General features: G+C 37.8%; 115 protein-coding genes (1 of these 115 running past the window's edge). 113 read left to right on the top strand and 2 right to left on the bottom strand.

Annotated features, from left to right (window positions below):
* From priA to spoVM, 11 genes are all read left to right on the top strand, one after another.
* On the top strand, nt 1-722 hold the 3' end of the coding sequence (gene priA, locus BFM98_RS15575) for a primosomal protein N' (protein WP_083225384.1). 1690 nt of this gene lie to the left of the window's left edge; 722 of the gene's 2412 nt are visible here — the last part of the coding sequence; the start codon falls outside the window, past its left edge; its stop codon occupies nt 720-722.
* Nucleotides 723-806: 84 nt separating this feature from the next.
* Complete coding sequence (gene def / locus BFM98_RS15570; protein WP_004227388.1) at nt 807-1301, top strand: peptide deformylase; 495 nt, start codon at nt 807-809, stop codon at nt 1299-1301.
* 1 nt (nt 1302) lies between these two features.
* Nucleotides 1303-2244, top strand: a complete 942-nt coding sequence (gene fmt, locus BFM98_RS15565; protein WP_066037831.1) for a methionyl-tRNA formyltransferase — start codon at nt 1303-1305, stop codon at nt 2242-2244.
* Nucleotides 2241-3602 carry a 16S rRNA (cytosine(967)-C(5))-methyltransferase RsmB gene (rsmB, locus tag BFM98_RS15560; protein WP_066037830.1) on the top strand — a complete coding sequence of 454 codons (1362 nt, stop codon included), beginning with the start codon at nt 2241-2243 and terminating at the stop codon, nt 3600-3602. Before fmt ends, rsmB begins: the two co-directional genes overlap by 4 nt.
* The gene (rlmN, locus tag BFM98_RS15555) at nt 3602-4744 is read left to right on the top strand and encodes a dual-specificity RNA methyltransferase RlmN (RefSeq protein ID WP_048395368.1); all 1143 of its coding nucleotides are present in this window, start codon (nt 3602-3604) and stop codon (nt 4742-4744) included. Before rsmB ends, rlmN begins: the two co-directional genes overlap by 1 nt.
* A gap of 6 nt (nt 4745-4750) precedes the next feature.
* The gene (locus BFM98_RS15550) at nt 4751-5500 is read left to right on the top strand and encodes a Stp1/IreP family PP2C-type Ser/Thr phosphatase (RefSeq protein WP_054549883.1); all 750 of its coding nucleotides are present in this window, start codon (nt 4751-4753) and stop codon (nt 5498-5500) included.
* 2 nt (nt 5501-5502) lie between these two features.
* Nucleotides 5503-7491 carry a Stk1 family PASTA domain-containing Ser/Thr kinase gene (pknB, locus tag BFM98_RS15545; protein ID WP_048395364.1) on the top strand — a complete coding sequence of 663 codons (1989 nt, stop codon included), beginning with the start codon at nt 5503-5505 and terminating at the stop codon, nt 7489-7491.
* Nucleotides 7492-7502: 11 nt separating this feature from the next.
* Nucleotides 7503-8387 (top strand): ribosome small subunit-dependent GTPase A, encoded by an 885-nt coding sequence (gene rsgA, locus BFM98_RS15540; RefSeq protein WP_048395362.1) that lies wholly within the window; start codon nt 7503-7505, stop codon nt 8385-8387.
* 2 nt (nt 8388-8389) lie between these two features.
* Entirely contained in the window at nt 8390-9058 is a 669-nt protein-coding gene (gene rpe / locus BFM98_RS15535) for a ribulose-phosphate 3-epimerase (protein ID WP_048395360.1), read from the top strand.
* Nucleotides 9055-9708 carry a thiamine diphosphokinase gene (locus tag BFM98_RS15530; protein WP_048395359.1) on the top strand — a complete coding sequence of 218 codons (654 nt, stop codon included), beginning with the start codon at nt 9055-9057 and terminating at the stop codon, nt 9706-9708. The genes rpe and BFM98_RS15530 overlap by 4 nt, the downstream gene beginning before the upstream one ends.
* 18 nt (nt 9709-9726) lie before the next feature.
* Nucleotides 9727-9828, top strand: a complete 102-nt coding sequence (gene spoVM / locus BFM98_RS24565) for a stage V sporulation protein SpoVM (RefSeq protein ID WP_099805045.1) — start codon at nt 9727-9729, stop codon at nt 9826-9828.
* A gap of 91 nt (nt 9829-9919) precedes the next feature.
* Here the strand turns inward: spoVM and rpmB are convergent, their stop codons facing one another.
* Together rpmB and BFM98_RS15520 are read right to left on the bottom strand one after the other, a co-directional pair.
* Nucleotides 9920-10108 (bottom strand): 50S ribosomal protein L28, encoded by a 189-nt coding sequence (rpmB, locus tag BFM98_RS15525; RefSeq protein ID WP_004227417.1) that lies wholly within the window; start codon nt 10106-10108, stop codon nt 9920-9922.
* 186 nt (nt 10109-10294) lie between these two features.
* Complete coding sequence (locus BFM98_RS15520; protein ID WP_048395357.1) at nt 10295-11038, bottom strand: IclR family transcriptional regulator; 744 nt, start codon at nt 11036-11038, stop codon at nt 10295-10297.
* 303 nt (nt 11039-11341) lie between these two features.
* Between BFM98_RS15520 and BFM98_RS15515 the strand changes: the two genes are divergently transcribed.
* The 102 genes from BFM98_RS15515 to BFM98_RS15005 all read left to right on the top strand — a co-directional run bounded on the left by BFM98_RS15515 (nt 11342) and on the right by BFM98_RS15005 (nt 115264).
* Entirely contained in the window at nt 11342-12214 is an 873-nt protein-coding gene (locus tag BFM98_RS15515; protein ID WP_066037829.1) for a dimethylarginine dimethylaminohydrolase family protein, read from the top strand.
* A 14-nt stretch (nt 12215-12228) separates the two neighbouring features.
* Entirely contained in the window at nt 12229-12990 is a 762-nt protein-coding gene (locus BFM98_RS15510) for a dimethylarginine dimethylaminohydrolase family protein (protein WP_081010999.1), read from the top strand.
* Between the two features lie 110 nt (nt 12991-13100).
* Nucleotides 13101-14528, top strand: a complete 1428-nt coding sequence (locus BFM98_RS15505) for an amino acid permease (protein ID WP_066037828.1) — start codon at nt 13101-13103, stop codon at nt 14526-14528.
* 39 nt (nt 14529-14567) lie between these two features.
* Nucleotides 14568-16172, top strand: a complete 1605-nt coding sequence (locus tag BFM98_RS15500; RefSeq protein ID WP_066037827.1) for a M20/M25/M40 family metallo-hydrolase — start codon at nt 14568-14570, stop codon at nt 16170-16172.
* 171 nt (nt 16173-16343) lie between these two features.
* On the top strand, nt 16344-17549 hold the full coding sequence (locus BFM98_RS15495) for a GGDEF domain-containing protein (protein ID WP_066037826.1): 1206 nt from the start codon (nt 16344-16346) through the stop codon (nt 17547-17549).
* 108 nt (nt 17550-17657) lie between these two features.
* On the top strand, nt 17658-18017 hold the full coding sequence (locus BFM98_RS15490; protein ID WP_004269431.1) for an Asp23/Gls24 family envelope stress response protein: 360 nt from the start codon (nt 17658-17660) through the stop codon (nt 18015-18017).
* A gap of 18 nt (nt 18018-18035) precedes the next feature.
* Complete coding sequence (locus BFM98_RS15485; RefSeq protein WP_048391660.1) at nt 18036-19685, top strand: DAK2 domain-containing protein; 1650 nt, start codon at nt 18036-18038, stop codon at nt 19683-19685.
* A gap of 351 nt (nt 19686-20036) precedes the next feature.
* Nucleotides 20037-20699, top strand: coding sequence for an L-serine ammonia-lyase, iron-sulfur-dependent subunit beta (gene sdaAB / locus BFM98_RS15480; protein ID WP_004269429.1), 663 nt, complete (start codon nt 20037-20039; stop codon nt 20697-20699).
* 14 nt (nt 20700-20713) lie between these two features.
* Nucleotides 20714-21622 (top strand): L-serine ammonia-lyase, iron-sulfur-dependent, subunit alpha, encoded by a 909-nt coding sequence (gene sdaAA / locus BFM98_RS15475; protein WP_004269428.1) that lies wholly within the window; start codon nt 20714-20716, stop codon nt 21620-21622.
* Nucleotides 21623-21797: 175 nt separating this feature from the next.
* Nucleotides 21798-22643, top strand: a complete 846-nt coding sequence (locus BFM98_RS15470; RefSeq protein WP_254660046.1) for a LysR family transcriptional regulator — start codon at nt 21798-21800, stop codon at nt 22641-22643.
* Nucleotides 22644-22939: 296 nt separating this feature from the next.
* On the top strand, nt 22940-24343 hold the full coding sequence (locus BFM98_RS15460) for a YfcC family protein (protein ID WP_066037824.1): 1404 nt from the start codon (nt 22940-22942) through the stop codon (nt 24341-24343).
* Between the two features lie 12 nt (nt 24344-24355).
* On the top strand, nt 24356-25507 hold the full coding sequence (locus BFM98_RS15455) for a M20 metallopeptidase family protein (RefSeq protein ID WP_054550501.1): 1152 nt from the start codon (nt 24356-24358) through the stop codon (nt 25505-25507).
* A 33-nt stretch (nt 25508-25540) separates the two neighbouring features.
* Nucleotides 25541-26644: a mandelate racemase/muconate lactonizing enzyme family protein gene (locus BFM98_RS15450; RefSeq protein ID WP_083225383.1), complete on the top strand. Its 1104-nt coding sequence runs from the start codon at nt 25541-25543 to the stop codon at nt 26642-26644.
* A gap of 133 nt (nt 26645-26777) precedes the next feature.
* Nucleotides 26778-28823 (top strand): ATP-dependent DNA helicase RecG, encoded by a 2046-nt coding sequence (recG, locus tag BFM98_RS15445; RefSeq protein ID WP_054550503.1) that lies wholly within the window; start codon nt 26778-26780, stop codon nt 28821-28823.
* A 132-nt stretch (nt 28824-28955) separates the two neighbouring features.
* Complete coding sequence (gene fapR, locus BFM98_RS15440; protein ID WP_004269421.1) at nt 28956-29528, top strand: transcription factor FapR; 573 nt, start codon at nt 28956-28958, stop codon at nt 29526-29528.
* Nucleotides 29529-29530: 2 nt separating this feature from the next.
* On the top strand, nt 29531-30523 hold the full coding sequence (plsX, locus tag BFM98_RS15435; RefSeq protein WP_048391651.1) for a phosphate acyltransferase PlsX: 993 nt from the start codon (nt 29531-29533) through the stop codon (nt 30521-30523).
* Nucleotides 30524-30541: 18 nt separating this feature from the next.
* The gene (gene fabD / locus BFM98_RS15430) at nt 30542-31495 is read left to right on the top strand and encodes an ACP S-malonyltransferase (protein WP_004269419.1); all 954 of its coding nucleotides are present in this window, start codon (nt 30542-30544) and stop codon (nt 31493-31495) included.
* Nucleotides 31488-32234 (top strand): 3-oxoacyl-[acyl-carrier-protein] reductase, encoded by a 747-nt coding sequence (fabG, locus tag BFM98_RS15425; RefSeq protein ID WP_004269418.1) that lies wholly within the window; start codon nt 31488-31490, stop codon nt 32232-32234. The genes fabD and fabG overlap by 8 nt, the downstream gene beginning before the upstream one ends.
* A 58-nt stretch (nt 32235-32292) precedes the next feature.
* On the top strand, nt 32293-32529 hold the full coding sequence (acpP, locus tag BFM98_RS15420) for an acyl carrier protein (RefSeq protein WP_009371143.1): 237 nt from the start codon (nt 32293-32295) through the stop codon (nt 32527-32529).
* Between the two features lie 388 nt (nt 32530-32917).
* Entirely contained in the window at nt 32918-33682 is a 765-nt protein-coding gene (rnc, locus tag BFM98_RS15415; protein WP_012293239.1) for a ribonuclease III, read from the top strand.
* A gap of 3 nt (nt 33683-33685) precedes the next feature.
* Nucleotides 33686-37267 (top strand): chromosome segregation protein SMC, encoded by a 3582-nt coding sequence (gene smc / locus BFM98_RS15410; protein WP_066037822.1) that lies wholly within the window; start codon nt 33686-33688, stop codon nt 37265-37267.
* Entirely contained in the window at nt 37264-38541 is a 1278-nt protein-coding gene (gene ftsY, locus BFM98_RS15405; protein ID WP_066037821.1) for a signal recognition particle-docking protein FtsY, read from the top strand. The genes smc and ftsY overlap by 4 nt, the downstream gene beginning before the upstream one ends.
* Nucleotides 38542-38838: 297 nt before the next feature.
* Nucleotides 38839-39174, top strand: a complete 336-nt coding sequence (locus tag BFM98_RS15400) for a putative DNA-binding protein (RefSeq protein ID WP_048391643.1) — start codon at nt 38839-38841, stop codon at nt 39172-39174.
* A 12-nt stretch (nt 39175-39186) separates the two neighbouring features.
* Nucleotides 39187-40545, top strand: coding sequence for a signal recognition particle protein (gene ffh, locus BFM98_RS15395; protein WP_048391641.1), 1359 nt, complete (start codon nt 39187-39189; stop codon nt 40543-40545).
* Nucleotides 40546-40639: 94 nt separating this feature from the next.
* Complete coding sequence (gene rpsP, locus BFM98_RS15390) at nt 40640-40912, top strand: 30S ribosomal protein S16 (protein WP_004269411.1); 273 nt, start codon at nt 40640-40642, stop codon at nt 40910-40912.
* Nucleotides 40913-40927: 15 nt separating this feature from the next.
* Nucleotides 40928-41161 (top strand): KH domain-containing protein, encoded by a 234-nt coding sequence (locus tag BFM98_RS15385; RefSeq protein WP_004269410.1) that lies wholly within the window; start codon nt 40928-40930, stop codon nt 41159-41161.
* Nucleotides 41162-41533: 372 nt separating this feature from the next.
* Nucleotides 41534-42049, top strand: a complete 516-nt coding sequence (gene rimM / locus BFM98_RS15380) for a ribosome maturation factor RimM (protein WP_066037820.1) — start codon at nt 41534-41536, stop codon at nt 42047-42049.
* Entirely contained in the window at nt 42049-42786 is a 738-nt protein-coding gene (gene trmD, locus BFM98_RS15375) for a tRNA (guanosine(37)-N1)-methyltransferase TrmD (protein ID WP_066037837.1), read from the top strand. The genes rimM and trmD overlap by 1 nt, the downstream gene beginning before the upstream one ends.
* 115 nt (nt 42787-42901) lie before the next feature.
* Nucleotides 42902-43246, top strand: a complete 345-nt coding sequence (gene rplS / locus BFM98_RS15370) for a 50S ribosomal protein L19 (RefSeq protein WP_004269407.1) — start codon at nt 42902-42904, stop codon at nt 43244-43246.
* A 105-nt stretch (nt 43247-43351) separates the two neighbouring features.
* Nucleotides 43352-43921, top strand: a complete 570-nt coding sequence (lepB, locus tag BFM98_RS15365) for a signal peptidase I (RefSeq protein WP_048391637.1) — start codon at nt 43352-43354, stop codon at nt 43919-43921.
* 57 nt (nt 43922-43978) lie between these two features.
* Nucleotides 43979-44854 carry a ribosome biogenesis GTPase YlqF gene (gene ylqF / locus BFM98_RS15360; RefSeq protein ID WP_066037819.1) on the top strand — a complete coding sequence of 292 codons (876 nt, stop codon included), beginning with the start codon at nt 43979-43981 and terminating at the stop codon, nt 44852-44854.
* 164 nt (nt 44855-45018) lie between these two features.
* Nucleotides 45019-45780 (top strand): ribonuclease HII, encoded by a 762-nt coding sequence (locus tag BFM98_RS15355; protein ID WP_066037818.1) that lies wholly within the window; start codon nt 45019-45021, stop codon nt 45778-45780.
* Nucleotides 45781-45836: 56 nt separating this feature from the next.
* Nucleotides 45837-47726: a hypothetical protein gene (locus BFM98_RS15350; protein ID WP_066037817.1), complete on the top strand. Its 1890-nt coding sequence runs from the start codon at nt 45837-45839 to the stop codon at nt 47724-47726.
* On the top strand, nt 47723-48025 hold the full coding sequence (locus BFM98_RS15345) for an EscU/YscU/HrcU family type III secretion system export apparatus switch protein (protein ID WP_048391628.1): 303 nt from the start codon (nt 47723-47725) through the stop codon (nt 48023-48025). The genes BFM98_RS15350 and BFM98_RS15345 overlap by 4 nt, the downstream gene beginning before the upstream one ends.
* A 162-nt stretch (nt 48026-48187) precedes the next feature.
* On the top strand, nt 48188-49348 hold the full coding sequence (gene sucC / locus BFM98_RS15340; protein ID WP_036080495.1) for an ADP-forming succinate--CoA ligase subunit beta: 1161 nt from the start codon (nt 48188-48190) through the stop codon (nt 49346-49348).
* Between the two features lie 17 nt (nt 49349-49365).
* Complete coding sequence (gene sucD / locus BFM98_RS15335; protein ID WP_004229280.1) at nt 49366-50268, top strand: succinate--CoA ligase subunit alpha; 903 nt, start codon at nt 49366-49368, stop codon at nt 50266-50268.
* Between the two features lie 198 nt (nt 50269-50466).
* Nucleotides 50467-51363, top strand: a complete 897-nt coding sequence (dprA, locus tag BFM98_RS15330) for a DNA-processing protein DprA (protein ID WP_054550511.1) — start codon at nt 50467-50469, stop codon at nt 51361-51363.
* Nucleotides 51364-51454: 91 nt separating this feature from the next.
* Entirely contained in the window at nt 51455-53533 is a 2079-nt protein-coding gene (topA, locus tag BFM98_RS15325; RefSeq protein WP_016994084.1) for a type I DNA topoisomerase, read from the top strand.
* Between the two features lie 19 nt (nt 53534-53552).
* Nucleotides 53553-54866: an FADH(2)-oxidizing methylenetetrahydrofolate--tRNA-(uracil(54)-C(5))-methyltransferase TrmFO gene (gene trmFO / locus BFM98_RS15320; protein WP_016994086.1), complete on the top strand. Its 1314-nt coding sequence runs from the start codon at nt 53553-53555 to the stop codon at nt 54864-54866.
* A gap of 287 nt (nt 54867-55153) precedes the next feature.
* Complete coding sequence (gene xerC, locus BFM98_RS15315; RefSeq protein WP_004229272.1) at nt 55154-56053, top strand: tyrosine recombinase XerC; 900 nt, start codon at nt 55154-55156, stop codon at nt 56051-56053.
* Between the two features lie 21 nt (nt 56054-56074).
* Nucleotides 56075-56620, top strand: coding sequence for an ATP-dependent protease subunit HslV (gene hslV, locus BFM98_RS15310; RefSeq protein ID WP_004229270.1), 546 nt, complete (start codon nt 56075-56077; stop codon nt 56618-56620).
* Nucleotides 56620-58020, top strand: coding sequence for an ATP-dependent protease ATPase subunit HslU (hslU, locus tag BFM98_RS15305; RefSeq protein WP_004229268.1), 1401 nt, complete (start codon nt 56620-56622; stop codon nt 58018-58020). Before hslV ends, hslU begins: the two co-directional genes overlap by 1 nt.
* A gap of 87 nt (nt 58021-58107) precedes the next feature.
* Nucleotides 58108-58887: a GTP-sensing pleiotropic transcriptional regulator CodY gene (gene codY, locus BFM98_RS15300; protein ID WP_004229266.1), complete on the top strand. Its 780-nt coding sequence runs from the start codon at nt 58108-58110 to the stop codon at nt 58885-58887.
* A gap of 928 nt (nt 58888-59815) precedes the next feature.
* The gene (flgB, locus tag BFM98_RS15295; protein ID WP_048391621.1) at nt 59816-60208 is read left to right on the top strand and encodes a flagellar basal body rod protein FlgB; all 393 of its coding nucleotides are present in this window, start codon (nt 59816-59818) and stop codon (nt 60206-60208) included.
* Between the two features lie 3 nt (nt 60209-60211).
* Nucleotides 60212-60673 carry a flagellar basal body rod protein FlgC gene (gene flgC, locus BFM98_RS15290; protein WP_054550512.1) on the top strand — a complete coding sequence of 154 codons (462 nt, stop codon included), beginning with the start codon at nt 60212-60214 and terminating at the stop codon, nt 60671-60673.
* A gap of 26 nt (nt 60674-60699) precedes the next feature.
* Entirely contained in the window at nt 60700-61005 is a 306-nt protein-coding gene (gene fliE / locus BFM98_RS15285) for a flagellar hook-basal body complex protein FliE (protein ID WP_004269303.1), read from the top strand.
* A gap of 120 nt (nt 61006-61125) precedes the next feature.
* Nucleotides 61126-62721, top strand: coding sequence for a flagellar basal-body MS-ring/collar protein FliF (gene fliF, locus BFM98_RS15280; protein ID WP_066037816.1), 1596 nt, complete (start codon nt 61126-61128; stop codon nt 62719-62721).
* A 15-nt stretch (nt 62722-62736) separates the two neighbouring features.
* A complete protein-coding gene (gene fliG / locus BFM98_RS15275) occupies nt 62737-63750 on the top strand; it encodes a flagellar motor switch protein FliG (protein ID WP_008180783.1) in 1014 nt (337 codons plus the stop codon).
* Nucleotides 63743-64531, top strand: coding sequence for a flagellar assembly protein FliH (fliH, locus tag BFM98_RS15270; RefSeq protein WP_066037815.1), 789 nt, complete (start codon nt 63743-63745; stop codon nt 64529-64531). Before fliG ends, fliH begins: the two co-directional genes overlap by 8 nt.
* Nucleotides 64532-64536: 5 nt before the next feature.
* Complete coding sequence (fliI, locus tag BFM98_RS15265; protein WP_066037836.1) at nt 64537-65862, top strand: flagellar protein export ATPase FliI; 1326 nt, start codon at nt 64537-64539, stop codon at nt 65860-65862.
* Nucleotides 65863-66312, top strand: coding sequence for a flagellar export protein FliJ (gene fliJ, locus BFM98_RS15260; RefSeq protein ID WP_048391613.1), 450 nt, complete (start codon nt 65863-65865; stop codon nt 66310-66312).
* 4 nt (nt 66313-66316) lie between these two features.
* The gene (locus tag BFM98_RS15255; RefSeq protein ID WP_009371153.1) at nt 66317-66925 is read left to right on the top strand and encodes a MotE family protein; all 609 of its coding nucleotides are present in this window, start codon (nt 66317-66319) and stop codon (nt 66923-66925) included.
* Nucleotides 66926-66950: 25 nt separating this feature from the next.
* Nucleotides 66951-68219 (top strand): flagellar hook-length control protein FliK, encoded by a 1269-nt coding sequence (locus BFM98_RS15250; RefSeq protein WP_066037814.1) that lies wholly within the window; start codon nt 66951-66953, stop codon nt 68217-68219.
* A gap of 2 nt (nt 68220-68221) precedes the next feature.
* Entirely contained in the window at nt 68222-68914 is a 693-nt protein-coding gene (gene flgD, locus BFM98_RS15245; RefSeq protein WP_066037813.1) for a flagellar hook assembly protein FlgD, read from the top strand.
* Between the two features lie 15 nt (nt 68915-68929).
* A complete protein-coding gene (locus BFM98_RS15240) occupies nt 68930-69298 on the top strand; it encodes a TIGR02530 family flagellar biosynthesis protein (protein ID WP_066037812.1) in 369 nt (122 codons plus the stop codon).
* Between the two features lie 86 nt (nt 69299-69384).
* Nucleotides 69385-70347: a flagellar hook-basal body complex protein gene (locus tag BFM98_RS15235; RefSeq protein WP_066037811.1), complete on the top strand. Its 963-nt coding sequence runs from the start codon at nt 69385-69387 to the stop codon at nt 70345-70347.
* A 93-nt stretch (nt 70348-70440) separates the two neighbouring features.
* Nucleotides 70441-70662 (top strand): flagellar FlbD family protein, encoded by a 222-nt coding sequence (locus tag BFM98_RS15230; protein WP_048391601.1) that lies wholly within the window; start codon nt 70441-70443, stop codon nt 70660-70662.
* Nucleotides 70652-71080 carry a flagellar basal body-associated protein FliL gene (gene fliL, locus BFM98_RS15225; RefSeq protein ID WP_004269291.1) on the top strand — a complete coding sequence of 143 codons (429 nt, stop codon included), beginning with the start codon at nt 70652-70654 and terminating at the stop codon, nt 71078-71080. The genes BFM98_RS15230 and fliL overlap by 11 nt, the downstream gene beginning before the upstream one ends.
* Nucleotides 71081-71111: 31 nt before the next feature.
* Nucleotides 71112-72107 (top strand): flagellar motor switch protein FliM, encoded by a 996-nt coding sequence (fliM, locus tag BFM98_RS15220; RefSeq protein WP_004269290.1) that lies wholly within the window; start codon nt 71112-71114, stop codon nt 72105-72107.
* Nucleotides 72100-73332 carry a flagellar motor switch phosphatase FliY gene (fliY, locus tag BFM98_RS15215; protein ID WP_066037810.1) on the top strand — a complete coding sequence of 411 codons (1233 nt, stop codon included), beginning with the start codon at nt 72100-72102 and terminating at the stop codon, nt 73330-73332. Before fliM ends, fliY begins: the two co-directional genes overlap by 8 nt.
* Nucleotides 73333-73353: 21 nt before the next feature.
* On the top strand, nt 73354-73716 hold the full coding sequence (locus BFM98_RS15210) for a response regulator (protein ID WP_004269288.1): 363 nt from the start codon (nt 73354-73356) through the stop codon (nt 73714-73716).
* 10 nt (nt 73717-73726) lie between these two features.
* Nucleotides 73727-74404: a flagellar biosynthetic protein FliO gene (locus BFM98_RS15205; RefSeq protein ID WP_254660045.1), complete on the top strand. Its 678-nt coding sequence runs from the start codon at nt 73727-73729 to the stop codon at nt 74402-74404.
* Nucleotides 74401-75066, top strand: coding sequence for a flagellar type III secretion system pore protein FliP (fliP, locus tag BFM98_RS15200; protein WP_048391597.1), 666 nt, complete (start codon nt 74401-74403; stop codon nt 75064-75066). The genes BFM98_RS15205 and fliP overlap by 4 nt, the downstream gene beginning before the upstream one ends.
* A gap of 13 nt (nt 75067-75079) precedes the next feature.
* Entirely contained in the window at nt 75080-75349 is a 270-nt protein-coding gene (gene fliQ / locus BFM98_RS15195; RefSeq protein ID WP_004269285.1) for a flagellar biosynthesis protein FliQ, read from the top strand.
* A 4-nt stretch (nt 75350-75353) separates the two neighbouring features.
* Nucleotides 75354-76127, top strand: coding sequence for a flagellar biosynthetic protein FliR (gene fliR, locus BFM98_RS15190; RefSeq protein ID WP_048391595.1), 774 nt, complete (start codon nt 75354-75356; stop codon nt 76125-76127).
* A gap of 1 nt (nt 76128) precedes the next feature.
* On the top strand, nt 76129-77217 hold the full coding sequence (gene flhB, locus BFM98_RS15185; protein ID WP_048391594.1) for a flagellar biosynthesis protein FlhB: 1089 nt from the start codon (nt 76129-76131) through the stop codon (nt 77215-77217).
* Nucleotides 77218-77240: 23 nt separating this feature from the next.
* Nucleotides 77241-79271, top strand: a complete 2031-nt coding sequence (gene flhA, locus BFM98_RS15180; protein WP_066037808.1) for a flagellar biosynthesis protein FlhA — start codon at nt 77241-77243, stop codon at nt 79269-79271.
* Nucleotides 79271-80467 (top strand): flagellar biosynthesis GTPase FlhF, encoded by a 1197-nt coding sequence (gene flhF, locus BFM98_RS15175; protein WP_048391590.1) that lies wholly within the window; start codon nt 79271-79273, stop codon nt 80465-80467. The genes flhA and flhF overlap by 1 nt, the downstream gene beginning before the upstream one ends.
* A complete protein-coding gene (locus tag BFM98_RS15170) occupies nt 80464-81339 on the top strand; it encodes a MinD/ParA family protein (protein ID WP_066037807.1) in 876 nt (291 codons plus the stop codon). Before flhF ends, BFM98_RS15170 begins: the two co-directional genes overlap by 4 nt.
* A complete protein-coding gene (locus BFM98_RS15165; RefSeq protein ID WP_081011047.1) occupies nt 81340-82494 on the top strand; it encodes a protein-glutamate methylesterase/protein-glutamine glutaminase in 1155 nt (384 codons plus the stop codon).
* A 15-nt stretch (nt 82495-82509) separates the two neighbouring features.
* Nucleotides 82510-84582, top strand: a complete 2073-nt coding sequence (locus tag BFM98_RS15160) for a chemotaxis protein CheA (RefSeq protein WP_066037806.1) — start codon at nt 82510-82512, stop codon at nt 84580-84582.
* Nucleotides 84583-84609: 27 nt separating this feature from the next.
* Nucleotides 84610-85056, top strand: a complete 447-nt coding sequence (locus tag BFM98_RS15155; RefSeq protein WP_004269272.1) for a chemotaxis protein CheW — start codon at nt 84610-84612, stop codon at nt 85054-85056.
* Between the two features lie 9 nt (nt 85057-85065).
* Nucleotides 85066-85698 (top strand): chemotaxis protein CheC, encoded by a 633-nt coding sequence (locus tag BFM98_RS15150; RefSeq protein WP_004269270.1) that lies wholly within the window; start codon nt 85066-85068, stop codon nt 85696-85698.
* 1 nt (nt 85699) lies between these two features.
* On the top strand, nt 85700-86203 hold the full coding sequence (locus tag BFM98_RS15145) for a chemotaxis protein CheD (protein WP_004269269.1): 504 nt from the start codon (nt 85700-85702) through the stop codon (nt 86201-86203).
* On the top strand, nt 86203-86574 hold the full coding sequence (locus BFM98_RS15140; protein ID WP_048391584.1) for a hypothetical protein: 372 nt from the start codon (nt 86203-86205) through the stop codon (nt 86572-86574). The genes BFM98_RS15145 and BFM98_RS15140 overlap by 1 nt, the downstream gene beginning before the upstream one ends.
* Nucleotides 86575-86945: 371 nt before the next feature.
* Nucleotides 86946-87347 carry a nucleoside deaminase gene (locus BFM98_RS15135; protein ID WP_048391582.1) on the top strand — a complete coding sequence of 134 codons (402 nt, stop codon included), beginning with the start codon at nt 86946-86948 and terminating at the stop codon, nt 87345-87347.
* Between the two features lie 22 nt (nt 87348-87369).
* Complete coding sequence (locus BFM98_RS15130) at nt 87370-88593, top strand: amidohydrolase (RefSeq protein ID WP_066037805.1); 1224 nt, start codon at nt 87370-87372, stop codon at nt 88591-88593.
* Nucleotides 88594-88621: 28 nt separating this feature from the next.
* Nucleotides 88622-89842, top strand: coding sequence for an amidohydrolase (locus tag BFM98_RS15125; protein WP_048391578.1), 1221 nt, complete (start codon nt 88622-88624; stop codon nt 89840-89842).
* Between the two features lie 435 nt (nt 89843-90277).
* A complete protein-coding gene (locus BFM98_RS15120; protein WP_036080567.1) occupies nt 90278-91048 on the top strand; it encodes a FliA/WhiG family RNA polymerase sigma factor in 771 nt (256 codons plus the stop codon).
* Nucleotides 91049-91071: 23 nt separating this feature from the next.
* Complete coding sequence (locus BFM98_RS15115; RefSeq protein ID WP_048391575.1) at nt 91072-91374, top strand: hypothetical protein; 303 nt, start codon at nt 91072-91074, stop codon at nt 91372-91374.
* Between the two features lie 9 nt (nt 91375-91383).
* Nucleotides 91384-91962 carry a hypothetical protein gene (locus BFM98_RS15110; protein ID WP_048391573.1) on the top strand — a complete coding sequence of 193 codons (579 nt, stop codon included), beginning with the start codon at nt 91384-91386 and terminating at the stop codon, nt 91960-91962.
* A 156-nt stretch (nt 91963-92118) separates the two neighbouring features.
* Entirely contained in the window at nt 92119-92838 is a 720-nt protein-coding gene (gene rpsB, locus BFM98_RS15105) for a 30S ribosomal protein S2 (protein ID WP_004269262.1), read from the top strand.
* Between the two features lie 101 nt (nt 92839-92939).
* A complete protein-coding gene (gene tsf, locus BFM98_RS15100; RefSeq protein WP_066037804.1) occupies nt 92940-93827 on the top strand; it encodes a translation elongation factor Ts in 888 nt (295 codons plus the stop codon).
* A 216-nt stretch (nt 93828-94043) separates the two neighbouring features.
* The gene (gene pyrH, locus BFM98_RS15095) at nt 94044-94769 is read left to right on the top strand and encodes a UMP kinase (protein WP_004269260.1); all 726 of its coding nucleotides are present in this window, start codon (nt 94044-94046) and stop codon (nt 94767-94769) included.
* Nucleotides 94769-95326 (top strand): ribosome recycling factor, encoded by a 558-nt coding sequence (frr, locus tag BFM98_RS15090; RefSeq protein ID WP_004269259.1) that lies wholly within the window; start codon nt 94769-94771, stop codon nt 95324-95326. The genes pyrH and frr overlap by 1 nt, the downstream gene beginning before the upstream one ends.
* 309 nt (nt 95327-95635) lie before the next feature.
* Complete coding sequence (locus BFM98_RS15085; RefSeq protein WP_004269258.1) at nt 95636-96430, top strand: undecaprenyl pyrophosphate synthase; 795 nt, start codon at nt 95636-95638, stop codon at nt 96428-96430.
* The gene (locus BFM98_RS15080) at nt 96427-97227 is read left to right on the top strand and encodes a phosphatidate cytidylyltransferase (protein ID WP_066037803.1); all 801 of its coding nucleotides are present in this window, start codon (nt 96427-96429) and stop codon (nt 97225-97227) included. Before BFM98_RS15085 ends, BFM98_RS15080 begins: the two co-directional genes overlap by 4 nt.
* A 62-nt stretch (nt 97228-97289) precedes the next feature.
* Nucleotides 97290-98435, top strand: coding sequence for a 1-deoxy-D-xylulose-5-phosphate reductoisomerase (gene dxr, locus BFM98_RS15075; protein ID WP_004269256.1), 1146 nt, complete (start codon nt 97290-97292; stop codon nt 98433-98435).
* 46 nt (nt 98436-98481) lie between these two features.
* Nucleotides 98482-99744: an RIP metalloprotease RseP gene (gene rseP / locus BFM98_RS15070; RefSeq protein WP_066037802.1), complete on the top strand. Its 1263-nt coding sequence runs from the start codon at nt 98482-98484 to the stop codon at nt 99742-99744.
* A 131-nt stretch (nt 99745-99875) separates the two neighbouring features.
* Nucleotides 99876-101582 (top strand): proline--tRNA ligase, encoded by a 1707-nt coding sequence (locus tag BFM98_RS15065; RefSeq protein ID WP_048391566.1) that lies wholly within the window; start codon nt 99876-99878, stop codon nt 101580-101582.
* Nucleotides 101583-101850: 268 nt separating this feature from the next.
* The gene (locus BFM98_RS15060) at nt 101851-106182 is read left to right on the top strand and encodes a PolC-type DNA polymerase III (protein WP_139111240.1); all 4332 of its coding nucleotides are present in this window, start codon (nt 101851-101853) and stop codon (nt 106180-106182) included.
* Nucleotides 106183-106517: 335 nt separating this feature from the next.
* Nucleotides 106518-106994 (top strand): ribosome maturation factor RimP, encoded by a 477-nt coding sequence (gene rimP, locus BFM98_RS15055; protein WP_004269252.1) that lies wholly within the window; start codon nt 106518-106520, stop codon nt 106992-106994.
* A 24-nt stretch (nt 106995-107018) separates the two neighbouring features.
* On the top strand, nt 107019-108158 hold the full coding sequence (nusA, locus tag BFM98_RS15050) for a transcription termination factor NusA (RefSeq protein WP_048391564.1): 1140 nt from the start codon (nt 107019-107021) through the stop codon (nt 108156-108158).
* 136 nt (nt 108159-108294) lie between these two features.
* Entirely contained in the window at nt 108295-108573 is a 279-nt protein-coding gene (gene rnpM / locus BFM98_RS15045; protein ID WP_004269250.1) for an RNase P modulator RnpM, read from the top strand.
* A complete protein-coding gene (locus tag BFM98_RS15040; RefSeq protein WP_004225011.1) occupies nt 108570-108878 on the top strand; it encodes a YlxQ family RNA-binding protein in 309 nt (102 codons plus the stop codon). Before rnpM ends, BFM98_RS15040 begins: the two co-directional genes overlap by 4 nt.
* Before the next feature lie 14 nt (nt 108879-108892).
* The gene (gene infB / locus BFM98_RS15035) at nt 108893-111175 is read left to right on the top strand and encodes a translation initiation factor IF-2 (protein WP_048391561.1); all 2283 of its coding nucleotides are present in this window, start codon (nt 108893-108895) and stop codon (nt 111173-111175) included.
* Nucleotides 111175-111453, top strand: a complete 279-nt coding sequence (locus BFM98_RS15030) for a DUF503 domain-containing protein (protein WP_008178987.1) — start codon at nt 111175-111177, stop codon at nt 111451-111453. Before infB ends, BFM98_RS15030 begins: the two co-directional genes overlap by 1 nt.
* Before the next feature lie 78 nt (nt 111454-111531).
* Nucleotides 111532-111873 carry a 30S ribosome-binding factor RbfA gene (gene rbfA, locus BFM98_RS15025; protein WP_004225003.1) on the top strand — a complete coding sequence of 114 codons (342 nt, stop codon included), beginning with the start codon at nt 111532-111534 and terminating at the stop codon, nt 111871-111873.
* Between the two features lie 115 nt (nt 111874-111988).
* Nucleotides 111989-112900, top strand: coding sequence for a tRNA pseudouridine(55) synthase TruB (gene truB / locus BFM98_RS15020; RefSeq protein ID WP_004225000.1), 912 nt, complete (start codon nt 111989-111991; stop codon nt 112898-112900).
* 12 nt (nt 112901-112912) lie between these two features.
* Entirely contained in the window at nt 112913-113860 is a 948-nt protein-coding gene (gene ribF, locus BFM98_RS15015; RefSeq protein ID WP_004224996.1) for a riboflavin biosynthesis protein RibF, read from the top strand.
* A 174-nt stretch (nt 113861-114034) separates the two neighbouring features.
* Nucleotides 114035-114304: a 30S ribosomal protein S15 gene (gene rpsO, locus BFM98_RS15010; protein ID WP_004224992.1), complete on the top strand. Its 270-nt coding sequence runs from the start codon at nt 114035-114037 to the stop codon at nt 114302-114304.
* Between the two features lie 441 nt (nt 114305-114745).
* Complete coding sequence (locus BFM98_RS15005) at nt 114746-115264, top strand: DoxX family protein (RefSeq protein WP_048391558.1); 519 nt, start codon at nt 114746-114748, stop codon at nt 115262-115264.
* The last annotated feature ends 79 nt before the right edge of the window (nt 115265-115343 follow it).

Here is a 115343-nt window from a genome sequence, read left to right as displayed (position 1 = left end):
CACAAAAGGTGGAAGAGGAGCTGTATAAGTTGTTTCCTGAGGCAAGAGTATTACGTATGGATGTAGATACTACGAAGCATAAAGGGGCACATGAAGAAATATTAGAGACATTTGGGGCAGGGCATGCAGATATTTTGCTGGGTACTCAAATGATCGCAAAGGGTCTGGATTTTCCAAATATTACGCTAGTCGGTGTACTTAGTGCTGATACATCCTTACATTTACCTGATTACCGCGCAGCAGAGCGAACATTTCAGCTATTAACACAGGTAAGTGGCCGAGCTGGGAGACATGACAAGCTAGGGGAAGTCATCATTCAAACGTATACACCTGAGCATTACGCAATTGATTTAGCTAAAACACAAGAGTATGAACCATTTTATGAACGTGAGATGTTTTTACGTCGCAGATCAAACTATCCACCTTATTATTTTGTAGCTCTTATTCAATTATCCCATGAAGATGTCATGATGGCTGCTGAATATGCTGGTCGAGTGGCTGATTGGTTACGAGGGAACTTATCGAATCAAGTAGCAATAATAGGACCAACAACTGCGAGTATTGCTCGTCTCCAAAATAGATATCGTTATCAATGTTTGATAAAATATAAAATTGAACCAAATCTAATTCCCGTGTTACAACGTTTACTTGCTATGTATAGAGCAGAGTGGATTAAACAAGGAATATTAATGACGGTAGATTTAGATCCGTCTAGTATATAGTTAGCGTGTAATAATAGCACGATTTTTAATAAAAGTATCAATTAGCTAGTGCACTAGCTTTAAAGCAGAAATGAGGAAATAATAATGGCTATAAAAAAAGTAATTGAAAATCCTGCAAAAGTACTATCCACACCGTGTGCTGAAGTGACAGAAATTAATGATGAAATTATTACATTACTTGATGATTTATATGACACTATGGTGGAATATGATGGCGTTGGAATTGCGGCACCACAAATAGACGTAGGGTTACGGGTAGCAATTGTTGAACTAGGTGAAGAACGTGATATTTTAGAAATGATTAATCCAACTGTCGTTGAAACGGACGGAGCAGAAGTAGATATTGAAGGATGCTTGAGCTTTCCAGGGTTATATGGAGAAGTGGAACGTCCTAGTTATGTCAAAATTGAAGCATGTGATCGTGAAGGACGTGTTTATGAATTAGAGGCAGGTGGCTTTGATGCCCGTGCGATTTTACATGAAATTGATCATTTAGATGGTGTGCTTTTCGATTCAAAAATCAAGCGTATTGTCACAGCAGAAGAACTAGAAGAAATGTACGCTGAAGAGGAGGAATAAAATGACATCTATCGTTTTTATGGGAACACCTGACTTCTCCGCACCTATTTTGCGTATGCTACATGATGAAGGATATGCTATTAAAGCAGTTGTAACACAACCAGATCGTCCAGTTGGGCGTAAGCGAGTATTAACACCGCCGCCAGTAAAGGCAACGGCTTTGGAACTTGGCTTGCCAATTATTCAACCTGAAAAATTGCGTGGCTCCGAGGAGTTACAGCAGATTCTTGCTTTACAGCCTGATCTAGTAATAACAGCAGCATTTGGACAGATACTACCAAAAGAATTATTAGATGCACCAGCTCTAGGCTGCATTAATGTCCATGCCTCCCTATTACCAAAATATCGTGGAGGGGCTCCGATTCACCAAGCCGTCATGGATGGTGAAAAAGAAACAGGAGTAACAATCATGTATATGGCAGAAAAGCTTGATGCGGGAGATATTATCTCTCAAAAAGCGATCCCTATTGAAGAAGATGATCATACTGGTGGACTTTTTGATAAGCTAAGTATGGTTGGCTGTGAATTACTTAAGGAAACACTTCCTTCTATTATAAATGGTACAAATAACCGTACAGTTCAAGATGAAGCACAAGTTACCTTTGCAAGTAATATTTCAAGGGAACAAGAACGGATTGATTGGACCAACGATGCTATTACTTTATACAATCAAGTGCGCGGTCTTCATCCATGGCCTGTTGCTTATACTACTTTTGAGGATGGTAATTTTAAAATTTGGTGGGCAACGATTGGCAAAAGTAAGCATGAGGCTAATCCAGGTACAGTGGTTGCCATTGATAAAGATCACTTTGAGGTAGCAGCTGGCAACGGGACAACTTTAGCATTATATGATGTGCAACCAGCTGGTAAAAAGCGCATGACCGCAGAGGAATATTTACGTGGGACAGGTTCTAAATTACAGATTGGGGACCAATTTAAATGAGTAAAAAAAGTGTAGTGATTTGGGATGGCAATGTACGAGATGCCGCATTGTCAATTCTATTAGCAGTTGATAAAAATCAGGCTTATAGCAACTTATTGCTAAATGAAACAATTAAACGGCATAAAATTGAAGCAAAAGATCGTGCTTTATTGACTGAAATAACGTATGGAACTTTACAGCATAAAATGACACTTGATTATTACTTAGAGCCATTTATTCGTGGTTCAATTGATCATTGGGTTCGCTGGTTATTAAGAATTTCGTTGTATCAAATCCATTATTTAACACGTATCCCTCCACACGCTGCAGTAAACGAAGCAGTAGAAATTGCCAAGCGTCGAGGGCATCGTGGAATCGCTTCTATGGTCAATGGCATATTAAGATCCGTGTTACGCAGTGGAGTCCCTTCAACAGATGACATAGCAGATCCAATTGAGCGCCTTTCAATAGAAACAAGTCATCCAATGTGGTTAGTTCAAAGATTTGTTGATAACTACGGTTTTGAAGTAGCGACTGAAATGTTGCATGAAAATAATAGACCGCCTGTGCAGACTGTGCGTGTTAATACGACAAAAGCAACTGTTCAGCAAGCAATTGCCAAGTTAGAGGCAGAAGGATTAACGGCTAATCAAAGCGACGTTATACCAGAGTGCTTATACATTACAAACGGTCAACCTGCTCGTACAAAAGCCTTCAAAGAAGGTATGATTACTATTCAGGATGAAAGTTCAATGATACCTGCTAATGTGCTAAATCCATCTCCAGGTATGCGTGTCTTGGATATGTGTGCGGCACCTGGTGGAAAAACAACACATATTGCCGAAATAATGAAAAATGAAGGGTCTATTTTAGCAACAGACCTTCATCCACATAAATTAGATTTAATCGACCATAATACAGAGCGTCTAGGGCTTGATATTGTTGAAACAGCCCCAATAGATGGACGGAAAGCACCAGAATTTTTACAAGCAGCGTCTTTTGATGCTATCTTAGTCGATGCACCATGTAGTGGACTAGGAGTTATGCGACGTAAACCAGATATTAAATATACAAAGCGAGAAGAAGATTTAGAAAGTCTTCAAAAAATCCAATTAGCTTTACTTGATGCAGCAACGAAAGTTTTGAAAACAGATGGTAAGCTTGTATACAGTACGTGTACAGTAGACATACAAGAAAACGAAGGCACTGTGAAAGCCTTTTTAACAGCACATCCAGAAATGGAAGCTATACAACTAGAATCTTTACCAACAAAATTAGCGGAAAAGCAAGCTAATGGCATGCTTCAAGTCTTTCCACAAGACTTTGGCAGTGACGGTTTCTTTGTCGCCGCCTTTCGTAAAAAAGGAGAATCCAACTAATGGTGGATCAAGAGAAATTTAATGAACGTATTAACGATTTAGTCGAAGAAGCAGAAGAAAAGCCCGTTCGACGTGTAAAAAAAGAAAAGCCAAATTTAAAAGAATCCATTTATTCGTTACAACCTCATCAATTAGAAGAATGGCTAAAGGAAAATGGCGAAAAGCCTTTCCGTGCTGCTCAAATTTTTGACTGGCTGTATAATAAACGTGTAAAGACATTTGAAGAAATGTCAAACCTTTCAAAGGGATTACGCGAAAAACTAACTGCAAATTTTGCATTATCCACACTATCAACCATTATTAAACAAGAATCTAAAGATGGTACCATTAAATTTTTATTCCAATTACAAGATGGCTATTCAATAGAAACTGTTTTAATGCGCCATGAATATGGAAATTCTGTCTGTGTAACAACACAAGTAGGCTGCCGAATTGGCTGTACGTTTTGTGCTTCCACTTTAGGTGGTTTGAAGCGACATTTATTAGCAGGGGAAATTGTGGAGCAAGTTGTCAAAGTGCAGCAAACATTAGATGAATTGGGCGAGCGAGTATCTCATATTGTCATTATGGGTATTGGTGAACCTTTCGATAACTATGATGCAATGATGAACTTCTTAAAAGTGATCAATCATGAAAAAGGTTTAAATATCGGAGCACGTCATATCACAGTTTCAACATCGGGTATTGTCCCTAAAATTTACCAGTTTGCAGATGAACAATTACAAATTAACTTTGCCGTTTCTCTGCATGCGCCAAACCAAGAAGCACGTCAAAAGCTAATGCCAATTGCCCGTGCTTATAAATTGGAAGAATTAATGGAAGCTGTGCGATACTATACAAAAAAAACAGGTCGACGAGTGAGTTTCGAGTATGGGCTGATGTCTGGTGAAAATGATTCAGTAGAAATCGCAGAGGAACTATCTGCTTTAATTAAAGGAATTAAATGTCATGTCAACTTAATTCCTGTAAACTATGTACCAGAACGTGATTATGTTCGTACATCTCGTAGTCAAATTTTTGCTTTTGAAAAAACATTAAAGAAAAATGGTATTAACGTAACGATCCGCCGAGAGCAAGGTTCAGATATCGCTGCTGCGTGTGGTCAATTACGTGCACAAGAGAGATCTGAAGAAACGAGGTGACCAGTATTGGAATACACAGTCGAAAGTGATATTGGTTTAAAACGATCCATTAATGAGGACCGTGCTGCATTCTTTAAACGTCCAGATGGACTTGCACTAGCACTTGTAGCGGATGGCATGGGTGGTCATAATGCTGGTGATGTAGCAAGTGATATGGCAATCAAACAAATGGAATCCTTTTTTTTACAGGCAGACACACATCATTTTGTATCCACAACATCAAAAAAAGAATGGTTATTACAAACAGTTAAGCAATTGAATAAAACAATATATGACTATTCTTTATCACATGAAGACTGTAAAGGAATGGGCACGACATTTATTGCAGTGTTAATCGAAGAACAACATTGCTTCATTGCACATGTGGGAGACAGTCGTGTGTATTATTTCTTTGAAGATGGTGCACAACAAATAACAAGAGATCATTCATATGTGAACGTCTTGGTCGAAAATGGTGAGATAAGCGAAGAAGAGGCTTTGACACATCCAAAGAAAAATTTCATCTTAAAAGCGGTTGGGACAGAGGACACAATCGAACCAGACTTTTATGAAGTAGATTTAGCATCAGAATCGTATTTACTCATTTGTTCAGATGGATTAAGCAATAAACTAACTGTTTATGAAATGGCATCGATAATTACGTATCCAGACTCCATTAAGGAAAAGGGACGTAAACTTGTAGAATTAGCAAATGCCAGCGGGGGAGAAGACAATATCTCCCTCGTGCTATTAACAAAAAAGGATGAGGAGGTGTAAGAATGCTTGTAGGTAAAAGAATTAGTGACCGTTATAAAATTTTAGAACTCATTGGTGGCGGAGGTATGTCCAATGTTTATTTAGCACACGATATGATTTTAAATCGTGATGTAGCCATTAAAATATTACGCTATGATTTTTCCAATGAGGATGAATTACATCGACGTTTTCAACGTGAGGCACTGTCTGCTACAAGTCTTACACATCCAAATATTGTTAGTGTTTATGATGTAGGTGACGATGGAGATCTACACTATATTGTGATGGAATATGTTCAAGGAAAAACATTAAAGCAGTACATACAAGAATTTGCACCAATTTCTCCTGCTAGAAGTGTGCATATTATGAAGCAATTAACGTCTGCCATTGCTAATGCCCATGAAAACCATATTATCCACCGTGATATTAAACCGCAAAATATATTAATGGATGCGGAAGGTAATGTGAAAATTACGGATTTTGGTATTGCCATGACGTTAAGTGCTACATCATTTACTCAAACAAATTCTGTGCTTGGTACAGTCCATTATTTATCACCAGAGCAAGCTCGCGGCGGTACAGCTACAAACAAATCAGATATTTACGCACTCGGTATTGTGTTATATGAATTATTAACAGGTGAACTTCCATTTTCTGGTGAATCTGCTGTTTCAATAGCACTTAAGCATTTACAAGCCGAAACGCCTTCTGTCCGTGCTTTTGATGCAACGATTCCCCAAAGCTTGGAAAATGTAGTATTAAAGGCTACTGCCAAAGATTCATCCCATCGTTATACTACAGTGGAAGAAATGTATGAAGATTTGGAAACCGTACTAACACCATCTAGAATCAACGATCCCAAATTTGTCATACCTGTGGATAATGATGTAACGAAAGCTATTCCCATCATTAAAGAGCAGATGCATAAAAAAGACGAAGATCTAACTAAAACAAGAGTTATTGAACCGATTATGGAAGCTAAAGCACCTTCTCAACCACAACCTAAAAAGCCTGTAGAAAAGCCAGTTCCTGTAAAGGGAAAGAAGAAAAATTGGCCCAAATATGTTGCAGGACTATTCATTGCAGCGGTTGTCATTTTCTTATTCTTTATTTTTGCAAAAGATTTATTTAGCCCGAAAAAAGTGGCTATACCAGATGTAGCAAATTTAACAATAGAGGAAGCGACAAAAAAATTAGAAGCAGATGGATTTGTTGTTGGTGAAGAGCATCAGGAGCGAAATCATGAGGAAATAGAGAAGGGGAAAGTTATAGAAACGGACCCATCAAAAAATTCATTACGTGAAAAAGGCTCAGAGGTAGACTTAATCGTTAGTTTAGGTGTAGAGATGACGACTGTTGATAATTATGTTGGACAAAATTATAGTCAAGTTGAAGCTTTAATAAAAGGAAAGTATAAAGATGTAATAAAAGAGGATGTCCCTTCTAATGAGCCAGAAGGAAGAATTATTGAACAAAGCATACCACCAAATTCTGAGGTAGTAGCGAAAGAAGAAACAATCACGTTTAAAGTTAGCCAAGGAGTTAGAATGGTAAGGGTTGAAAATGTTGTAAATTATACGAAAGCTGATATGGATGACTATGTGAAAAGAGCAGGTCTCAATTGGCGTATATCTCGTGAAGAACATCATGAAACCATCCCAGCTGGCAGTGTAATTTCGCAATTGACAAAAGCGGGTACTATGGTAGAAGAAGGTTCTATGATATCGGTTGTAATAAGTAAAGGGCCAGCAAAACAGCCCGATAAACTACGTGTCATTCCTGTAGTCATTGAGTATAAACCTACAGAAGAGGGAATAGCTCAAAATATTCGAATTGAAATTCAAGATAAAAATCATACATTGTCTGAACCTGTTGAAGTATTTGAAATTTTAAGTGATACGCCATACAACATTCAGCTTACAATTGAAGATGGCAAAGATGCGAGTTATAGAATAATTCGTGACTCAGAAATAATTTTAGAAGGCAAAGTTAATTATAATGATGTCGATTAAGGAGGAATTGGATGGCGCAAGGCCAAATAAGAAAAGCATTAAGTGGTTATTATTATGTATTTGATGGACATCAACTGATTCAATGTCGAGGACGTGGGGTATTTCGTAATCGTGGCGAATCCCCACTCGTAGGTGATATTGTAGAGTATACAATGGAAACTGAAGGCTCTGATGGGACAATACAAAAGATTTTTGAGCGTCAAAATGAATTAGTACGACCGCCAATTGCTAATATTGATCAAGGTATTTTGGTGTTTTCTGTAAAGGAACCGAATTTCAATACCATTTTACTGGATCGATTTTTAGTTGTGTTAGAATCCTTCCATGTACATCCTATTATTTGTTTAACAAAAATGGATTTGCTAGAAAATGATGAACGTGATGAATTACAAAATTATATAGCAGATTATGAAAGCATGGGCTATACAGTTTTGCAAACATATAAAGATGAAGAAGAATTAGTAGAACGGTTACGTCCTATTTTAAAGGGAAAAACCACCGTTTTAGCTGGCCAATCGGGCGTTGGGAAATCAACTTTGCTTAATACGCTCATTCCAGAGTTGAACTTAAAAACGGGTATTATATCCCAAAGCTTAGGACGGGGTAAACATACTACTCGTCATGTTGAACTGATAGAGGTCTGTGATGGTTTATTAGCAGATACGCCTGGATTTAGTTCCTTTGATTTTGACGAAATTGAGAAAGAAGAATTAGGTGTATGTTTTCCTGAAATGGCTAGAGTAGCGGATGATTGTAAATTTAGAGGTTGCTTACACTTGAAAGAGCCAAAATGTGCAGTAAAGGCAGCAGTAGAAGCAGGGGAAATTCGAGACTACCGCTACAAGCATTATGAACAATTTATGCAAGAAATTATGGATCGAAAGCCGAGGTATTAATGATGATACAAATAGCACCATCAATTTTAGCAGCAAATTTTGCAAAGTTAGGTGAAGAAGTAAAGGAAGTAGAGCAAGCAGGTGCACAACTTATTCATATTGATGTAATGGATGGTCACTTTGTACCGAATATCTCATTTGGTTCCATTGTATTGGATGCTATCCGTCCATTAACGAAGTTACCATTAGATGTGCATTTAATGATAGAAAATCCAGATCAGTATATTGAACAGTTCGCAAAAGCTGGAGCAGATTATATTACAGTACATGTAGAAGCATGTCGTCATTTACATCGAACAATTCAATTAATCCGTTCTTTTGGTGTAAAAGCGGGTGTCGTATTAAATCCACATACACCGATAGAATCAATTCAACACATTTTAGAAGATATTGATATGGTATTATTAATGACTGTTAATCCTGGATTCGGTGGACAAAAATTTATTCATTCTGTTGTACCTAAAATTGAAGCATTATCAACAATAATTAAGGAGCGAGGCTTAGATATTGCCATTGAAATTGATGGTGGTATTACTGCTGAAACAATTGTGCCATGTGCACAGGCTGGAGCGACAATTTTTGTAGCTGGGTCAGCTATCTATAGTAAAGAAGATCGAACAGCTGCTCTTCAAGAGATTTTACTAGCTGGTGAGGCAGCGATTAAAGGATGACGACAGTCGTTGTTTGTGCAGGTGGTCCAAAAAATGAGCTTTGTTCATTTTCATCGTTTCAGCAACAACAGGATGTTGTGTTTATCGGGGCTGATCGTGGCGCTTTATATTTAATTGAGCAAGGAATTACGCCCCATGCTATTGTTGGTGATTTTGATTCTTTAACGGATGAAGAATATCGACAAGTAATGGCACAAACCAATGATCAACAACGTTTTCAAGAAGAGAAAAATGAAACAGACACGGATTTAGCTTTGCTTAAAGCCTATACGTTTGCACCACAAGAAATTATTTTGACAGGTGTGACGGGTGGGCGTTTAGATCATTACGAGGCAGCTGTTCGTTCTATTTATCGGTTACAAAAAGAGCATCCTCAAATTGAGTTAAAGATAATCAATCATACTAATATGTTGCAATTTTTACTACCAGGTACACATACAATTTATGCAGATGATCGATACCGATACTTGTCTTTTTTTGCTCACGAGGAGCCTATTCAAGGTGTAACATTACGACAAGTAAAATATGAAACAACGAATGAGGAAATTTCCTTAGGAACATCTCGATTTACAAGTAATGAAATAATAGGAACTTCAGGGTCTATATCTTTCTCGCAAGGCATATGTTTAATGATAAGAAGCATAGATTAGCGTAAGGGGGAGAGAGTCCTGAAAGTATATACGTTCCAATTGCCGAAATTCGTGAGTAGTATCACGCGTACGTGTATTAACCTATTTAAAAAAGATAAGAAAGTAAAAAAATCCGACTAGTGTTAGTCGGATTTTTTACTTTCTTCTAGAATACTAATCAAGAAAAAAATCGATTGCGCTCAATGCGAAATCGATTTTTTAGAAGCAGCGATTAAACGCGCTCGATTTTACCTGATTTTAATGCACGAGCAGAAACCCATACACGTTTTGGTTTACCGTCAACTAAGATACGAACTTTTTGAAGGTTAGCACCCCAAGTACGTTTGTTAGCGTTCATAGCGTGGGAACGGTTGTTACCAGTACGAGCTTTACGTCCAGTGATTACACATTGTTTTGGCATGTTGTATTCCCTCCTTACTGTTGATGCTGAAAGATTATTATTTCAGTTCGGTATTTCACATACCATAATAATTTAACATACGATGGCGTTCAGTGCAACAGTTTTCACATAACCTTTCAAGAAAAAAACCTTTACAGACATAAAACATTTATGAAAAGTAGAGAAGTTTAATGGGGAATAGTTCTCCTATCCTTTTCCTCGATAACCAAGTTTCAGCGATACACGTCTACCAGTATCAACTAATCGCTCAATCAATGTATTAATATGATCTTGAGAGACATTAAAGTTTACAAAACCAATACTGACTGCTCCTATCACTTCACCAAAACCATCTAAAACAGAGACAGCAATGGAGGAAGTACCTGCAGTTCGTTCTCCATGACTTATTGCATAGCCTTGTTGTCGAATTTGGTGAAGCTGCTCCTCTAATTCGGCCATTTCATCTTTAGTTACTAGTTGCTCTAGAATTTCTTTGGATTGTAGCGCTGACATTGAGGCGAGTATGGCCTTATTGGCCGCTCCGATATGCATAGGTATGCGAATACCCAACTGATCATAAATACGAATCGGATTAGCTGCACTGTCTATCCGTTCTATAATAATCGTATCTAATCCAGCTGGTTTACTTAAATAAACGCTTTCTTCAACCTCCCTGGCTAATCGTTCTAACTCAGGTCTGATTTTGCTAATATAATCCATCGTATCATATACCTGTAAGCCAAGTTCCATCCATATGGTTCCAAGCCGATAATATTTAGTCTGTTCATCTTGCTCAATCATCCCTTGTTTAATCATGGCTTTTAAAATTCTATGTAAAGTACTTAGCGGTAAATCGCATTTTGTAGAAAGCTCTGAAATGGACAAGCTACTGTCGTTTGCATCAGCAGCTAAAACCTTGGCAATTGTCATCGCCCGCTCTAATAATTGCATTTGTCCCACCTCCCTTCATCCTATTTTATTTTTATTCTCCATCTACGTCTAGTTCCAATATTCCCGTACAAATCAGAAGTCTAAACAAATGCTTATTTTAATACACGAAAGCTACAAAAGGATCCTTTAAGGCTTCTTTAATAAACGACAGCATTTTTTCCAAGCGTGAACGCAATCTAGATTAAAAGAAAAATAAAAGTTTTCTAAATATATTGACAGTATAGCATAAAACGAATATATTCTTCATATAAACTTTCCTCTTAACGGAAACGTTTTCCACTACACGGAAATGAGGTGAAAGGAATGCATTATTGTTCATCAATGTATGCGCCTTTGAAACATGTTATTGTAAAAGATCCAAAAGATGCTTTCCGAAGCCAGACACATCTTAGTGAGGAATGGAAAACATTTAACTACTTATCTGAGCCTAATTATGAAGAAGCTCTAAGCGAATACGCTGAATTTATTGGGATTCTTGGAAAGTATGTTGAGACTATTGAATATCTGCCTATAGCAGATGAAGTAGGATTAGATTCTCTTTATGCACATGATCCAGTTAAATTCACTCCAAATGGTGCCATAATACTGAAATCAGGCAAAAAATTAAGACAACCAGAAGCCGCAGTATACAAGGACTTTTTACGGCAAAAAGGTATACCAATAATTGGTGAACTTACTGGAGAGGCAGTTTCAGACGGTGGAGATATTGTTTGGCTAGATGATCGAACGCTCGTTGTGGGTAGAGGTTATCGAACAAACGATGAAGCCATTCGTCAGTTAAAGGAAATGACAGCCGATATGGTAGATGAATTTATAGTTGTACAACTAACACATGATCTTGGTGAAGCTGAATGTTTACATTTAATGTCTTTCATAAGTATGGTAGACCGAGATTTAGCTGTTGTGCATTCGCGTTTAATGCCAGTATTTTTCAGACAACTGCTAATTGAGCGTGGCATCCAGCTAGTAGAAGTACCTAAAGATGAATACGATTCGTTAGGCTGTAATGTTTTAGCGCTTGCACCAAGGGTATGTGTGATTCCTCAAGGCAACAAAGAAACAAAGCAACAGCTACTTGATGCTGGAGCAACTGTGTACGAATATAAAGGCGATGAAATTACTGTTAAAGGAACAGGTGGGCCGACTTGCCTAACTTGCCCAGTAGTAAGAGGATAAAGGAGAAGATGAATATGTTTAAAAATGTTATTGTTAAAAATCCAGGAAATAGTTTTGTAAACGGTTTAACAACTAGTGATTTAGGAAAGCCGATTTTAGAAAAATTATTTGAACAACATGAACATTATGTAGAGGCTTTAAAAAAATGCGGTGTAGAAGTTACACAATTACCAGCAAATGAAGCATTTCCAGATTCAACATTTGTAGAGGATACAGCTGTATTAACGCCTGAATTTGCTATTATATCGAATCCTGGAGCAGCAGCTCGTAACCGCGAAATTGAAGAAATCGAACCAGCTGTAAAGCAATTCTATGAAAAAATTTACTATATTAAAGGTTCTGGAACACTTGATGGTGGAGATGTACTACAAGCAGAGAAAAAGTTTTACGTAGGGATCTCAGAGCGCACAAATGAAGAAGGCGCTCAGCAATTTAAAGAGATTGTTGAGCTAGAAGGTTATGAAGCAACTATTATTCCATTAAAAGAATTCTTCCACTTAAAAACTGGAATTGCCTATGTTGGGGAAAATCGTATGGTGCTAGCTGGTGAATTTGTCGATCATCCTGCATTTGAATCTTACGAAAAAATCGTGATTCCTAAAGAGGATGAATATTCAGCTAACTGTATTCAAGTAAATGATTATATTATTATTCCAGCTGGCTATCCAGAAACAAATCGTAAATTACTGGACCTTGGCTATCAAACAATTGAACTTGATATGTCTGAATTTAGAAAACACGATGGTGGTTTAAGCTGTTTATCATTACGTTTTTAAGTAAATCTAACAATACCCAATCAATTTAAAAGAGAAAATTGATTGGGTACTTTCATTCTTAAAATATCAGAATATTTAATATTTTTACATTATATGGGAAGTAGGGATGGATGTTGAATAAAGGGGATCAGCTTCACAATAATCAATTAAAGCGTTCGATGAAAAGTCGTCACTTGTTAATGCTTTCACTTGGGGGTGTTATTGGAACAGGCTTATTTTTAAATGTAGGCTATACCATTAACCAGGCAGGACCCGGCGGTGCACTGATTGGTTACTTATTTGGTGGCTTAATTTTGTTTATGGTCATGAATTGTCTTGGGGAATTGGCTGTTTACATGCCTGTTACAGGTTCTTTCCAAACATATGCAACACGTTTCATTAGTCCTTCAGCCGGTTTTTCATTAGGTTGGATGTATTTTGTTGGATCTGCTGCCACAGCAGGCGTTGAATTTACGGCTGCAGGTATTTTAATGCAGCATTGGTTTCCAAGTGTACCAATTTGGATATGGTGTGCTGTGTTTATGGTTCTTTTATTTGTCTTAAATGCTTTAACAACGAAGGGCTTTGCTGAAGCAGAGTTCTGGTTTGCTAGTATAAAAGTTGTTGCAGTGATTGCATTTATCATTATTGGTGGAGCAGCAATCTTTGGTTTAATTCCATTAGCAGATCGTCCTACTCCACATCTCACAAATTTAGCACCTTCTGGTTTATTCCCAGCAGGTATTACGATTATTTTTGTCACAATGATGAATGTAATTTTTTCTTATCAGGGATCAGAGCTGGTGGGTATTGCAGCAGGGGAGACCGAGAACCCTGAAAAAAATATTCCTAGAGCGATTCGTACAATTCTATTTAGAATCATCGTTTTCTATATTGCTTCCATTATTGTATTATCGGCAATATTCCCAGCATCAGAGCTTGGGCTTATGGAAAGTCCATTTGTCACGTTAATGAATTTAGCTGGTGTACCATATGCAGCTGGTATCATGAACTTTGTTATTTTGACAGCTATTTTATCAGTCGGTAATTCATGTTTATATGCATCAACACGTTTATTATTTTCCATGTCACAAGAGGGGATGGCGCCCAAGTTATTTGGTCGATTAACGAAAAATAAAGTACCTTTAAATGCGCTTATTTTTACGATGGTATTCTCACTCTTATCTTTATTAACTAGTGTAATGGAAGCTGATGCTGTATTTGTATTACTAATGTCGGTAGCAGGTATATCTGTCACAATTTCATGGATGGGAATATGTGCTTCTCAGTTAATGTTCCGTTATCGCTATGTGAAGTCGGGAGGAAATGTGGCTGATCTAAAATTTAAAACACCACTATTCCCGTTGATTCCAGTATTTTGTATAATCTTTTGTGTTTTAATTTTAGTATTTTTAGCGTTTGATCCAACGCAAAGGATTGGTTTACTATACGGGATTGGCTTCTTTATTGCCTGTATGATTTTTTATCAATTGAAATTAAAGAAAGCGGCGACTGCTGCTACAGATAGCAAAAGTGAAGAAACACTAGAAATTCGTTAATCGTACCTCTAACGAATGGGAGTTAAAGGAGAAAAAATCATGAATACTTTTATGTGGGATACACCCGAAAAACTACGTGCCCTATTATGTGAACTTGTGAGCTGGGAAAGCCGAACATTAACGGAGGGTGAAAATAAATTTGCCTTTCGACTAAAAGATAAATTGTTAACGCTTCCATATTTTGAAAAGCACCCAGACTTGATTGAATTACATGATGCAGGACTTGGCAGAAATGCAGTGACAGCCTTCTATAAGCATCCAACCGCAACTGAAACCGTTGTGTTAATCAGTCACTTCGATACCGTGCATACAGAGGAATATGGTGAACTAGAGCCGTTAGCCTTTTCTCCAGAAGAACTAACGAAAAAGCTAATGGAACCTAAATACCTAAAAGATTTACCAGAGGCAGCTCGCATTGATTTGGCGTCTGGGAATTATTTATTTGGACGCGGCACAATGGATATGAAAATGGGTCTTGCCTTACACATGCAGTTGATCGAAAAGGCAAGCTTTGAGCAATGGCCGATTAATTTGATTTTAACAACGGTCCCTGATGAGGAAGTCAACTCTGCTGGTATGAGAGCGGCTGTTGTGGAACTGGTGAGACTGCGGGAACAGCATGGCTTAACCTATAAATTATTTTTAAATAGTGAGCCATCGTTTTCACAAGGGCCTTCGGATACGAATGAATATATTTATTCAGGTACAATTGGTAAAATTATGCCTGCTGCTTTGTTCTACGGAAAAGAGACACATGTCGGTGAGCCATTAAAAGGGATGACGGCTCCCTTTATCGCTTCCTATATGACACAGCATATGGAGTGGAATCCCCTTTTCCGTGAAATAGATTTAGGCGAAAGCACACCACTACCCGTCTCTCTACAATTAAAAGATTTAAAAATGGAGTATTCTACACAAACACCATACCGTGCGGCGGCACTTTACAATGTCTTTTTGTTAAAACGTACAGCGGCTGAGGTGATGGCTATTTTTGAGGAAGTTGCGTTACAGGCAATGGCTGCTTGCAATGCGCACTATCAGGACATTTGTACACGCGAAAATGTGCAGGGTGTGGGCAAGGTAAAGGTCTTACGCTATGAGGCATTATTGGAGCATGCGATCCATAAGTTAGGAGCTGAGGAAGTACAAGCGATTAAGCACCAGGTTCAACAGCATCCTGCATGGGATGATCGTGAAAAATCCATTCGTATTGTGGATCAGCTCATGATTCGCTGTCAGGAATTAGCACCTGCCACAGTTCTGTTATATGCACCACCTTACTATCCAGCCATTAATTCATCCAACCATCCATTAGTGAAACAGTCGATTGAATTAATGAAGCAAACAGCTCAAACATTTGATATTGAGGTGGAGCAGATCCACTACTTTAACGGAATCTGTGATTTAAGCTATGTCAACTATTCAGATGCATCCAATGAGTGGCTAGCATTTGAACGGAACACACCTGTATGGGGCGATACGTATCATATTCCATTCAAAGAGATGGCAGCATTACAAGGTCCTGTCTTAAATGTCGGTCCATTTGGTAAGGATGCCCATCAAAAAACAGAACGATTGCATGTGGATAGTGCGTTTAAAGAGATGCCTGTTATGATTGACACGCTTATTAAAAGTCTATTTTAGCCAAATAAATTTTTCGATATTTAATTGAATACAATGTAAAAAGTTGATGCTATAAAGGTATCAACTTTTTTATTTATCAGAAAAATTTAGATTGACTTGTATTTTTCGTTATCATGACGATACATATAGGACATTATAATTATTTGAAAGTGGGCATGAGGAGAGAGCATGATGGAAAATCAAGAAAAATTAGCTTTTTCTATTCGCGAAGAAATGGTTCAGTCGAATTTAAAAGGGATGAGAATAGTTGCTTGGACACTTATGTATGTATCAGTCATTATTTCGTTAATACATTATGGAGAGGTATTTTTTGTGAAGGCGGAAAGAGCCATGGTTCCCGTCTATATTGCCATTCATATCGCTATGTTTTATATAGATGTTGCAGTATTATTGTTTATCCGAGAAAAGCGAATTCATATTACTCCTGTTAATATACAGAAGTATGAACGGTTGGTTGTTGTTTATATTTACACAATAATGCTTTTGATTACTGCGATATCGGTATTGGATGTTTACTTTTTCCGTCATGCAGCACTCTATGAGGTTATTTTAATCATTATTTGTACAGTATTCGCGTTACCTTTACGAAAAATTGTCTGGATTATTTTGCTTTCTGCATCAGCCATTATTGTGAGTGCATATATGAGTGCTGGAATATCGAGTGAAAATATAAAAATTATATTACCCATGTCATTATTAATACCTATTGGTGTAATGATTCAATATCAGACCTATAAGGTTCGTAAACAAATCCATACCCAGCATATTTTATTGAATGAGGAAATGACTAAAACGAAGCGACTATCAGAATTGTTGGCTATTAAAAATAATGAATTAGCAGAGCAAGCATTAAAAGATTCTTTAACGAATCTACCTAATCGACGTGCATTTAACCAAAAATTGAATAAGATAGGACAGCAACTTTATCAAACACAGCCTTTAACAGTCATAATGATTGATATTGATTGCTTTAAAAAATTTAATGATTATTATGGTCATTTGCAGGGAGATGCAGCAATTGTCAAAGTCGCATCTCTATTGGAGGAAATTGCAGGGAAGTATAATGCATTTGTTGCCCGTTGGGGTGGCGAGGAATTTGTTATGATAAGCCAGCATACTCATAAGGTTGCTGAACCTGTATGTGAAGAAATCTTAGAAGAAATTCGACAACTTAATATACCGCATTTACAATCTACTATTGCCCAACAAGTTACTGTTAGTATTGGAATGTGTCAAGCTAAAATCGCAAAATATGAGCATTTACAAACATGTTGTGAATTAGCTGACCAAGCGCTATATTTGGCAAAGCAAAACGGACGAAATAACTATTTCTGCAAAATGGCAATTTTTGATGAAGAAGCAAATGCGTCTATTTGAAGTCAGAAAACGTTGCTACAAAGCCCTTCAATACCCCCTTAGGTTGCTTAAATTATAACGAAAGTGTTACAATATAGTTTAGTCAAAAAGAGCCAAGGGGGCATTTCTATGTCAATTGAATTAAACAATGAATTCGGCCAAATTGATATTTCAACAGATGTACTTGCACAAATTGCTGGTGGAGCTGCTGTAGAATGCTACGGTATTGTTGGCATGGCATCTAAACATCAAATTCGTGATGGTCTAACTGATATTTTACGTAAAGAAAACTTCGCAAAAGGTGTTGTAATTCGACAACAGGACGACGATTTACATATAGATATGTACATTATTGTTAGTTACGGGACAAAAATTTCGGAAGTGGCTTATCAAGTACAATCGAAAGTGAAATATACAGTAGATAAAACATTAGGTATGAGCGTAAAATCTGTCAATATCTTTGTACAGGGCGTTCGTGTAGCGAATTAAGAGGAGGAACTAAATCGAATGCAGTCTTTAGACGGTATAAAGTTTGCTGAAATGGTACAAATGGGGGCGCATCACCTATACCAAAATGCAAATTATGTAGATTCATTAAATGTTTTCCCCGTTCCAGATGGTGATACAGGTACAAATATGAACTTATCGATGACATCTGGTGCAAAGGAAACAGAGCATGCTGCTTCAGAGCATATTGGTAAAACAGCACAGGCATTATCAAAAGGCTTGTTAATGGGAGCGCGTGGGAATTCAGGCGTTATTCTATCTCAGTTATTCCGTGGTTTTGGGAAGTTTATTGAGAAGGAGTCAACAATTGATGCAAAGGGCTTTGCTGGAGCATTCCAAGCGGGTGTTGATACGGCATATAAAGCTGTTATGAAGCCAGTAGAAGGAACAATTTTAACGGTAGCACGTGAAGCTGCGAAAAAAGGTGTAGAAGTAGCAGAAACTGAAAACGATATCATTGCCGTAATGGAAGCTTTTACAGCAGAGGCAAAGGCATCGTTGGATCGTACACCTGACCTACTGCCTGTTTTAAAAGAAGTTGGTGTGGTAGATAGTGGTGGTCAAGGCTTACTATTTGTGTATGAAGGATTTTTAGCTTCCTTAAAGGGGGAGGCTCTTCCGGAGAAAAATGATGCGACGCTAGATGATTTAATCAATGCAGAACATCATAGAGCCCAAGATTTCATGAACACTGCTGATATTGAATTTGGTTACTGTACAGAAATAATGGTACGCTTAGAAGAAGGAAAAGAACCTTTTAATGAAGAACAATTCCGTAATGAATTAAACCCTTTAGGTGATTCTTTACTTGTTATTTCAGATGAGGAAATTGCGAAGGTTCATATCCATTCCGAGCAACCAGGTTCTGTTCTATCAATTGGCCAAAAATACGGTAGTCTTATAAAAATTAAAGTTGATAATATGCGTGAGCAGCATTCAGCAATCGTTGGCGAGGAACATAAAGCCCCTACGCCTGCTAAAAAAGTAGAAAAACATCCATATGCTATTGTAACGATTGCTATGGGTGAAGGTGTGGCAGAATTATTGCGCTCTATCGGTGCTTCCTATGTCATTGAAGGCGGTCAAACAATGAATCCTTCAACTGAAGATATCGTGAAGGCTGTACAAGAAATCGGTGCAGAGAAAGTATTAATCTTACCGAATAATAAAAATATAGTGATGGCAGCGGAGCAAGCGGTTGAACTATTAGAAATTGATGCAGCAGTAGTTCCTACGAAGACGATTCCTCAAGGAATGGCAGCGATTTTAGCGTTTAACCCAGAGGCAGCTGTTGATGTAAATAAAAAAACAATGTCAGAAGCATTTACAAATGTGAAGACAGGTCAAGTTACCTATGCAGTGCGTGATACATCTATTGATGGTGTTGAAATTCACAAAGATGATTTTATGGCATTGGCAGAAGGAAAAATTGTCCTTTCTACACCAGCACTAAAGGATGCAGCTGAAAAAGTAATTAAGGATTTAGTCAATGAAGATGCTGAGATTGTTACAGTCATTTATGGTGAAGATACAACTGAACAAGCTGCCTCTGAGTTGGTAGCTTTCATAGAAGAGAACTATCCGGATGTAGAAGTTGAATTATTTGATGGTAAACAAGGGTTATATCCATATATTATTTCAGTAGAATAATTACATGCTACTTTGCTATTCCGTAAAGAAAGCAGTGCACAAAACGTGTACTGCTTTTGTTTATGCTACAAAGAGAATGTTGGATTAAATTTATTAAAAACGTACTAAATATGAATCATTCAATGTACGTACCCACAGGATATAAAATTTGGAAATATTGGAATGTCGCCGCTTTCGTAGTTGTGTATATATGGTACGGACAATAAATAAGCATAAATATTTACTATAAATTATAGTAGTGGTAATTTTCTGAAAGTTGATAAATTAAATGCTTTACTTTTATAGTAACTATCAAGCATGATATAAATAAAAATAAATATTATTATACGGATAGAATAGAGGGGTGTTTGTATGAAGTTTACTTCAGTATTTGATATTATTGGACCAGTCATGATTGGGCCTTCCTCCTCTCATACGGCAGGAGCAGCTCGCATCGGGCGTGTTGCAAGGGATTTATTTGGTAGACAACCTAAATGGGCAAAAATTCATTTATATGGATCATTTGCAGAAACGTATAGAGGGCATGGTACAGATGTTGCGATTGTAGGAGGCTTATTAAATTACGATACATTTGATGATCGTATTAAAACGGCATTTGAAGATGCCAAAAAAGCAGGATTAGAATACGAATTCATTCCTGAAACAGCTAATACCGAGCATCCAAATACGGCTCGACTTGTCATTGGAGACGATGAAGGGGAAATGTCAGTAGTCGGTATTTCAATTGGTGGCGGAAAAATTGAAGTCAGTGAAGTCAATGGCTTTAAGTTACGTTTAACTGGTGGTATGCCAGCAATTCTTGTTGTTCATGACGATCGTGCTGGCTGTATTGCCAATGTAGCCAATTGCTTGGCGATGCATGAAGTCAACATTGGGCATATGGAGGTATCACGTATCGAACGTGGTTTAACTGCTTTGATGGTGATTGAAGTTGATCAAAACATTGAGGATAAGGTGCTACAGCAAATATCTTTAATTCCATATATTACAAAGGTCTCAAAAATTAATAACTAAGGAGGTGTCCCGTGATGGACGTTTTATTTCATAATGTTCGTGAACTTGTTGAACGAGCAGAGAAAGAAGATAAATTAATATCAGAAATTATGATTGAACAAGAAATATTGATAACTGGTAGAACGCGTGAAGAAATCATCCAGCAAATGGATCGAAATTTAACAGTGATGGAAGAAGCAATTGAACGTGGATTACAAGGTGTGCAATCAGTAACAGGTTTAACTGGTGGGGATGCCGTATTACTTCAAAATTATATTGCACAAGGAAAGTCACTTTCAGGTGATTTATTATTAGATGCAGTAAGTAAAGCGGTTGCAACTAATGAAGTAAATGCTGCAATGGGAACAATCTGTGCAACACCAACAGCAGGTTCAGCAGGTGTAGTGCCAGGAACACTGTTTGCAGTAAAAAACAAACTAAATCCAACTCGTGAGCAAATGATTCGTTATTTATTTACGTCAGGAGCATTTGGATTTGTGGTAGCCAATAACGCTTCCATTTCTGGGGCTGCTGGTGGTTGTCAGGCAGAGGTTGGTTCAGCTGCAGGTATGGCTGCAGCTGCTATTGTCGAAATGGCTGGAGGTACACCACAGCAATGTTCAGAAGCGTTTGCCATTACATTAAAAAACATGCTAGGTCTTGTTTGTGATCCAGTGGCAGGCTTGGTTGAAGTGCCTTGTGTCAAACGTAATGCAATGGGTGCATCTAACTCCCTAGTAGCGGCGGATATGGCACTTGCTGGTGTAACAAGTCGTATTCCGTGTGATGAAGTAATTGGTGCTATGTATCGCATTGGACAATCTATGAGTCCTAATCTTAAAGAGACGGCACGAGGCGGTCTAGCAGCAACACCAACAGGGAAGGCGATCAGTAAAGCCATCCTTGAAAATGGTGGCTTACAAAGCATTAAAGCACTTCAATAAATATAAGAAACATGCTATCTAAATAGGTAGCATGTTTTTATGTTGGTTGATAACTTACTGGAAAGAAAAAACCTCTTACGTACATTGTCGATTTAAGTATAATTAAATTTTAATAAGGAAATATATTTATCTTAATTATATAGCAGGGACGTGAATAGAGATGGATTTGCGTAATTTGAAAACATTTCATGTTGTTTCAACTTACCTCAACTTTACAAAAGCGGCTGAAATTCTTAATTATAGCCAGCCTACAATTAGCCAACAGATTAAAGCGTTAGAGGAAGAGTTAGGGCATATCTTAATTAATCGAATGGGTAAGAAAATGTTTCTTTCTCAAGTAGGAAAAATAGTAAAGGAACATACAGATCAATTATTTGGGATTATTGAGGAAATGGAACAGGATTTGAAGAATTTCGAAAAGCCATTTGGTCATTTGACAATCGCTGCACCAGAGTTTTATTGCGGCTATTATTTATCACATATTATCGGTTCGTTTTTAAAACAGTACCCTCAGGTAAACCTAAAACTTCTTTGTGCCAATAGTAAAGAAACAGCCAAACTTGTGAGTTCAAACCAAGCAGATATAGGTTTTGTAGCTGGATCCCCTAGTTACGCTGGTGTAGAGGGGATTTTATTGGAGGAAGAGGATTTAGTATTGGTTGGAAATCCGCTTATTATAAAGGATCGCACTGTGCAGGAAATATTTGATGATTATCCCTTTATAACCTATGGAATGGATGACTGTATTGTCAGTTGCCTGCAAGAAATTAAGTGTAAGCCACAAACAATAGTGGAATTTGGAAGCGAGGAAGCAATTAAGAGAGCAGTAATGGAACAAGTGGGTCTAGCCTTGTTGAGTGATATTATTATTCAAAAAGAGGTAACAAAAGGGAGTCTTCAAGTTCTGTACCGATTCCCTAAAAAGTTACCTACTTATTTAATTTTTCCTCAAAATGCTAAAACATTTAGTAATGTAAGTACATTTATTGATTTAGTTAAAGACACATGGAAAACAATTTAATTGGTTTGTATATCGAAAAGAATGAAAAGAATGTTGCTGCCTGGTGAAATCGCAGGGATGTAACGTTCTTTTTATTTGTAATTTTTTTGATGTATCCCGATGAATTTATATGTAAATTTATCAATAGTAACTATTCAAAATAGTAATTTTTTATTTATTTTTTTATCAATTACAATGAATAAGACGGAAATTTCAAAAAAAGGGGATGGCTTTTTATGTTGGAGAGATATGTTACGTATTGATAGTGGACATAAAAATTTGTTTTTATTCAATGATTCAATTAAGGAGGATGGCGGATGAGTAAATTTATAGCTAATAAAGAAATAGAGCAACAAAAAGGAATTAATGTTTATGTGTTAATCTTTTGCCTTATTGTTATATCATCTATTTTAACGTATTTTATTCCAGCTGGTTCATTTCAACGGGAAGAAGTTAATGGACGTCAAGTGATTCAACCTGGGACATTTAGTTTTACAGATATGAACCCCATTGGATTTTTGGATATTTTTAGCAGTGTACATTCAGGCATGATGCAAGGAGCAAGTATTATTTTCTTCGTATTGATTGTAGGAGGTACCTTTGGAATACTATCAGCCACAGGGGCATTAGAATCCTTTATCGCCATGCTATCTGTAAAAATGGCAAAACGCGAAATGTTAATAATACCAGTATTAATGTTGTTTTTCGCCTGTGCTGGGTCATTAATGGGGATGTCTGATGAAACGATTGTATATGTAGGGATTCTTGCACCGCTTGCTGTTGCCCTAGGGTTTGATGCAATTACAGGTTTTGCAATTGTTATTCTTGGTGCATCTGTCGGATTTTCGGCAGCTGTTATGAATCCGTTTACAGTAGGAATAGCGCAAGAGATTGCGGGCTTGCCATTATTTTCAGGAATTGCTTTTCGAATTGTCATTTTTATTGTCTTATACACAGTAGCAACAATATATGTTTATCGCTATGCAAGAAAAGTGAAAAATAATCCTAAACTCGGCTTTTATGGAAATTTTCGCAATGATGAGGGTGATTTCGTACAGGGGAATTCGAAAATGGAAATAAGACATAAGCTTGTTATGGCTACATTTCTTTTGAATTTTATCGTATTGATGTACGGGGTTGTAAAACTAGGTTGGTACATTACTGAAATAGCTGGTTTATTTTTATTGTTTGGTATTTTAATGGGGCTTATTGGCAAATTATCACCTTCGCATATTGCTAATTCATTTATGAAGGGCGCAGGTGATTTAGTTGGTGGCGCTCTTATCATTGGGTTAGCTCAGTCTATTTTAGTGATTTTCAATAACTCAGGATTAATTGATACAATTCTCTTTTACACATCTGCATTGCTTGATTCAGTTCCACCTGCACTAAATGCTGTAGGGATGTTTATCTTCCAGTTATTTTTAAATTTTTTAGTACCATCAGGAAGTGGACAGGCTGCCTTAACGATGCCAATTATGGCACCTTTATCAGATATGATCGGTGTTACAAGACAAACAGCCGTACTTGCCTATCAATTTGGCGATGGTATGTCGAATATTATATTCCCAACAGTAGGTTTTTTAATGGCGGGATTATCAATTGCGGGTATTCCTTGGGGTAAATGGATAAAGTGGATTTTTCCGTTTATGCTTATTCAAGTAACAGTTGCGGTAATATCGCTCATTATTGCACAAGTCATACAATACGGACCTTTCTAAAGGAGTTTAACAATGGAAATAATGAATATAAAAAAATTAGCAGAAAAGGCAATAGAGGATCGCCGTCATCTGCACCAATACCCAGAGCTTTCTGGTGAAGAATACGAAACAAGTGAGTTTATTCGCAAAAGACTAGAGGAGTTAGATATAGAAATTCTAGATTATGAACCTCCAGGTGTAGTGGCGTTTATAAAAGGGACAAAGGGAACAAAAACTATTGCATTACGTGCCGATATAGATGCCTTACCTATAAAAGAAGAGGGAGACAAACCGTACATTTCAGACAGGCAAGGTGTTGCTCATATGTGTGGCCATGATGGTCATACAGCGATTTTATTAGCAGTTGCAACATGGATAAGCTTAAATAGAGAGAAAATCGAGCCGAATATCAAGCTTATATTTCAATCAGCAGAGGAAATCACGCCAAGTGGCGCTGATTTATTAATTCAAAAAGGTGTGTTGGAAGATATAGATGCTATTTTTGGCATTCACTTATGGCAAGGTTTAGAGAAAGGGAAGATAGGTTTAACACATGGACCGATGATGGCTTCTATTGATGATTTTGAAATTATAATTCAAGGGTATGGTGGTCATGGTTCGATGCCACATGAAACAATTGATCCTATTTATATAGCTAGCCATTTAATGCAAGCTTTTCAAAGTATCATAAGTAGAAATGTCAATCCTATCGATGCGGGTGTCATTACAGTTGGTAATATACAAGCGGGAACCACTTATAATATTATTCCTGATACGGCAAAATTAACTGGAACGATCAGAGCATTGACACCGAACACTGTAAAAATCATTAAAACGAAAATGGTAAGTTTAACAGAAGGGATTTGCCGAGCATTTGGAGCAGAAGGAAAAATCGATTTTATTTTAGGAACACCTCCGCTCGTCAATGATCCAACACAATCACGATTTATTGAATCGATTGTACGGGAACAATTCGGAGATACCGCATTTAAGGTAGTCGAACCAGTCATGGGTGGAGAAGATTTTTCTTATTATTTACAACATAAGCCTGGAGCATTTGTTTTTGTAGGTATGGGTGGTGAAAAAAGCCAATATCCACATCATCATCCACGATTTGATCTAGATGAAGATGTTTTCCCTGATGCGATTCAACTATTTATAAATATTATCTTGCAACATAAATAATCAGACTATTTATACGAAAAGGAGTTTTACATCGTGATAAAAAAGATTGAAGTGTTTGCAGCACGTTTACAATTAAAGGAACCCTTCGTTATTTCTTATGTTCATTTAGATGATATGCCAACTATTCTTACCAGAATCGAGACGGATGAGGGTGTAGTTGGCTGGGGCGAAGCTGTGCCTGATCAAAATGTGACGGGTGAAACTTGGGAGAGCACGTATCACGTTATTAAACATGAACTAGCGCCATTACTGATTGATGAAGATCCATTTGCAGTAGACCGTATCCATAAAAAGTTTAATGAAAAAATTGATGGAGTCCCTTCAGCAAAAGCCGCATTGGACATTGCACTCTACGATTTGATGGGGAAAATGACTGGTCAACCAGTTTATCAATTAATTGGTGGAAAAGCACATGAGGAATTACAGGTGCCAAGAGTGATTAGCATTAAGAGTCCTGAGGAAATGGCTAAAGATGCAAGTGAATTTGTAAAATCGGGTTTCCGTAATATTAAAATTAAGGTTGGTACAAATGCTGATTTAGATATTGCTCGTATTCGTGCTGTAAGAGAAGCAATAGGTGAGGAGGTGCAACTGCGAGTAGATGCCAATCAAGGTTGGAATAGAATGGAGACACTAAAAGTAATAAGAGAAACTACAGCTTGTCATGTAGACTGGTACGAGCAACCTGTAAAAGCACATGATTTAAGAGCGTTAAAAGAAATCAGAGCCCTTTCACCTTGTAGTATTATGGTAGACGAAGGTGTTCATAATATTTATGATTTAGTCGATGTCATAGAAATGCGTGCTGCCGATATGCTAAATATAAAATTAATGAAATCAGGTGGAATCTATCCAGCTTTAGCGCTTGCAAGTCTTGCGGAGGCTGCAGAGATGCCTTGCCAAGTTGGCTCTATGGTTGAATCAGCAATCGGAACAATGGCTGGGGCACACCTAGCCATCAGTAAGTCGATTATCCATACAAACGAGATGGTCGGACCATTAATGTTTGTAAAAGATGTGGCAAATGTTACATACTATAAAGACATCCTGCAGTTAAGTGATAAAGCTGGATTAGGAATAGAAGTTGATGAGCAATATGTGAAAGAAATTACATGTTTCTCCTGTGAAATTAAATAATCAAAAGTTTAACCCTATCAATCATTGGTAGGGTTTTTGCTTATGTGTAGGGTTAGGGAAATAATTTATGGTACATTAGATAGAGAGAGTATAACACTACATAAACAATCAATGAAGGGAGTTGTGGGATAAGATGACTGAATTATATGGACCCGTCAATGAATTAAAAGGCGTCGGGAAAGAAACAGCAGCCCATCTTGAATCACTAGGAATCAATACAATAGCTGATTTATTATGGACGTTCCCACATCGACATGAAGATTTTCGTTTAAAAGATTTAGCGCAAACACCACATAACGAACGGGTTACAGTTGAGTGTAAGGTGGAGCGGGAGCCTACGATTTTATTTTTAGGTCGTAATAAGTCAAGACTCCAAGTAACTGTTTTAGCAGGAAGACATTTAGTGAAAGTCGTATTTTTCAATCAGGGCTATTTAAAGCAAAAGCTTGTACCTGGTTCCATTATTACGGTGACTGGTAAATGGGATCGAGGTAGACAAGTAATCAATGGCACTTCAGTTACATTTGGTCCTAAAACAGATCAAGTTGACTTTGAGCCTGTCTATAGTCTGAAAGGCTTGATCCCCCAAAAAAGATTTCGAAAATATATGCGACAAGTGTTAGACGATTGTGGAGAAGTACTGCCAGAGACCATTCCATATTATTTACAAGAGTCGTATAAGCTTGTTTCAATAAGAGAGGGCTTGGAGGGTATTCATTTTCCACTGGATGCTGGGCATGCTAAACAAGCAAGGAGACGCTTTGCCTATGAGGAGCTATTAAACTTCCAATTGCGTATTCAAGCTTTACGGAAAATAAGGAAGGATAGTGAACACGGTACAGTTATTCAATTTAATGTGCATAAGTTACGAGATTTTATCGCTTCCTTACCCTATGAATTAACGAATGCTCAAAAACGCGTGGTGAATGAAATTTGTAAGGATTTGAAGGAGCCGCATCGAATGAATCGCTTGCTACAAGGGGATGTAGGTTCGGGTAAAACCGTTGTAGCAGCAATAGGGCTATATGCAGCCGTAACAGCAGGTTTTCAAGGAGCCTTAATGGCACCAACTGAAATATTAGCAGAACAGCACTTAGAGAATTTGAAAGAATGGTTCCAACCATTTGGTGTTCGTGTTGCACTCTTATCCGGGTCCACTAAAACAAAAGAGCGACGTGTGATATTAGCTGATTTGGCAAATGGAGATCTTGATATTGTTATTGGTACACATGCTCTAATCCAGCCAGATGTTATTTTTCATAAACTTGGCTTTGTCATCACGGATGAACAGCACCGCTTTGGTGTGGAGCAACGACGTATTTTGCGTGATAAAGGGGAGAATCCCGATGTGCTTTTTATGACAGCTACCCCGATACCACGAACACTAGCTATTACAGCATTTGGGGAAATGGACGTATCGATGATTGATGAAATGCCAGCAGGGCGTAAGCAGATTGAAACGCATTGGATGAAGAAAGAACAATTCGGCTCTGTTTTATCTAAGCTAGAATTAGAGTTAGCTGCTGGAAGACAAGCCTATGCGATTTGTCCGCTTATCGAGGAATCCGATAAGCTTGATGTTCAGAATGCTGTGGAAATTTATGAGCAGCTAGCGACTTATTTTAAAGATCGTTATCATGTCGGTTTAATGCATGGGCGTTTATCAGCTGATGAAAAAGATGCGGTTATGCGTGCTTTTAGTGAAGGGACTATTCAAGTTTTAGTTTCTACAACCGTTGTAGAGGTAGGTGTAAATGTACCAAATGCTACCTTTATGCTTGTCTATGATGCTGAACGCTTTGGCCTAGCGCAGTTGCATCAGCTTCGAGGTCGTGTTGGTCGTGGTGAGCACCAATCATACTGTATTTTACTTGCAGATCCTAAGTCTGATGAGGGGAAAGAACGTATGCAATCGATGACAGAAACAAATGATGGTTTCCGTTTAGCTGAAAAAGATCTTGAATTAAGGGGACCAGGAGACTTTTTTGGTAGAAAGCAAAGTGGTTTACCTGATTTTAAAGTAGCTGATTTAGTACATGATTATCGTATATTGGAGACCGCTAGAAAAGATGCCTCAGAGATGCTTGAAACAAAAGAGTTTTGGCAGGATGACGACTATCAATACTTGCGTAAAATGCTAGAAGATACTGGTGTTTTACAAGGAGAGCGCTTCGATTAATCTGAGAAGCTTGTTAGCACAGAAAGAATGTAAGTACTTGATTTCAAAACAAGTCTTGCATTCTTTTTTTATACTCTATATACTGATATTAGTACCAAGTGCTAATAACAACTCAAAAGGTGGCGAATGAAGTTGAGACGAACGAAAAAAGAGCGACAGCGACTACTATCTGAAACGATAGCTGAAAATCCATTCGTCACAGATGAACAGCTAGCAACACAGTTTCAGGTAAGTGTCCAAACAATTCGTTTAGACCGTATGGAATTATCAATACCAGAATTACGCGAGCGAATTAAAGATGTTGCTTCAAAAAACTATGAAAATGAAGTAAAATCTCTCCCGATTGATGAGGTCATTGGGGAGATAGTAGATATTGAATTAGATCATCGAGCACTCTCGATTTTTGATGTACAAGAAGAGCATGTTTTTCAGCGTAATGGCATCGCACGTGGGCATCATTTGTTTGCGCAAGCAAATTCATTAGCGGTTGCAGTAATTGATGACGAACTAGCATTAACCGTACATTCCAATATTACGTTTGTGAAACCTGTACGAGCTGGAAATCGTGTTATTACAAAAGCGATTGTTATCGGACGAGATGAACAAACACACCGAACAAAAGTTGAGGTAACATCTACCGTTAATGGTGAAACCGTTTTTGTTGGTGAGTTTGATATGTACCGCACGAAAGGTAAAGGTGAGTAACAATGAAATTAGCGCTTGATGGAATGGGTGGAGACAATGCACCAAAGTCAGTTGTTGAAGGTGCACTTTTAGCATTAGAGCAAATTCCAAACTTAGAAATTCAACTATATGGTCATCAAGATAAGCTGGAACCATTTTTAAAACAACATGATCGATTAAAGGTTATACATTGTGAGGAAGCAGTAGAAGGAACTGATGATCCTGCCCGTGCTGTTCGTAGAAAAAAGGATTCTTCCATGGCACGTATGATGGATGCAGTAGAGGAGGGTAAAGCAGATGCTTGCCTTTCTGCAGGGAACACAGGGGCCCTGATGGCGGGTGGCCTATTTAAAGTAGGTCGCATTGAGGGAATAGCTAGACCAGCATTAGCTACAACGCTACCAACATTAGACGGTAAAGGGTTTTTAATGCTTGATTTAGGGGCAAATGCAGATGCTCGCCCAGAGCATTTAGTGCAATATGCCATTATGGGTGATATTTATGCTAAAAAGGTTGGAGGTTTGCAAAAACCACGAATTGGCTTATTAAATATCGGTACCGAGGATAAAAAAGGGAATGAATTAACAAAAGCTGCCTTCGAATTATTGAAGGAAGCAGATTTGAATTTTATTGGAAATGTAGAAGCACGTGATTTACTTGAAGGAGTAGCTGATGTTGTTGTAACAGATGGCTTTACAGGAAATATGGTGTTGAAGTCTATTGAAGGGACAGCAGGTGCTTTATTTTCTATGTTAAAAGAGGCCTTTATGTCTTCAACGAAAACGAAAATTTCAGCAGCGCTCATGAAAAATAATTTACGTGACTTGAAAAATAAAATGGACTATACAGAGTATGGTGGCGCAGGATTGTTTGGCTTACAAGCACCTGTTATTAAGGCACATGGATCATCAAATGCGAAAGCGATTTTCAGTGCCATTCGACAAGCCAATACGATGGTGGAGCATACGGTTATTTCGACGATTACGGAGACAGTACGCCACATAGAAATTGATTAAGCAAAGGGGATTATTCAAATGACAAAAATAGCATTTATTTTTCCAGGACAGGGTTCACAAGTAGTTGGAATGGGTCAAGAGTTTGTTGAAAATGCTGCAGAAAGTAAAGCATTTTATGATCGCGCAGATCAAGCTCTTCAATTTGAATTATCTAAATTAATGTTAGAAGGTCCAGCAGAAGAGTTAACACTGACATATCATGCACAGCCAGCGCTACTTACTACTGGTGTAATGGTGGCTGAAAAGTTACGCGCAGCAGGTATTCAACCACACTACGCAGCGGGTCATTCACTTGGAGAATATGGTGCATTGGTGTTAGCAGGTGTTATGTCATTTGATGATGCTGTGTCAATCGTGCATAAACGAGGTCTTTATATGAATGAAGCTGTGCCAGCAGGTCAAGGCGCAATGGCAGCAATTTTAGGAATGGAACTAGAGGCATTGAACGAGGTAACAGAGCAGGTATCAGCATCAGGTGACTCTGTTCAGGTGGCTAATGTGAATTGTCCAGGACAAATTGTTATTTCGGGCACTAAAGAAGGTGTGGATAAAGCAAGTGTTGCTGCCAAAGAAGCTGGTGCAAAACGAGCAATACCTTTAGTTGTAAGTGGTCCCTTCCACTCTGATTTAATGCGTCCATCTTCAGAGAAACTGCAAGCAGCATTGGCAGAGATTTCTTTATCTGCACCTGAAATTCCTGTAATTGGCAATGTGATGGCGAAGGAATTAAAAGATGTAGCAGCAATACAACAAGAGCTAGTTGAACAGGTATACAGTGCTGTTCAATGGGAAGCTTCTATGCGTGAAATGCTTGCGCAAGGTGTTGACGTCTTTATCGAATGTGGACCTGGTAAAGTATTAAGCGGTCTCTTGAAAAAAATTGATCGCTCTGTTGCAACTTATTGTGTTTATGATGAAGCTTCGTTAGAAGCAGTTTTAGAAGCGTCGAAGGAGTGGTCAATTAATGCGTAAATTAGAAGGAAAAGTAGCTGTTGTAACAGGAGCTTCAAGAGGGATTGGACGTGCTATTGCTTTAAAGCTTGCAGAAGAAGGTGCTAAGGTTGTTGTGAACTATAGTGGCTCTCAGGCAAAAGCAGAAGAAGTAGTAGCGATGATTCAAGAAAACGGTGGCGAAGCAATTGCTGTACAAGCTAGCGTCTCTCAGACAGAAGAAGTGACAGCATTAATGGATGCTGCTGTGAAAACATACGGCTCCCTTGATATTTTAGTGAATAATGCTGGTATTACAAGAGATAACTTGATTATGCGTATGAAAGAAGACGAATGGGACGATGTATTAAATACGAACCTTAAAGGTGTTTTCCTTTGTACAAAAGCGGTCACACGTCAAATGATGAAGCAACGTGCAGGTCGCATTATTAACATTTCTTCCATCGTTGGTGTAGCGGGTAATGCTGGTCAAGCCAACTATGTTGCGGCTAAAGCAGGTGTTATTGGACTAACGAAAACGACGGCAAAGGAATTAGCTTCTCGTAATATTTTAGTTAATGCTATTGCACCAGGTTTTATCGAAACAGAAATGACAGAACAATTGCCAGAGGATATCAAACAAGGTATGCTAACACAGATTCCTCTTGCGAAACTTGGTCAGCCAGAGGATATCGCAAAAGCAGTAGCTTTCCTAGCATCGGAGGACGCAAATTATATGACTGGACAAACGCTTCATATTGATGGCGGTATGGTTATGTAATTTCAATTAGGCATATAAGCTGATTTTTTGTATAATCATTTGAGGGGAGGTGAATCATTTGTCTACAGTATTAGAACGCGTAACAAAAGTAATCGTGGACCGTTTAGGTGTGGAAGAAAGCGAAGTAACGCTAGAAGCTTCTTTCCGTGATGATTTAGGTGCTGACTCATTAGACGTAGTTGAGCTTGTAATGGAGCTTGAAGACGAATTCGATATGGAAATTTCTGATGAAGATGCTGAAAAAATCTCAACAGTAGGTACTGCAATCTCATACATCGAAAGTAAATTAAACTAATTTCGTTAAAACTTTATTTAGTGAAAATAGATCACCTCTAATGGTGTAATGGTCATCGTAATCATACAATGGTTTTATGGTAGCTTGAATAAAGTAGAAATTACTTTTTCTGCATTCCTTGTTTGAAGGAGCAGATTCAATGAATGAAGATGTATTTAAAGGGGACGAAATGGATCGGTTTTCGATCTATTAACGTCCCTTTTTTATGTTAAAAATCTAATGACCAGTCAGCTTCAAAATTCTCTCTAATGGGAGATGCATGCTGTATTAAGAGGAATTTTCGGAAAAATTTCCAAAACATTGTGTTTAAGCCGAAATACTTTTGCATAAACGCCCTGAAAAAGGTACACTAAAACGGTAGAAACTATTAGGAAGGCAGATTTGTTCAATGGCTATGAAAAGAAAAGGAACTATGCAGAAATCTGGCGTACTTCCTGAAAAAGTACGCAACCAATTTGAGCTGTTACAGCATGAATTAAATATCACATTTATTAATAAAAATTTATTGTATCAAGCATTCACGCATTCATCTTATGTGAATGAGCATCGCCGTAAATTATTTACGGATAATGAGCGTCTTGAATTTTTAGGAGACGCAGTACTTGAACTGTCTGTTTCTAAATATCTTTTTGAGAAATATCCAAATATGAGCGAGGGTGAGTTAACAAAGCTAAGAGCTTCCATTGTATGTGAGCCATCACTAGTGATATTTGCTAACGAGCTAGGCTTTGGACGCTTTGTATTACTTGGAAAAGGTGAGGAATTAACAGGTGGTCGGGAACGTCCAGCGCTGCTTGCAGATGTCTTTGAATCATTTGTAGGTGCACTCTATTTAGATCAAGATTTACAAACGGTCGTGTCATTTTTAGAACGAATCGTGTTCCCAAAAGTAGAAGTCGGTGCTTTTTCGCATGTGATGGATTTTAAAAGTCAATTGCAAGAAATGGTACAGCAAACGAATAATGGACTTCTTCATTATGAGATTATCGATGAAAAAGGCCCAGCACATAATCGTACCTTTGTATCAAGCGTATTATTAAATGGACAAGAGCTTGGTATTGGTCGTGGAAAGTCAAAAAAAGAAGCCGAGCAGCAAGCTGCACAATGTGCAATGCGGATGATGCGTGAAGAAGCTGCAAAAGAGGAGGCTTAATAGATGTTCCTAAAACGACTAGAAGTGATTGGCTTTAAATCTTTTGCGGAACGCATTGGAATTGATTTTGTACCTGGTGTTACAGCCGTTGTTGGACCAAATGGCAGTGGAAAAAGTAATGTCACAGATGCGATTCGTTGGGTACTTGGGGAGCAATCGGCAAAGTCGTTACGTGGAGCAAAGATGGAAGATGTTATTTTCGCTGGGAGTGACTCTCGTAAGCCACTCAACTTTGCAGAAGTAACACTTATTTTAGATAATACTGATGAGCAACTTGCTTTTTCTTATACAGAAGTCAGTGTAACAAGACGCGTATACCGTTCAGGTGATAGTGAATATTTATTAAATAACCAACAGTGTCGCCTGAAGGATATTACGGACTTGTTTATGGATTCAGGACTTGGGAAAGAGGCATTTTCAATTATCTCTCAAGGTCGTGTTGATGAAATTTTAAATAGTCGACCTGATGACCGTCGTTCTATTTTTGAAGAGGCAGCTGGCGTTTTAAAGTATAAAATAAGAAAGAAAAAAGCTGAGCATAAGCTTGTTGAGACAGATGAAAATTTGTATCGTGTATTAGACATTCTCCATGAATTAGACAACCGATTAGAGCCGCTTGAAATGCAGGCATCTAGTGCAAGAGATTATGTACAAATGTCTTCTGAACTAAAGGATTTTGATATTGCAATTCTTGTGCATGATTTTAAAAATTGTGCACAATCTTTGCATGCGCTTAAAGAGGAATTTACGAAGCTTTCTGCAACAGAGCTAGAACAAGCTCAAAATATTTCAATGATTGATAAACAGACCGCCAATATACGTAAGCTATTAAAAGATCTAGATGATTATTTGGATGTTTCGCAGGCTGAGCTTGTCAATGCCACTATGGAGGTAGAGCGTTGGGATGGTCGTAAGGCATTAATGGCTGAAAAACGCCAAAATGCATCGAATCAACTATTACAACTGAATACAACATTACAAGAGGCTAAGGCGGAAGTAGAATTACTCCTGGTTCAAGAACAGGAGAAAAAAGAAGTGTTCTCCGAGAAGCAACAAGCCGTATCAGTATTAAAGCAGAGCATCAAGCAGTTAGAACAATCATTAAATCGGTCTGTGACAGAAATCGAGGAAGAAATAGAAGACTATAAAAATCGATATATTGATTCATTAAATGAAGAAGCAACAGTCAAGAATGAATTAAAAAATATCGATCAGCAATTAGCTCAACAAAAGGCAATGGCGGCAAAAATGTCCGATCAAACAGATGAAATTGGACAAGAGCTTATGCAAATCATTGCTGAAAAAGAAAAGCTAGTGGTTGAACATGCTTTGACAACCAATGATTTACAGAAAAAATTAGAGCAATATGAAACCTTACAAATACAGTTGAAAAATGTCAATATTTCTTTTAGCGAAAAACAGGATATGTTGTACAAAGCGTATCAACACCAACAACAACTAAAGGCTAGAAAAGATACATTAGCTGAACTCGAAGCTGATTTTTCTGGGTTCTTCCAAGGTGTTAAAGAAGTCTTGCTTGCTCGAGATAAAGGTGATTTACAAGGTATTGAGGGTGCTGTAGCAGAGTTAATCCAAGTTGAAGGAAAGTATTCACAAGCGATTGAAACAGCTTTAGGTGCTGCCTCTCAACATATTGTCACAACCAATGAGCGAGATGCGCAACAGGCTATTCTCTGGTTAAAACAAAAACGGGCTGGACGTGCTACTTTTTTACCGAAAACAGTCATGAAATCACGCAAAATTAATCCAGGAACTATTCAGCTAGCAACTGAACATCCTGCCTTTGTTCAAATGGCAGATGCACTTGTCACTTTTAATGAAGATAATCGAACAATTGTTGAAAATCTATTAGGGAATGTCATCGTGGCATCAAATTTAGAAGGCGCAAGTCAAATTGCCCGATTATGTGGTTTCCGATACCGAGTTGTCACACTTGAAGGAGATATTGTTAATGCAGGGGGTTCCTTAACAGGTGGTGCACTGAAACAGCAATCCTCACTCTTTACAAGAAAAGCAGAGTTAGATGATTTAATCATTAAGCTAGAATCGTTACAGGCTTCCATTTATAGTGCTGAACAGGCTGTTGCAGCCGAAAAAGAGAAGCTTGCAGTACTGCGAGATCAAGTAGAGCAATTAAAGCTTGAAGGAGAGCAATTACGAAAAGATGAGATGCAACAGTCAAGTCGTATTCGTGAGCTAGAAGTCGTAGAAAAAAGCTTATCGGCTAGAGTAACCTTTGCTTCAACTGAAACAAAAGATGTAAAAACACGTGAGGAAGCATTGTTAACACAAAAGCAAGCAGCAGAGGAGCGCTTAAATACCCTTGCTGTAGAGCTTGTCGAAATCAATGAAACTGTCGAACAATTAAGTAAGGTAAAGTTACAGGGGGAGACAGAGAAAGATGTCTTACGAGAACAGCTTGCCGAAAAACGTTCACAGCTAGCGGTTATGCAAGAACAAATGTCACAAGTTCAAATTACGACTGCTGAACTGGCACTACAATTAAACAAAGCACAACAAAAAGTTAAAAATATTTCTCAGGAAATAATGTGGCTTCAATCTGATGAATCGACAAATCATTTAAGTGATGAAGAGGTCGAGGAACAGGTTGTGACATGGAAAGCAAGAAGAGATGCCTTACAAGAGACTATTTCTGAAAAGAAAGAGCAGAAAATAGGACAACAACAAGAACTCTCTACATTAGAAGAACAACTCAAGGAACTACAGCGTATTCATAAAGGATATCTTGAAGCAATTCGTGCCAATGAGTTAAAACGTAATCGTGTAGAATTTGAAATGGATAATTTTATCGAACAACTCGAAGAAAATTATCAGTTAACTTTCGAAGAGGCTGAGAAAGAAGCTCTGGCAATAGAAGATGAAGAGTTTGTGCGAAGACGTGTTAAATTGTTAAAAAGATCCATTGAAGAGCTAGGACCTGTTAATTTAAGTGCGATTGAGGAATATGATAGAGTACTAGAACGTCATACTTTCTTAACTGAACAACGAGAGGACTTGCTTGCTGCACAAGAAACATTACATGAAGCAATCAAAGAAATGGATGAAGAAATGACGATGCGCTTTAGTGAAACGTTTTATGCTATTAGAGAGCAATTTAAACGTGTTTTCCGTGAATTGTTTGGCGGGGGGCAAGCTGATTTGGTTTTAATTGACCCACAAAATTTATTGGAAACAGGTATTGAAATTGTTGCACAGCCTCCAGGAAAAAAATTACAGAATTTAAGTTTGCTTTCTGGTGGTGAGCGTGCACTTACGGCCATTGCTTTACTATTCTCCATCTTAAATATTCGACCTGTACCATTTTGTATTCTGGATGAAGTAGAGGCGGCTTTAGATGAAGCGAATGTTGTGCGTTATAGCCAATATTTGAAAAAGTTTAGTCTCGACACACAATTCATTGTGATTACTCATCGTAAAGGAACAATGGAGGGAGCTGATGTCTTGTATGGTATAACAATGCAAGAATCAGGTGTGTCGAAACTTGTATCAGTAAAACTAGAAGATGAACCCGTACTTGCGGAGCAAAGGAGCGAACAAGCATGAGTTTTTTTAAACGTTTAAAAGATAAATTAATGGGTAATCCAGCAGAGGAAGAGAAGCTAGACGCAACCGACAACGAACAGGAATCTGACCATTCGGAGCCAGAGTTTAAAGAATCAAACGAACCTGCTGCCATTGAAACCGTTGATCTAAAAGTGTCTGAACAAGATGAAGAATCACCAGAAATGGCGATTGTGAAAGAAGTCGAAGTGGAAGCCGAGCCCTCACCTGAAATAGAAGAAGCACAGCTAGATGTTCAGGAGCTAGCAGTAGTAGAGGATGAACCACTGGAAGAGAAAAAGCCTTCTGCTTGGTCAATAACACAAAAATTCAAGGCTGGCCTTGAAAAAACACGTAATTCTTTTACATCAAAAGTGAATGATCTTGTTGCACGCTATCGTAAAGTGGATGAGGATTTCTTTGAAGAATTAGAGGACTTACTATTACAGGCTGATGTTGGATTTGAAACAGTCATGGAACTCATGGATAAACTGCGTTATGAAGTGCAACGTAAAAATATTAAAGATACAAATGGCATTCAAGCTGTGATTTCTGAGAAGCTTGTAGAGATTTACGAGCAAGGTGAAGAAGATTTAATTGAACTAACTATGCAGCCAGATGGTGAATTAACTGTTATTCTATTTGTTGGTGTAAATGGTGTTGGGAAAACAACAACGATAGGTAAGCTAGCACACCGTTTAAAGTCTCAAGGAAAAACGGTTGTATTAGCTGCGGGTGATACGTTCCGTGCAGGTGCTATTGATCAATTACAAGTATGGGGAGATCGTGTTGGTTGTGAGGTTATTAAACAATCAGAAGGCTCTGACCCAGCAGCAGTTATGTATGATGCGATTCGTGCAGCAAAAAACAGAAAAGCGGATGTGTTGATTTGTGATACAGCGGGACGCTTGCAGAACAAAGTGAACCTAATGAATGAGCTTGAAAAAGTTCATCGTGTTATTTCACGTGAAATTCCAAATGCTCCACATGAAGTATTATTAGCATTAGATGCAACAACTGGCCAAAATGCGCTTGTTCAAGCACAAACATTTAAAGAGGCAACGAATGTGACAGGGATTGTTTTAACAAAGTTAGACGGTACTGCTAAAGGGGGTATTGTTCTTGCTATTCGTAACAAGCTGCACATTCCTGTAAAATTTGTGGGTCTTGGTGAGAAAATGGATGATTTACAGCCATTTGATGCAGAACGATATGTCTATGGACTATTTGCTGATGGTTTGGATAAGGAACTACAAAATAATGATGAAAACAGCTAACAGTGGCTGAATAGTTTTATATTGAATGCCATATATCTCTTTTCTATTCAGAAAGCAGGATGCTTAGTTTGCTTCAGCTTTTTTTGAACAAAATTGGATAAAGTGACACTGACACATAATAGATAAAAACGCTCGATTGTGTATAGGTGAATTGACTTGTTTAAAAGAGTAATACTAGCCAAAGGCAAAAAATGCCTGAAGCTGCAATTTAGGCTTTTAGACAAGGAGATTACCTTGACACAGACGGGCGCTTTTCGTTATGATACAAATGACTAATAGCGGGAGGAGAAACATTCGATGCTACTTGAAAAAACAACACGCATGAACTTTCTCTTCGACTTTTATCAAGCATTATTAACAGATAAGCAAAGAAGTTATATGGAGCTATACTATTTGGATGATAACTCTCTAGGAGAAATCGCTGAATCGTATGGTGTTTCACGCCAAGCTGTTTACGATAATATTCGTCGAACTGAAGCGATGCTTGAGGAATATGAAGAAAAATTATGTTTACTTGAAAAATTTCAACAACGTACCCAAATGCTGTCACAGCTAACACAGGGGATTACAGAAAAAAGTATGACAGCTGAAGAGCAGCTAGCACTTATTGAGCAGCTGAAAGAATGGGATTAGGAGGCGAAAGCAATGGCTTTTGAAGGATTAGCGGAACGACTCCAAGGAACGATCCAAAAGATTAAAGGCAAAGGAAAAGTGTCAGAGCAAGACGTTAAAGAAATGATGCGAGAAGTCCGATTTGCTTTAATCGAGGCGGATGTTAACTTAAAAGTAGTCAAAGAATTCGTGAAAAAGGTAAGTGAACGTGCTGTCGGTGTTGATGTTATGCAAAGTTTAACACCAGGTCAGCAAGTTATTAAAATTGTACAGGATGAACTAACAGAATTAATGGGGGGCGAACAAAGTCCCATTAAGTTTAATACGAAACCACCCACTGTCATTATGATGGTTGGTCTACAAGGTGCGGGTAAAACGACCACTACAGGTAAATTGGCAAATGTTCTACGAAAAAAATATAATCGTAAACCATTATTAGTTGCCGCTGACGTTTATCGTCCAGCAGCTGTCCAACAATTACAAACATTAGGAAAACAGTTATCACTACCTGTTTTTGCGCTAGGTACTGAGGTATCTCCTGTAGAAATTGCACGTCAGGCAATTGAATTGGCAAAGGAAGAGCATCATGATGTAGTGATTATTGATACAGCTGGTCGACTTCATATCGATGAAGACCTAATGCAAGAGTTAAAGGATATTCGTGCATTAAAAGAGCCAGATGAGGTTTTCCTAGTTGTTGATGCCATGACGGGTCAAGATGCAGTCAATGTAGCAGAAAGCTTTAATGAAGCAATCGGTATTACTGGGGTTGTTTTAACAAAACTTGACGGTGATACGCGTGGTGGTGCTGCATTATCTATCCGTTCTGTGACGCAAAAACCAATTAAATTTGTCGGGATGGGCGAAAAAATGGATGCGCTTGAACCATTCCATCCAGAGCGTATGGCGTCTCGTATATTAGGTATGGGCGATGTTCTGTCCCTTATCGAGAAAGCTCAGGCAAATGTAGATGAAGCCAAGGCAAAAGAATTAGAAGAAAAGTTTAAATCTCAAACATTTACTTTTGATGATTTTGTCGAGCAATTACAGCAAGTCAAGAAAATGGGCCCTCTTGATGAAATTTTAAAAATGCTACCAGGTGCTAACAAAATCAAAGGCTTAGATAATGTAAAAGTTGATGATAAGCAAATGGGGCGTGTAGAGGCCATTATTTACTCGATGACGCCTGCTGAAAAGACCAACCCAGAAATCATTAATGGTAGCCGTAAAAAGCGTATTGCGAAAGGCTCTGGGACATCTATTCAAGAGGTGAATCGTCTCATTAAACAATTCGATGAAATGAAAAAAATGATGAAACAAATGACTGGAATGGCAAGTGGTAAAGGGAAGAAAAAAATGAAATTACCAGGCTTTGATTCATTGTTTAAATAATAATTTTTAGGTGTTAAGAAAAAACACTTTACAAACAACCTAAACATTGATAATATACTATCTTGTGTGAAACTTATTCGGAGGTGCTATTAAAATGGCAGTTAAAATTCGCTTAAAACGTATGGGAGCTAAAAAATCTCCTTTCTATCGTATCGTAGTTGCAGACGCTCGTTCACCACGTGATGGTCGTCAAATCGAAACAGTTGGTACTTACAACCCACTAACTCAACCAGCTACTGTAAACATTGATGAAGAAAAAGCTCTTAAATGGTTAGCTGACGGTGCAAAACCATCAGATACAGTACGTAACCTGTTCTCAGAACAAGGTATCATGGAAAAATTCCATAACCAAAAATTCAGTAAATAATCGGGGGCGACGTCTTTGAAGCAGCTGATTGAAGCAATCGTTTTACCGTTAGTCGATTATCCAGAAGAAGTTCGTATTGAGACGGATGAAAATGCAAATCGAATTGTTTATAAACTTTTTGTTCATCCAGAGGATAGAGGGAAAGTCATAGGCAAGCAAGGGCGAGTAGCAAAAGCGATTCGTACAATTGTTTATTCAGCGGCAGGTAGTCACCATCAAAAGAAGACCTACGTCGATATATTGGATTAATAGAAAAGATTTTCACGCTCTTGCAACAAGTACTAGTGAGTCCTGATAGGTGTGTTTACATGTCGCTTAGGAGTTCAAAGTGGCCTTTTTGTATAAAGCGTAAAATCTGGACGAAAAAGGAGGGAGCTTGTAGGTTCCTTCCTTTTTTTATCTTTTTTAACATCAGCATATCGCTATAACTTCTGTTTAAGTGGAAATTAAAGCTTAAATAAGGAGTATAGATAAAGGATATTGCTTATATTATTGTTGACAAGACAAATGAGTCTTAGCTAAAACTACATTCTTCCAAAGCACATCTGCAAGAACGGAACCTTTTTTGGATGAGCCAGATGCATTGTGAAGATAAGCATGTTTTTTACGAGGTGAAATAGAATGGAATGGTTTAATGTAGGTCGAATTGTCAATACGCACGGTATTCGTGGTGAGGTACGTGTATTATCGACAACAGACTTTGAAGAAGAGCGTTTTGCAGTAGGAAATAAGCTTGCTGCCTTTAAAAAAGACGATAAGAAGCCAACCTGGGTAACGATTGACTCTATGCGTCGTCATAAAAACTTTATTTTATTAACTTTTGAAGGCATGAACAATATCAACTTGGTTGAGCCATTTAAAGAAGGCATGCTGAAAGTGACAAAAGATCAAATGACTGATGATCTTCTTGAAGAAAATGAGTTCTTTTTCCATGAAATAATAGGCTGCACAGTTATTTCTGAAGAGGGCGAGACAATCGGTATTGTAGCAGATATCCTGCAAACAGGGGCAAACGATGTATGGGTAGTGAAAGGGATTAAGAAAGAACACTATATCCCTTATATAGAAGATATCGTGAAAGATATTGATGTTATGGACAAAAAAATAGTCATTCATGTTATGGAAGGCTTATTATGATGAATATTCATGTATTGAGCCTGTTCCCTGATATGTTTTCAGGCGTTTTTGGTGCATCTATTTTAAAGAAGGCACAAGAAAAGGGAGCTGTAAATTTAGAGGTAACGGATATTCGTACATTTTCAGGGAACAAGCATAATCAGGTTGACGACTATCCATATGGTGGTGGTGCAGGTATGGTATTAAAGCCTGAACCAATGTTTAGTGCAGTAGAGGCTATAACTGCAGGGAAACAGCCACGTATCATATTAATGTGTCCTCAGGGCGAACGATTTACGCAGAAAAAAGCAGAGGAGTTAGCGCAGGAGACAGAGTTAGTGTTCTTATGTGGTCATTATGAAGGCTATGATGAGCGTATACGTCAGCATCTTGTGACAGACGAGATTTCCATTGGCGATTTTGTCTTAACAGGTGGAGAATTAGGCGCTATGACTGTTATTGATAGCGTAGTTAGATTGTTACCTGGTGTCTTAGGACAGGAGGATTCTCATATTCAAGATTCTTTTTCAACAGGTCTCCTTGAGCATCCACATTATACACGTCCTGCGGAGTTCCGTGGCATGAAGGTACCTGATGTTTTATTATCGGGGAATCATGCTAAAATTGAGCAATGGCGAGAGGAACAGTCGCTGAAAAGAACTTTTGAGCGCCGTCCTGACTTACTTGAGCAATACCCATTAACAGACAAGCAAAAATTGTATCTAGAAAAACTAAAAAACAATCGTCTAGATGCTTGATTGCCGAATCTATTTATGATAACATCTAATCTGTACTTCTATGTGAGTACTGAATTACGGTGTTCCGCTGTGGCATAGATTGCGTGCAAGAGCATCTGTCTAAGGAGAGAAAACAATGTCAAACATTATTGCAGAAATTACAAAATCTCAGCTTCGCTCTGATCTACCAACTTTCCGTCCTGGTGATACTGTTAAGGTACACGTGAAAGTAGTAGAGGGTACTCGTGAACGTATCCAAATTTTCGAAGGTGTAGTAATTAAACGTCGTGGTGGCGGAATTAGCGAAACTTTCACAGTTCGTAAAATTTCTTACGGTGTAGGTGTTGAGCGTACATTCCCTGTACACACACCAAAAATCGCTAACTTAGAAGTTGTACGTCGTGGTAAAGTACGTCGTGCTAAACTTTACTACCTACGTAACCTACGTGGTAAAGCTGCTCGTATTAAAGAAATTCGATAATTATGACTTAAAAGTGAGGGGCTTGTGTTCAAGCCTCTTTTCTTTTTGCTTGTCATCTTTATTCACTATCATCTAAAATGGTGTTAGACAAGGGGGCAATTCTCAATGGAAAAACAAGTGAAAGAAAAAAATGAATTATGGGAATGGACAAAAGCACTATTAATTGCATTTGCGATTGCTGCAGTTATTCGATATTTTTTATTTACACCCATTGCAGTTGATGGAGAGTCCATGATGCCAACCCTTGAAGATGGCGACCGAATGATTGTGAATAAAATTGGTTATAAAATAGGTGAGCCTAAACGTTTTGATATCGTTGTATTTCATGCACCTGAACAAAAAAATTACATAAAGCGTGTAATTGGATTGCCAGGAGATACATTAGAGTATAAGGATGATCAATTGTATATAAATGGTGAGCCAATTGAAGAACCCTATTTAGATGCCTATAAAGCGCAAATCACAGAGGGAACTTTAACAGAAGATTTCACCTTAAATGACATTGATGTTTCCTTGGATAGCAATACCATTCCTGAGGGGTATATCTTTGTTATGGGAGATAATCGTCGATATAGTAAAGACAGTCGACATATTGGTCTTGTTAACCAAAAAGAAATTATCGGTAATACTAGTCTGATTTTCTGGCCATTTAGTGATATAAAAATTGTAAAGTAATGTAAGAAAGGGAGAGCATAATCACTCCCTTTTTCTTTTAGTTTAGGAGGTATAGCTGTGACGATACAATGGTTTCCAGGGCATATGGCTAAAGCCCGACGTGAAGTAACTGAAAAATTAAAGCTTGTCGATATTATCTTTGAATTAATAGATGCACGTTTACCGCTATCCTCACGTAATCCGATGATTGACGAAGTCATTAACCAAAAACCTCGTCTTTTGATCTTAAATAAAGCGGATATGGCAGATGAACAAGAAACACGGAAATGGGTAGAGTATTTTGCAAAGCGTGGCCATCAAGCAGTAGCCATTAACTCACTTGAGGGGAAGGGCTTACAGCAAGTCACAAAAGCGGCACAAGATATTTTAAAAGAAAAATTTGATCGCATGAAAGCAAGAGGAATGAAGCCTAGAGCTATTCGTGCCATGATTGTGGGTATTCCAAACGTGGGAAAATCCACATTAATTAATCGCTTAGCGAAAAAAAATATCGCTAAAACGGGCAATACACCAGGTGTGACAAAGGCACAGCAATGGATCAAAGTTGGTAAAGAGCTTGAACTATTGGATACACCAGGTATTTTATGGCCAAAGTTTGAGGATCAAGAAGTAGGCTTTAAATTAGCTTTAACTGGTGCTATTAAGGATACTATTACAAATATGGAAGACCTAGCTGTCTATGGATTACGCTTCTTATCTAATCATTATCCAAAGCGTATGGAAGAGCGTTACGGTCTTGAGTTTATCCATGAGGAGTTAGTGGATACTTTTGACCATATTGGTAAGCTGCGTCGTGTATTTGGTCCTGGTGGAGAAATAGATTATGATCAAGTAGCTCAACTAATTGTTCGAGATATCCGTGGATTACAATTAGGTAAACTTACCTTTGATTTTGTGGATGAACAGTTAGAAAAGGAAACTGAACAATTATAAGTATTTAAAACTGTCACACGTTCTTTTGTGACAGTTTTTCTTTTAGGAATACATTTTTTAACCGATAATGACTATAGAGAGGAAAATAGTTTTCAAGTTAAAGAGACTACATAATAACTGAACATGATATAGTTTGAATGAATAGAAGCAAGAAGGAGTACACAATGAAAACGATTAAGGAAATTACAACTGCATTGAAAGCTGCTGAGGAATGGCAAGATTGGATGAAAGAAGTTGCAGCCGATGAAAGAGCAGGTGTACAAAAGGCATGGCTAACTTGGCAAAAGAGACAAGATAAAAAACATCAATTACTGCAAGAGCATCAAAAAAAAGTTACATTCGATTTAAGCTATGGGGGAACAGATACATTTATTGCGGGTGTAGATGAAGCAGGAAGAGGACCACTAGCAGGACCAGTCGTAACGGCAGCAGTAATTTTACCGACAAATTGTGAGGCACTTGTTGGTCTGAATGACTCAAAGCAATTATCGAAGGATAAACGAAACGGCTTTGCTACATTAATTAAAGAGCATGCCATAAGCTATTTTATTCATTTTCAATCTGCCCAACAAATTGATGAACTGAATATATATGAGGCAACAAAACAATCTATGAAGGTAAGTGTTGAATCATTGTCAACGAAGCCGAATGTTGTTTTAGTAGATGCTATGACATTACCTATTACAATTCCTCAAGATTCGATTATAAAAGGAGATGCTAAGAGCTTAGCGATAGCAGCTGCATCCATTTTAGCTAAAACGGCACGGGATGAGTATATGGAGCAATTAGACGAGGAATTTCCAATGTATGGCTTTGCGCAACATGCAGGGTATGGGACTAAGCAACATTTAAAAGCGTTAGAAGAATTTGGACCGACTATTCACCATCGTAAATCATTTGAACCAATAAAATCTATGTTTTCATAAAGCTAAAAAACGGTAGACAATTACACAAAGGAGTAATTGATGAAAGGAGTATGTATATGACAGCCACATCATTTAATCCAATTCAGATGCAGCAAAATGCAATGACTTCGACAAATCAACCACTTGCTTTAAAACAAGGACAAGTATTTCATGGAACAATTAAGCAATTATATCCAGATCAAATGGCAGAAATACAAGTAGGTAATCAAAAATTTATAGCTAAACTCGAAGTGCCGTTAAAAGCTGGGGATGCCCATTTCTTTCAGGTAACAGGGACAAATCCACAAACGGAATTGAAAATAGTGACTGGACCGATGGCGCAGGCATCTACACCGAGTCAGCAAATTAATCAGTTATTAGAATCCATGAATTTGCCAAAATCTGCAGAAATGCAGCAATTATTAGGGCATTTTATGAAAGCGCAGCTACCAATTTCTAAAGAGCAAATGCTGCAAGCTGAAATGTGGTTAAAGGCATTGCCAGAGGGTATATCAAAAGTAGATGCTCTACAAACCATTCAAAAAATGATAGAGCTTAAAATGCCTATGATAAACGATGTGTTTCAAGCATTGATGAGTGGTCAAAAGACATCTGGTATGACCGCTATCATGGATAACTTTGCTCAGCTTTTAGCGAAGGATACAACCCTATCTGAGTCATTGAGGCAAAATTTAATGCAACAAGTACAAGCGATTGCTAAGCCCTTTGAAGTAGAAACAGGAAGTGCAGTACTTGCAAGGCTTTTACAAAGTTTAACGAATAGTGCTGCGACAATGAATGAAAAAATGCAAGCTTTATCAATGCTAAAAGAGTCGGGGATTCTTCCCCAGCAGGCTACATTGCAAAACTGGTCAAAAATGAATGAAGCAAAAGCCTTTCAGCCAATACAGCAAGCTGGTCAAGTTATTCAAACCATTCTTGCTACAAAGCCAGAAAATGCTAGACAACTGGTGGAACAGCTTAAATCATGGACCGAAAGTCAAAATTTATTAACGAATGAGCAAAAACAGCAAATCAATCAGCTTGTGGATCGTTTTAATCAGCTACCAGTATCAAAACAAACGCTAGATGTTTTTGCTAAACAAATGCAGGATCAGTTATTAAAAGCTTTTACTCAAAATACAGCTGATCGTTTATTTACACAGGATGCCCACACACTTTCGATGAAAGATCATTTGTTATCCTTATTTAAACAAGAGGCCAATTCTCCTTCACAGTCTGAGGCACTCATGCGCAATCTGGTGAAAAATAGTATTGATTCTTCGCAACCATTTATACAGCAAGTTGTGACACAAGCAGAAGCACTAGTACAAAATTCAATGGATAGTAAAGCGATGGAACATGCACTTAAAACGGTGTTGAAAAATTTAGGAATTAGCTACGAGGCTACACTCGGAAACAAGTCGGCTGATTTACACATGATTGCGCATCAGCTAAAGCCACAGCTCCATACATTATTGCAGGAAACTAATATACCACCTCAAATGAAGGAAGCGGCAGAGATGCTTATGACGCGTATGAATGGAATGCAGTTATCTTCAGGAGAAAATGGTCATCAACATCAGCTCATCATGCAAGTTCCACTTGAATTTTTTGGCAAGAAGATGGATGCAACCTTACAATGGAATGGTCGCATGAAAGATAATGGCAAAATTGATGCAAACTATGCACGCGTATTATTTTATTTACAAATGGCATCTATGCAAGAAACAGTGATTGATATGCAGGTTCAAAATAGAGTTGTCACAGTAACGGTCTTTAATGAAAATTCGGAAATTCAATCACTTGCTGAGCCGTTGAAGGCTGCTTTAAAAATTGGACTGGCTGAAAAAAATTATCAACTTTCAGGTGTGTTTATTAAACAATTTGATAAAGGGCAAACGGAAAAAGTAGGTCCTGTAGTAGAACAGCGAGAGGAGCAGAGTGGGGTGGATATCCGCGTATGAGCGAAGAAAAACTTACTCGAAAAGAGGCAATTGCGCTTACGTATAAGCTTGGTCAATTTGATAGTCCCACTGTTGTAGCAAAGGGAAAAGGGAAAATTGCCGAGAACATTTTGGCAAGAGCAAATGAGCATAATGTGCCGATTTATGAGGATCCTAACCTTGTGCAGTTACTTGGTCAATTAGATTTAAATGAGTCTATTCCTGAAGAATTATATCAGGCAGTAGCAGAAGTTTTCGCATTTATTTATCGTTTGGATCAGCAACATGCGCAAAAATATAGAAAAAATGAATTATTCTGATTATTTTTACAAGCTGTTTTAGTACACAAAATAGAAAAAAGCGTCATAATAAGAGAGAAAATTCGAACTAAAGACAAAGTGTAGACTTTATCAGAATCTTTCGTTAGAATAGTCTATGTTAGTAAAACAATTCTATGCAAATGTTTGATGGGAGGATGTATTATGAATATCCATGAATATCAAGGGAAAGAGATTCTGAGAAAATATGGTGTAGCTGTACCAAACGGAAAAGTTGCTTTTTCCCCTGATGAAGCAGTAAAAGTAGCGAAGGAACTTGGCTCAAACGTAACAGTAGTCAAGGCGCAAATCCATGCAGGTGGACGCGGTAAAGCAGGCGGTGTCAAAATCGCTAAAAACCTTGACGAGGTGCGCACATACGCAAAAGAGTTATTAGGAAAAATTTTAGTGACTCATCAAACAGGTCCAGAAGGAAAAGAAGTAAAACGTTTGTATATTGAAGAGGGTTCTGATATCCAAAAAGAATACTATTTAAGTCTAGTATTAGACCGTGCCACATCTCGTGTAACAGTGATGGGATCTGAAGAAGGCGGTATGGATATTGAAGAAGTAGCAGAAACAAATCCAGAAAAAATCTTCAAAGAAGTTGTAGATCCTGTAGTTGGATTAACAAGCTTCCAAGCACGTCGTATGGCGTTTAATATGAATATTCCAGCAAACCTTGTAGGGAAAGCTGTTAAATTAATGTTAGGCTTATATCAAGCATTTATCGACAAAGATGCATCAATTGTAGAAATTAATCCACTTGTTGTAACTGGACAAGGCGAAGTAGTAGCATTAGATGCTAAATTCAATTTTGATGCCAATGCATTATATCGACATAAGGATATTGTCGAATTACGCGATTTTGACGAAGAAGATGCAAAAGAAATCGAAGCTTCGAAATATGACCTAAGCTATATTTCATTAGATGGAAATATTGGCTGTATGGTTAACGGTGCTGGTCTTGCAATGGCAACGATGGATACAATTAGTTATTATGGCGGAAGCCCTGCTAACTTCCTAGATGTAGGGGGCGGTGCAACAGCTGAAAAAGTAACAGAGGCTTTCAAAATTATCCTTTCTGATCCAAACGTAAAAGGCATTTTCGTAAACATCTTTGGTGGAATTATGAAGTGTAACATTATTGCTGAGGGTGTTGTAACGGCTGCTAAAGAGATTGGTTTAGCTGTGCCATTAGTTGTACGCTTAGAAGGTACAAATGTTGAACTTGGAAAAGAAATTTTAAATGCATCTGGTTTAAACATCGTTGCAGCGGATTCAATGGCTGACGGTGCACAAAAAATTGTGGGACTAGTAGGCTAAGGAAGGCAGGGAGAACAATGGCTGTATTTATTAACAAAGATACGAAGGTAATTGTACAAGGGATTACGGGCGAAACAGCTCTTTTCCATACGAAGCAAATGCTTGAGTATGGTACTAAAATCGTAGCAGGTGTAACACCAGGTAAAGGTGGACTTGAAATCGAGGGAGTTCCTGTTTTCAATACAGTAGCAGAAGCTGTAGCTGCAACAGGTGCTACAACTTCAGTTATCTATGTACCTGCACCATTTGCGGCAGATGCAATTTTAGAAGCTGTTGATGCTGAATTAGAATTAACAATCTGTATCACAGAGCATATTCCTGTCCTTGATATGGTTAAGGTTAAACGTTATATGGAAGGTAAAAACACTCGACTAGTAGGTCCAAACTGTCCAGGTGTTATTACAGCTGATGAATGTAAAATTGGTATCATGCCTGGTTATATTCATACAAAAGGCCATGTAGGAGTTGTTTCTCGTTCTGGTACATTAACATATGAAGCAGTACACCAATTAACACAAGCTGGAATTGGTCAAACAACTGCAGTAGGTATTGGTGGAGACCCTGTCAACGGTACAAACTTCATTGATGTACTTGAAGCCTTTAATAATGATCCAGAAACATACGCAGTTGTTATGATTGGTGAAATCGGTGGTACAGCTGAGGAAGAAGCAGCGGCATGGATTAAGGCAAATATGACAAAACCTGTTGTAGGCTTTATTGGTGGACAAACTGCACCTCCTGGCAAACGTATGGGTCACGCTGGTGCTATCATTTCTGGTGGTAAAGGAACAGCAGCTGAGAAAATTAAAGCAATGAACGAAGCTGGTATTGAAGTTGCAGAAACACCTTCTGTAATTGGTGAAACATTGATTAAAGTAATTAAAGAAAAAGGGCTATACGAAAAGTGTAAAACCCATTAAAATGGAAGATGTAGCCATTACGGCTACATCTTTTTCATTATTTATACACTGTTTATCATACTTCATTCAACAATTACCTACTTACTTATGAAGAAATCAACAATTTTGTGGCAGATGTTATAAATAATAATGCAATGTTGTGTTGAAAACTATCATGCGGTCATTTAATTTCTTCTATTATAAAAGGAGGTTTATTGAATGATTCTCGCAGTAGATACGCAGAGATTACTAGCCTTACATTATGTGTACCCATTACCACTACAGAAACTTCAGCAATTGTTGTCCCCTGTGAATATTTTAAGCTCTTTTGAAGACATTCATTATGACGACCTCGCAAAAGTTTTACAAATATCGGCACAAAAAGCACATCAACTTTCTCAGCGCTTTCGACAAATTATGACAACACCACTTGAAGAGGCCTATGCACGGGCTAATATATTCCCCATCCCGTTTTATCATCCCTATTTCCCGGCGCAATTATTTGAAATATCAAGTCCACCTACTGTATTGTATGTGAAAGGTCAATATTCCCTGTTAACAAACAAAAAACAGATAGCTATTATAGGCTCTAGGAAGGCGACAGCGTATTCAAAAAGAGCGATAGACTTAATTGTCCCGCCGCTTATTCAACGTGATTATACGGTTGTTAGTGGGCTTGCAAGAGGTGCAGATACAATGGCACATAGGGCGACTATCGATATGGGCGGTCATACAATAGCTGTGCTTGGACATGGTTTTAATTATCTCTATCCATCAGAAAACCGCATTCTTGCTACGCAAATGGCAGAGCACCAGTTATTAATGACAGAATATCCTCCTCATATGAAGCCTGAAAAATGGCATTTCCCAATGCGTAACCGAATCATTAGTGGTTTATCTCAAGCATTAGTTGTGACAGAAGCGGCATTAAAAAGTGGCACGCTTATTACAACAGAGCTTGCATTAGAGCAAGGAAAAGATGTGTTTGTGGTGCCAGGACCTATAGACGCAACGCAATCAAAAGGGACAAATCAATTGCTTTTTGAAGGAGCAATTCCCATAGTGAATGGTCATCAAATCATTGAAACATTAGACCTCTTTTCTAACAAAAATTGAAAAAAAGTTGCATTATCTTAAAATCTGTTATACATTTTGCAACAGGTAACTTAAAAAATTAGTAATAGACCTCGCTAAGGGGGAGACATAGATGGCGGATTATTTAGTGATTGTAGAATCACCAGCAAAAGCAAAAACAATTGAACGGTATTTAGGAAAGAAATATAAAGTGAAAGCGTCGGTTGGACACGTACGGGATCTTCCACGTAGTCAGATGGGCGTTAGCGCGGAAAATAATTTCGAGCCTAAATATATTACGATACGTGGTAAAGGACCTGTGTTACAGGAATTAAAGTCTGCTGCTAAAAAAGTAAAGAAAGTTTATCTAGCGGCCGATCCAGACCGCGAGGGAGAAGCAATTGCTTGGCACCTTGCGACTGCATTAAATATTGATATTCACTCAGATTGTCGTGTTGTATTTAATGAAATTACTAAAGATGCAATTATAGAGTCTTTTAAAAACCCACGTCCAATTAACATGGATTTAGTAGATGCGCAGCAAACAAGACGTATATTGGATCGACTTGTTGGCTATAACATTAGCCCAATTCTATGGAAAAAGGTAAAAAAAGGTTTATCAGCGGGTCGGGTACAATCTGTAGCACTACGCATGATCATTGATCGTGAAAATGAAATTAAAAACTTCCAACCTGAAGAATATTGGACAATTGAAGGAACGTTTGAAAAGGGAAAAAAATCATTTGATGCCCTTTACTATGGAAATGGTAAAGACAAAATAAAATTAACAAATGAAGCACAAGTAAAGGCAATCTTAAAAGATGTTAAAGGAACAAACTTTGATGTTGTCAATGTAACGAAAAAGGAACGTAAGCGTAATGCTGCACCAGCCTTTACAACATCATCTTTACAGCAAGAAGCTGCACGAAAATTAAATTTCCGTGCTAAGAAGACCATGATGCTAGCTCAGCAATTATACGAAGGTATAGATATTGGAAAAAAAGAGGGGACAGTCGGGTTAATTACTTATATGCGTACCGATTCCACACGTATTTCTGATACGGCAAAAGCAGAAGCGGTTACGTACATTGAGGGTAAATATGGAAAAGAATACATTGCAACAGAAATAAAACAAACAAAGAAAGCTTCAAATGCACAGGATGCGCACGAAGCAATACGTCCAACAAGTACAATGCGGACACCAGATGAATTAAAGGCGGTACTTAGCCGTGATCAGTTACGCTTATATCGCTTAATTTGGGAGCGCTTTATTGCGAGTCAAATGGCACCGGCAGTACTTGATACTGTAGCTGTAGATCTTCAAAATGGTGATGTTTTATTCCGTGCAAATGGCTCACAAGTTAAATTCGCAGGCTTTATGAAACTATATATTGAAGGTACTGATGATCAAACTGAAGAGACGACAAAACTTTTACCTGAGATGGAAATTGGTGATCAAGTAAAATCGCTTGAAATCGAGCCTAAACAACATTTTACACAGCCACCACCACGTTATTCTGAGGCGCGACTTGTTAAAACAATGGAAGAACTAGGAATTGGGCGCCCGTCCACATATGCACCGACCCTCGATACAATTCAGCGCCGTGGCTATGTTGTATTAGATGCTAAACGCTTTATGCCAACAGAGCTAGGAGAGATCGTACACCAACTCGTACTAGAATTTTTCCCAGATATCATAAACATCGAATTCACAGCACAAATGGAACAAGATTTAGATGATATTGAAGAAGGCAATCGACAATGGAAAAAAGTTGTGGAGGAATTTTACAAAGACTTTGAAGTCCATGTAAAACATGCGGATGAAGCTATGGAAAAGGTTGTCATTAAAGATGAGCCTGCAGGAGAAGACTGTGAGCTTTGTGGATCTCCAATGGTCTTTAAGCTTGGACGATATGGCAAATTTATGGCTTGTTCTAATTTCCCAGATTGTAGAAATACAAAAGCGATTATGAAGCCTATTGGTGTGAAATGTCCTTCCTGTGAAACGGGCGAGATTGTGGAGCGAAAAAGTAAAACAAAGCGTCTATTCTATGGTTGCAATCAGTATCCTGAATGTGAATTTGTCTCATGGGACAAGCCGATTAATAGACCATGTCCAAAATGTAGTGCATTATTAGTAGAGAAAAAGATAAAAAAAGGTGTGCAAATTCAATGTACGAAGTGTGACTATGAAGAAGCACCAACTCAATGATAGGAAGATGGTAAGAAACATGACTGAACAAGTAGTAAATGTAATTGGAGCAGGGCTGGCAGGTAGTGAGGCAGCTTGGCAAATTGCTAAGCGGGGTATAAAAGTTAAACTTTATGAAATGCGTCCAGTAAAGCAGACACCAGCGCACCATACTGATAAATTTGCTGAGCTTGTTTGTTCTAACTCATTGCGGGCAAACGGGTTAACAAATGCTGTAGGCGTTATAAAAGAAGAAATGCGTATGTTAGATTCTGTTATCTTAAAGGCAGCAGACCAATGTTCAGTACCTGCTGGAGGTGCCTTAGCAGTAGATCGTCACGAATTTGCAGGGTATGTAACTGAAACTGTGAAAAACCATCCACTAGTGGAGGTTATTCATGAAGAAGTCACAGAAATTCCAGAAGGTATTACAGTTATTGCAACAGGACCATTAACTTCAAAAGCTTTAGCTGAAAAAATTCAAGGTTTAACGGGTTTAGATTATTTATACTTTTACGATGCAGCAGCACCTATTATCGAAAAAGATAGTATTGATATGAATAAAGTTTATTTAAAATCTCGTTATGATAAAGGGGAAGCGGCTTATTTAAACTGTCCTATGACAAAGGAAGAATTCGATCGTTTCCGCCAAGCATTAATCGAAGCTGAAGTTGTACCATTGAAGGAATTTGAAAAAGAAATTTACTTTGAAGGTTGTATGCCAATTGAAGTCATGGCAGCTCGTGGAGAGAAAACTATGTTATTTGGTCCGATGAAGCCAGTAGGTCTTGAGGATCCAAAAACAGGAAAACGTCCATATGCAGTTGTTCAACTTCGTCAAGACGATGCAGCAGGCACGCTTTACAACATTGTAGGCTTCCAAACGCATTTAAAATGGGGGCCACAAAAGGAAGTGCTACAGCTCATTCCTGGGTTAGAAAATGTAGAAATTGTTCGCTATGGCGTCATGCACAGAAACACCTTCATTAATTCACCGAAAGTTTTAGAAAAAACATATCAACTTCGTGAGCAAAAGAATATTTTCTTTGCAGGTCAGATGACTGGTGTAGAAGGCTATGTTGAATCAGCAGGTAGTGGATTAATTGCAGGAATAAATGCAGCTCGTTTAGCATTAGGACAAGAACCAATTATTTTCCCATTCGAAACGGCATTAGGAAGCATGGCGCGTTATATAACAGAAGCACAGTCGAAAAACTTCCAGCCTATGAATGTAAACTTCGGCATCTTCCCTGACTTACCACCTGGGCGTCGTTCTAAGCCAGAGCGTGCGGAAATGCATGCAACACGCGCAATAAGCACAATTCGAAATTTTGTGAATTCACAAACAATTTAATTGCCAAAAGCCTCTAAAAGTTGTTATACTCTTAGAGGCTTTTTCTTTTTGTAGACAAAATGCTTAATTAGACGTATTTTATTATTTTGTATGGAGTTTTTCTCAAAATATAACTATTTACACTTGCTATATTATGAAGATAGGTTTAGTGTCAATATGTATGTTTATTAATGATCAGGAAAACGATACAAACTTGTAAGAGATGACAAAGGATTGTATATCCGTTATATTACAAGTGTCAGTCATTTAAGAAAATTATTAATAAATTATTGGTGGTGAATCTTTCTGTGTTAGTTTCGTCCCAAGATGCACTCGAACAGTTCATGCTTTACATCCAAGTTGAAAAGAACTTCTCTGTTCATACAGTGCGAGAATATGAATCAGACCTGCTAGATTTTTTAACCTTTTTACAAACGGAGGGAATCGATGATTTAGCAAGTGTTGAATATATACATGCACGTCTTTATGTAACAAAGTTGTACGATGAGAAAAGGGCAAGGGCTTCTATTTCAAGGAAAATTTCCTCAATACGCTCCTTTTTTCGCTTTCTAAATAGACAGTACGGATTAGATGACGGAGCCTTTCGTTCGCTTTATCATCCAAAAAAAGAATCACGTTTACCTAATTTTTTCTACGAAGAGGAATTGAAACAGTTATTTGATGCGAATACTGGTGATGATTTGAAATCATTAAGAAATATAGCTATATTAGAGCTGTTATATGCAACAGGTATTCGTGTGAGTGAACTGACTTCAATTCAAGTAGAGGATGTAGATTTTCATTATTCGATTATACGAGTAATGGGAAAAGGTCGAAAAGAACGAATCATTCCATTTGGTCAATTTGCGAGTTTAGCAATGCAGGACTACATAGAGCAAGCTCGTCCACGATTGATGAAAAAAACGAATCATCTGCAGTTGTTTGTCAATATGCGTGGTGGGGAACTTACTCCTAGAGGGGTACGTCATATTTTAAACGAAATGATTGATAAGGCCTCACTCCATACGAAAATTTACCCACACATGCTTCGCCATACTTTTGCTACTCATTTATTGAATAATGGCGCAGATTTACGGACGGTGCAGGAGTTATTAGGTCACTCACATTTATCTTCTACACAAGTTTACACACATGTAACAAAAGAGCATCTTCGTCAAACATATATGAATGCTCATCCAAGGGCATAATAGAGCTAAGGAGGAAGGCAGATGGGACAAATTCATGCAACAACGATATTTGCGGTTCATCATAACGGAGGCTGTGCTATGGCTGGTGATGGTCAAGTAACATTGGGAAATGCAGTTGTGATGAAGGGTACAGCAAGGAAGGTCAGACGTCTGTTTAATGGGCAGGTCCTCGCTGGTTTTGCAGGTTCAGTTGCTGATGCCTTTACACTTTTTGAAATGTTTGAAGGCAAATTAAATGAGTATAACGGTAATTTGCAACGGGCAGCCGTTGAGGTAGCGAAGCAATGGCGTGGTGATAAAATGCTGCGCCAGCTAGAAGCAATGCTACTAGTAATGGATAAAACGACTTTATTACTCGTTTCGGGTACAGGAGAAGTGATTGAACCTGATGATGGCATTTTGGCCATTGGCTCTGGAGGCAATTATGCATTGTCTGCAGGTAGAGCATTAAAAAAATATGCAGGTGAAACAATGACTGCTCGTGAAATAGCTGAAGCGGCATTAGAAACAGCTGCTGAAATCTGTGTATTTACAAATCATAATATTATCGTGGAGGCGCTGAACTAATGACACAAAAAAATTTAACGCCAAGACAAATTACTGAGCATTTAGATCGTTACATTGTTGGGCAGAATGAAGCTAAGCGAGCAGTAGCAATTGCGTTACGAAACCGCTATCGTCGTTCGTTGTTAAATGAAGATATGAAGGCTGAAGTTATTCCAAAAAATATTTTGATGATTGGGCCAACTGGTGTCGGCAAAACAGAAATAGCCAGAAGGATTGCAAAGCTTACCAATGCACCTTTTGTAAAAGTTGAAGCGACAAAGTTTACCGAAGTAGGCTATGTGGGTAGAGATGTTGAATCAATGGTCCGTGACTTGGTAGAAGCTTCTCACCGTCTAGTTAAAGAAGAAATGATGGAGTCTGTCAAGGAACAAGCAGAAGAATTAGCAAATGAAGCAATCGTGAAACTTTTGGTGCCTTCTTTACGTAAAAAACAGGCGATGCAAAATCCGTTTGAAATGCTATTTGGTGGGAAAGAACAACCAACAAATGATGATTCATCAGCAGATGATGGAGAAGTTCGCTCGAAGCGTGCTCAAATTGCCATTGATTTACGCAATGGTAAGTTAGAAAATGAGTGGGTTACTGTAGAGGTAACAGAACAAAATCCATCCATTTTTGATGCGTTACAAGGAACTGGGATGGATATGTCTGCGAATAGTGGTATGCAGGATATGCTCTCTAGTTTAATGCCTAAAAAACAGAAAAAACGCCGTGTGCAAGTAAAAGACGCGCGTCGTATTTTAACAATAGAAGAAGCAAATAAGCTGATAGATGCTGATGAAGTAGCACAGGAAGCCATTAATAGAGCTGAGCAAACGGGTATCATTTTTATTGACGAAATCGATAAAATTGCTAGTAAAGAAGGAAATACTTCGGCGAATGTCTCCCGTGAAGGAGTTCAACGTGACATTTTACCAATTGTAGAAGGTTCTACGGTTACAACAAAGTATGGTGCAGTGAAAACGGATTATATGCTGTTTGTTGCTGCTGGGGCATTTCATATGTCAAAACCATCAGACCTAATTCCCGAGTTACAAGGCCGTTTCCCAATTCGAGTAGAGCTAGAAAAATTAACAAAACAGGATTTTGTTCGTATTTTACAAGAACCAGATCAATCATTAATTTTGCAATATAAAGCACTTTTAGAGACAGAAGGCGTAGAAATTCATTTCACGACAGATGCTATTGAACGAATTGCTGAGATAGCAACTGAAGTGAATCAGGAAACAGACAATATCGGAGCTCGTCGTTTACACACGATATTAGAACGTTTACTGGAAGAACTATCGTTTGAGGCATCTGAAATTGCGCCTGCCAGTATCCCAATCAATGCGGCGTATGTGGATCAAAAACTTGCGGGAATAGTAAAAAACAAAGATTTGTCACAGTTTATACTGTAAGATAAAGCTGATTAGTATCATTCAATAATAAAAACCTTTAGAATATTTAGTAAATACTCTTCGGATTATTTATAGGAGGAACATATAATGAATTTATTAGAAAAAACACGTAAAATTAACTCGATGCTTCAAGCTTCTGCTGGTAAGCCAGTAAACTTTAAGGAAATGGCCGATACATTAGGCGATATTATCGATAGTAATGTCTATATTTTAAGTCGTAAAGGTAAATTATTAGGTATTTCAATTCACCAACAAATTGAAAATGAACGTATGAAAAAAATGTTCGAAGAGAGACAGTTCCCAGAAGAATACACACATAGCTTATTTACGATCTCTGAAACATCATCAAATTTAGATATTAATAATGAACATACTGCTTTCCCGGTAGAAAATAAAGATTTATTCCAAAATGCTTTAACAACAATTGTACCAATCGTTGGTGGTGGTGAGCGTTTAGGAACATTAATCCTTGCTCGTTTATCTTCACAATTTGAAGATGATGATCTAATTTTAGCTGAGTATGGTGCAACAGTGGTTGGTATGGAAATTTTACGTGAAAAGTCGGAAGAAATTGAAGAAGAAGCTCGTAGCAAAGCTGTCGTGCAAATGGCTATTAATTCACTTTCGTACAGTGAGTTAGAGGCAATTGAACACATTTTCGAAGAACTTGATGGTAATGAAGGCTTACTAGTTGCTTCTAAAATTGCTGATCGAGTGGGTATTACACGCTCGGTGATCGTAAACGCATTACGTAAACTTGAATCAGCAGGTGTCATTGAATCTCGCTCTTTAGGTATGAAAGGTACTTATATTAAAGTACTAAACGATAAATTCTTAAATGCTTTAGCAGAAATTAAAATGAAATAAATACTTCTTTTAATAAGCTAATGAAAGCGTCTATGGTAAACATAGACGCTTTTTATGTTGTTGAAAAAGATAATATTGAAAAAGACCTTTTAGAAAGGTGAGGGGTGCTTTAGGTTTCGTCATCGTCCAATCCAGAGGAGCGTACAATGAATCCGTTAGTCGAACATGAGGAAAAGTGACTTTTAAGACTAGTGATTGTAATTTTTGCTTTTAATGTAGAACGGTGGAGTAGAAGGCTAATTGATTCCCCTGTGAGAAAGGGGAGACCTTAAACAGAGCGGTAGTTTTGTACTTTAAACTGAGTGAGAGAGAAGTATAGTGGCAAGCAGGTAGTGTGGAATGAAAGCCGTTTTCATCTTTCATAAAATGTATTGTTTTTCAAAACAATGATGGTGTCTATGGTAAATATAGACGCTTTTTTGTGTATTTTCGAAATTTTAGGGCATTTGTTTTTTAGAGAATTAATATAAAAACATGGATTTCGTTGCTTTTATCCTAAAAATGTTCGATAATTTGTCACTACAATTAGCATATAAAAAATGCTGATATGTTACTTTTGAATAATGGTGAATAAACTTATAGTCACTGTATAAAAAATACTCCCATAGTGATTAAACTAGTAAAAAGGGACCTTTATTTAAAAGGATTAAAAAAGGCGATAAACCTCATAAAAAGGCATTTTTCACAATAAAATCGTAAACACTGTCGAAATGGTGTAAAATAACTAGATGATTATTAATCTTTACTGAAGCCTAGAGACGCAAAGGATGGGGAAGTTTTGTCATGGTTGAGAGGGAGAAAAAATAGGGCGTATAGACTATTAAAAAGTGACAAAAGACAATAGACACTAGGTATCATCTTAATTACAATTGTATTATTGGATAAATTAACAAGTACATAGATTTTAAATAAAATGAGGTGAACAGTTTTGAATTTATTTGGAGGAACTATTAGTAGCCTGGAAAATGGACTTTCCTATGCCACTTTAAATCATAAAACAATCGCAAATAATATCGCGAATGTCGATACACCTAATTATAAGGCGAAAAATGTTAGTTTTAAGGATATGTTGGAAGAGCAGAAGAGCATAGCTATTTCTGCATACCGCACTGATAATAGACATTATGATTTCACGTTTCGACAATCTACACCAGGTGTCAATATTGTTGAGAACTTGCGATATAGAAACAATGGCAATGCTGTAGATATGGATGCTGAGCAAGCGAAATTAGCAGAGAATCAAATTTATTATAATGCTCTAATCGATCGTGTTAATGGGAAATTAAACACATTGAATACTGTTATTAAAGGAGGTAAGTAATAGATGTCTATTTTTCATGGGATGAATACCACTGCCTCCGCATTAACAGCGCAGCGTTTACGTATGGACGTTATTTCTTCTAATATGGCTAACATGGATACAACTCGCGCTCGTCAAGTGAATGGGGAATGGGAACCATATCGACGTAAGTCCGTGACGCTGTCAGCTCAAGAAGGACAATTTTCTAATTTTTTGAATATAGCACTAGGTAAAAATGCAAAAAGTGGTGTTGGTAATGGTGTGAAAATTACTCGAATCTCAGAAGATCAAGAAACACCTTTCAAACTTGTATATGACCCAACTCATCCAGATGCGAATGCAGATGGTTATGTAAACATGCCTAACGTCGATCCATTAAAAGAAATGGTTGATTTAATGTCGGCTACTCGTTCTTATGAGGCGAATATAACTGTATTTAATGCGAATAAATCCATGCTTACAAAGGCTTTAGAGATAGGTAAATAAATTTAAGTAGAAAGGAAGATACATACATGGCCATTTCGTCCATTTCGCTAATGACACCTACTCAGGTTGTAAATAACACGAATAAACTGAATGCTACACCTTATGAAGCGCAACAAAGCTTCGCGAACTCGTTAAAAGAAGCAATTGCAAAAGTAAATGATCAACAAATAACTTCTGATAAATTTACTCAGAAGCTAATTAAAGGTGAAGATGTGGAGTTGCATGAAGTGATGATTGCTTCGCAAAAGGCAAGCATTACCCTAAACGCAACAATTGAAGTTCGCAATAAGGTGATTGAAGCTTACCAAGAAATAATGCGCATGAGTGTTTAATTTTATTGTAAAGATAAGAAACCTCTTTTCAATATAAATTAACAACCACAAATCAGAGTGGCTCATTATGTTCGCAAATTATTGATGGCTAGGTTATTCACTATAACCGGAGGATTCATAATGAATGAACGATTGACAAAAATAAAAAACGACACCAGTCAATTTTGGACAAGTCGAAGTAAAAAGCAAAAAATAGTTATGATTGGCTCCGTGGTAGTTGTAATCGCACTAGCAGCAATTGTGACATTTTTTGCTTCCAAAACTACATATGTTCCACTTTATAAAGATTTATCAACACGGGAAATTGGACAGGTAAAGGAAGCGCTAGATTCCCAAGGTGTGACCTATCAAATTGCTCCAGGTGGAACATCTATTTTAGTGCCAGAAGAGCAAGTTGACTCCTTATTAGTGCAATTAGCTTCAGAGGGATATCCACAAACAGGATCAATCGATTACTCATTTGCTAATAGTTCAGGATTTGGTATGACTGATAATGAATTTAACCTATTAAAAAAAGCAGCTACTGAAACTGAAATTGCTAAACTTTTCAAAAATCTGGAAGGTGTAAAAGATGCAAAAGTGATGATTACTGTTCCTGAGGAAGGTGTATTCGTAACGGATGTTCAAGGAGAGGCAACAGCATCTATCGTTTTAAATACTGATCCTGGCTATAAATTTACGGAACAGCAAATAACTACAATGTACAATTTAGTGTCAAAAAGTATTCCGAATTTAAAGACTGAAAATATCGTGATCTCTAACCAATTTTCAGAGTACTTTGATCTGAATGCAGCAACAGCTGATGGTACTTCCACAACAACAGCTGAAGGCCAATTACAAATGAAGAAATTGGTAGAACGAGATCTACAACGTCAAGTACAAAATATGCTTGGAACGTTGATGGGACAAGATAAAGTAATGGTTTCTGTCACAACGGATATTGATTTCAAGAAAGAAAATCGAGAAGAAAATCTTGTGACACCTGTTGATGAAGAAAATATGGAAGGTATTGCCATAAGTGCTCAGCGAATTACAGAGCAATATTCTGGTACAGGAGCAGCTGCCGCTGCTGGAACACCTGAAGCTGAAACAACTACTGATAACTTCACAACTTATAATGAAGGTACAGCAGGAAATGGTGATTACGAACGTACGGAAGAAACGATTAATAATGATGTGAACCGTATACGTAAGGATATTCAAGAAGCTCCTTATAAAATTCAGGATATTGGGATACAAGTAATTGTTGAACCACCGACAGCAACTGACGCAGCGTCATTACCAGACGGTGTTCGAGAAGATATTGAGAAAATTTTAAGTACAATTGTACGTACAACAATTTCCAAAGACGTAGCAGCAGAACTTACTCAAGAGCAGATCGATGAAAAAGTGGCGGTATCTGTACAACCATTATACGGTAAGGCAACAGAGGTAGCTGATGAAAAACAAATCATTCCATGGTGGGTTTGGGTTATCGGAGGTATTTTGTTAGCTGTTATCTTATTACTAGCATTCTTCATTATCCGTTCACGTAAACGTGCGAAGGAAGAGGAAGAGTTAAGTATCCTAGAAGAACAAGAAGAATTAATGGTTGAAGATATTAATGAAGAAATTGAAACGGAAGCTACAATGCGTCGTAAGCAGCTAGAAAAAATGGCCAAAGAAAAGCCAGACGATTTTGCAAAGTTACTGCGTAGTTGGATTGCTGAAGACTAACTAGGAGGTTCGGCTGTGTCCAAGAAAGATAAAGAATTAACCGGAAAACAAAAGGCCGCTCTCTTGTTAATTTCATTAGGGCCTGAAGTTTCAGCTTCTGTCTATAAGCACTTAACAGAGGAAGAAATTGAACGTTTAACATTAGAAATTTCAAGTGTTAAAAAAGTAGAATCAAATGTAAAAGAAGAGATTATTGAAGAATTTCACAATATTGCACTCGCGCAGGACTATATCACACAAGGTGGTATTGGCTATGCAAAAACAGTATTAGAAAAAGCACTTGGCGTAGAACAAGCACAAACAATCATTAATCGACTAACATCTTCATTACAAGTACGCCCGTTTGATTTTGCTAGAAGAGCTGATCCAGCGCAAATTTTTAACTTTATCCAAAATGAACATCCTCAAACAATTGCCCTAATCCTCTCTTATTTAGAGGCAGGGCAAGCGGGGGTTATTTTATCTTCTTTACCACAGGAAGTACAAGCTGACATTGCTAAACGTATAGCGGTCATGGAATCGACTTCACCAGAAGTGATTAGCGAAATTGAATCTGTGTTAGAACGTAAATTATCATCAACCGTTACGCAGGATTATACAGAAACTGGTGGTATTGATGCAGTTGTTGAAGTTTTAAATGGAGTAGATCGACAAACAGAAAAAACAATACTCGATGCACTGGAAATACAAGACCCAGAACTTGCAGAGGAAATCAAAAAACGTATGTTTGTGTTCGAGGATATTGTTACACTCGACAATCGTTCCATTCAGCGTGTTATTCGTGATTGTGAAAACGAAGACTTACTGCTTTCAATGAAGGTATCAAGTGAAGAGGTAAAAGATATTATATTCCGCAATATGTCACAACGTATGGCTGAAACATTTAAAGAAGAAATGGAAATTATGGGACCTGTACGTTTACGTGACGTAGAGGAGGCACAATCTCGAATTGTTGCTGTTATTCGTCGTCTAGAGGATGCTGGAGAGATTATTATTGCTCGTGGTGGAGGAGATGACGTCATTGTCTAGAATCATCCGTTCTATTTACACTAAGTCTGATAGCGATAATGTCAAAGAAATACAAATCCGTGATATGTTTGAAGCGATGGAAGAATACCAAGAAGAAGGACCTCCTCAGCATCAATTAACGTTGGATGAAGTCGTGGCAGAGCGAGATCGTTTACTTACTGAAGCTAGAACTGCTTTGCAAGCTGAACGAGAGATGTTTGAACAGGAAAAGCATAGGCACTTTCAAGAAATTGAACATTTAAAGCTAAATTGGGAGGAAGAGAGACCCAATCGTGTTCAAGAAGCTTATGATGAGGGATTTGGACAAGGCTATGAAGATGGTATGAATAAGGCCACTGAAGCAATGGCTCAGTCACTTCAAACAGCGAACGAAATAATGATGTTAGCGAAAGAAAATGCTCAAAAATATATTGAAGATCAAGAAGCGGTAATTTTAGAGTTAGGTTTAACTGCTGCAGAAAGAATTATTGGTACTTCGTTAGAACAGGATAACGAACTATTTGTATCGATTGTGCGTAGAGGGCTAAAAGAAGCAAGAGAAATGAAGGAAATTAAAATTTATGTTTCGCCAGCTTATTATGCTTTAATTACGACCAACCGAGATGAATTAGCAGAAATGTTCCCAATAGACGTACCATTAATGATTTTTGTTAATGAAGATTTGGATAATGAGACAGATTGCTATATTGAAACAAATCATGGAAGAATTATGGTTAGCATCGATGAGCAATTAAATGCTCTCAGATTAAAGTTACATGAAATATTAGAGAGTAAGGAATGATCTTGATGAAAGCGGCTCAATTAATTGAACAAATTCCGCATATCCCAACTTTTAAAAAGTTCGGTAGGGTTACTAGAGTTGTTGGCTTAATGATTGAGTCGCAAGGTCCAGATAGTTCTATAGGTGATGTCTGTAAAATTCATGTGGAAACTGTAAATCATGGTCACCAGATTATTTTAGCAGAGGTCGTTGGTTTTAAAGATGAAATAGTCGTCTTGATGCCTTTTACCTCCTTACGTGAAATATCTATTGGCTGCCTTGTTGAAGGAACGGGAGCTCCACTGGAAGTAAAAGTGGGTCCTGAGTTAATCGGCAAAGTATTGGATTCTATGGGGAATCCAATTGATGGCACTCTATTACCTAAAGGTCTCATGACAGTCCCTACAGAACAAGATCCACCAAACCCACTAACTCGTCCACCAATTAATGAAAGGCTTGAAGTGGGAGTCAAGGCTATTGACGGTATGCTAACAGTTGGAAATGGACAACGTGTTGGTATTTTCGCTGGTTCTGGGGTAGGTAAAAGTACTTTACTTGGTATGATCGCAAGAAATACACAAGCAGATTTGAATGTTATTGCGCTAATAGGTGAGCGTGGTCGTGAGGTTCGGGAATTCATCGAACGTGATTTGGGTGCTGAGGGCTTAAGTCGATCGATTGTTGTTGCAGCCACATCTGATCAACCAGCATTAATGCGGATTAAAGGGGCATTTACAGCTACAGCAATCGCCGAATATTTTAGAAATCGAGGCTTAAATGTCATGCTGATGATGGATTCCGTGACACGTGTGGCTATGGCACAACGTGAAATTGGACTTGCCACAGGAGAACCACCAGCACAAAAAGGTTATACGCCTTCTGTTTTTGCGATATTGCCTAAATTACTAGAACGTACAGGCACCAATGAAAAGGGTTCTATAACAGCATTCTATACTGTTTTAGTAGATGGTGACGATATGAATGAACCAATTGCGGATACTGTGCGAGGGATATTAGATGGTCATATTGTATTGGATCGAAATCTTGCCAACAAGGGGCAATATCCAGCCATAAACGTCTTGAAAAGTGTGAGTCGTTTGATGAATCATGTTGCAGAGCCAACTCATAAGAAAGCTGCTGAACGATTAAGAGAACTCTATTATACTTACGACAAATCAGAGGATTTGATCAATATTGGTGCTTATAAAAGAGGAACCTCTAAAGAAATTGATGAAGCAATTCATTATGAACCGCTCATTACTGCTTATCTTAAACAGGGTTACTTAGATAAAGTGACACTAGAAGAAAGTGTCAATGAGTTAATAACATTATCGAACGGTGGTGCGAAATAGATGGTCAGTTATGTGTATCGTTTTGAAAAAGTGTTAACTATTCGCGAACAAGAAAAAAACGAAACCGAAATGGCTTATAAGGAATCTGTCCGTTCTTTTGAAGAAATAGCAACAAAATTATATGACTTGCTAAAAAAGAAAGAAGATTTAATTGCATTTCAGCAGGAGCGTTTAATGGTTGGTTCATCCATAGATGAAATTCATCATTATAGTCGTTTCATTGATAGTCTCGAAAAAACAATTGCAGATGTACAACAGAAAGTGATACAAGCTCGTGCAAAGATGAATTGGCACGAAGAAAAACTATTAGAAAAAAACTTGGAAGTACGTAAATTTGAAAAAATGAGAGAAAAGGATTTTAAGCATTTCCAACAAGAGCAAGATCGTATAGAAAGCCTTTTTTTAGATGAAATTTCATTACAAACGTATAACAAGAAAGAAATCAGGTGATTTCATGGCAAAGAAAGACAATCGATTAGCAACAGAGTTAGTAGAAGAGCAACCAAAGAAAAAATCTGGGGGCTTTCTTAAGTTTTTTACTTGGATTGTACTGCCGATTATGTTTGTAGTAGCGGTTTTGCTTGTTGTGGCAACTTTAATGAATACAAATGTCTTTGATTTAGGAAAAAAGGCAATTGGTAGTTTACCTTTTATTCCCTCAGAAGAACAACAAGCAAAGGATGCTGTCGTTAATAACGACTCTAAAATAGTGAGTTTACAGGCAGAGGTACAAGAAAAAGAAGCAGAGATTACCCAGCTTCAAAAAAAATTAGATTCAACAATAACTGAAAAAGAGAAGCTGCTGACAGAAAAGGAACAGCTTCAATTTGAAATTGAAAAACTAAATCGTGAACAAGATGATGTGAAGCGTGACTTTAACGATATTTTATCAACATTTGATAAGATGTCGCCGAAAGCTGCGGCACCTGTGTTAATCAATATGAGTGATACAGAAGCACTGCGGATTTTAACGAATTTAAAGCCAGATAAATTAGCAGCTATTTTAGAAAAAATGGATGCAAAAGATGCAGCAAAATATACGGAGCTTATGGCTAAACAGTAGGATAATTGAAAGGAGGTGAAAAATAGTGGATGTAGCAATGATGCAAATGATTAATAAAACAGTACCTACTAAAACTGTAGCAACAAAGTCAACAACAGTTGGTAACGCTGAAGGAAAAATAGGCAGCACTCCGAAGAAAGAAAATTTATCAAATTTTGGTTCTGTTTTTGGGCAAGTATTAACTTCTTCAAATGAAACAACTCAATCATCAAAAACGACTTCATCAAATGAACTTGCGGATTTACAAGCGTTATTAAATGCTGACTCAATGGAGGAAGTACTAGATTTACTGGGGATTTCTCACGATGATGGCTTATTAATGCTTCAATTTGGAGAAGACGGTAAGGCAGTTGCACTGGATGAAATGCTTCATTTAGAAAATATATTAAATGCATTAGGTATTGATGAAGAGCAGCTTCAAAAAATCGTCCAACAGCTACTAGGAGAAGAAAAGGAAGCAAGTGATGTTTGGGAGCTCTTAACATTAGTAGATGCCCAAGCGCCGGTATTACAGGCGAATATAAGCACTGCTTTACAAGGCGAAGGTCAAGTGACACCAAAAGAGGCATCACAACTTCTTCAAGTGTTGAAATTAGTGCAATTAGTAGGGCAAAAGACAGACTTAACAGCATCCCAAGAAGACCTGCTAACGACTGTGAAGAGCCTATTAACGTCATTACAAACGCAGGTAGGAACTTTGCAGGTAACAACAAAAACAACTGTTACATTGCCATTACTAGGCTTCCAGCAAGTTGTTCAGCAAGTCCAAGTAACGAAACAAAGTGATACAAATACAAATGACATGCTTACGCCACAAACTGTACAAACGAAACCAGACACATTCCATGTAACGTTACCAACGGCTAAGCCTGCTCAATCCGAAGCTTTACTAAAAGAAATGCAAGCCATTATCAATCGAGCTCAGATTTCGAACGCTCAAGGTATTACACGTTTAACCATAAAATTGTATCCAGAAAATCTAGGGACGGTTCGTATTGAACTTGTACAAAATGATGGTGTCCTTACAGCCCGTTTGCTGGCTTCTACAGCTCATGGACGTGAATTGCTTGATAGTCAAGCACACCAGCTAAAACAGGCATTTGCTCAGCAAAATATACAAGTAGATCGCCTTGATATTGCACAATCATTACAAGATGCCGATCGTCAACAACGTGATCAAAGCTTCTTCAATAATTTCTTTAAACAACAACAGGACGAAGAACAGGATCAAAAAAGTGATGATGAAGATGAAGGAATGTCCTTTAGTGACTATTTAATAAGTGAGGAGGTGTAACAATGGCAGATACTACAACAAAAGTGACTAATACATCCATAACAGATGATCTTTATTACTCAAATTATAGAAAGCCAACGAAGCAAACAGGAAATAGTGAGCTCGGTAAAGACGCCTTTTTACAATTGTTGATTACACAATTACAGCATCAGGATCCTACAAATCCAATGGACGACAGGGAGTTTATTTCTCAAATGGCGCAGTTTTCTTCTTTGGAACAAATGCAAAATATGACAAAGGCAATGGAATCATTATTGTCATCACAGCAACAATCACAAATGATGAACTATGCAACCTTTATTGGCAAGGAAGTCAAATGGCATGAAATAACAGAAGAAAAAGATGAAAAAGGAAATCCTGTGGTTAATGAAGGAACAGGTGTAATTGAATCACTTAAATTTGTAGATGGTAGTGTTGTTTTCAAATTAGCAGATGGAAAAGAAATTTCACCTGGTAATATATCTGGAATTTTAAGTGGAGCTGGCAATCCTAGTTCAAATGGCAATAATAATGTACAAGAATCTCCGTTAGTGAAGGCTAGCCAATTAATTGGTAAGAATGTAACGTATAAAGACGGTGACCAAGAGCTAACAGGACGAATTGTCTCTGTTTCTAATAAAGATGGGGTCATTAATTACGTACTAGACAATGATAAAAAGCTAACAGATAAAGATTTTACAGTGATTAGTGAATAAAGGTGGAGAATAGTGATGGATAAGTTTTCAATTCATCGTGTACCCTTGCATCCATCTATTCGCACAGTACAGCCTAAGTCAATCAATACACAACAATCGTTTAAAGCTCATTTACAGGAAGCGTCTAGACAAGAGCTAAAAGTGAGCAAACATGCACATGAACGTATCATGGAGAGAAAAATTGATATCTCTGAACAAGAATGGCAGGTTGTATCGGATAAGGTATTTGAAGCACACTCAAAAGGTGTCAAACAACCATTAGTCTTGATGGATCAAGCAGCTTTAATTATCAGTGCTAAAAACGCTACGGTTATTACAGCAATGGATCGCACGGAAGCAAAGCAACAGTTATTTACTAATATTGATGGCACAATTGTGCTTTGAAGGCTGGACCTTCTTACGTAAGGAAGCCTTGGTGAGCTGACTGATAGAGGCTCACCCTATATAAAACGAAGGGAGAACGAAAACATATGTTACGTTCTATGTACTCAGGTATTTCAGGTCTTAAAAACTTCCAAACAAAGCTAGATGTGATTGGTAACAATATTGCAAATGTAAATACTTATGGCTTTAAAAAAGGAAGAGTTGTTTTTAAAGATTTAGTTTCTCAAATGCAAACAGGTGCATCTGCGCCAACGCAAACACGTGGTGGTGTAAACGCAGTACAGGTTGGACTAGGTGCACAACTTGCTGCAATAGACACAGTACACGGTACAGGCTCAATGCAAACAACTGCACGAGTTTTAGACTTAGCAATTTCAGGTGATGGTTTCTTCATGGTTGGTGATGCGAATGGAGCACCTGATGATACAGGTACAATTGATGAAGAGGGCTACAGCAATATTCTCTATACTCGTGCTGGCAATTTCTACATGGATAGAAATGGATATTTAGTGAATGCAGACGGTAAATATTTAGTAGGTCATGCAAGTGACGAATTATCTATCGATGCAGATAACTCAGTGGATGGTTCTGGTGCTGAAGAGCAAAAAGAAGGTAACGGCCTTTCTGATATTGAAGGAAATATCACAGAAGAAATGGACTTTTCAGCTGATATTTCGCCAATACGTATCCCTACAACAGCACAATCCATGTCTATTGGACAAGATGGTACAGTAGAGTATGTTGACTACAAAGGGGACCGACAATATGCAGGACAGATCATTCTTGTGAAATTCCCTAATGCTGGCGGCCTTCAAAAACAAGGTTCTAACTACTATCAAGTGACAGCGAACTCTGGTGACCCATATGCACAGGTTGCAACAGTTGGTGGGATTGGCTCTGTACAATCTGGATTCCTTGAAATGTCTAACGTAGACCTATCAGAAGAGTTTACAGAGATGATCGTTGCACAGCGTGGTTTCCAAGCGAACACACGTATTATTACAACTTCTGATGAAGTGTTACAAGAACTAGTAAACTTAAAACGATAATAATATAGTCCTTTCAAAACGGACGTTTTAACAAACATATTTTCATATGAGGGAGGGTCGGGCCGGCTCTCATGCTAGACCCGGCCCTAATTCATGATTGAACTAACACGTCTAAATGGCAAAGCATTTACATTAAATGCTTTATACATAGAAACAGTCGAATCATTTCCAGATACGACTATTACATTAACAACTGGAACAAAATTAATTGTTTTAGAGAGTGAAGATGAGGTGCGACAAAAGGTAACTGCCTTTTATAACAATATACAAATACTATCCAACCCGCATCTACGAGGTGAAGAAGATGAAGAATAATAAAATGCTAACAATGATTATTATTTTACTAGTAGCAGTCATTCTGATTGGGGTTATTTTGTTTGTATTGCTTACGCAATTTAATAAACCCACAGGAGCTGTTGAGCCGTCCATTGATGAGATTGTAGAGGCAACAGTGGAGATACCAGAGATCACGACAAATCTTGCAGATAAAAGAGTTGTTCGCTTGTCATTGAAAATTCAAACGACAAGCAAAGATGCTGCTGCAGAATTAACAAAGCGCGTTTTCCAAGTGCAAAACATCGCCATTCAAGAGCTTTCTGAAATGGAGCAAAAGGACTTAGAAGGTAAGCAAGGGAAACAAATTTTCCAAAAATCATTAAAAACAAGATTAAATGAGTTGATGCAAGAGGGAGAAGTCCAGGAAGTATATTTTACCTCCTTCATTACTCAATAAAACAGAAACTGCTTGAATTGGAGGTGGGCAAATGGCAGGAGATGTGTTATCTCAATCCGAGATAGATGCGCTGCTTTCCGCTATATCGACAGGGGAAATGTCAGCGGATGACATAAAAAAAGAGGACGAGGGACGTAAGGTTAAAGTTTATGATTTTAAACGAGCACTTCGATTCTCAAAAGATCAAATCCGAAGTTTGACCCGAATACATGAAAATTTCGCACGACTATTGACAACCTTTTTCTCTGCACAGCTTAGAAGCTATGTACAAATTACGGTTGCATCAGTAGACCAAATACCATTTGAAGAGTTTGTTCGTTCCATTCCAAATATGACACTCATTAATGTATTTGAAGTGCCACCATTAGATGGTAATATATTGATGGAAATTAATCCGAACATTGCCTATTCGATGTTAGATCGCCTAATGGGCGGTAGTGGGGCAAGTCATAGTAATGTAGATAACCTAACGGAAATAGAAACAAAAATTATGACAAACCTTTTTGAACGCTCATTCGACAATTTACGCGAAGCATGGGAAAATGTTGCGGAAATTGATCCTATATTAGTGGAACTTGAAGTAAATCCACAATTTTTACAAATGATTTCACCTAATGAAACGGTTGTCGTAATTTCATTAAATACGATAATTGGTGAGACAAGCGGTATGATTAATATTTGTATTCCGCATGTTGTATTGGAGCCAATAGTTCCAAATCTTTCGGTTCGCTATTGGATGCAAACCAATACGAAAGAGATGTCACCAGAGCAAACAAAAATGCTTGAAACACGTGTGAAACAAGCCCAATTACCACTCTCAGTTGAATTAGGATTAACGGACATCACCATTGAAGATTTCCTAACAATGCAAGTTGGAGATGTCATACAGTTAGATCAAAAAATTGAAGCGCCATTACTACTAAAAGTAGGTACATTGCCGAAGTTCACTGTTCAACCAGGTAAAAAGGGCAAAAAATTAGCAATCCAGATTATCGACCCTTTGAAAGGAGGAGACGAAGATGAGTGATGAAATGCTCTCCCAAGAAGAAATTGAAGCGCTATTAAGGGGCGAGACGTTGGGAGATAAAAACAACGACACTGATGCTTCAACAAATGAAGAAATAAATGAGATACGAGTGGAGGATTACCTTGATTCGTTTGCACAAGATGCATTAGGAGAGGTAGGCAATATATCCTTTGGTAGCTCTGCCACAGCTCTTTCAGCGTTATTGGGTCAAAAAGTAGATATTACAACTCCAAGTATTTCGATGATTAATCGTAATAAATTAGAAGAGGAATTTCCTCATCCATATGTAGCTGTACAAGTTGAATATACAATTGGTTTGACAGGTATGAATTTACTTGTTATTAAACAATCTGATGCAGCAATTATCGCAGATTTAATGTTAGGTGGCGATGGATTAAATCCGAAGCCAGACTTAGGTGAAATTCAGCTAAGTGCTGTTCAAGAGGCTATGAATCAAATGATGGGCTCAGCTGCTACATCTATGTCGACGGTCTTCAACAAAAAAGTAGATATTTCTCCACCGACAATTGATTTAATGAACATCTCGCAAGATGAAGGTCGAGAAAATATCCCAGAAGACGATTTGCTGGTGAAAGTTTCATTTAGATTAAAAATTGGTAATTTAATTGATTCGAATTTAATGCAATTATTACCGCTTAAATTTAGTCAAAATATTGTAAAATCATTATTAGGTGAAACAGGAGTGTTTGAGGAACCTGTGGCAGCAACTATTGCACCTGAGGTTCCACCAGTTACACCACCGCCTGTTCAACAGCAAATACCTGTAGCACCACCATCTGAACAACCAGTTTATCAACAGCAGTCAGTACCGATGCAGCAACCGATTTATCAGGAGCCACAACAATTTGCACAACCAGCAAGACCTGCACAACCAGCACAACCTGTAAATGTGCAACAAGCCCAGTTTGCTAGCTTCGATACAAATGTAATCTCTCAATCTGAAGCTAGAAATTTAAATATGCTACTTGATATTCCATTGCAAGTTACTGTAGAGTTAGGACGTACGAAACGTTCTGTTAAAGAGATTTTAGAACTATCAAGTGGTTCAATTATTGAACTGGATAAATTAGCGGGAGAACCAGTTGATATTTTAGTCAATAGTCGTTTAATTGCTAAAGGGGAAGTCGTTGTTATTGACGAAAACTTTGGTGTCCGTATTACAGATGTTTTAAGTCAAGCAGAGCGTTTAAATAATTTAAGATAGTTTCAATTGGAGGAGTTAACCATGTCTAAAAGAATTTTGATTGTAGACGACGCTGCATTTATGCGCATGATGATCAAGGATATTTTATCAAAAAATGGATTTGAAGTTGTTGGAGAGGCAGCAGATGGTTTACAAGCTGTCGAAAAGTACAATGAACTAAAACCAGATTTAGTAACAATGGATATCACAATGCCAGAGATGGACGGTATTGCAGCTCTTAAAGCAATTAAGGGAACAGATCCAAGTGCAACTGTAATCATGTGTTCAGCAATGGGGCAACAAGCAATGGTAATCGATGCGATTCAAGCTGGTGCAAAAGACTTTATCGTAAAACCTTTCCAAGCAGATCGTGTAATTGAAGCGATTCAAAAAGCGCTAGGATGATTGCATGAAAATGTTAAAATCATTTCGTTTAACGATGATTTTCGCATTTCTTGTATCCTTCCTGTTTTTGTACCCGACACCGACTTCTGTCTATGCAGACGTTGATACAAATAGTGTCACGGATTGCATTAAAGACCCAGAAGCTTGTAATGGAGATACGACTGATCCAGCTGCTAAACAAGAAACAACTGTAACAGCAGCTGGAGATATATCTGCATGGGAATACATAAAAATGGTTTTGGCGCTTATTTTTGTTGTAGCTTTATTTTATGGATTGATGAAGTTTTTAAATAAACGAAATTTAAACTTCCAACGTAATCAAATGGTACAAAATTTAGGCGGTTTATCGTTAGGTGCACAAAAGTCAGTTCAGCTTTTACAGGTAGGTAAAACATTGTATTTAGTTGGGGTCGGAGAAGACGTTCAGCTATTACGAGAAATTACAGATCCTGAAGAAGTTGAAGCTCTTTTAGCCCTTTATAACGAAAGACAAGAATTTGCAGCAACATCACCGTATATTGTAGAAGTATTTTCTAAGTTTAAGAGAAAAGATAGCGCGAAGGTGCAAAATGATCAGCAAAAGCAGGATTCATTTGGCAATCTATTCGAAAAAAAGCTATCAGAAATAAAACAGGAGCGTAGTGATGAGATAGAGAGATGGAAGCAGAAGGAGAAGGATGGTAAATGAATGATTTAATCAATATTTTTTCCAACAGCGATCCAACGAATGTCTCTACATCTGTAAAGCTCTTACTTTTACTAACAGTTTTATCACTTGCACCAAGTATTTTAATTTTAATGACTTCCTTTGCTCGTATAGTCATAGTCTTATCCTTTGTGCGTACAGCATTGGCAACACAGCAAATGCCACCAAATCAAGTGATTATTGGGCTGGCACTATTTTTAACATTTTTTATCATGGCACCAACCTTTCAAGAGGTCAATAAAGAGGCATTACAACCATTGTTTGCTGAAGAAATTGGTATAGAAGAAGCCTATGACCGTGCTAGTGTGCCATTTAAAGAGTTTATGAGTAAGCATACTAGGCAAAAAGATCTTGATTTATTTTTAACATATAATCAAGCAGAAAAACCAGCATCAGTGGAGGAAATCCCACTGACTATGCTTGTACCTGCCTTTGCTTTAAGCGAAATTAAAACAGCATTTCAAATTGGTTTTATGATTTTTATTCCATTCCTAGTGATCGATATGATTGTCGCAAGTACATTAATGTCGATGGGGATGATGATGTTACCGCCAGTAATGATTTCATTGCCATTTAAAATATTATTATTTGTACTGGTTGATGGCTGGTATCTCGTTATGAAATCGTTACTACAAAGTTTTTAGGGGATGATACAGTATGACAGGTGAGTTGGTTATTTCCATTGCAGAGCGTGCTATAATGATTATCCTTCTAACAAGCGGTCCGCTACTATTAGTTGCTTTAATCTCGGGTTTAGCGGTAAGTATCTTTCAAGCCACAACTTCGATACAAGAGCAAACGTTAGCATTTGTACCAAAAATTATTGCTGTCTTAGTGGCCATCGTATTCTTTGGCCCTTGGATGCTATCTCAAGTTACAAGCTATGCGAGAGACATATTCGAGAATTTAACGCGTTATATAGGGTGAGTACATGAATGAATTAATTCCGCATTTAACGGTTTTCTTATTAGTACTTGTACGTGTCTCAGCCTTTTTTGCTACGGTTCCTTTTTTTTCCTATAGAACCATTCCACCTCAAGTCAAAATTACTCTCGCACTGGTTTTAGCTTGGATGATGTACTATACAATTGATGTTGAGCCATTTGCATTCAATGATGATTACATATTATTAGTGGTGAAAGAAGCACTAGTTGGACTATTACTCGGTCTAATGGGCTATATCATCATGTCCGCAATTCAAATTGCAGGAAGCTTTATCGATTTTCAAATGGGTTTTGCCATTGCTAATATAATTGACCCGCAAACAGGTGCTCAAAGTCCATTAATCGGTCAGTTTTTTAATATGCTAGCACTGCTTTTATTGTTAGCGATTGATGGCCATCATATGATTCTTAATGGAATCTACTACAGCTATCAATTTTTCCCGATGGATCAATTCCCTAGTTTTATGAACGAAAACTTTCCTCAATTTATTATCACCACTTTCACAGCAGTTTTTGCCATAGCATTCCAGATGGCTGCTCCTGTTGTAGCGACCTTATTCTTGGTCGATTTAGCTTTAGGGATCACTGCAAAAACAGTACCGCAATTAAATATATTTGTTGTCGGTTTTCCTATTAAAATTGGTGTTAGTTTTTTAGTGTTATTTACAATGATGGCCGTTATGATTCAAGTTATTCAAAAGCTTATTACGATTATGATTTATGGGATGCGTGATTTAATGGCCATTTTAGGTGGTGGATAATATGAGACTACTACTGAATTTAGAGCTACAATTTTTTGCGGGTGAAAAAACAGAAAAGGCAACCCCTAAGAAACGACAGGATGCTCGGAAAAAAGGGCAAGTTGTCAAGAGTCAAGATATTTCTAGTGCCATTGTAATGTTAATGGTATTTATCTTTTTGTTTTTCTTTGCAGGTTCTTTGCGTGACGAGCTTTTAGCTTTTTTCAGGCAAACCTTTATTCATAACATACGCATCGAATCACTGACTATTGATAGTGTGATGCACCTATTTACAGAAACTTTGATTCAAATGGCTTTTATCATTGTGCCCATTATGGCAATTGCATTTGTCGGAGCACTTGCAGGTAACTTTTTGCAATTTGGTTTTCTTTTTACGTTAGAGCCAATGAAGTTTGATTTGAAAAAGATGGACCCTATTAAAGGGTTAAAAAAGATATTTTCTGTCAAAGCCATTGTGGAGTTAATAAAGTCTGTTTTAAAGATTGGTTTTATCGGAAGTGTTACAACAATTATTATTTGGTCAAACTTACCAGAAGTTTTGGCGTTATCGTTTAAAAGTCCATGGATGACTCTCATTACGGTAGGGAAGCTTGTTGGTATTATGGGTATAGCAGCTTCTTTAGTATTACTTTGTGTATCCGTTTTAGACTGGATGTATCAAAAACATGAGTATGAAAAAAATCTTAAAATGTCTAAGCAAGATATTAAAGATGAATATAAAAATAGTGAGGGTGACCCCTTAATCAAATCAAAAATCAAACAACGCCAACGTGAGATGGCGATGAGACGTATGATGTCAGAGGTCCCGAGTGCGGATGTAGTTATTACCAACCCTACTCACTATGCAATTGCCCTCAAATATAATGAGGACAGTATGGATGCTCCTCGTGTTATTGCGAAGGGGACAGACTTTATTGCTCAAAAAATTAAACTGATCGCCAAAGAACATGATGTAATAATGGTTGAAAATCGACCTTTAGCACGAGCTATGTATGACCAGGTAGAAATAGGCGATCAGGTACCAGAAGAATTTTTCAAAGCAGTAGCAGAGATACTCGCTTATGTTTACCGTATTAAGCGAAAAATTTAAGGCTTTTTGTAGGAGGGACACAAATGAAAGTTCGCGATATTGGGGTTTTAGGTGCGGTTATTTTAATCGTTGCGATGCTCATCATCCCTCTTCCTCCGTGGATGTTAAGTTTTTTAATTGTCATTAATATTACATTAGGATTAATTGTACTGCTCACAGCAATGAGTATGAAAGAAGCATTGGATTTTTCCATTTTTCCTTCGGTAATTTTACTATTAACTTTGTTCCGATTAGGACTAAGTGTTTCCACTACTCGTGCCATCTTAGCAAATGGAGATGCAGGTTCGGTCGTTGAAACTTTTGGTGATTTCGTAGTTGGAGGAAATATACTTGTTGGTTTAGTCGTCTTTTTAATTTTAGTGTTAATTCAGTTTATTGTTATTACAAAAGGTGCAGAACGAGTAGCAGAAGTAGCGGCACGTTTCACACTTGATGCGATGCCAGGTAAACAAATGAGTATTGATGCTGACTTAAATGCGGGGATTATTTCCGAAAAGGAAGCACGTGAACGTCGTGAAAAAGTATCAGGAGAAGCCGACTTCTACGGAGCAATGGACGGTGCTACAAAATTCGTAAAAGGGGACGCCATTGCCTCGATGGTAATGGTTATTATCAATCTATTATTTGGTATCATCATTGGGGTTGTCCAAATGGGACTTCCATTTGCGGAAGCAGCAACACATTTCTCTAAGCTAACTGTTGGAGATGGTATTGTATCCCAAATTCCTGCTTTACTTATTTCAACAGCCACTGGGATTGTTGTAACACGTGCATCTTCTAAAGGAAGTCTCGGCCAGGACATTACAGGTCAATTATTTGCCCAAGCTAAACTGCTTTATGTAGCTGGTGGTACAATTGTATTACTTGGTTTATTTACACCAATTCCGGATTGGATCACACTTCCAATTGGGATTGCTCTAATAGCGGGAGCTTATATGATGGGTCGTAAGAAGCCAGAGGACGAAGAGGAATTACTTGAGATTGAAGAAGAAGTGGCTACTGACGGCATGAAGAGCCCTGAGAATGTTGTGAATTTATTAAATGTGGACCCAATTGAATTCGAATTTGGTTATGGATTAATTCCCTTAGTAGATGCCGCTCAAGGTGGGGATTTATTAGACCGTGTTATCATGATTCGTCGACAGCTTGCCTTGGAGTTAGGTATCGTGATCCCGGTAGTCCGTATTCGAGACAATATTCAGCTTCAACCAAATGAATATCGAATTAAAATAAAGGGGAACGAAATGGCACGAGGGGAACTTTTACTAGATCATTATTTAGCGATGAGTCCTGGCGACGATGATTCTATTGAAGGTATTGATACTGTCGAACCATCATTTGGATTACCAGCTAAATGGATTACAGAGCAAGTAAAAGAGGATGCGGAAATGTATGGTTACACAGTTGTGGACCCACCAAGTGTAGTGTCAACACATTTAACTGAAATAATTCGAGCGAATGCTCATGAGTTATTAGGCCGTCAAGAGACAAAGCAGTTAATCGATCACTTACGCGAATCCCATCCAATTTTAGTAGAAGAATTAACACCTGCACCTTTATCTACTGGAGAAATCCAAAAGGTACTGGGTAAGCTTCTTCGGGAGAATGTATCAGTGCGTAACTTACCGATTATTTTTGAGACACTTGCAGACTATGCAAAATTAACGAGTGATACAGATATCTTAGCTGAATATGTGCGTCAAGCATTGGCTCGTCAAATTACAGCGCAGTATGTTGGGGATAGTTCAGTGTTAAAGGTGATTACGGTTTCAGGTAAAGTAGAAAAAATGATTGCTGATAGTATCCAACAAACGGATCACGGAAATTATTTAGCTATGGACCCACAAGATTCTCAAACAGTATTAGAAACTATTGCAGCGGAAGTAGAGCGTGTTTCGTTTATGGAGCAATCAGCTATTATATTATGCTCTCCAGCAGTTCGGATGTATTTACGACAACTAACGGAGCGTTATTTCCCACAAATTCCGGTTCTATCCTATAATGAATTGGATGCTTCGGTTGAAATTCAAAGTGTTGGGGTGGTGAATGTTTAATGAAAATGAAAAAGTATTATGCATCATCCATACCAGAGGCGATGAAGCAAGTGCGAGCAGAATTAGGTGAGGACGCAGTCATTTTAAATTCAAAAGTCGTCATCACAAAGAAATTTTTTGGCATGATAAAAAAGAAAAGTTTTGAAGTGGTTGCGGGTATTGATGCAATGGAGCCCCAGCAAGTGGCTTCAGTTCCAACACCAGCTGTACTGCCTGTAGTAAAAAAAGAGAATGCAAGGTTACAAGAGATTACAAATGCTATTCAAGCAAAAATGCATCAGGAACCACCCCTTGATGTAGCAGCAGTACATGAGGACGCTAGCATGTCAGAAGAATTGAGAAAAGAAATTGCTGATTTAAAATCATTAATGCAATCGATGCATAAAAAGACTACCCAAGCTCAATATCCCGATGAACTCTTACCCTTCATTGAATACTTAAGACAGCAAGAGCTAAGTGAAGAGCTCATCACAACGATAGGTGATGAGCTTTTTATGCATTTTAGAGAAGCATCCGAAATAAATTTTTCACAATGTAAATTGATAGCAAAAAATTTATTACGTAAGAAGCTAGAAGTACTTCCAGTCGGAGGATTATCCTACGAAAGAAAATATATAAACATTTTAGGGCCAACAGGGGTTGGTAAGACTACAACTATTGCTAAAATGGCTGCTAGAGCTGTGTTAGAAAAAAAGAAAAAGATTGGCTTTATTACGACAGATACTTATCGGATTGCGGCAATAGAGCAGCTTAAAACATATGCTGGTCTTTTACAAGCTCCTGTAGAAATTGCTTACAATGCAACAGATTTTGAACAAGCAATCCAGAGATTATCACATTTAGATTTGGTTTTTATTGATACAGCTGGTCGAAATTATAAAGAAGTCAAGTATGTTGATGATCTCCAACGCCTCATAAAATTCGATGATCATGCAGAATCTTATTTAGTGCTTGCAATGACAACGAAAGAAAGGGATATGGAGAATATTGTAGATCAATTTAAGCAATTACCAATTCAAAAATTTATTTTTACAAAAATTGATGAAACAAATTCTATTGGCACAATGATCAATTTAATGATTAAATATAATAAAGGACTTGCTTACTATACGAATGGTCAAGAAGTACCAGAAGATATTGAAGAAGCTGATTTAGAAGCAGTACTTAATTTGTTTTTTCAAGGTGAAGAAAAATGAGAGACCAAGCTGAAGCATTACGCTTAAAAATGATGAAACAGCAAGGCGAACTAGGTAGAGCGATTGCAGTTGTAAGTGGCAAAGGTGGAGTAGGTAAGAGTAACTTCACAATGAACTTTGCCATGACTTTAGCCCAAAAGGGAAAAAGAGTTGTCATTGTAGACATGGATATTGGGATGGGGAATATCCATATCTTAATTGGGAAAAATGCTTCTTATAGTTTAAAAGATTACTTAGAAGGAAATAAGCTACTAGATGAGGTAATATTTGAAGGACCTTACGATTTAAGGTATATTTCAGGTGGGTCAGGTATGACGAGTGTGCTTGATTGGTCTCATAGTATGTTTGAACGACTTATTCAAGCATTTGAAGAACTTCAAAAAAACTATGATTATATTTTATTTGATATGGGCGCTGGTGCTACTAATTGGTCGTTAGATTTACTCACATCTATTGATGAAATTATCGTCATTTCAACAGCGGAACCTACTTCTATTACAGATGCGTACTCCATGATGAAATATATTCATGTTCGAGATCCAGATAAGCAGTTTTATATTCTCTGTAACCGCGCTTTCAGTAAAGAAGAAGGAATAGAAACGAATGAACGTTTACAGTTAACAATGAAACGTTTTTTAGACAAAGAAACGATCATTCTTGGTTCATTACCTGAAGACCCTGTTGTGCGTAAGGCAGTGCGCGAGCAAGTGCCATTCTCACTTGCTTATCCAGACGCATTAATATCAAAGACATTGCAACTTATAGTCGTTCGTTTTATGGAGCAACGTGCGGGGGAAATACATGCACATGATCAAACAACGAAAAAATTTTTAACGAAACTTAGAAGTATTTTCTCGAAAGGGCGTGATTAATTGGACTTTTTGCATAAAAGCAAGCTTTTAGTTGTGGATGATTCTGCTTTTATGAGAAAGCTAATTAGTGACTTTTTTGTTGGCAACTCGAAGGTGGAAGTAGTTGGAACAGCTCGAAATGGAAAAGATGCGATCAAAAAGATACAATCGTTGAAGCCAAACGTTGTGACAATGGATATTGAGATGCCTGAAATGAATGGGCTCGATGCTTTAAAAGAAATTATGATACAATGTCCAGTTCCTGTAGTAATGCTCTCAAGTACCACTCAACGTGGGACAGAAAATGCAATTGCTGCAATTGAGGGCGGGGCAGTAGATTTTGTTGCCAAGCCGAGTGGGACCATCTCCCTTGATTTACATAAAATTCAAAATGAACTTGTGCACAAAGTGGAACAAGCTGCAACGGTGCCAATTTCCAAATTGAAAAAACCTTCTGGTAGTAAACGACAACAAGAACAAGTGACAAGGGTGAGTACCGTAATAAAGGAACCACAACAGCATGGACGAACAAATACGTCTACTAATGTTGTTTCTACTAAGGTAGCCGTAACTAAACCAATGGTAGAATGGAGTAAAATAGGAAAGAAGATTGTGTTAATTGGCACATCAACAGGAGGACCTCGCGCACTTCAGGAGGTTGTTACTAAAATTCCTAAGTCTATTCAAGCTCCTATATTAATTGTACAGCATATGCCTGCTGGATTTACTAAATCGCTTGCTAACCGACTTGATCAGCTAAGTGAAATTTCTGTTAAAGAAGCTGAACAGGGCGATATTTTGCAAAATGGAGTAGCTTATATTGCACCAGGTGGATATCATTTAAAACTTAGAAAAGTAGGGACAACTTTTGGCATTGTTCTTGATAATCAAGAAGCACCAAGATCTGGCCACCGACCTTCTGTAGATGTAATGTTCGAAGATGTTAGTCAATACAAAGATTTTGATAAAGTAGCAGTGATTATGACAGGTATGGGTCATGATGGCTCTAATGGTCTAAAAGCATTAAAAAATACTGGCAATGTCATTGCTATTGCAGAATCAGCTGAAACTTGCATTGTATATGGTATGCCAAAAGCAGCAGTAGAAACGCAACTTGTTGATGAAGTTGCAGATGTAGATGATATTGCACAAACAATAATGAAATATTTGCCTTAAAAGGGGTGTCCTCTTATGGAAGTCAATCAATATTTAGAGATGTTTATTGAAGAAAGTAAAGAGCATTTACAAGCGTGTAGTGAACATTTATTAGAATTAGAAAAAAATCCAGATGATTTGGCAATTGTTGGGGAAATATTCCGCTCTGCACACACATTAAAAGGTATGTCTGCCACAATGGGCTTCGAAGATTTAGCAGATTTAACCCATAAAATGGAGAATGTTTTAGATGCCATCCGTAACGAGAAGATTCATGTTACACCTGAAATTTTAGATGTCGTATTTGAATCTGTTGATCATTTAGAAGAAATGGTAATGGATATTGCTAACGGTGGAGATGGTAAGCGTGATGTTTCCTCAACTGTCGCACAACTAAAGCGTATAGAACTAGGTGAGGAAGTAATACCAGAGGTGGTAGCACCGGTTGCTGCACCGGTTGTTGAAAGTGTATTAGAATATGATTCGTTTGAACAAACAGTCATTACACAATCGGCTGAACAAGGCTTTAATGCTTTTGAAATTTCAGTAACATTACGTGAGGATTGCCTTCTTAAGGCAGCACGTGTATTTATGGTGTTTGAGATTTTAGAAAAAGATGGGGATGTCATTAAATCAAGTCCATCTGTTGAAAAGCTAGAAGATGAGCAGTTTGATCAACAATTTTATGTAGCTTTTGTCACAAAAACAACAGCTGAGGATATGCAGAAAAAGCTAATGAAAGTTTCTGAAGTTGATGAGGTTATTGTGACTACAATTGACCAAAGGAAATTTAGTGAAAAAGTATTTGAAGCGCACCAAGAAGTAGCAGCTACTGCAACAGCAGTGGCTGAGGTAGCCGCAATACCAACAAATACGCCTGCTGCTAAAGCCGAGCCTGTTGCAAAACCTGCTAAAGAAGCTACACCTTCCAAGGCTGACAAAAATCATGCACCTGTAGGTAATAAAACAATTCGTGTAAATATTGAACGTCTAGATATTTTAATGAACTTGTTTGAAGAGCTTGTCATTGATCGTGGTCGATTGCAATCTATCTCTACTGAAGTAAATCATGGCGAACTAAATGAAACAGTAGAGCGTATGAGTCGTGTGATGGGTGATTTGCAAACTATTATTTTAACAATGCGAATGGTACCTGTAGAAACAGTTTTCAATCGTTTCCCGAAAATGATTCGTCAGCTATCACGTGATTTAAATAAGAAAATCAACCTTGAAATTATTGGTGCTGAAACCGAACTAGATCGTACAGTAATCGATGAAATTGGAGATCCGCTTGTTCACTTGATTCGTAATTCTGTGGATCATGGCATTGAGAATCCAACTGCTCGTCGTGCAAAAGGCAAGCCTGAAGAAGGAACGGTCGTATTGCGTGCCTATCATAGCGGAAATTACGTTTTTATTGAAATTGAAGACGATGGCGCGGGCATAAATCGAGAAAAAGTATTAGCGAAAGCTATTTCAAAAGGTATTGTTACACAAGAACAATCCTATTCAATGTCTGATAAACAAATTAATGAGCTTATTCTAGCTTCAGGCTTCTCCACTGCAGATGTTATTTCAGATGTATCTGGTCGTGGAGTAGGTTTAGATGTTGTAAAAACAACGATTGAATCACTAGGTGGCAATATTTCAATTGAATCAACACAGGATGTTGGATCCATCTTCTCGATTCAATTACCACTGACATTATCAATTATTTCAGTTATGCTTGTGGAGATTGAAAAGGAAATTTATGCAATTCCACTATCTTCTATTATTGAAACATCTATTATCCGTTCATCAGAGATTATGAATGCGCATAATCAAAAAGTAATCGACTTCCGTGGCAAAGTTGTGCCGTTGGTATTCTTAGAGGAAATCTTTGAGGTACCTCGTCAAGAGCATCAAGATGAAGAATTCCACTCAGTAGTGATCGTCCGTAAAGGTGAAAAACTTGCTGGTTTAGTGGTGGATTCATTCATTGGCCAACAAGAAATTGTCTTGAAGTCTTTAGGAAATTACTTAACAAATATCTTTGCCATTTCAGGAGCAACAATCTTAGGCAATGGTAAAGTAGCCTTAATTGTAGATTGCAACGCACTAATTAAATAAGGTGAATGAATAAGAGAGGTGTAAAGTATGACAAATGCAGTGGAGCAAGAAAGTATTAAAGTAATAGTTTTTCAGTTAGCAGATAAAGAATATGCAATTCCAGTGTCCCATGTTCAAGGAATTGAGAAATTAATGCATATTACTCGTGTACCGAAAACAGCGAAATACGTAAAAGGTGTAATCAATCTACGAGGTGTTGTCACACCAATTGTGGATTTACGTGAACGTTTTGAATTACCTATTTCTGAACATGAAGAAACAACACGCATTATTATTATTTCATTAGAAGATATGGAAGTAGGCTTTGTAGTGGATTCCGCTAACGACGTTATCGATATTCCTGCAAGTGCTATTGAACCGCAACCAGAAGTCGTTGGCTCACTTGAAGAAGAATTTATTTCAGGCGTTGCTAAAGTAGAGAAGCGATTATTAATCTTATTACATTTAGAAAAAGTATTAAATCCACTAAAGTAGGGATCGATAATGACATTTAATCAAAAAATTACATCACTACATTTAGATGTATTAAAGGAGATTGGAAACATCGGTGCTGCGCATGCCGCGACAGCACTTTCCAATTTACTTGGGAAAAAAATTGATATGCGTGTTCCAAAGGTAGAGATGGTGTCCTTTAACGATATGATGGAGTTGGCTGGCGGATCAGAAAACGTAGTTGTTGGCATTTACCTTCGTATTGAAGGTGATGCAGAGGGAAGTATGTTCTTTATTTTACCTATCGAACAAGCAAACCGCTTTATACGTCGGCTTATTTTCGATGACTCTTTTGACTTTAAAAAACGACCTGTTTCAGAGTTAGGTTTATCAGCTATGCAAGAAATGGGTAATATTTTATCGGGCTCCTATTTATCTGCCTTATCGGATTTTACTAATTTAAAAATTTATCCAACTGTGCCAGGTCTAAGTGTTGATATGTTTGGAGCTATAATAAGCATTGGTTTAATAGAATTATCTCATGTCAGTGATAATGTTATTGTGATAAATACATCCATTTTTGAAGAAGGTGTGGAAGACCATGAAACGGTGAGGGGCCATTTCTTCCTACTACCAGATCCTGACTCGTTTGATGCCATTTTTAAAGCATTAGGGGTTTCGTGATATGTTAACCAATAGTAGTGGACAAGTGATTAAAGTGGGAATTGCACAAATGGATGTAGTAAAGCTACCTAACACGATTCGAACTTCTGGTCTTGGTTCATGTGTTGGTGTTATTTTGTATGATGAGTCAAAAAAAATTGCTGGTTTAATCCATGTGATGTTACCAGATTCAAGTTTAGGAAGAGCTGAGTCAATCAATGTCGCGAAATTTGCAGATTCTGGGATTGCTGCAATGATTGATTTACTAAAGTTAGAAGGCGTTCAAAAATTTAAACTCAAGGCAAAAATTGCAGGGGGTGCGCAGATGTTCCAATTTACTTCCGACAAAGATACAATGCGTATTGGTCCCCGTAATGTAGAAGCTGTCAAAAATGAATTAAAGAGGCAGGGCATCCCTTTAGTGGCCGAGGATACTGGTGGAAATAGTGGTAGAACGATTGAATTTAATCCTGCAACGTCGATATTACATATCCGAACAGTTAACCAGGGAGTGAGTGAAATCTAATGTTTGGTTCTATATTTTACAATCTATGGGGAGCATTAATTGCCTTTTCTATTTATTTTTTTAGTACATTTCAAAAACCATTTACGCCTCTGCGAATCCTGATTGGCTCTTTTATTGTAGCAATCATCGCATTTTTTGTAATGTTTATTGTACGTTTTCTAATTGCTTACATCTTGTTTACACCAGAGGAAGATGAGGAAGCAGTTGAAGTCGATAGAGAAGAAAAGGAACTTGAATCAATAGAAGGCGTAAAACAAGAAGTGCCAATAGCTAATTCCACGGTTGAATTTCAAGATGAAAATTCCGAGGAAATTGCACAAGTAGTAAGAACGATGATGAATCGAGAAGAAGATCAACAAGTAAATGCGTAAAAGTAAGAGTCGTGACTAACGACTCTTTTTTATTTTGGCTTTGGAGTTTGTAGTATACGAAAAACTTAAGTGAAATTAATTATTTTTATATTATTCATATATATAGTCCTCATGTTAGCATATTTATACAAAGGAAATAGCTTTAAATCTAAAAACTCCAAAATATAAAAATGTAGCTTGTCCGGGGAATTTATCAACTGAAAAGATATTGATTATGGCACCATTTACTGGTCTTGTAAGAGAAACACCTCAGACGGCAGTGCTTAGTTTTTCACAGGAGGATGTATTGGCAGTAGCATATTTCCAATAAATGGTCCATTTCAATATATAAAAAGAAAAGAGAATTTCGCTTTTTCTAGGAGGGGAACGACATGAAATCTCATGACTTTATGAAACAAGCACTTGAGTTAGCTAAAGAAAATGAAAGAACAAAACATGGTGCTCCTTTTGGTGCAATTGTAGTTAAAAATGGACAGATTATTGGCTCTGGTGTAAATGAGGTTGCAATCACCAATGATTTGACGAATCATGCAGAGATTCAAGCAATCCGTCAAGCTTGTCACGCACTGAAAACGACCAATTTAGAAGGTTGTGAAATGTATGCAAGTACAGAACCTTGTCCTATGTGTTTGAGTGCCATTTACTATTCTAAAATTTCTACAGTTTATTATTTTAATGCTAGTAATCCTAGTCAAGATTATATCTATCATGAACTTTCTTTACCCCATCAGGAGAGGGCCATTCAAATGGTTCATCTAGCTATCAATCTTTAATAAATTTCGGGAGGTTCAATCAATGATACCAACAGCGTATTGGCTAACAAATGTACGATTAGAAACAGGATATCATTACGATAATGGGGTCGTTATAGGAACAAAAACTGCACTTTTTAATGTACAAGTAGAAAGTGGTGAAATAAACCAAATTCTTAGCGTAGATCAGCCTTTAAAAACTGATTTGCCTAAGCGAGATGCACATGGTTACTTAATGCTCCCTTCTTTTAGAGATATGCATATTCATATAGATAAAACCTATTTTGGTGGACCATGGAAGGCTCCTTCGATTCCCACAGAAGGTCTTATTACAAGATTAAAAGAAGAAGAGATTCTACTGCCAAGCTTATTGCCTGTTGCAGAGGAACGAGCAAAAAAGTTACTAGATTTGCTTATACATGCAGGATCAACACATATTCGTACTCATTGTAATATTGATCCATTTATTGGGTTGAAAAATTTAGAAGCAGTCTTAAGAGCTAAAGAGGCTTACAAAGATAAAGTTGATTTAGAGGTTGTCGCTTTCCCACAACATGGCCTCTTACGTAGTAAATCCATTTCTTTAGTAAGGGAAGCTTTGCGAAGTGGAGCGTCTCTAGTAGGCGGTGTAGACCCTGCATCGATTGATGAAAATATAGAAAAATCCTTACAAACGGTGATGGAATTAGCGGTAGAAGCTGATGCAAATGTTGATTTGCATATCCATGATCCTGGTCATCTTGGTATTTTTACCTTTAAACGATTAGCTGCATTAACGGAGGAAGCGGGTTGGCATGGCCGAGTGACAATTAGTCATGCCATGGCCTTAGCCGATGTTTCAACTAATGAAGCAAGTGAAGTGGCAGCGTTACTAGCTCATCACGGTATTGACATTACTTCGTCTGTTCCATTGGATCATACCATTCCTATTCCGTTATTAGATCAAAAAGGTGTTCAAATCTCTTTGGGTGAAGATAGTATTACAGATCACTGGTCCCCGTTTGGTATAGGTGACAGCCTAGAAAAACTAGGCACGCTAGCTGAACGCTTTGGCTTAAGTGATGAACGTTCACTTAGTCAAAGTCTAAAGTATATTGCTGGCGGCATAACACCTTTAAACAAGGATGGACAGCCCCAATGGCCGAAAATTGGAGATATGGCGAATGTCGTGTTTGTAGATGCAACTTGCTCAGCAGAAGCAGTTGCAAGAAGAGCAAGAAGAGTGGCGGTGCTCTTTACAGGGAAAATAGTTGCGGGTGAGCTTTAATTTTTGAAGAAGAAAGGATAAATCTGAAATGAATTCTACTTTTTGGTTAACAAATGTACGTCTTGAAACAGATTATCACTTTGAAAACGACACGATTACTAAAACGAACTCGGCTTGTTCTCATCTATTCATTAAAGATGGGAAAATTGCAGAAATAGTTTCTGCTGATAGCCTATTAGATGATGATTATCCAAAAAAAGATATGAAACAGCTATTAGCACTACCTTCATTTATAGAAAAACATTGTCATTTGGATAAAACTCTGTTGAGCGACAAATGGCGGGCAGTTACACCAGTGAATAATATTTTTGAACGTTGTGAAATTGAAAAAGAGGTACTTCCAACCTTACATACAACTACGCAACAACGCGCTGAGAAACTACTTAGTCGTTATGTCCAGTTTGGAGTTACACATGTACGTACGCATGTGGATTTATATCCTGAGGTAGGGTTGAAAAATTTAGAAGAGGTTCAAAAAGCTTTACAAAATTTTGAAGGAAAGTTGTCTTATGAAATCGTTGCCTTTCCTCAACATGGTCTATTACGAACAAAGGCAACCAATTTAATAAGGGAGGCTCTACGTTTTGGGGCAGGATTTGTAGGAGGTGTCGATCCAGCTACTGTGGATGGAGATATTGAGGCTTCCTTACAACAAATGGTGGAACTCGCTGTTGAAGGAAACGCAGGGATTGACTTGCATCTGCATGACCCAGATCAATTGGGTACTTTTACAATGAAGAGATTAGCCCAATTAACAAAGGAAGCTGGTTTACAAGGCAAAGTAGCCATTAGCCATGCCTTTGGGCTAGGAGATGTTTCACACTCTGAGGCAGAAGAAATGGCGGACATCTTACGTGATGCAGGTATTACGATTGTGACGAGTGTCCCCCTGCGTAGAAAGTTTCCACCTGTTGGTTTATTACACAGTAAAGGAGTACCCGTTGCAATTGGGTGTGACAATATCTTTGATGTTTGGTCCCCATTTGGTAACGGAGATTTATTAGAACGAGCTGGTCGTTTGGCAAAAAGCTCAGGTTGGGGAGATGAACGCTCATTAGCCCAAACCCTTCAATTTATTACAGGGGGAAAAATCCCACTCAATCAATCAGGTGAGCAAACATGGCCAAAAGTGGGAGATAGTGCAAATATGGTGTTTGTGGAGGCTTCTTGCTCTGCTGAAGCAATTGCTCGAAGATCTCTACGTAAGGCAACTATATTCAATGGAAACTTTGTCTCTAGTTCGATTTAAAGCATAATTTATTATAAAGAGTGTTTTTTTTTATTGGGTATTATTGCTCTTTTGTTTAATTTGTTCTTTGCTCTACAGTAGTGCTAAAACTAAATCAAAAGAATTCAGTAACTTCTTAGTAAAAGCTTAATCATATCCAACTGTATCCAAGTGTCATTACACAATGAGGATACAGTTTTTCTATGTCTTTCAAAAACAAAGGAATATATTAGAGACTAAGAGAAACAAATGAAATTATAGTCGATTCTTGTTATAATATAGGAAAGATGGCAACTGCTTATCGGGCTTTAACGATTCAGGCTCACGTCTAGATTAGCTTAAATGTGGATTTTTATAAAAAACAACTAAGAAATCCTGTTGAATGATAAATTTTAAGAGCGCAAGTAGTCGTTAGTAAACAGGCGTGAAAAAGCGTTTTTTAGAGAGGTGGATTTCATGACACAACCAATTCTGAACGATGAGCAAAAACTGTGGAATCGCTGGATACATGAGCGTGATCCCGATGCTGGTGATTTACTTATAAAAAAATACATTTCTTTAGTATCTTATCATGTCCAACGTATTGGTGCAGGTCTGCCCAAAAGCGTATCACGAGACGATTTAACGAGCTTAGGGATGGTAGGACTTTTTGATGCATTAAATAAATTTGACATTAACAGAGATTTAAAATTTGATACATATGCTTCGTTTAGAGTAAGAGGAGCCATCATCGATGGTTTACGAAAAGAAGACTGGTTACCACGGTCAGCGCGTGAAAAAGCCAAAAAATTAGATGCACAAATTGAACAACTAGAACAAAAATATATGCGTCATGTAACACCTGAGGAACTTGCGGAGCATATGGAAGTATCTGTTGAAGATGTTTATCAAACTGTGCAAGAGCATTTTTTTTCAAATGTTCTTTCTATTAATGAACAACAGGACCAAGAAGAAACAGATGGCAAGTCATTTGTCATACGAGACGATACAACAAAAACACCTGAGCAAGCTATCATTAAATCAGAATTGTTAGATGATCTTGCGGAAAATATTCAGAAACTCAATGAAAAAGAACAGCTTGTCCTTAGTTTATTTTACACGGAGGAGTTAACCTTGACAGAAATTGGTGAAATGCTTGAACTATCAACCTCTCGTATTTCACAAATTCATTCAAAAGCGCTATTAAAGCTACGAAAGCTATTATCTAGTGAAATGATTAATGCGTAAATATCCTTGAGGGAGAGATTCCAATGAGTTTAAAAGGTGTCGAGTTACAGATTGCTATTCCAAAAACATTTGAAGCAGGAAAAATGGTTGATCAGGCACAGCAGCAAGTATTGGCTCAACAAGCACATGCAAATGAAGCATTAAAAAAAGAAGTAGAGCGCAAACAAAAAATTGTCAACACATCAGAAGGTATGGATGAAATTAGTGAGGATGAAGATGCAGGTGGTGAGTATTTAACAGGGATTCATAAAAAGAAAAAAAAGGATCAACAAGAAAAACAGGCACAACATCCGTTTAAAGGGAATTTCGTGGATTTTAGTGGATAGGAGTTTACAATGACAACCATTCTAATAGCGGTGCTATTCTTTTTACAGCTAATTTCATTTTACTTTCTTATCATTTTAAATACAAAGTTAGCAAAGTTTAAAGATTTGGAAAAGAAGCAAGAACGTTTAATGAGAGAAATGGACGACACCATTAGTGTGTATTTAGCTGAAATGAAAGATGAAAATGACCGTCTTATTAAAGAGCTACAAAGTGTCTCACAGTCGGAAATAGCTGCTAGTAGCTTGCATCAAACGGAACAATATATGACACCTCAGGAGCAGCCAACTTTGCCTGTAGTACACGAGGTGAAAAGTGATAGTTCTCTATCTTTAGAGAAAGATGCACGTATCTATGTACCTAAAAATATTGTCGCAAATGCTTATTCACGTCAGCAACATACAAGCTCGAAAATGGTGAAAACAGCTCCACCTCTAAAAGTGGAGGAGCAAAAAGAAGCTGAAAAATTGCTGACAGTGGAACAACAGGCTCTAGAATTAGCAAAACAGGGAAAATCACCAGAGGAAATAGCTAAACAACTGCAAAAGGGTAAAACAGAAATCGAGCTTTTACTGAAATTCCATCACTAAATTGTTGCGAATCGTTAAAAGCTATGATATAGTTGCAAATGGTGTTATTACTACACACGCATTTTGATGCAGTAAGTGGTGCTCTAAGATTAGGGTAGCTTGTTGTAGATGATAAATGCGGAGGATAAAAACCAAACATATTAGGAGGAAATTCACATGTCAGTAATTTCTATGAAACAATTACTTGAAGCTGGTGTACATTTCGGTCACCAAACTCGTCGTTGGAACCCAAAAATGAAGAAATATATCTTCGTTGAACGTAACGGGATCTACATCATCGACTTACAAAAAACTGTTAAAAAATTAGAGGAAGCTTATGACTTCATGCGTCAAGTTGGTCAAGACGGTGGTAAAGTTCTTTTCGTTGGTACGAAAAAACAAGCACAAGAAGCGATCAAAGATGAAGCTGAACGTTCAGGCAACTACTACATCAACCAACGTTGGTTAGGTGGTACTCTTACAAACTTCGGTACAATTCAAAAACGTGTTGCACGTATGAAACAAATCGAAAAAATGGAAGAAGAAGGAACTTTCGAAGTTCTTCCTAAAAAAGAAGTAATCCAACTTAAAAAAGAACACGAACGTCTAATCAAATTCTTAGGCGGTATCCGTGATATGCACGATCTTCCAGACGTAATGTTCGTGGTTGACCCACGTAAAGAACGTATTGCGGTTGCAGAAGCTCGTAAATTAAACATCCCTCTAGTAGGTATTGTTGATACTAACTGTGATCCAGATGAAATCGACTACGTAATCCCTGCTAATGATGATGCTATTCGCGCTGTTAAACTTTTAACTGCTAAAATGGCTGACGCTTTAATCGAGTCAAAACAAGGTGAAGAAGAAGCTCCAGCTGTAGAAGCTGCTGCTGAGTAATTCACGTTTACAAAAAGGTGATAAGTGGCTCAAAACCCTTATCACCTTTTTTAGAACCTATCATTAAATTATGTTCAACCAATTTGAGGAGGAAACACTAAATGGCAAACATTACTGCACAATTAGTAAAAGAATTACGCGAAAAAACTGGCGCTGGAATGATGGATTGTAAAAAAGCGTTAGTACAAACTGATGGCGACTTAGAAGCTGCAATCGATTTCCTACGTGAAAAAGGTCTTTCTTCAGCTGCTAAAAAAGCTGACCGTATCGCTGCAGAAGGTACAACTTATATTTTAGAACAAGGTAACGAAGCAATCATCCTTGAAGTAAACGCTGAAACTGACTTTGTTGCGAAAAACGATAAATTCCAAGTATTAGTTGCATCTTTAGCTGAGCAATTACTTGCTGCTAAACCTGCATCAGTTGAAGCTGCTTTAGAGCTTGCAAATGCTGAAGGCGTAAAAATTGTAGATCAAATCTCAACTGCTATTGCAACAATTGGAGAAAAAATTACACTTCGTCGTTTCGAAGTTAAAACAAAAACTGATGCAGATGCATTCGGTTCATACTTACACATGGGCGGCCGTATCGGTGTATTAGTAACTTTAGAAGGCTCTACTGATGCAGCAGCTGCTAAAGATGTTGCTATGCACATTGCAGCAATTAACCCAACTTATGTTTCTCGTGATGAAGTTTCTGCTGAGGAAGTTGAACGTGAGCGTAAAGTATTAACTGAACAAGCTCTTAACGAAGGTAAACCAGAAAACATCGTTGCAAAAATGGTTGAAGGCCGTCTTGGTAAATATTTCGAAGATGTTTGCTTACTTGACCAAACTTTCGTTAAAAACTCAGATCAAAAAGTACGTGATTTTGTAGCTTCAACTGGTGGTTCTGTAAACGGCTTTGTACGTTACGCTGTTGGTGAAGGTATCGAAAAACGTGAAGATAACTTTGCAGAAGAAGTAATGAGCCAAGTTAAAGGTAACTAATTTAGCTTGCATTTGATTCTAATCAAATAATATCTAGATTATCTAGACAAAAAAATGGGGAACACAACATAGCGTGTTCCCTATTTTTCCGAAGTGAATGAAAAAATGAAGATAATTTTCTATTCTGCCTTATTCACAACTAGCAATTATTGTTAGATATACTATAATGGAAAAGGGAATAGGGATGTTTTAAATAAAGTCTTACGGAGGTTTACAATGAGTGTACCGCAATATAAACGAGTAGTTATTAAACTAAGTGGTGAAGCGTTAGCTGGAGAAGCGGGCTTCGGTTTATCACCAAAAATAATCAAGTCTGTTGCAGAAGAAGTAAAAGAAGTAGTAGATCTTGATGTAGAAGTTGCTGTTGTTGTAGGTGGCGGTAATATATGGCGGGGGAAAATAGGTAGTGAAATGGGAATGGATCGTGCTGCTGCGGACTACATGGGCATGCTGGCAACCGTAATGAACTCCCTAGCTTTACAAGATGCACTTGAAAAATTAGGCATTGAAACACGTGTTCAATCTTCTATTGTGATGACTCAAGTAGCGGAGCCATACATTCGTCGTAAAGCAGTTAGACATCTTGAAAAAAAGCGTGTCGTTATCTTTGCAGCAGGGACAGGTAATCCGTTCTTCTCTACTGATACGACTGCCGCATTACGAGCAGCAGAAATTGATGCTGATGCTATTTTAATGGCTAAAAACAATGTCGATGGCGTTTATTCAGCGGATCCTAAAGTGGATGAGACAGCCATTAAATATGATACACTCACATACTTAGACGTTATCCAACAAGGCTTACAAGTAATGGATTCAACGGCTTCAACTTTATGTATGGATAACGATATCCCGCTAATTGTTTTCTCAATTACGGAGCCGGGTAACATTAAACGTGCTGTACAAGGCGAAAAAATCGGAACAGTTGTTAGGAGGAATGTATAATGGCTAAACAAGTTTTAGAACAAGCTAAAGAAAAAATGAACAAAACAATCGCAGCTTTCTCACGCGAACTAGCATCTATTCGTGCAGGTCGTGCGAACGCATCTCTATTAGATCGTATTTCGGTTGATTACTATGGAGCAGCAACACCAATTAACCAACTTGCGGGTGTTTCTATACCTGAAGCTCGTTTATTAGTAATTACACCTTACGATAAATCAATTTTAGGTGATATTGAAAAAGCAATTATGAAATCAGATATTGGTATCACACCAACAAATGATGGTTCTGTCATTCGTCTTATGATTCCTGCTTTAACAGAAGAGCGTCGTAAGGATCTAGTAAAACAAGTGAAAAAAGAAGCGGAAGATGCAAAAATTGCTGTACGTAATGTTCGTCGTGATGCAAATGATGATTTGAAAAAACTTGAAAAAGCTGGCGAAATCACAGAAGACGATCTACGTGGCTATGGAGAAGATATTCAAAAGTTAACAGATGAATTCATTGTGAAAGTAGATCAAGTAGCGAAAGATAAAGAAAAAGAAATTTTAGAGGTGTAAATAAACCTTTTACACGTCTATGATGGAACTTTTTGATGAGATGAAGGCGTCCTATACTTAACAGGACGTCTTTTCTCTTTATTATTCATAGCCAAATTGCTTACTCAAATAGAGAGCATGTATGAATGTGAAAAGGTCATTAATGATACAATCATCTTTATTTAACAAACTCATTCTTTAATATGTGTATAGTTCTAAAATAAGCTAGTACATACATAGTCAATTTAGAGGGAAAAAAAAGACAAAAGGCGCTTTTGTTTGTTATGATAGGTTAGTATACGTCCGATTAGTTGTAGTGGGGGAGTTAGCATGTTTAAAAAGCTATTAGGTAAACAAATAAATATGGATACACTATCATTGGAGGAGCGTGTGGCCCTAGCTAAAAGCGAGCCGATTCCTGCCCATGTAGCGATTATTATGGACGGAAATGGACGTTGGGCGAAGAAAAGAGCTATGCCACGTGTGGCTGGTCATCATGAAGGAATGAAGACGGTGCGTAAGGTGACGAGATTTGCATCAGACTTGGGTATTAAAGTCTTAACTGTCTATGCATTTTCCACTGAAAATTGGAAGAGACCAAAACCTGAGGTAGATTTTCTTATGCGGCTACCTGTTGAGTTTTTAGGTTCCTTTTTACCAGAAATGATGGAGCGTAATGTACGTGTCGAAATGATTGGAGACCCATCTTTATTACCTGCCCATACACAAAAAGCGTTGTATGAGGCAATGGAAGAAACGAAGCATAATACAGGGCTTATTTTAAATTTTGCGCTGAATTATGGTAGTCGTTCTGAAATGGTCAATGCCATGAAAATGATGCTTCAAAAAGTGCAGGACGGTCAATTAACGATGCAAGACATAACAGAAGATTGCTTAACATCTCATTTAATGACGGCCCATTTACCTGAACCAGATCTTTTAATTCGTACAAGTGGTGAAGTGCGATTAAGTAACTTTATGCTATGGCAGCTCGCCTATACAGAATTTTGGTTTACAGATACATTGTGGCCAGATTTTAGTGAGGAAAACTTACTCGAAGCGGTGGAAAACTATCAGAAACGTAATCGCCGTTACGGTGGGTTGAAGGGAGAAGAAACAACTTGAAACAAAGAATTATTACCGCAATAATTGCAGCAGCACTTTTTATCCCATTCGTTATTTATGGAAAAGTACCATTTGCCTTACTTGTGCTAGCAATGGCTATTGTCGGTTTTTATGAAATACTTAAGATGAAAGGGATTTCCATCTTATCTGTGCCTGGCTTCTTAGGACTGATCACTTTAATTTTACTGGTTATCCCGAAAGACTGGAGTGAAAGGGTTGTAGAATTAATAGGCTATTCGTCTAATCTAATGGTAGTCTATGGTCTAATGATGCTACTTCTTATTTACGTGGTTTTAGTAAAAAATAAAATTACTTTTGACGAAGTTGGCTTTATTTTATTAGGCACATTTTATGTGGGATTAGGATTCCATTATCTAATTGAAACTAGAAATGTTGGATTAGAGTATGTTGTCTATTGCTTATTAGTTGTTTGGACAACGGATTCAGGTGCCTATTTTGTAGGTAGAAAATTAGGGAAAAATAAGTTATGGCCAGAAATTTCACCTAAGAAAACGATCGAAGGCTTTATAGGTGGAATAGTCATTGCTGTTATTTTTGCAGTAGGTATGCAACTCATTTACCCATTCGCAAATGGTTATATATCACTTGTTTTTGTAACGATTTTTGCCTCAATTATTGGTCAAATGGGCGATTTGGTAGAATCTGCTATTAAACGTCACTTTGATGTAAAAGATTCAGGCAATATTTTACCAGGGCATGGAGGAATTTTAGATCGCTTTGATAGTCTATTATTTGTCGTGCCTCTACTTCATTTTTTACATTTATTTGGTAATTAATTGTATAGGAAAAGACATTTTGCTAAATCATTTGCTTAGATAGAAAAAGGGGACAATTTGTTGTGAAAAAAATTAGTTTATTAGGTGCAACTGGTTCAATTGGTTGGCAAACCTACGATATCTTAAAAGAACAACGTGATGCTTTTCAATTAGTAGCTTTTTCATCAGGAAAGAACCTAGAGAAAACGCGAGAAATGATTGAAACATTAAAGCCCGAATTAGTTTCTGTGCAATTAGAAGAAGACGCACTAACACTAGCTAAAGAGTTTCCAAATATCCAATTTACGTTTGGAGCAAAAGGACTTGTAGAGGTCGCAACACATCCAGATTCGACTGTACTTGTCAATGCTGTGCTTGGAAGTGTAGGCCTTGAATCAACATTAGCAGCCATTCGTATGGGCAAAACGATTGCTATTGCTAATAAAGAAACGCTTGTAACTGCTGGTCATTTAGTGATGGCAGAGGCCAAAAAATACAAAGTAGCCATCTTGCCTGTAGATAGTGAGCACTCTGCCATCTTCCAATCGATGAATGGTGAGAATCCGAAAAATATCGAACGTTTGATTATTACCGCTTCTGGTGGTAGCTTCCGTGATAAAACACGAGAACAATTAAAACACGTGACGGTCGCAGATGCACTGAATCATCCAAACTGGTCTATGGGTGCTAAGATTACGATAGATTCCGCTACAATGATGAATAAGGGATTAGAAGTCATCGAAGCACATGTTTTATTTGATATGCCTTATGATAAAATAGATGTACTTTTGCATAGAGAAAGTATTATTCACTCTCTAGTTGAGTATCATGATACTAGTGTTATTGCTCAGCTAGGTACACCCGATATGCGTGTGCCAATCCAATATGCTTTAAGCTACCCAGACCGTATACCATTACAAAATGGTCAGCGACTAAATTTAGCGCAAATTGGTCAACTACATTTTCAAGAGATGGACTTTGAGCGATACCCTGCTTTGCGTTTAGCGTATGAGGCTGGTCGTATGGGTGGTACGATTCTGACAGCAATGAATGCAGCAAACGAAGCGGCAGTTGCAGCCTTTTTACAAGGGAAAATCACATTCCTTGAAATTGATGAGACGATTGAACGTGTGATGCAGGCACACCAAAACATTGCAGTACCAGATTTACAAACCATATTACATGTGGATAGTGAGACAAGAAAAATAGTGTTAGACATGGTAAAATAACGAAAGCACTGTATCGTTAACTAATCGCTATTAAAGGTGGGGTATTATGCAAACAGCCATTGCATTTATATTAATATTTGGTATGCTCGTCTTCTTCCATGAACTTGGACATTTCTTATTCGCCAAACGTGCAGGTATCTTAGTACGTGAATTTGCGATCGGAATGGGTCCCAAAATTTATGGAAAAACGCATGGTGAAACAATGTATACTATTCGATTATTACCAATCGGGGGATACGTACGTATGGCCGGCGAGGATATGGATGGCACGGAATTACAGCCAGGCTACCGAATAGGGCTTATTGTGAATGAAGATAATGTTGTTAAAAAAATTATTTTCAATCAAAATAATAAGCAGTTACCAGATTTATTATTTTTAGAAGTTGAACGCGCCGATTTAGAGAAGGAGTTATTTGTAGAGGGTTATGATGAAGAAGAACGTCTAGTTCGTTATCAAGTAGCTAGAGACTGTGTACTTGTGGAAAATGTTCGTGAACTTGTCATTGCGCCACACGATCGTCAATTTAATGCAAAGACAGTTGGTCAACGAGCAATGACTATCTTTGCAGGCCCTTTGTTTAACTTTATTCTCGCATTTGTGATTTATTTAGTGATTGGATTGATCCATGGTGTACCAACATACGAGCCAATTATCACAGAAGTAGTAGAGAATGATCCAGCTGCACAGGCAGGGATGCTGGCAGGAGATAGAGTAACAGCTATTAACGGACAAGCAGTTGAAAAATGGCAAGATTTAGCTGCAATCGTTCAAGATCATCCAAACGAAGATATTGCTGTGACAGTTGAACGAAATGGACAATCAGTGAACTTAAATATGACCGTTAAGGAAATCCAGCAGGATGGCGAGAAATATGGTCAAATAGGTGTACGCTATGAAAGTCCCAGAGAATTTAACCCATTAAAGGCAGTTGTTTATGGAGCTCAAGAAACCTATAATATGACAGTGAAAATATTTGAACTATTAGGTATGCTAATTACTGGTAAGTTCACAATAGACGCACTTTCAGGTCCTGTAGGTATTTATAAAGCAACAGAGCAAGTTGCCCAGTATGGTATTATGAACCTAATGAATTGGGCAGCAATGCTAAGTATTAACTTAGGAATTATGAACCTACTTCCATTACCAGCACTTGACGGAGGCCGTTTATTATTCTTTGGCTTTGAAGCTTTACGTGGTAAACCAATTGACCGTCAAAAAGAAGGTATTGTACATTTTGTAGGAATCGTCCTACTCATGATTCTAATGGTGGTTGTTACATGGAACGATATACAAAGATTTTTCTTTTAATTCATTTACAGTTAAATGAAATTTGATTTCCTAGCTTTGAGCGCAATTTCGATGAAACATTGCGCTCAAAGCTAAATTTGTTTATGCTATTGAGAGTATAAACTTATCTATTGAAAAAGGTGGAACACTGAATGAAGCAAAGTAAAACATTTATCCCAACGTTACGTGAAGTACCTGCTGATGCTGAGGTAAAGTCACATAAGCAATTACTACGTGCAGGGTTTATTCGTCAAAATACAAGTGGGGTATACTCGTATTTACCGCTTGCAAAACGTGTGCTAACAAAAATTGAAACAATTATCCGAGAAGAAATGGAAGCTATCAACTCCATTGAGCTACTAATGCCATCTCTACAATCTGCTGAGCTATGGCAGGAATCAGGTCGCTGGGAAAAATACGGACCTGAATTAATGCGCTTAAAAGACCGACATGACCGTGATTTTGCATTAGGGCCAACACATGAAGAAGTCATTACAACTTTAGTCCGTGATGAAATTAAATCATATAAAAAATTACCGCTAACATTGTATCAAATTCAAACCAAATTCCGTGATGAAAAACGTCCTCGCTTTGGCTTACTACGAGGAAGAGAATTTATCATGAAAGATGCTTATTCTTTCCATGCGTCACGTGAAAGTTTAGATGAAACATATGAAGATATGTATCGTGCTTATTCTAATATTTTCTCCCGTCTCGGCTTAAACTACCGTGCTGTTATTGCAGATGCAGGTTCGATTGGCGGTAAAGGAACACATGAATTTATGGTCCTTTCTGAAATTGGGGAAGATACAATTGCGTACTCAGATACTTCTGATTATGCAGCAAATATCGAAATGGCTGAAGTAATTGTTGACTATCAACCATCTGATGAAGCTTTAAAAGATGTAGAAAAAGTAGCAACTCCAGAGCAAAAAACAATTGAAGATGTTTCAGCATTCTTAAAAGTAGAACCTGCTAATGTCATCAAATCTCTAGTTTTTGATGTAGATGGAGAGCTTGTAGTAGTGCTTTCACGTGGGGATCATGAAATTAATGATATCAAATTGAAAAATGCACTTGATGCAGGGTCTGTGGAACTTGCAAGTGAAGCAGCGATTCAAGAATTATTAGGTTGTGGCGTTGGCTCAATTGGTCCAGTGAAATTACCGGTAGACGTAAAAGTAGTAGCAGACCATGCTATTAAATCTATCCGTAATGGTATTGCAGGTGCCAACGAAGATGGATTCCATTTAGTCAATGTTAACCCTGAGCGTGATTTTGCAGTTAATGACTATTTAGATATTCGTTTTATTCAAGAGGGAGATCCTTCTCCTGATGGACAAGGTAACATTAAGTTTGCAGAAGGTATCGAGGTTGGTCATATTTTCAAATTAGGTACTACATACTCTGCTAAAATGAATGGTACTTTCTTAGATGAGCAAGGTAAGGCTCAACCATTTATTATGGGGTGCTATGGTATTGGTGTTTCTCGTATTCTAGCTGCTGTAGCGGAGCACTTCCAAGATGACAATGGCTTTACATGGCCAACACAATTAGCGCCATATGATATTCATGTTGTGCCAGTAAACACAAAAGATGAGGCACAAGTGACATTAGCGGAGGAGCTTTATGGCTTATTAAAATCATACCGTTACGATGTGTTACTAGATGATCGTCCTGAACGAGCGGGTGTAAAATTTGCTGATGCTGATTTAATTGGCTTACCTGTTCGAGTAACTGTTGGTAAAAAAGCAACAGAAGGTATTGTAGAAGTGAAATTCCGTCAAACGGGTGAAACATTTGAATGGAAAAAAGAAGAAGTAATTGATCGTCTGAATGAATTTTTCCGTAAAAATTAATGACGAGCTAAAAATTGGTGATAATTAGAATTTGATGCTTTTAATAGAGGCTTTCGTATAATTTTGATAAGATAGATATAAATAATTCGCGACACTTCTGCGGGACAGTGAGCCAAGCAAGCAACAACAGATGGTAAAATATCTGTTAAACTTGAAGAGCGCCCGCAGTGTGGGAGCGAATTTTTTTCTTGAATTCATCATGCGTTTGAGACGAATTAGAACATGAGGCTAAAGAAATTGCCTCTTTCTGAAAGTAGGTGTCATTAGATTGGAACAGCAACAAGAGGCAAGAATGAGACTTCGAATGCTCTTGCAACAACTAGAGTTAACAGATGATGTATATATGTCATTTTTTGAGGAAGGTGAACTATCACGCCTGACAGTTCATAAAAAGGATAGACTTTGGCATTTCACAATTAAGTTAAAGGATATATTACCGTTTCCGTTATATCAGCTTTTCCGTACGCATTTGACAGAGAAATTTTCAGCGATAGCACAAGTTAATACGACATTTGAAACATTAGAAAAAAATGTCACAGAGGAACTGGTACAAGCGTACTGGCTAAATGTTGTGGAACAAATTGATGAGATGGCTCCAACGCTTAAAAATTGTCTCATCACTCAAATACCAACATGGAACGGCCAAAAAATGACTTTATCCTGTATGCAGGAAATGGAATTTATGATGCTCAAAACGAAGTATGCGGACAAACTAGCAGAAAGCTATGGTCAATTTGGTTTCCCTCGTATGGCAATCGACTTTGTGCTACAAGAAGAAACGGAAGAAATGATAGCTGCACAGGAAGCATTTATGGAGCAGAAACGTCTGGAAGAAGTGGCTCTGGCACAGCAAGCGATGCAAGATTTCCAAAAGCGTGAGCAAGAGAAGAAAGACAATCCGGCACTGGCCAACCTTGGCGACCGTCCATTCCAACTTGGGATGCATATTAAAGATGATGAAATCATGGAAATTAAACGGATTGTTGAAGAAGAACGCCGTGTTATTATTGAAGGATTTGTCTTTGATACGGAAATAAAAGAATTAAAAAGTGGACGCTCCTTATTACAAATCAAAATTACCGACTATACAGATTCCATCATTGTTAAAATGTTTTCTCGTGACAATGATGATGCTGAATTAATGCAACATCTGAAAAAGGGCATGTGGGTTAAAGTTCGAGGCTCTGTGCAAACTGATACGTTTATTCGTGATTTAATCGTTATGGCGAATGATATTAATGAAATCAAAAAAGAAACACGACAAGATTTAGCACCAGAGGGTGAAAAGCGTGTTGAGTTACATTTGCATACACCAATGAGCCAAATGGACGCTGTTACACCTGTTGATCGGCTTGTTGCTCAAGCTGCAAAGTGGGGGCATCCAGCAATAGCTATTACAGATCATGCGGTGGTACAATCATTCCCTGAAGCATATGCAGCGGGCAAAAAACATGGCATTAAGATTATTTATGGTCTGGAGGCAAATTTAGTTGATGATGGTGTACCAATTGCCTATGCTCCAGAGCATCGTTTATTGGCAGACACAACGTATGTTGTTTTTGACGTAGAAACGACAGGGCTATCAACTGCATATGATACCATTATTGAATTGGCAGCAGTTAAAATTAAAGATGGACAAGTTATTGATAAATATGAAAGTTTTGCAAATCCACATCATCCACTTTCGGCTACTACCATTGAATTAACAGGTATTACGGATGATATGGTTCGAAATGCACCAGAGGTAGAGCAGGTCATTAAAGAATTTCATGCCTTTATTGGAGATGCAATCGTTGTCGCTCATAACGCATCATTTGATATTGGCTTCCTATATACAGGCTATAAAAAATTTGGTCTTGAAGACACAGTCCATCCTGTCATTGATACATTAGAGCTAGCAAGATTGCTTTATCCTACAATGAAAAACCATCGCTTGAATACACTGTGTAAAAAATTCAATATTGAATTAACACAGCATCACCGAGCAATTTATGATACAGAGGCGACAGGATTTCTACTCCTGCAGCTATTAAAGGATGCTGATGAGCTAGCTATTAAATACCATGATGACTTCAATAAGCATATTGGTGGTGGGGATGCCTATAAAAAAGGTAGACCTATGCATTGTACAATTTTAGCAGTTGATAATGCAGGCTTAAAAAACTTATTTAAAATCGTCTCCCACTCTCATACAAAAACATTCTATCGTGTTCCTCGGGTGACACGTGCTGTGCTTGAACAATATCGTGAGGGTTTATTAGTTGGATCAGGTTGCAGTAATGGTGAAGTATTCGAAACAATGATGAATAAGTCTCCAGAGGAAGCAGAGAAAGTCGCTCGTTTTTATGATTATATTGAGGTGCAACCGAAGGCTGTATATGCACCATTAATCGAACGCAATGTTGTACGTGATGAATGGACATTAGAAGATATTATCCGTAAACTTGTTAAACTCGGGAAGAAGCTAGATAAACCTGTTGTTGCAACTGGAAATGTTCATTATTTAGATCCGACAGATGGGATGTTTAGGCAAATACTTATTGGTTCACAAGGTGGAGCAAATATTTTAAATCGTTCTAAGCTACCAGAAGTCCATTTTAGAACAACTGATGAAATGCTGAAAGAATTTGATTTTTTAGGACCGGATCTTGCAAAAGAAGTGGTTGTGACGAATGCTCAAAAAGTAGCAGCAAGTATTGGGGACGTTAAACCGATTAAGGATGACCTATATACACCAAAAATTGAGGGCTCTGATGATGAAGTAACCAATTTAACTTATGAGATGGCCCATCGTATTTATGGTGAGGAGTTACCGGAAATTGTGAAAGCTCGAATTGAAAAAGAGTTAAAATCGATTTTGGGACACGGTTTTGGTGTTATTTATTTAATTTCTGCCAAGCTAGTGAAAAAATCATTAGCTGATGGCTATTTAGTAGGGTCACGTGGTTCGGTGGGTTCCTCATTAGTAGCCACTTTTATGGAAATCACAGAGGTTAACCCATTACCGCCTCACTATATTTGTCCTAGTTGTAAACATTCCGAGTTTTTCGATGATGGATCTGTCAGCTCAGGCTTCGATTTACCAAATAAAGACTGTACGGAATGTGGAACACCTTATAAAAAAGATGGACAAGACATACCATTTGAAACCTTCCTTGGATTCAAAGGTGATAAGGTACCAGATATCGATTTAAATTTTTCGGGTGAATATCAGCCTCAAGCGCACAACTATACAAAGGTGCTATTTGGTGAGGATTATGTATTCCGTGCTGGAACAATCGGTACAGTTGCGGAGAAAACAGCATATGGCTATGTGAAAGGCTATGCAAATGACCATAATTTACATTTTCGTGGAGCAGAAGTTGATCGTTTAGTTCAAGGCTGTACAGGAGTAAAACGTACAACTGGGCAACACCCTGGAGGAATTATTGTTGTTCCAGATTATATGGACATTTATGATTTTTCTCCAGTGCAATTCCCTGCAGATGCGCAGGATGCAGAATGGCGTACAACCCATTTTGATTTCCACTCTATTCATGACAATATTTTAAAGCTAGATATACTTGGACACGATGATCCAACGGTGATCAGAATGTTACAGGATTTATCGGGAATCGATCCTAAAACAATTCCGACCGATGATCCTGTCGTCATGAAAATTTTTAGTTCTCCTGAATCTTTAGGTGTTACAGAAAAGCAAATTGGCTGTAAGACAGGGACACTAGGTATACCAGAATTCGGTACGCGTTTTGTACGTCAAATGCTAGAAGATACGAAGCCTTCGACATTCTCGGAGCTTGTACAAATTTCTGGACTTTCCCATGGAACAGACGTATGGCTAGGGAATGCACAAGAATTAATTCAAAACGGTACATGTGTGCTAAAAGAAGTAATTGGTTGTCGTGATGACATTATGGTGTATTTAATTTATCAAGGTCTAGAGCCGTCACTAGCCTTCAAAATTATGGAATCTGTTCGTAAAGGGAAGGGATTATCAGAAGAATTTGAAGCCGAGATGCTCGCCAATAAAGTACCAGGTTGGTATATTGAATCTTGTAAAAAGATAAAATACATGTTCCCGAAAGCCCATGCCGCAGCATACGTGCTAATGGCAGTACGAATTGCCTGGTTCAAGGTACATTTTCCAATCCTTTATTATGCAGCGTATTTCACAGTTCGAGCAGATGATTTTGATTTAATTGCAATGGTGCAAGGATCGCAAATGATTCGAGCACGGATTGATGAAATCAATATGAAAGGCTTAGATGCATCCACTAAAGAGAAAAACTTATTAACGGTGCTGGAGCTTGCATTGGAAATGTGTGAGCGAGGTATGAGTTTCCAAAAGGTTGACCTATATCGTTCCCAAGCTAGTGAGTTTGTCATTGATGGCTATTCACTAATCCCTCCTTTCGATGCAATTCCGGGTCTTGGAACCAACGTGGCGAAAACGATCGTAGCTGCTCGTGAAGAGGGAGAGTTTTTATCCAAGGAAGATTTACAGCAACGTGGTCGTGTTTCCAAAACGCTTATCGAATACATGGACCAGCTTGGTTGTTTAGAAGGCATGCCTGATGCTAATCAGTTATCGCTATTCTAGTATTACAATTGTTTTGCATGGAAAGGTCACAATGTAAATTCAAATTCCTGACACAATATGGTTATCTATAATGAAGGAAATTTGCATTGTGTCGAGAACTGTGCTATTCTAATGGTAATAATTTGTTGATATTTTTCCAGCAAAAGAGTGGGGCATACCCGCTCTTTTCTGTTGTTTAACCGTAGCAAAACAAATTTTGACTAACAGCAGGTAAGACCGTAAAATTTCACCAAAGCAACTGGTGGAATTTCTGTTTTATTATGGTTCATTACTGCGTTAACCTGATAGTGATGAACAATTCATACGCTAGAATTTGATAAATACAGGAGGAAATAATGAGCAAAGTACCATCTTTAATTGAAGAGCTCGCTAAACCAATTGTGGATGAGTTAAATCTTGAGCTAGTGGATATTGAGTTCGTAAAAGAAGGACGAAACTGGTTTTTACGTGTCTATGTTGATACACCTGAGGGTGGAATTGACATAGATCAATGTGCTCAAGTGAGTGAACGACTAAGCTTGTTATTGGATGAAAAAGATCCAATTACACAAAACTATTATTTAGAAGTTTCTTCGCCTGGAGCGGAACGTCCATTAAAAAAAGATACGGATTTTGTCAAAGCAGTTGGCAAGTTTATTTATGTAAAAACCTATGAGCCCATCAAGGACATGAAGGAATTCCAAGGCTACTTAACGTCATACGATGAACATACATTAGTGATGGAAGTGCGTATTAAAACACGTAAAATAACAGTAACAATTGAACAAGAAAAAATCGCATTGGCACGACTTGCCATCGATTTTTCTGCATAAAGCATATTTAGGAGTGAAAACAAAATGAGTAGTGATTTGTTAGATGCGCTGAATGCGCTAGAAGAACAAAAAGGAATTTCAAGAGATGTGTTAATCGAAGCCATTGAAGCGGCATTAGTTACAGCTTACAAACGCAACTTTAACCAAGCACAAAATGTTCGAGTAGACTTAAATTTAGATAAGGGCTCAATTCGTGTATTTTCACGTAAAGATGTTGTGGAAGAGGTAGAAGATGATCGTTTGCAAATTTCTTTAGAAGATGCAAAAGTCATTAATCCAGCCTATCAGCTAGAGGATATCGTGGAGCAGGAAGTAACACCACGTAACTTTGGACGCATTGCTGCACAAACAGCAAAGCAAGTAGTTACACAACGCGTACGTGAAGCGGAACGAGGTTTAATTTATGAGCAGTACGTAGACCGTGAAGATGATATCGTAACTGGCGTTGTTGAACGTTTAGATGCTCGTAATATCTATGTAGGTTTAGGGAAAGTAGAAGCGGCATTGCCTGTTAATGAACAAATCCAAGGTGAATCTTATCATCCACATGATCGTATTAAAGTGTATATTACAAAAGTGGAACGTACAACTCGTGGACCTCAAGTGATTGTGTCTCGTACACATCCTGGTTTATTACGTCGATTATTTGAGATGGAAGTACCTGAAATTTATGAGGGTATTGTAGAGATTAAATCAATTGCACGTGAAGCTGGAGATCGCTCTAAAATTTCTGTTTTCGCTCATAATGAGGAAGTGGATCCAGTTGGTTCATGTGTTGGGGCAAAGGGAGCTCGTGTACAAACAATTGTCAATGAACTAAATGGTGAAAAAATTGATATCGTAGAATGGTCTGAAGACCCAGTTGTATTTGTAGCTAATGCATTAAGCCCATCAAAAGTATTAGATGTACAAGTGAATGAAGAAGAAAAGTCGACAACAGTCGTTGTACCAGACTATCAATTATCTCTAGCTATCGGTAAACGTGGGCAAAATGCTCGTCTAGCAGCGAAGCTTACTGGCTGGAAAATTGATATTAAGAGTGAGACTGATGCCCGTGAATTAGGTATTTATCCTTCGGCTACAAGCACTTTCATCCCTGCTCATGATGAAGAAAGTGATTTTGATGATGTAGCAGTTGACTTATATCAAGACGACGAAGAATAAGTAAGAAAGCCCGTGTGACAAGTTAGCTGACAGTATTCAGTGGGCCCCCTACGCCGACTGAATACTGTCAGAGCGTCAAGTAGAGCATGACTTGTCCACCTCTTACGACAAGCTTCAGAGAGGAATGGTGATTCTTATGGCTGTAAACAAAAAAGTACCTCTTCGTAAATGTGTAGCAACTGGAGAAATGCTACCAAAGAAAGAGATGATACGTGTTGTTCGTTCGAAAGAGGGCGAAGTAAGTGTAGATGTCTCCGGGAAAAAGCCTGGGCGTGGTGCCTATGTCTCTAAATCAGAGCAGGCAGTTGACCTCGCGCGTAAGAAAAATGTATTAGGGCACCAACTTGATGTGAAAATTCCTGAAGAAATATACGAGGAACTTATTTTGCTGATTCGTAGGGAGTCAATTTTATGATAAATCAAGCAATATTTAATTTGCTTGGAATCGCAGCAAGAGCACGTAAGGTGATTTCAGGAGAAGAGTTAGTAGTAAAGGAAGTCCGCAATGGCAATGCTAAACTAGTACTGCTTGCAAACGATGCTTCTAAAAACTCTAGTAAAAAAATTCAAGATAAGTGCACGTACTACAACGTTGAGTATCATGTAATTGGAGATCGATATGATCTAGGACATGCTACAGGTAAGGAGGCCCGTGTGGCTTTAGCTATTACCGATAAAGGTTTTGCAAGTAAATTGTCTAGTCTACTCAACGAAAACTAATCGGGGGTGAGCAGATGACCAAAATCAGAGTTCATGAATATGCGAAGCAAGTGAATAAAACGAGTAAAGAGGTTATTGAAGCACTAAGTAAATTAAATGTGAGTGTAACAAACCATATGTCTATGTTGGAAAAAGACGCTGTGGCAAAGTTAAATCAAACATTTAAAGCAACACCTGAGAAAAATGTAGCAAAACAATCAACTCAAAACATGGCACAAAAACCTCAATCAAATGGCCAGCAAAAACCACAGCATTCGGTGAAAAAGCAAGAAGGACAAAGGCAGCAATCTGCTACTTCTAAGCCAAAAGTAAACAATCAGCAACATGCACAGCAAAACTCAAATTCGTCTAACGAAAAATCTAAGAATACAAAAGGTAATCAAAATAGAAATATGACACAAAATAATAATAATAACAATAATAATCGTAGAGGTGGCGGTGGTTACAACCAACGTCCAAAACCAGGGATTCATGGAGGCAAACGTCGCCATCCAAAAACGCATCAACCATCAATTCCAGTGAAACAAAAGGAACTTCCAGAAAAAATTACTTTTGTTGAATCATTATCAGTTGCAGAATTAGCAAAAAAATTACACCGTGAGCCATCTGAAATCATTAAAAAATTATTCATGCTTGGCGTAATGGCAACAATTAACCAAGAATTAGATAAGGATGCAATTGAATTAATTTGCGCAGACTACGGTGTAGAAGTGGAAGAAGAAATTCGTGTAGATATTACGGATTTAGAAACACACTTCGAGCAAACAGAAGAAGTAAACGAGGCAGATTTATCAGAACGTCCGCCAGTTGTAACAATTATGGGTCACGTTGACCATGGTAAAACAACTTTATTAGACTCTATTCGCCATACAAAAGTAACAGCAGGAGAAGCTGGTGGTATTACACAACATATTGGTGCATACCAAGTTACAGAAGGCGACAAGAAAATTACATTCCTTGATACACCAGGACATGCGGCTTTCACAACAATGCGTGCGCGTGGTGCAAAAGTAACGGATTTAACAATTTTAGTTGTAGCTGCTGATGATGGTGTTATGCCACAAACAGTAGAAGCGATCAATCATGCCAAGGCTGCTGAAGTACCAATAATTGTGGCTGTGAATAAAATGGATAAACCATCGGCAAATCCAGATCGTGTGATGCAAGAATTAACAGAACATGGCTTAGTTCCTGAAGCATGGGGTGGAGATACAATTTTCGTTCCAATTTCAGCTTTAAAAGGTGAAGGCATTGATACATTGTTAGAGATGATTTTACTTGTAGCTGAAGTAGGCGAGCTTAAAGCAAATCCAGAACGTTTAGCACTTGGAACAGTAATCGAAGCTCAGCTTGATAAAGGTCGTGGCTCTGTTGCTACACTTTTAGTACAAGATGGAACATTAAAAGTAGGTGACCCAATCGTTGTAGGTCATACGTATGGTCGTGTACGTGCGATGGTAAATGACAAAGGTCGTCGAGTAAAAGAAGCTGGCCCATCAACTCCAGTTGAAATTACAGGTTTAAATGATGTACCTCAAGCAGGTGACCGTTTCGTTGTCTTTGAAGACGAGAAAACAGCACGTCAAGTTGGAGAAACAAGAGCAATGTCAGCGATTCAAGCACAACGTTCAGAAAAACAACGTGTAACGCTTGATAACTTATTTGAACAAATGAGCCAAGGCGAAATGAAAGAGCTCAACTTAATTGTGAAAGCTGACGTTCAAGGTACTGTTGAAGCTATGGCAGCCTCCCTAATGAAAATTGATGTGGAAGGCGTAAATGTGAAAATTATTCATACAGGTGCTGGAGCTATTACCGAATCTGATATTTCTCTTGCAGCAGCTTCTAATGCCATCGTTATTGGATTTAATGTACGTCCGGATGTTAACGCAAAACGTGCAGCAGAAGAAGAGGGTGTAGATATTCGCTTACACCGCATTATCTATAAAGTAATTGAAGAAATTGAACAAGCAATGAAAGGTATGCTTGATCCTGAATTTGAAGAAAAAATTATTGGTCAAGCAGAAGTTCGTCAAACAATTAAAGTATCAAAAGTTGGTACAATTGCTGGTTCATATGTAACAGAAGGAAAGGTAACACGTGATTCAGGTGTACGTGTGATCCGTGATAACGTCGTTATTTTTGAAGGTGAGCTAGATACGCTTAAACGCTTCAAAGATGAAGTAAAAGAAGTGGCAAAAGGATACGAATGTGGTATTACGATTACAAACTTCAATGATATTAAAGAAGGCGACATTATTGAAGCCTATATTATGGAAGAGGTTAAACGCGCCTAATGATCGTGTATGCAGAGGTTGAATTTATCATTCAAACTGCCCATTCGTTAAAGGAAAAGCGTGCTGTCTTACAGCGTATGATTACCCGCACAAAGCAGAAATTTAACGTTTCTATTGCGGAAATTGACCATCAAAATGTATGGCAGCGTACGAAATTAGCACTTGTTGCTGTTTCTTCGTCCAAAGAAGCAGCTGAACGAGAAATTAATCACGCGCTCCACTATTTAGAGTCAAATCCGTCATGGGAACAGCTTAATGTGTGGCGAGATTATTTATAAGTAGTAGTAGATAGTTGTCTAGCTTACGAAGGCATGGAACATACAACTATCTGTACATCGAAATAGAGGTGACAAATTATGTCTCTACGTTCAAACCGTGTTGCCGAGCAAATGAAAAAGGAGCTTGGTGATATTCTTGGCCGTAAAATAAAAGATCCGCGTGTTGGTTTTGTGACTGTTACAGGTGTTGAAGTAACGGGTGATTTACAGCAAGCGACAATTTATATTACATCTTTAGGCAACGAACGTGAACGAGAGGAAACGCTTAAAGCTTTAGTAAAAGCTTCGGGCTTCATTCGCTCTGAAATCGGATCACGCATTCGTTTACGACGTACACCAGAATTAATCTTTGAATTTGATTCATCGATTGAATATGGGAACCGTATTGATTCATTGTTAAGAGATTTACACAAAGAATAAGCTAAAAAAGTCTGCCACATGCATGTTTATGCAGGCAGACTTTTTAGCTTCATGGAAAAAGTTATATTGCCAATGAATAAATAAATGATAGAGTAAGCAGTTTGGGAGGAGCTATATGAACGGTATTTTACCGCTTTGGAAAGAAAGAGGCATGACAAGCCATGATTGTGTCTTTAAATTACGCAAAATTTTGCGGACAAAAAAAGTTGGGCATACAGGTACACTGGATCCAGGTGTTGAGGGCGTACTACCAATTTGTATTGGCCAAGCAACTCGAATAGCAGAATATTTAACTGACGCAGGGAAAACCTATGAAGCAATCATTTCAATCGGTCGTACCACGACAACCGAGGATGCAGAAGGTGAAACCGTTGAAGAAGATCTTACGATAAAAAAATTTTCTCGTGAACAGTTGTTAGAGGTTTTAGCTTCATTGACTGGAGTTATTGAACAAACACCACCCATGTTTTCAGCAGTAAAAGTTAATGGGAAGCGCCTCTATGAATATGCGCGAAAAGGTGAAAGTGTTGAAAGACCAACTCGCCAAGTAACAATTTATAATTTAGAGCTACTTGATGAGCTAGCACATTATGAGGGACAAGAAATCACATTTCCAGTACGTATCGCATGTAGTAAAGGGACATATATTCGAACATTAGCTGTGCAAATTGGTGAGGCGCTTGGCTATCCAGCACATATGAAGGAGCTTGTACGAACTGCTTCTGGTACTTTTACACAGGATAACTGTTTTACGTTAGCACAGGTTGCTGAGCTAATGGAGACTGAGCAAGTAGCTTCCTGCATTTTACCTGTCGAGTATGCATTAGCAGACTATCCATATATTGAGATTACAAATGCCAATGAAAAAGAAATTTTCAATGGACAAGTGCTTCCAGCAGATGCATTATTAAATAGTCATGATAAAATTGTGTATGGAATCAATGGAAAGGCAGTTGCGGTTTATCAAGCTCACCCAACAAAGGATGGTTTGATGAAGCCACATAAGATGTTTCCGACGATAGAGTAGGAGGATTTTTCAATGGAGGTCATTCATTTAAAATACCCACATCAATTACAGCAACGAGAAAGCATGCAGCCGTATTCATTAGCTCTTGGCTTTTTCGATGGTGTACATAGAGGGCATCAAGCAGTTATCAAGGCAGCTAAGGAAGAGGGCAACAAGCGACAAATTCCAACTGCAGTGATGACATTCGATCCACATCCTTCATTAGTCCTTGGTGGACGTAACGAAAAGGTTTTTTATATTACACTCTTACAACAGAAATTACAGCTGTTTGAAGAACAGGGTGTGGATACGGTATTCGTTGTCCACTTCACTTCAGATTTTGCCAAACTTTCACCAGCGGCATTTATTGATACATTTATCCGTGGGTTAAATATTCAGCATGTGACAGCTGGCTTCGATTATTCGTTTGGAGCATTTGGTAAGGGAACAATGGAAGATATGCGTTTATTAAGTAATGGTGATTATGGCGTTACAATTGTTGAGAAGAAAACAGATGATGTTGAGAAAATCAGCTCTACCCGTATACGCAAGCTATTACAAGAAGGCGATATGGAAGAAGCAACAGTTTTATTAGGGAGACCGTTTGAAATCAATGGGATTGTTGTCCATGGTGATAAACGTGGTCGTACTATTGGTTTCCCTACTGCAAATGTCCAAGCATTAGAAGGAACGTTTATTCCAGCTAGTGGTGTTTATGCTGTTCGTCTGCTTGTACAAAATAACTGGTATGATGGTGTTTGCAACGTGGGCTATAAGCCAACTTTCAAAGATCCAAATGATAAGCAATTATCGATTGAAGTCCATATTTTAAACTTTGATAAAAATATCTACGGTGAAGAAGTACATGTGGCATGGTATAAACGTATACGAAGTGAACGGAAATTCGATGGTATTGAGGCCTTGAAAACACAAATTGAAAAGGATAAACAAGAAGCAATCCGTTACTTTAACCAGCTATAAGAAGTACTTCATTACTGTAGTCACATTAGCCAAGTCGACGTTTTACTTGCTTGACTATGTGATTTATGGTAATATTCATAAGTGCATAAATGCTTAACCTTAGCTCGGTATATCGATGACTCCAACGTTTACTGTGCTAATGGGGATTAATTATAATTTAGGAGGTCCATACAAATGGCTATTACAAAAGAACGTAAAAACGAAATTATCGCTGAGTACCGTACTCACGAAAGTGACACTGGTTCACCAGAAGTACAAGTTGCAGTATTAACAGAGGAAATCAATGCTCTAAATACTCACTTACGTACTCACAAAAAAGATTTCCACTCTGAGCGTGGTCTTCTTAAAATGGTAGGTCGTCGTCGTCACTTATTAAAATACCTTCGTGAAACAGACGTACAACGTTACCGTGAATTAATCAACCGTTTAGGCTTACGTCGCTAATTAATAGCAAAAGTAATCCTATATTAGACTGTAGACAAACTGATGTTTGTCTACAGTCTTTTTTTTGAGATAATCTTGTTAATTTTGTTCAACAATAAGCCATAACTTTTTTACACTACGATGAACGATAGATAAAAATGATTTGATACTTGATAAAAGGGTGATATATTCTAATCACATTTCACAGCCCATTTATAGTCATTGCGTTCATCATTTGCAAGTGTAATTGAAGTAGATAAATTGAAGGCTAGATTGCTATTATATTTCATGAAATACAATCCAGCAAATTATAGGATAGAGGCTCAAAATTGGTACATAAGCGTCAATCATACAATCTAAATGCTATCATTGAATACTAGTAAACGATGGCTATGGGTTAGAAAACTTTCTATGTTAATAGTTGGTGAAATGTAAACTAAATCATTTAGAAGGGTGAGTAGGATGTTTAACCAATTATTAAGAGAGAATAATATTGTTGCAGGTATTTTAACAGTTATTCGTGTTTATTTAGGCTGGCATTGGCTTACAGCAGGTTGGGGAAAATTGTTTAATGGCTTTGATGCATCTGGCTTTTTAGCCAATGCTATTGCAAATCCAGTGACAAGTGGAGAAGAGCTCGCCTACCCACTGTATGTAAAGTTTATTGAATCATTTGCTTTGCCAAATGCTGAGCTAATTAATATTCTTGTGCCTTGGGGAGAATTTTTAGTAGGGCTAGGATTAATTCTGGGATGCTTAACGACATATGCTGCATTTTTCGGTATGGTCATGAATTTTGCCTTCCTAATGGCAGGTACTATATCTAGCAATCCTTGGGATATTTTACTTGCAATCTTTATAGCCGTTGCTGGTTACAATGCTGGGAAATTCGGGCTTGACCGCTTCATTATGCCAATCATAGGTGAAAAGATGGCGAGAAATAAGAAAAAAGAAGTTGTTCAACCTGTTAAAATTACATAATAAACTTTTTACATATCTTATATTAGGAGACTACTCATTAGTCTGAATATACCCCGCCCATTTGAACTGCTCCCCAAAT

The sequence above is a fragment of the Lysinibacillus sp. AR18-8 genome (assembly GCF_001705465.1).
Classification (GTDB): Bacteria; Bacillota; Bacilli; order Bacillales_A; family Planococcaceae; genus Lysinibacillus; species Lysinibacillus capsici.
This window is presented reverse-complemented; position numbering and strand designations above follow the sequence as displayed.

Coding starts and splice junctions, on each gene's coding strand:
- def (WP_004227388.1), top strand. CDS start 807: ATGGCTATAAAAAAAGTAATTGAAAATCCTGCAAAAGTACTATCCACA.
- fmt (WP_066037831.1), top strand. CDS start 1,303: ATGACATCTATCGTTTTTATGGGAACACCTGACTTCTCCGCACCTATT.
- rsmB (WP_066037830.1), top strand. CDS start 2,241: ATGAGTAAAAAAAGTGTAGTGATTTGGGATGGCAATGTACGAGATGCC.
- rlmN (WP_048395368.1), top strand. CDS start 3,602: ATGGTGGATCAAGAGAAATTTAATGAACGTATTAACGATTTAGTCGAA.
- pknB (WP_048395364.1), top strand. CDS start 5,503: ATGCTTGTAGGTAAAAGAATTAGTGACCGTTATAAAATTTTAGAACTC.
- rsgA (WP_048395362.1), top strand. CDS start 7,503: ATGGCGCAAGGCCAAATAAGAAAAGCATTAAGTGGTTATTATTATGTA.
- rpe (WP_048395360.1), top strand. CDS start 8,390: ATGATACAAATAGCACCATCAATTTTAGCAGCAAATTTTGCAAAGTTA.
- BFM98_RS15530 (WP_048395359.1), top strand. CDS start 9,055: ATGACGACAGTCGTTGTTTGTGCAGGTGGTCCAAAAAATGAGCTTTGT.
- rpmB (WP_004227417.1), bottom strand. CDS start 10,108: ATGCCAAAACAATGTGTAATCACTGGACGTAAAGCTCGTACTGGTAAC.
- BFM98_RS15520 (WP_048395357.1), bottom strand. CDS start 11,038: ATGCAATTATTAGAGCGGGCGATGACAATTGCCAAGGTTTTAGCTGCT.
- BFM98_RS15515 (WP_066037829.1), top strand. CDS start 11,342: ATGCATTATTGTTCATCAATGTATGCGCCTTTGAAACATGTTATTGTA.
- BFM98_RS15510 (WP_081010999.1), top strand. CDS start 12,229: ATGTTTAAAAATGTTATTGTTAAAAATCCAGGAAATAGTTTTGTAAAC.
- BFM98_RS15505 (WP_066037828.1), top strand. CDS start 13,101: ATGTTGAATAAAGGGGATCAGCTTCACAATAATCAATTAAAGCGTTCG.
- BFM98_RS15500 (WP_066037827.1), top strand. CDS start 14,568: ATGAATACTTTTATGTGGGATACACCCGAAAAACTACGTGCCCTATTA.
- BFM98_RS15495 (WP_066037826.1), top strand. CDS start 16,344: ATGGAAAATCAAGAAAAATTAGCTTTTTCTATTCGCGAAGAAATGGTT.
- BFM98_RS15490 (WP_004269431.1), top strand. CDS start 17,658: ATGTCAATTGAATTAAACAATGAATTCGGCCAAATTGATATTTCAACA.
- BFM98_RS15485 (WP_048391660.1), top strand. CDS start 18,036: ATGCAGTCTTTAGACGGTATAAAGTTTGCTGAAATGGTACAAATGGGG.
- sdaAB (WP_004269429.1), top strand. CDS start 20,037: ATGAAGTTTACTTCAGTATTTGATATTATTGGACCAGTCATGATTGGG.
- sdaAA (WP_004269428.1), top strand. CDS start 20,714: ATGGACGTTTTATTTCATAATGTTCGTGAACTTGTTGAACGAGCAGAG.
- BFM98_RS15460 (WP_066037824.1), top strand. CDS start 22,940: ATGAGTAAATTTATAGCTAATAAAGAAATAGAGCAACAAAAAGGAATT.
- BFM98_RS15455 (WP_054550501.1), top strand. CDS start 24,356: ATGGAAATAATGAATATAAAAAAATTAGCAGAAAAGGCAATAGAGGAT.
- recG (WP_054550503.1), top strand. CDS start 26,778: ATGACTGAATTATATGGACCCGTCAATGAATTAAAAGGCGTCGGGAAA.
- plsX (WP_048391651.1), top strand. CDS start 29,531: ATGAAATTAGCGCTTGATGGAATGGGTGGAGACAATGCACCAAAGTCA.
- fabD (WP_004269419.1), top strand. CDS start 30,542: ATGACAAAAATAGCATTTATTTTTCCAGGACAGGGTTCACAAGTAGTT.
- fabG (WP_004269418.1), top strand. CDS start 31,488: ATGCGTAAATTAGAAGGAAAAGTAGCTGTTGTAACAGGAGCTTCAAGA.
- rnc (WP_012293239.1), top strand. CDS start 32,918: ATGGCTATGAAAAGAAAAGGAACTATGCAGAAATCTGGCGTACTTCCT.
- smc (WP_066037822.1), top strand. CDS start 33,686: ATGTTCCTAAAACGACTAGAAGTGATTGGCTTTAAATCTTTTGCGGAA.
- ftsY (WP_066037821.1), top strand. CDS start 37,264: ATGAGTTTTTTTAAACGTTTAAAAGATAAATTAATGGGTAATCCAGCA.
- BFM98_RS15400 (WP_048391643.1), top strand. CDS start 38,839: ATGCTACTTGAAAAAACAACACGCATGAACTTTCTCTTCGACTTTTAT.
- ffh (WP_048391641.1), top strand. CDS start 39,187: ATGGCTTTTGAAGGATTAGCGGAACGACTCCAAGGAACGATCCAAAAG.
- rpsP (WP_004269411.1), top strand. CDS start 40,640: ATGGCAGTTAAAATTCGCTTAAAACGTATGGGAGCTAAAAAATCTCCT.
- rimM (WP_066037820.1), top strand. CDS start 41,534: ATGGAATGGTTTAATGTAGGTCGAATTGTCAATACGCACGGTATTCGT.
- trmD (WP_066037837.1), top strand. CDS start 42,049: ATGAATATTCATGTATTGAGCCTGTTCCCTGATATGTTTTCAGGCGTT.
- rplS (WP_004269407.1), top strand. CDS start 42,902: ATGTCAAACATTATTGCAGAAATTACAAAATCTCAGCTTCGCTCTGAT.
- lepB (WP_048391637.1), top strand. CDS start 43,352: ATGGAAAAACAAGTGAAAGAAAAAAATGAATTATGGGAATGGACAAAA.
- BFM98_RS15355 (WP_066037818.1), top strand. CDS start 45,019: ATGAAAACGATTAAGGAAATTACAACTGCATTGAAAGCTGCTGAGGAA.
- BFM98_RS15350 (WP_066037817.1), top strand. CDS start 45,837: ATGACAGCCACATCATTTAATCCAATTCAGATGCAGCAAAATGCAATG.
- BFM98_RS15345 (WP_048391628.1), top strand. CDS start 47,723: ATGAGCGAAGAAAAACTTACTCGAAAAGAGGCAATTGCGCTTACGTAT.
- sucC (WP_036080495.1), top strand. CDS start 48,188: ATGAATATCCATGAATATCAAGGGAAAGAGATTCTGAGAAAATATGGT.
- sucD (WP_004229280.1), top strand. CDS start 49,366: ATGGCTGTATTTATTAACAAAGATACGAAGGTAATTGTACAAGGGATT.
- dprA (WP_054550511.1), top strand. CDS start 50,467: ATGATTCTCGCAGTAGATACGCAGAGATTACTAGCCTTACATTATGTG.
- topA (WP_016994084.1), top strand. CDS start 51,455: ATGGCGGATTATTTAGTGATTGTAGAATCACCAGCAAAAGCAAAAACA.
- trmFO (WP_016994086.1), top strand. CDS start 53,553: ATGACTGAACAAGTAGTAAATGTAATTGGAGCAGGGCTGGCAGGTAGT.
- hslV (WP_004229270.1), top strand. CDS start 56,075: ATGGGACAAATTCATGCAACAACGATATTTGCGGTTCATCATAACGGA.
- hslU (WP_004229268.1), top strand. CDS start 56,620: ATGACACAAAAAAATTTAACGCCAAGACAAATTACTGAGCATTTAGAT.
- codY (WP_004229266.1), top strand. CDS start 58,108: ATGAATTTATTAGAAAAAACACGTAAAATTAACTCGATGCTTCAAGCT.
- flgC (WP_054550512.1), top strand. CDS start 60,212: ATGTCTATTTTTCATGGGATGAATACCACTGCCTCCGCATTAACAGCG.
- fliE (WP_004269303.1), top strand. CDS start 60,700: ATGGCCATTTCGTCCATTTCGCTAATGACACCTACTCAGGTTGTAAAT.
- fliF (WP_066037816.1), top strand. CDS start 61,126: ATGAATGAACGATTGACAAAAATAAAAAACGACACCAGTCAATTTTGG.
- fliI (WP_066037836.1), top strand. CDS start 64,537: ATGAAAGCGGCTCAATTAATTGAACAAATTCCGCATATCCCAACTTTT.
- fliJ (WP_048391613.1), top strand. CDS start 65,863: ATGGTCAGTTATGTGTATCGTTTTGAAAAAGTGTTAACTATTCGCGAA.
- BFM98_RS15255 (WP_009371153.1), top strand. CDS start 66,317: ATGGCAAAGAAAGACAATCGATTAGCAACAGAGTTAGTAGAAGAGCAA.
- flgD (WP_066037813.1), top strand. CDS start 68,222: ATGGCAGATACTACAACAAAAGTGACTAATACATCCATAACAGATGAT.
- BFM98_RS15240 (WP_066037812.1), top strand. CDS start 68,930: ATGGATAAGTTTTCAATTCATCGTGTACCCTTGCATCCATCTATTCGC.
- BFM98_RS15235 (WP_066037811.1), top strand. CDS start 69,385: ATGTTACGTTCTATGTACTCAGGTATTTCAGGTCTTAAAAACTTCCAA.
- BFM98_RS15230 (WP_048391601.1), top strand. CDS start 70,441: ATGATTGAACTAACACGTCTAAATGGCAAAGCATTTACATTAAATGCT.
- fliL (WP_004269291.1), top strand. CDS start 70,652: ATGAAGAATAATAAAATGCTAACAATGATTATTATTTTACTAGTAGCA.
- fliM (WP_004269290.1), top strand. CDS start 71,112: ATGGCAGGAGATGTGTTATCTCAATCCGAGATAGATGCGCTGCTTTCC.
- fliY (WP_066037810.1), top strand. CDS start 72,100: ATGAGTGATGAAATGCTCTCCCAAGAAGAAATTGAAGCGCTATTAAGG.
- BFM98_RS15210 (WP_004269288.1), top strand. CDS start 73,354: ATGTCTAAAAGAATTTTGATTGTAGACGACGCTGCATTTATGCGCATG.
- BFM98_RS15205 (WP_254660045.1), top strand. CDS start 73,727: ATGTTAAAATCATTTCGTTTAACGATGATTTTCGCATTTCTTGTATCC.
- fliP (WP_048391597.1), top strand. CDS start 74,401: ATGAATGATTTAATCAATATTTTTTCCAACAGCGATCCAACGAATGTC.
- fliQ (WP_004269285.1), top strand. CDS start 75,080: ATGACAGGTGAGTTGGTTATTTCCATTGCAGAGCGTGCTATAATGATT.
- fliR (WP_048391595.1), top strand. CDS start 75,354: ATGAATGAATTAATTCCGCATTTAACGGTTTTCTTATTAGTACTTGTA.
- flhB (WP_048391594.1), top strand. CDS start 76,129: ATGAGACTACTACTGAATTTAGAGCTACAATTTTTTGCGGGTGAAAAA.
- flhA (WP_066037808.1), top strand. CDS start 77,241: ATGAAAGTTCGCGATATTGGGGTTTTAGGTGCGGTTATTTTAATCGTT.
- flhF (WP_048391590.1), top strand. CDS start 79,271: ATGAAAATGAAAAAGTATTATGCATCATCCATACCAGAGGCGATGAAG.
- BFM98_RS15170 (WP_066037807.1), top strand. CDS start 80,464: ATGAGAGACCAAGCTGAAGCATTACGCTTAAAAATGATGAAACAGCAA.
- BFM98_RS15160 (WP_066037806.1), top strand. CDS start 82,510: ATGGAAGTCAATCAATATTTAGAGATGTTTATTGAAGAAAGTAAAGAG.
- BFM98_RS15155 (WP_004269272.1), top strand. CDS start 84,610: ATGACAAATGCAGTGGAGCAAGAAAGTATTAAAGTAATAGTTTTTCAG.
- BFM98_RS15150 (WP_004269270.1), top strand. CDS start 85,066: ATGACATTTAATCAAAAAATTACATCACTACATTTAGATGTATTAAAG.
- BFM98_RS15145 (WP_004269269.1), top strand. CDS start 85,700: ATGTTAACCAATAGTAGTGGACAAGTGATTAAAGTGGGAATTGCACAA.
- BFM98_RS15140 (WP_048391584.1), top strand. CDS start 86,203: ATGTTTGGTTCTATATTTTACAATCTATGGGGAGCATTAATTGCCTTT.
- BFM98_RS15135 (WP_048391582.1), top strand. CDS start 86,946: ATGAAATCTCATGACTTTATGAAACAAGCACTTGAGTTAGCTAAAGAA.
- BFM98_RS15130 (WP_066037805.1), top strand. CDS start 87,370: ATGATACCAACAGCGTATTGGCTAACAAATGTACGATTAGAAACAGGA.
- BFM98_RS15125 (WP_048391578.1), top strand. CDS start 88,622: ATGAATTCTACTTTTTGGTTAACAAATGTACGTCTTGAAACAGATTAT.
- BFM98_RS15120 (WP_036080567.1), top strand. CDS start 90,278: ATGACACAACCAATTCTGAACGATGAGCAAAAACTGTGGAATCGCTGG.
- BFM98_RS15115 (WP_048391575.1), top strand. CDS start 91,072: ATGAGTTTAAAAGGTGTCGAGTTACAGATTGCTATTCCAAAAACATTT.
- BFM98_RS15110 (WP_048391573.1), top strand. CDS start 91,384: ATGACAACCATTCTAATAGCGGTGCTATTCTTTTTACAGCTAATTTCA.
- rpsB (WP_004269262.1), top strand. CDS start 92,119: ATGTCAGTAATTTCTATGAAACAATTACTTGAAGCTGGTGTACATTTC.
- tsf (WP_066037804.1), top strand. CDS start 92,940: ATGGCAAACATTACTGCACAATTAGTAAAAGAATTACGCGAAAAAACT.
- pyrH (WP_004269260.1), top strand. CDS start 94,044: ATGAGTGTACCGCAATATAAACGAGTAGTTATTAAACTAAGTGGTGAA.
- frr (WP_004269259.1), top strand. CDS start 94,769: ATGGCTAAACAAGTTTTAGAACAAGCTAAAGAAAAAATGAACAAAACA.
- BFM98_RS15085 (WP_004269258.1), top strand. CDS start 95,636: ATGTTTAAAAAGCTATTAGGTAAACAAATAAATATGGATACACTATCA.
- rseP (WP_066037802.1), top strand. CDS start 98,482: ATGCAAACAGCCATTGCATTTATATTAATATTTGGTATGCTCGTCTTC.
- BFM98_RS15065 (WP_048391566.1), top strand. CDS start 99,876: ATGAAGCAAAGTAAAACATTTATCCCAACGTTACGTGAAGTACCTGCT.
- rimP (WP_004269252.1), top strand. CDS start 106,518: ATGAGCAAAGTACCATCTTTAATTGAAGAGCTCGCTAAACCAATTGTG.
- nusA (WP_048391564.1), top strand. CDS start 107,019: ATGAGTAGTGATTTGTTAGATGCGCTGAATGCGCTAGAAGAACAAAAA.
- rnpM (WP_004269250.1), top strand. CDS start 108,295: ATGGCTGTAAACAAAAAAGTACCTCTTCGTAAATGTGTAGCAACTGGA.
- BFM98_RS15040 (WP_004225011.1), top strand. CDS start 108,570: ATGATAAATCAAGCAATATTTAATTTGCTTGGAATCGCAGCAAGAGCA.
- infB (WP_048391561.1), top strand. CDS start 108,893: ATGACCAAAATCAGAGTTCATGAATATGCGAAGCAAGTGAATAAAACG.
- BFM98_RS15030 (WP_008178987.1), top strand. CDS start 111,175: ATGATCGTGTATGCAGAGGTTGAATTTATCATTCAAACTGCCCATTCG.
- rbfA (WP_004225003.1), top strand. CDS start 111,532: ATGTCTCTACGTTCAAACCGTGTTGCCGAGCAAATGAAAAAGGAGCTT.
- truB (WP_004225000.1), top strand. CDS start 111,989: ATGAACGGTATTTTACCGCTTTGGAAAGAAAGAGGCATGACAAGCCAT.
- ribF (WP_004224996.1), top strand. CDS start 112,913: ATGGAGGTCATTCATTTAAAATACCCACATCAATTACAGCAACGAGAA.
- rpsO (WP_004224992.1), top strand. CDS start 114,035: ATGGCTATTACAAAAGAACGTAAAAACGAAATTATCGCTGAGTACCGT.
- BFM98_RS15005 (WP_048391558.1), top strand. CDS start 114,746: ATGTTTAACCAATTATTAAGAGAGAATAATATTGTTGCAGGTATTTTA.